Consider the following 111,095-nt stretch of genomic DNA (forward strand, 5'->3'; position numbering starts at 1 on the left):
GGGCCGTCGATGTACTCGCTGACGATGTACGGGCGCCCGTTGACCAGCCCCGTCTCGATCATCTGGGCGGTGCAGAACGGCGACACCCGCCGGGCCAGCTCGACCTCGCGGACGAACCGTACCGACGCCTCCTCGTCCCCGGCCAGGTCGGTGCGGAGCAGTTTGACCGCCACCCTGGCTCCGTCGGGGGCGGTCGCGAGGAAGACGAGGCCCTGCCCGCCTTCACCGATCCGTCCGGCCAGCGTGTACGCCCCCACCGAGGCAGGGTCCCCTGGGCGCAGAGGCGCGAGGTCCGGCACGATATTCCCCACTTGTGGCCTACGTCATGACTTCTGGACATTGTCGCGGCTCGCGGCGGTCCGCGTCACCTTTTCACGCCGTCAGACCGCGTCGGCGATGGCCCGCAACGCGTGCGGACGCAGCCGCAGCCCCGGTGCGGACCGGTGGGCGGGCAGGTGCACGAGGCGCGCGTTCAGCTGCGCGGCCAGCCGTTCCGGGCAGCCCGCGGACCTCCGCCGTGTGCGGATCACGGTCACGGGCACGGCGGGCAGGCGATGCTCGGCCCTGATCTCGCGCAGCTCGACGGCCATGTCGCGGCGGGCCAGCCACTCCCCCGCGATCGCGGCGGCCACCCGCCCGCCCCGGTAGAGGCGGTGGGTGTCGGCGCAGCCCGCGATCAGCCGGTGCGCCACCGGCCCGGCCAGGCGGGCCAGCGCGGCCGCGCCCCACGTGCCGCCCAGCGCGGGCAGCCACGCGCCGAGCGCCCGCCCGATCGAGGAGGTGCCGCGCCCCGGCGGAGGCGGGCAGGCCGGGTCCACGAGCACGAGCCGGGCCACGCGCAGCGGGTGCAGCCGGGCGAACGCCTCGGCGTGCCAGGCGGCGACGGCGTGCGCGACCACCGTGACCCGTTCGGGGTGCTCAGGGGCGAGCGCGGCCAGCCGCGCCGCCTCGCCGTACAGGGTCGGAGGTACGGGGGACGCGGGGCTCAGCCCGAGCCCCGGGCGGTCGAACCGGATGACGAGGCGGTCACGCGCCAGGTCGGCGGCGATCGCGTCCCAGTGGCACCAGGCGCCGCCCGGACCGCATGCGATCAGCACGGCCGGGCCCGAGCCCTCACGGACGACGTGCAGGGGGCCCGGCATCAGGACGGTGGCGTCCGATTCGAGCAGCCGTACGGCCACGTACACCAGCCAGACGGCGACCAGCGTGACCAGCCCCCGCTGGGCGAGCCCGGCGAGCTGGCCGGAGGCGGCCGTCACCAGGGTGAGCGCGCCGGCGACGGCGGTCAGCCCGGTGAGCAGCCACGCCCCGGTGGCGCGCCAGCGGGCGCTGAGCACCGCCATGGAGACCGGCACGGCGACCGCGGCGAGCACCGCGGCGGCGACGTGCGCGTGGTGGGAGAGGGTGGCGGGGACGCAGGCCGGGTCGCTGAGCACGGCGCAGTCCATCGGGAACAGGCCGGCGAGCGCGGTCAGCAGGCCGGCCGAGGCCAGCGCGAGCCAGCCCTGCCACTCCTGGCGGACCCGGGGCGCGAGCGCCACGCCGGCCAGGCAGGCCAGCCCGGCCAGCACGTCGCTGACCCTGAACAGGCGGGTCCACTCCTGGTCGCGGGCCGCGAGCTCGCCGACGTAGCCGTGGGCCCTGTCGACCCGCGGCGTCGTCAGCTGGCCGGTGACCCACGCGCTGGACAGCAGCGCGGCCCCGATGAACGCGGACGCGGCCAGCACGCACAACCTTCGCTCCACGTGATGATTACATCACCGTGGGCGACCGGGGCCGTGAAGCGTCAGAGCCCGGGAGCGCCCCAGACCGGGAACCAGCGGCTGAGGTCCTCCTCCAGCGGCAGCTCGCCGTCGAGCACCCCGCGCGCCTGCAGCTCCAGGGCGTTGTCGCGGCGCTGTCCCGACAGCGGCGCGAACGGGTAGAAGGTGCCGCGCTTGTAGAGGTAGACGACGGCCAGCCGCCTGCCGTCGGGGTCGGCGAACGACACCAGCGAGCACAGCAGCGACGGGCCGAACCCGGCGTCCTCCAGCGAGGAGTTGACCGCGTGCAGCTCGGTGACCAGGTCGCCGACCGCGTCGGGCGTCCGGCGCACCAGCAGCCAGGTGTAGCCGTAGCTGTCGGTGAACTCCTCCACCCGGCCGCCGAGCAGGTCCTTGACGTCGCGCTCCAGGGTGGCGAAGGCGCCGCCCTCGGCCGCGCGGAACGACACCGAGCCGGTGCCGGTCGGCACCATGCCGGTCGCCGCCTGGAGGGTCACGGCCGCCGACGGCAGTGCGAACAACGCGTCGAGATCGGGTTTGACCGGCTTCGTCCGGCCCAGGATGGCATCGAGCCAACCCATCGCGCTCAGCCCCTTCCGAGTTGGTTGGAGATCTTCGCGAGCTGGTCCAGCCGTCGCTCCAGCGGCGGGTGGGTGGAGAACAGGTTGGCCAGCGTCTCCCCCTTGGCCCGGGCGGGCGCGAAGTAGAACGCGTTGAACGGCTCCGCGTCGCGCAGATCGCGGGTGGGGATCCTGGCCATGTCCCCGGAGATCTTGACCAGCGCGCTCGACAGGGCCGACGGCTGCTGGGTGAGCAGCGCGGCCGCCCGGTCGGCCGACAGTTCGCGGTAGCGCGACAGTGCTCGCGTGAGCAGGAAGCTGACCGCGTACACCACGATCGAGACGACCATGACGATCAGCCCGATGGGCAGGCCGCCCTGGCCGTTGCCGCGGCGGTTGCCGAGCCCGGTATAGAGTGCGACGCGCGTCATCAGCCCGGCCACGATGCCCAGGAACGACGCGATCGTCATCACCACCACGTCGCGGTGGGCGACGTGCGACAGCTCGTGGGCCAGCACCCCTTCGAGCTCGCGCGGCTCCAGTCTGCGCAGGATGCCGGTCGTCACGCAGACGACGGCCTTCTTGCGGTTGCGCCCGGTGGCGAACGCGTTGGGGACGTCTGACTGCGCGATCGCCACCCGGGGCTTGGGCATGTCGGCCATCGCGCACAGCCGATCGATCATGCCGTGGAGCTCGGGGGCCTCCTGGGGCGAGACCTCCCGGCCGTGCATCGCGAACAGCGCGATGCGGTCGGACAGGAAGTACTGCACGAACAGCAGGACCCCCGCGATCACCAGCACGGTGACCGCCTGCGCCCCCAAGGCGATGAGGACGCCGACGAACACCACGTAGAGCAGGCCGAGAAGGAACATCGTCGCGACCATCCGGCGGGTGAGGCCGCTGTCGGGCGCGAACCTGGTCTTCATCGGCTCAGCCCGGAATCAGGCCCTGGTCTCCCAGCATCTCCCGGACCTCCTCGATAGAGGCGTCCGCGGGGGGAAGGATCAGCTCAGAAGGCTCCAGGGAGTCGTCCGGCAGGCTCTTGCCTACATGGCGCACCTTGTCGAGCAGCGCGTGCAGCTTGACGCGGAACGCCTTCTCGTCGCCCGCGTCGATGGCCGCCTCGAGCTCGCTGTCGAGGTCGTTGAGCACCGCGATGTCCTCGGGCGAGATCTCGATCTGACCCTCGCCCATAATCCTGACGATCATGCGCCCTCCCCAGGCTGACGAAGCTGCTGGGTCTGCTGGGGCTGAGCCTGCTGCTGGGGCTGAGCCTGCTGCTGCGGCGGCTGCTGGCCCTGCTCGATGGCGGACTGCGGAGCGGGGCCCTGGCCGAGCTCGGACTTCATCCTGGCCAGCTCCAGCTCGACGTCCATGCCGCCGCCCATGCGGTCGAGCTCGGCCTGGATGTCGTCGCCGCGGCTGCCGCTGTAGTCGTCGAGCGCGCCGCTGGCGAGCAGCTCGTCGATGGCGCCGGCGCGTGCCTGCATCTGGGCGGTCTTGTCCTCGGCGCGCTGGATCGCGAGGCCGACGTCGCCCATCTCCTCGGAAATGCCGGAGAAAGCCTCGTTGATGCGCGTCTGCGCCTCGGCGGCGGTGTAGGTCGCCTTGATGGTCTCCTTCTTGGTGCGGAAGGAGTCGACCTTGGCCTGCAGCCGCTGCGAGGCGGTGGTCAGCTTCTCCTCCTCACCCTGCAGGTTGTCGTGCTGGACCCTGAGGTCACCGATCTGTGCCTGGAGGTTGGAGCGGCGCTGCAGCGCCTCCCTGGCGAGGTCCTCGCGCCCCACGGACAACGCCTTGCGGCCCTGCTCCTCAAGACGCTTGCTCTGCTGCTCAAGGCCATTGATCTGCAGCTCCACACGCTTGCGAGAAGTGGCGACGTCCGCCACCCCGCGACGCACCTTCTGCAGCAGCTCCAGCTGCCGCTGATAGGAGTAGTCGAGGGTCTCGCGTGGATCCTCCATCTTGTCCAAGGCCTTGTTGGCCTTGGACTTGAAGATCATTGAAAGTCTCTTCATCACGCTCATGCGCGTCGGCCGTCCCCTTCTTCGGTCGTGCTGTGGTCACCCAGTGCAGCGCAGCCGCCTTGGGATTACCCTACGCATAACGCACGAGGGCGTCACTAAGTTGCAGTCCAGGTAGGGTTGAGACGTGTTGCGACGCCGTTCCCAAACCTCCGTGGACGACTCCCCCGTCCCCTCTGACGATCCTAAGCCCCAGGGCAAGGGCCGTCCCACTCCCAAGCGCCGGGACGCCGAGAGCAGACGACGCCAGCCGGTGAGCGCGCCGAAGGACCGCAAAGAGGCCTATCGGCAGATGCGGGCCAAGCAGACCGCCGAGCGTGAGCGGGCCCGCAGGGGCATGCTCGCGGGCGACGAGCGCTACCTCCCCGCGCGCGACAAGGGCCCGGCGCGCAAGTTCGCGCGCGACTGGGTCGACTCCCGCCGGCTGCCCAGCCAGTACTTCCTGCCGTTCTCGCTGCTGATCCTGCTGGCGACCTGGGTGCCGTGGCCGCCGGCCGTCCGCGTCCAGGTGCTCAACGCGGTGATCGTGGTGGGCTGGCCGGTGATGATGGTGGGCGTGGTCTTCACGTCCGTCTACGTGTCCTGGAAGGTCAAGCGCGAGGTGGCGGCGAAGCTGCCGGACGAGTCGCTGCGCGGGGTGGGCTTCTACGCCGCGATGCGCGCCCTGCAGATCCGCAGGCTGCGCTTCCCTCCGCCCACGCTGCTGCCGGGCGGCAAGCCGGTGCCGCCGAAGAAGTAGACCCGCGCGCGGAACCCCGCCGCAGCACGCCTCCGCCGGACCACGGGCGGATCTTCCGGCATGAAGCCATAAGGTCTGATCCATGGAATTCCGTCACCTCGGCCGCAGCGGTCTCATGGTCAGCGAGATCAGCTACGGCAACTGGCTCACCCACGGCTCCCAGGTCGAGGAGGACGCCGCCAAGCTGTGCGTGCAGGCGGCGCTCGACGAGGGCATCACCACGTTCGACACCGCGGACGTCTACGCGGGCACCAAGGCCGAGGAGGTGCTCGGCAGGGCGCTGAAGGGCGTCCGCAGGGAGTCGCTGGAGATCTTCACCAAGGTCTACTGGCCCACCGGCAAGGGCCGCAACGACCGGGGCCTGTCGCGCAAGCACATCACCGAGTCCATCCACGCCTCGCTGCGCCGCCTGCAGACCGACTACGTGGACCTCTACCAGGCGCACCGCTTCGACTATGAGACCCCGCTGGAGGAGACGCTCAAGACCTTCGACGACCTCGTACGGCAGGGCAAGGTCCTGTACGTGGGCGTCAGCGAGTGGTCGGCGCCCCAGATCGCCGAGGCGCTGAAGATCGCCGATCAGATGGGCTTCGACCGCATCGTCTCCAACCAGCCTCAGTACTCGATGCTCTGGCGGGTCATCGAGGGCGAGATCGTGCCGCTGTGCGAGCGCGAGGGCGTCGGCCAGATCGTCTGGTCGCCTATCGCGCAGGGCGTGCTCACCGGCAAGTATCTGCCCGGCCAGGCCCCGCCCGAGGGCTCCCGGGCCACCGACCAGGCGGGCGGCGCGGGCATGATCGCCCGGTTCATGAAGGACGACGTGCTGGCGAAGGTGCAGGAGCTCAAGCCGATCGCCGCCGACCTGGGGCTGTCGATGGCGCAGCTGGCCGTGGCGTGGGTGCTGCAGAACCCGAACGTCTCCAGCGCCATCGTCGGCGCCAGCCGCCCCGACCAGGTGCGCGACAACGTCAAGGCGGCGGGCGTCAAGCTCGAGGCCGAGGTGATGAAGCGCATCGACGACGTGCTCGGCTCGCTGGTCGAGCGCGACCCCGGCAAGACGGCGAGCCCGCCGAAGCGTCCCTGACGAGCGACGACCCCTTGAGCCCGGGGCTCAAGGGGTCGTCCCGTTCGCGGGGACGTCACTCCTGGCGCAGCGACAGCCCTCGGTACTCGACCCGTTCCTCTTCGAGGAGCGCCACCTGTTCGACCCCCGAGTCGAGCAGCTCACGCCAGTTCTCGCCGAGCCACGACTCGGCGTCGGCCTGGCTGGGAAAGACCTCACGGGGCAAGGGACGGTCCGTCACCTCACCGCCGTGCGCGTCCTCGTAACGCCAACGCCATGTCATGCCATTCGCTCCTTCTCCGCCGGCCCGCCGGCACACCCCCCGGCGGCATTGGAACCCTACTCCGGCCGCGGCACGTGATCGATCCCGCGCGCCCGCTCCCCTCCATGATCGGCCCCCGCCGCGCGGCCTCCTCCCCCGGGTTTGTACGCTCGGCGCGATGAGGCTTCTTCTCACCGGCACCGCGGGGGCGGGAGGCTGGCCGGAGCCGGGGTGCCCGTGCGCGTCCTGTGCTACGGCCGACCGGCCAGGCCGACGGCCGTTCGGCCTGGTCGTCGACGACGTGGTGGCGTTCCCGTGGGCGGCGGCGCCGCGCGGTTACGAGGTGCTCGCGGGCGGGCTGGGGCTCGCGGGGCCGGACGGGCGTCGGGTGCTGTGCGTGCCCGCCGATCGGGAGGCACCGCTCGACGCGGCGGTCCCGTACGACGTCGTCCTGATCGACCTCCTGGACCGCCCCGAGAGGCTCGGGGCGCTGCGGCGGTCCGGCGCGGTCACCGGCGAGACCCAGGTCGTCGCCGTCGGCCTGGACCACCGCGTCCGGTCCGCGGCCGAGCTGCGCCGGCGGCTGCGCCTGTGGGGCGCCGTCACCGTGCCGGACGGGACCGTCCTCCACGCAGGCGGGCCGCCGCCGAAGGCGACCGCGCTCACGACCGGACGACCCCCGGACGGAACCGCACGCCACCCCGGACAGCCGGGCGGCGTCGAGGGGGAGGCCGTGCCCCCGGCGCGACGGGCGCTGATCCTGGGCGGGTCGCGTTCCGGCAAGTCGGCAGAGGCCGAGCTGCGGCTGGCGGCGGAGCCGTACGTCACGTACGTCGCGACCGGCCCTTCGGCGGAGGGCGACGCGGAGTGGGCGGCCCGGGTGCGCGCCCATCGGGCGCGGCGGCCCGCGCACTGGGACACCGAGGAGACCACGGACCTGGCCGGGGCGATCCGCGCGGCCACGGCCCCGCTTCTGGTCGACGGCCTGGGCACGTGGCTGGCGGCGGTCTTCGACGAGCACGGCGCGTGGGACGGCGACCGCACGCCGGTGGACGAGCGGTGCGACGAGCTGGTGAGCGCCTGGCGGCGGGCGCCCGGGCGCGTCGTGGCGGTATCGGACGAGGCCGGCATGGGCGTGGTGCCGGCCACGGCGAGCGGCCGCGCCTTCCGTGACGCGCTCGGCCGGCTGAACGAGCGGCTGGCGGCCGAGTCGGAGGACGTCACGCTGGTCGTGGCGGGCCGGCCGCTCCCCCTCTGACGTCGGCTGCTGACGTCAGCGGACGGAGCGGGCGTACCAGCGGCCGTGCAGCCGGTCGACGTGGAGCGGGAGGCCGAAGCAGTCGGACAGGTTGGCCGGGGTGAGCACGTCGGCCACCGGACCCGCCGCCAGCACCCGCCCCTCGCGCAGCAGCAGGGCGTGGGTGGTCGTCGACGGCACCTCCTCCAGGTGGTGGGTGACCGTGACGGTGGTGAGCACCGGCCGGGTCTCCGCCAGGCCCTCGACGGCGTCGATGAGGTCCTCGCGGGCCGGCAGGTCGAGCCCGGCGAACGGCTCGTCGAGGAGCAGCACCGCCGGGTCGGCCATGAGCGCCCTGGCCACCCGGATCCGGGCCTGCTCCCCTTGCGAGCACACCCGGAACCGCCGGTCGGCGAGGTCCTTGCAGCCGAGGTCGGCGAGCAGCCGCCTGGCCCGGTCGTGCTCGGCGTCGCCGTAGCGGTCCCAGAGCGGGGCGCTGGTGCCGGTGTGGCCGGTGAGGACCACGGTGTGGGCGGTCGCGCCCTCCTCCTCCATCAGGCTCTCGTCGATCAGGTGCTGGCTGGAGGAGACCAGGCCGATATGGCGGCGCAGCTCGCGCAGGTCGACGCGGCCGAGCCGGTGGCCGAGCACGGTCACGGCGCCCACGGTCGGGTGGCGCACGGCCGCCGCGAGCGACAGCAGCGTCGTCTTGCCCGCGCCGTTGGGGCCCAGGACCACCCAGTGGTCGCCGTAGGCCACGTGCCAGTCGACCGCGTCCAGCAGGGTCTTGCCGACGACCCGGACGCCTACGCCTTCGAGTTCAACCACGTGCATCCGGCAAGCCTATGGGACACCGGGTGACAGGCCGCCGCGATCGCCGTCACCCGTAGGATCGGTCCTCATGCGCTTCCCTGAGAACGTCTTCGATCTGGTCGGCGGCGAAGACGCGATCTGGTCGGACGACCACGCGGACCTGAGTGCCGAGACGCTGCGGGTGACGGGACCGCACGGCGAGTTCTTCATCAAGCAGGGCCCGGTGGCGGTGGCCGAGCACGAGCGGCTGCGGTGGCTCAAGCGGTGGGCGAGCGTGCCGGACGTGGTGGCGTTCGAGGGCGACGTGCTGGTGCTGGCCGAGGCGGGCTGGCGGAGCCTCGACCACAGGCCGCCGCCGGACGCCGGCACGATCATGGGGCGGGCGCTGCGCGAGCTGCACGGGATCCCGGTGGCGGAGTGCCCCTTCGACGAGCGGCTGGACGTCAAGCTGTCCAGGGCGGCCGGTCACGTGCGCGCCGGGCTGGTCGACCCCGCCCGCTTCCACGGCGACCACGCCGGCCTCACGCCCGAGCAGGTGTACGACAGGCTCCTGGCGGAGCGGCCGGCCGGCGAGGATCTGGTGGTCACGCACGGCGACTTCACCCCCGCCAACGTGCTCGCCTCCGGCTCGGGCGAGGCGATCCTGGTCGACGTCGGCGAGCTCGGCGTGGCCGACCGCCACGTGGACCTGGCCGTCGCGCTGCGCGAGCTGGACGGGCGGGCCGCCGCCGACCTCCTGGCCGCGTACGGGCCCGCCGAGGTCGACGAGGCCAGGCTCTCCTACTACCGGCTGCTGGCAGAGCTGCTTTGAGCGCCGCCGGGCTGCGGCTCGCGCTCGGCACGCTCACCGTGTTCCCGGTACGGGTGACGCGGGTGGACCGCGGGGCGGCGGGCCGGGCGATGGCACTGGCCCCGGCCGTGGGGTTGGCGCTCGGCGCGGTCGCCGCGCTGCCGCTGCTGCTGCCCGGGCCGCCGCTGCTCGGCGCGGCGCTGGCGCTCGGGCTGCTGGCGGTGCTGACGCGAGGGCTGCACCTGGACGGGCTCGCGGATCTGGCGGACGGGCTGGGCAGCGGGAAGCCCGCCGCCCAGGCGCTCGACATCATGAAAAAGTCGGACATCGGGCCGTTCGGGGTGATGGCCGTGCTGTTCACGGTCCTCGTCCAGGCGGCCGCCCTGACGGAGGCCGGGGCCGCCGGGCTGGTCACGGCGTGCGTGGCGGGCCGCCTGACGCTCGCCTGGGCCTGCCGCCCCGCCGTGCCCGCCGCCCGCCCCGACGGGCTGGGCGCGATGGTCGCGGGCACGGTACGGACCGGCACCGCCCTCCTGGCGACCCTCGCCGCCCTGGTCGTCACGGCGGCCCTCGCCCCGGCCGCCGGGCTGGTGAGGTCGTGGACCGCGCCCGAACCGTCCGGGGCGTTCCAGAACCTGCTCCGCTACCGGGAACAGCTGGAACCGGGGATCTGGGAGCCGTGGCCGGGGGTCCTCGGGCCGCCCGTCGCGCTGCTGGCCGGGCTGGGGCTGGCGATGCTCCTGCTCGCCCATGCCCGGCGCAGGCTCGGCGGGATCACCGGCGACGTGCTCGGCGCCCTCGTGGAGACCGCCGCCGCGGCGACCCTCGTGGTCTACGTGCTGGTCGTCTGACGCCCGGCGAGCCGATCGGCGGACGGTGCCCGTACCGGGAAGATCCTGAGCAGGACCGCGCCGAGGATCGCGAGCAGGACCCAGCCCACGAGGCCGGTCAGCCCGGCGAGCGCCAGGTTGGGCGGCTCGGCGACGTCGCCGAGGAGCAGGAGGATGCCCGCGGTCGCGTTGAGCGAGCCGTGCGCCACGACGGCCGGCCACACGCTGCCCGAGCGGAGCCGCAGCCATCCCAGCACCACCCCGGCCACCACGCAGAAGCCGGTGAAGTAGAGCGCGGCCCCGGCGCCCAGGTTGGGGTAGTTGTAGCCGAGCAGGGTCAGCGGCGCGTGCCACAGCCCCCAGATGGCGCCCGAGAGCATCAGGCCGGCCACGATGCCGCGGGTGCCGGTGAGCCTCGGCACGAGATAGCCGCGCCAGCCCCACTCCTCCCCCAGCGAGGGGAGGGCGTTGAGCAGCGGCCCGGCCACCACGCCGATGACGAACTGGATGACGACGCCGGTGGCCAGGCCGGCGGGCACGGGCACGTTCTGCGCCTCCAGCTGCGCCCGGTAGAGGCTGAGCCCGTCGAGGTCGAGGGTGAGCAGCCCGGCCGCGACGCTGAGCGCCGCCGCGAGGGCCACCAGCGCGGGCACGCCGAGCCACGCGGCGAGCACGAGCAGCAGGGTGCGGCCCTTGCGCTCGCCGAGCGTGAGCCCGGTCTCGCGCGCCCACTCGCGGAACGGCACCCGCGACGCCCGCCACGCCGCCAGCACCCCCAGCGTGGGTGTGAACATCATCAGCATGCCGAAGACCGGCATCAGCGGGTGTCCGAGACCGCTGCCCAGCCACAGCGGCAGGGCGACGAGCCAGGACAGGACGAAGGCGACGGCGAGGAAGACGGGGAGCGGCTTCACGCGGTCCTCCTCTCCGCGATGAGGGTGTTGATCAGGGAGGCGCCGCGCTCGGCGTCGTCGATGCTGATGCCGAGCTGGCCGCCGGAGCGGTAGCGCAGGACCAGGCACTCGCCGCCGCGCAGCATGATGGTGGCCCTGCCGGGCAGGCCGCGCACGCCCCACCCGCCGACCTGGCTCGGGTGGCGATCCTCGGTGTAGGCCCGGTCGATCTTGTCGAGCCTGATGCGGCGGACGGGCCAGCCGAACGGCCCGAAGGCCAGCACCAGCCCGTCCTCGCTGACCCGCGCCGTGAGCGAGGAGGCGAACAGCCCCACCGCCAGCACGATCACCAGCGCGGGCAGCACGGCGCCGAAGCTGGACAGGCGGACGACCCCGGTCACGTCCAGCGTGCCGAGGGCGAACAGCACGGCTGCCCCGGCGGCGGTGATGAGCAGTGGCCACGGGTTGCTGATCCGGCTGACCCAGACGGCCCGCTGGCCGCTGCGCAGCGTGAGCCTGGGCGGCTCCCCGTCGCCGGACAGCGGGTCGGGCTCGCCCCTGCCCAGGTAGCCGGAGAGCGCCGCGGCGGCCAGCGGCACGACGAGCACCGCGACCGCCGCCAGCGGGCTGAGCCGCGCGTCCGTCCAGGCCGGGACGTCGAGGTTGGCCAGCAGCGTCATGGCAGAGATGCTGATCGCGAACAGCGCGCCGCCGGCGAACAGCGCCCACCAGGACACGCGCCCGGACCTGCTGTCCCTGGCCCGCCGCGCGGCGGCGACCAGCCCCAGCCACAGGAAGCCCCACAGCGCCGCCTGCATGATCAGGTGGACGGGGAAGGACACGGCGTTGTCGGGGGCCATGCCGGGGCCCCAGTGGACGGCCATCGGGTCGGGCAGCCGGTCGCGCAGCGCCAGCGGCGGCCCCACCACCGCGACGGCGACGACCGCGCCCGCCGGCACGGCGATGGTGCGCAGGTTCATGCGAGCTCCTCGAGTATGGCGATCAGATCCTCCCGGCCGTATCCGTACCTCTGGGCCTCGTCCAGCAGCTCGCGGGCCCGCTCGCGGAGCAGGGTGCGCGCGTCGGCGCGGGCGGCGACGCTGACGCCGCGCCCGCGCCGGAACTCCAGCAGCCCTTCGTCGCGCAGCTCGCGCATGGCGCGCAGCACGGTGTTGGGGTTGATGCCCAGCGCCGCCGCCAGGTCGCGAGCCGGCGGCAGCCGGTCTCCCTGGGCGTAGCGGCCCTCGCCGATGGCGCGGCGGATGGCCGCGGCCACCTGCTCGTGCAGGGGACGAGCGTCGTTGAGGTCCAACGTCAGCAACATGATGCTAATGACACTAGCACCATGTCTTCATGAAGGCGACTCACGATTCATGGGATGAACCCCTGTTTGTTAGTACTCAGAAACCCTCGATAGAGTCGGTTTACGTGACCACTGTGCGGCTGAACTCAGCAGATCCCGTATCCTTCGACACCGACGCGCTGATCGTCGGTTTCCGGTCCGGCCCCGAAGGTCCCCGCCCCGCGACGGGCGCCGATCCCCTCGAAGCGGCCTTCGGCGGCAAGCTGGCCGCCACGCTGTCCTCCCTGGGGTTCGCCGGCAAGCCCGGCGAGATCGCCAAGCTGCCGGCCTTCGGCTCCGTCGCCGCGCCGCTGCTGGTCGCGGTCGGCCTGGGCGAGTCGGCGGACCTCGAAGGGCTGCGCCGCGCCGCCGGCGCCGCCGTGCGCTCGCTGGCCGGCACCGCGCGCGCCGCGCTGGTCCTGCCGGCCGAGTCGGCCGACGAGGCCGAGGCCGTGGCGCTGGGCGGGCTGCTGGGGGCCTACGCGTTCTCGCGCTACCGCACCGGCGAGGGCCAGAAGGACCCCGTCGCCGAGCTGACCGTGCTGTCCGGCGCGCCCGGCGAGGTCGCCGCACGCGCCGCCGTCCTGGCCGAGTCCGTCGCGCTGGTGCGCGACCTGGTCAACACCCCGCCGTCCGACCTGTGGCCGGCCAAGTTCGCCGAGATCGCCGAGCAGACCGGCGGCGAGGCGGGCCTGTCCGTCGAGGTGCTCGACGACAAGCAGCTCAAGGACGGCGGCTACGGCGGCCTCATCGGCGTCGGCCAGGGCTCGGCCAACCCGCCGCGGCTGGTCCGCCTGTCCTACACGCACCCCGAGGCCGACAAGACCCTGGCCTTCGTCGGCAAGGGCATCACGTTCGACTCCGGCGGCCTGTCGCTCAAGCCGTCCGCGTCCATGGACTGGATGAAGTCAGACATGGGCGGCGCGGGCGCGGTGTTCGGCGCGCTCGTCGGCATCGCGAGGCTCGGCCTGCGGGTCAACGCGATCGGCTACCTGTGCCTGGCGGAGAACCTCCCCAGCGGCACCGCGCAGCGCCCCTCCGACGTCATCCACAGCTACAGCGGCAAGACCGTCGAGGTGCTCGACACCGACGCCGAGGGCCGCCTGGTCCTCATGGACGGCATCGCCCGCGCCGCCGAGGACAACCCCGACGCGATCATCGACGTGGCGACGCTGACCGGCGCCCAGATCGTCGCGCTCGGCTGGCGCACCGCCGGCATCATGGGCAACGACGACGAGCTGCGCGACCTGGTCGTCGAGGCGGCCGGCGCCGCCGGCGAGGGCGCCTGGCCGATGCCGCTGCCCGAGGAGCTGCGCAAGGGCCTCGACTCCCCGATCGCCGACATCGCCAACCTCCAGCCGGAGCGCTGGGGCAGCATGCTCGCCGCCGGCATCTTCCTGAAGGAGTTCGTGCCCGACGGCGTGCGCTGGGCCCACATCGACATGGCCGGTCCCGCCTTCAACAAGGGCGAGCCGTACGGCTACGTCCCCAAGGGCGGCACCGGCGCCGTCACGCGCACGCTCATCGGACTGGCCGAGCGGCACGCGAGCACGGCGAACAAATGAAAAGATGAAGGCGACAAGACCACCCCGACAAGGAGCCTTCCTGTGGCCTACGACATCGTCGTCCTAGGTGGCGGCAGCGGCGGTTACGCCTGCGCGTTGCGGGCGGCCGAGCTGGGCATGTCCGTCGCGCTGATCGAGAAGGACAAGATCGGCGGCACCTGCCTCCACCGGGGCTGCATCCCCACCAAGGCCCTGCTGCACGTCGCCGAGGTGGCCGACGAGACCAGGGAGAGCGAGTCGTTCGGCGTGAAGGCTCGCTTCGACGGCATCGACGTCCCCGGCGTCCACGCGTTCAAGGACAAGATCGTCACCCGTGCCTGGAAGGGCGTGCAGGGGCTGCTCAAGGCCGCCGGCGTCACTCTGGTCGAGGGCGAGGGCCGGCTCGCGGGCGGGCGCCGCGTCCAGGTGGGCTCCGAGGTGTACGAGGGGAGCCACCTCGTGCTGGCGACCGGCTCCGCGCCCAGGTCGCTGCCCGGCCTCGAGATCGACGGCGAGCGCGTCATCACCAGCGACCACTCGCTCAGGATGGACCGGGTGCCGTCCTCGGTGGTGGTGCTGGGCGGGGGCGTCATCGGCGTCGAGCTGGCCAGCGTCTACCGCTCGTTCGGCGCCGAGGTGACCATCGTCGAGGTCCTCCCCCGTCTGCTGCCCGCCGAGGAGGAGTCCAGCTCCAAGCTGCTGGAGCGCGCCTTCCGGCGGCGCGGCATCAAGTACGAGCTCGGCGTGCGCTTCGACGCCGCCAAGACCACCGAGACCGGCGTGCTCGTCACGCTGGCCGGCGGCAAGACCCTCGACGCCGAGATCCTGCTCGTGGCGGTGGGCCGCGGCGCGGTCACGGAGGGCCTGGGCTTCGAGGAGGCCGGCGTGGCCGTCGAGCGCGGCACCGTCACCGTCGACGAGCACTGCCGCACCTCCGCGCCCGGCGTCTACGCCGTCGGCGACCTGATCGCGACCCCTCAGCTGGCCCACGCCGGGTTCGCCGAGGGCATCATGGTCGCCGAGCACATCGCCGGGCTCGGCCCGGCGCCCATCGACTACGCCGGGGTGCCGCGGATCACCTACTCCGACCCCGAGGTCGCCTCGGTCGGCATCACGTCCGCGCAGGCGGCGGAGCGCGGGATGGAGATCGTCGAGCAGGTCTACGACCTGGCGGGCAACCCCAAGAGCCAGATCCTCGGCACGGCGGGCGCGGTCAAGGTGCTCGCCCGCAAGGACGGGCCGGTCGTCGGCGTCCACATGGTGGGCCGCCGCATCGGCGAGCTCATCACCGAGGGGCAGCTCATCTACAACTGGGAGGCGCTGCCCGCGGAGGTCGCCCAGCTCATCCACGCACACCCGACGCAGTCCGAAGCGGTCGGGGAGGCCATGCTGGCATTGGCCGGCAAGCCGCTGCACGTACACAACTAGTCAAGCCCTCGAGATCAGAACGCGAGAGAAGATAACGATGCCGGTCTCCGTACAGATGCCCCAGCTCGGCGAGAGCGTCACCGAGGGCACCGTCACCCGTTGGCTGAAGAAGGAGGGCGAGCGCGTCGAGGCCGACGAGCCGCTCCTCGAAGTGTCGACGGACAAGGTCGACACCGAGATCCCGTCGCCCGCCGGCGGTGTGCTCCAGAAGATCGTCGTGGCGGAGGACGAGACGGTGGAGGTCGGCGCCGAGCTGGCCGTCATCGACGAGACCGGCCAGGCCGGCGCCCCCGCCCCGGCCGAGGAGGCGGCCCCCGCTCCCGAGCCTGAGCCGGAGCCCGAGCCGGAGCCGCAGCCCGCGCCCGCCTCGTCGATCCCGCAGCCCGCCCCGGCCGCCCCCGCACCGCAGCCGGCCCCGCAGCCCGCGCCCCGGCCGGCTCCGCAGCCCGCGGCCCAGCCCGCGGCGCAGGCGCCCGCGCCGCTGCCCACCTCGGGCGAGAGCCCGTACGTGACGCCGCTGGTGCGCAAGCTGGCCAACGAGCACGGCGTGGACCTCGACTCCGTCACCGGCACCGGGGTCGGCGGCCGCATCCGCAAGCAGGACGTGCTCGAGGCCGCCAAGCAGCAGCGTGAGCAGGCCCCCGCCCCCGCCGCCGCGCAGGCCCCGGCCGCCGCTCCGGCCGCCGCGCCGCAGGCCGCCGCCCCGGCGGCTCAGGCCCCGGCCGCCGCGCCCGAGCAGGTGGAGGTCGACGACACGCTGCGCGGCCGCACCGAGAAGATGACGCGGCTGCGCCAGACGATGTCCAAGCGCCTGGTGGAGTCGCTCCAGACGGCCGCCCAGCTCACCACGGTCGTGGAGGTCGACGTCACCAAGGTGGCGCAGCTGCGGGCGCGGGCCAAGGACGAGTTCTTCCGCCGCGAGGGCGTCAAGCTGTCGTTCATGCCGTTCTTCGAGATGGCCGCGATCGAGGCGCTCAAGCAGCACCCGAAGCTCAACGCGACGATCAACAACGAGACCATGGAGGTCACGTACTTCGACGTCGAGCACCTCGCCATCGCGGTCGACACCGAGCGCGGCCTGATCGCGGCGGTCATCAAGAACGCCGGCGACCTCAACCTCGCCGGGCTCGCCCGCAAGACGGCCGACCTGGCCGAGCGGACCCGCGCCAACAAGGTGACCCCCGACGAGATCACCGGCGGCACGTTCACGCTGACCAACACCGGCAGCCGCGGCGCCCTGTTCGACACGCCGATCCTGAACCAGCCGCAGGTCGGCATGCTCGGCACCGGCGCCGTGGTCAAGCGGCCCGTCGTGGTCGACACGCCCGAGGGTGAGGTCATCGCGGTCCGGTCGATGGTCTACCTGGCGCTCACCTACGACCACCGCCTGGTCGACGGCGCCGACGCCGCCCGCTTCCTGACGACGATCAAGCGCCGCCTGGAGGAGGGCCGCTTCGAGGCCCAGCTCGGCCTCGCCTGACGAGGACCTGAAGGGGCCGGGCGCGCACCGTCGCGCCCGGCCCCTTCGCGCGTTCCCGAACGAACTTCGGGCACCCGGCACCAACCGCAGGACAAAGCTCCGACGGCAGGTGCCCCGGGGACCGCTTCGGCGCGGCTGCCGGACGCTCTCGGACCGTCGATCCGTGAGCACGGCGAGCACGGTCACGGGTCAGTGAGTGCGGCGGGCGCGGTTATGGGGTCGTCGGGAATCGCGCGGGAGGTGACGGCCGGCGGGAAGGCGGCGTCGTAGGGTGGTCGTATGGCGATCATCGTGACGGGGGCATCGGGGTTGCTGGGCGTGCCGCTGGTCGCCGCGCTGCGGGGCGCGGGCGAGCGGGTGGTCACTCTGGTGCGACGCGAGCCCAGGAGCGGCGACGAGGCCCTTTGGCGGCCCGCTGAGGGGGTGCTGGACCCGGCCGTCCTGGACGGCGCGAGCGCGGTGGTGCACCTGGCCGGGGCGCCGATCGCCGAGCGGCGCTGGACCGCCGCGTACAAGCGGGAGCTGGTGCGCAGCCGTGTCGACAGCACGAGGCTGCTGGTGCGGGCGATGAGAGAGGCGCGGCGGCCTCCGGGCGTGCTGGTCTCGGCGTCGGGGGTCGACTTCTACGGCGACACCGGCGACCGGGTGGTCGACGAGGGCGCGCCTGGCGGCAGCGGGTTCCTGCCGGAGCTGTGCGAGCGGTGGGAGGCGGAGGCGGCCGCCGCCGAGGAGTTCGGGGTGCGGGTGGCGCGGCTGCGGACCGGGCTGGCGCTGAGCGGGCGCGGCGGCGCGCTCGTCAGGATGCTGCCCGTCTTCAAGGCCGGTCTCGGCGCGCCGCTCGGCTCGGGCAAGCAGTACTGGTCGTGGATCAGCGAGCCCGACTGGGTGGGCGCGGTGCGTCACATCCTGGCGACGCCCGAGGTGGCGGGCCCGGTCAACATGGGCTCCCCCACGCCCGTCACCAACGCCGTCTTCACCCGGACGCTCGGCCAGGTCCTGCGCAGGCCGACGATGCCGATGCCGGTGCCGGGGTTCGCGCTGTCGCTGGGGCTCGGCGAGTTCGCCAAGGCGGGGCTGCTGCCGAGCCATCGCCTGCGGCCGGGGAAACTGCTGGACAGCGGGTACGAGTTCACCCATAGCGACCTCGCCGACGCGCTCCGCGCCGTACTGTAGTGAGCTGTTCCACCTTCGCTCCGGGAGACTCCGTATGACCAGGTCAGGCCAGTCGCACATCCTCGCGATCGGGGGCGGCTCGTTCCGCCCGACCGGCCGCTACGGTTTCATGGAGGCGAGCCCGCTGCTGCGCTACGGCCTCGACCTGACCGGTCAGGACCGTCCCAAGCTGGGCCTGCTCGCCACCGCGACCGGCGACGACGCCGCCTGGCTGCTGAAGATGTACGGCGCGTTCACCGGATGGGACGTCGAGGTCAGCCACCTGACCGTGTTCCCGATGCCGAACGTCGAGGACCCGGCCGCCTGGATGCTCGAACAGGACATGATCTACGTCAGCGGCGGCAGCGTGGCCAACCTGATGGCGCTGTGGCGGCTGCACGGGCTCGACGAGGCGTTCGCGGAGGCGTGGCGGGCCGGGGTGGTGCTGTCGGGGCAGAGCGCGGGCGCGCTGTGCTGGCACGTCGGCGGCAACACCGACTCCTTCGGCCCCGAGCTGCGGGCGTGGTCCGACGGGCTGGCCCTGCTGCCCTACTCGTGCGGCGTCCACTACGACTCCGAGCCGCAGCGGCGGCCGCTGCTGCATGAGTCGGTGGCGAGCGGCGAGCTGCCCGACGGCTACGCCGCCGACGAGGGCGTGGCGCTCCACTACGCCGGCACCGAGTTCATCCAGGCGGTCAGCTGCCGGCCCGAGGGTCACGCGTACCGCGTCGAGCATGACGGCGCCGGCGGGGTGAAGGAGTTCAGGATCGAACCTCGGCTGCTGACATCCTGAATTACCCTACAAGGGTGAGGGAACGGCACAATGGACCCATGCGCCCCATCAACGGGGTCGATCCCCACAGCCTCGCCATCGTCCGTCTAGGCGTCGACGTCCCCTACGAGCAGGCCTGGTCGCTGCAGCGCTGGGTGCACGGCAAGCGGGCCGCCGGAGAGCTCGGCGACACGCTGCTGATCCTTGAGCACGCGCCGGTCTACACCGCCGGCAAGCGGGCCGCCGCGCACGAGCGTCCGGCCGACGGCACGCCGGTCATCGACGTCGACCGGGGCGGCCGGGTGACCTGGCACGGCCCCGGCCAGCTCGTCGCCTATCCGATCGTCGCGGTCTCGGACGTGGTCGACTACGTGTGCCGGCTGGAGGAGACGATGATCCAGGTGTGCGCCGACTTCGGCGTCACCGCCAGGCGGGTCAAGGGGCGTCCCGGGGTGTGGGCCGCCGGCGACGCCAGTCTGGGCCTGCCCGACCGGCAGCTCGGCGCGGTGGGCATCCGGGTCTCGCGCGGGGTGTCGATGCACGGGTTCGCGCTCAACTGCGCGAACGACCCCCGGTGGTTCAACCGGATCGTGCCGTGCGGCCTGCCCGACGTGGGCGTCTCGACGCTGTCGGCGGAGACGGGCCGGCGCATCGTGGCCGAGGAGGTCATGCCGATCGCGGAGAAGCGCCTGGCGGAGGCCCTCGGCCGCGAGCCGTACGACCTCCACGAGGAGGATCTCCTGCGCCGCTGACCTCCCCTGGTCTGACCCCGCGGATCAACCCTCGGGCCCTTACCCGGCCGGGGCGGCGGTGCCTATGATCAGGGCGTGAAACGCGCCGCCGCCTTTCTCATCGCCCTTCTGGTGCACGCGCTGACGCTCGCCTTCATCGTGCTGGGCGCGCGCACGATCGTGGTCAACGCCGAGTTCGTCTTCGGCTGGCTGATCGGCGGGCTGCTGATCGGCATCGGGTGGCTGCTGCGTCCGCGCCTGGCGCGCGTGCCCGCCGACGCCGAGGTGCTCGGCCGGGAGGACGCCGCCGAGCTGTACGCGACGGCCGGGCGGGTCGCGTCCCGGATGGGGGTCAGGCCGCCGGAGCTGGTGGCGGTCAGGGATCTCGAGACCGAGACGTCTTACCGGAGAGTGGGGCTCAGGCGCACGCCGGTGCTCCTGGTGGGGCTGCCGGTGTGGCTGGCGCTGAGCCCGCGGCAGCGCGTGACCCTGCTGGCGACCGCATACGCGGGCGAGGCGACCGGCGACGACCTGGTGGTGGGCGGCGCGCTGTCGACGCTGGGCGAGTGGCGGCAGGCGCTGCTGGGCTCCGCGCCGCTGACGGCGCGCGAGGAGGCCCGCGACAAGTTCACCGGTACGCTCGGCGCGCTCCACACGCCGGACACGAGCTACGAGGTGGCCGGGTGGATCGGCCGGGTGATCGGCCGGGTGCTTGGCGCCCCGGTGCTGCTGGTGGAGTACGCGCTCACCCGGCTGGCCCGTTCGGGCGACGGGCGGGCGCGCGAGCGCAGGCTGGCGCTGGCCGCGAAGGCGGTCACACCCGAGGAGGTGGCGGACCTGGAGGAGCTGATCGCCGCCGGCGGCTACCTCGCGCCGATGCAGGCGGCCGCGCTGCGCGGCGAGACCGTGCCAGCGATCAGGCGCGACGCGCTGGCCCGCGCCGACCGGCCGGGGCCCGCGCGTTCCCCGCTGCTGGGCGAGGTGGAGTCCGGGCGCATCGACGAGGAGTTACTCGCCCACTACACCCGCGCGGTGCGCGGTTTCGGGCTCATCGCCTGATCCACGCCCCTGGCGAGGGCCATGCGGGCGGGAGACGTAAGCTGGCAGGGTGACCGTTGCTCCTGAAGGCCGAAAGCTCCTCCGCCTGGAGGTGCGCAACGCCGAGACCCCTATCGAGCGCAAGCCCCCGTGGATCAAGACCAAGCTGAAGACGGGCCCCGAATACACCGAGCTGAAATCGCTCGTGCGCCGCGAGGGCCTGCACACGGTCTGTGAAGAGGCGGGCTGCCCCAACATCTACGAGTGCTGGGAAGACCGCGAGGCGACGTTCCTCATCGGCGGCGACCAGTGCACCCGCCGCTGCGACTTCTGCCAGATCGACACCGGCAAGCCCAAGGAGTACGACCGCGACGAGCCGCGCCGGGTGGCCGAGTCCGTCCAGCAGATGGGCCTGCGCTACGCCACCGTGACCGGCGTGGCCCGCGACGACCTGCCCGACGGCGGGGCCTGGCTCTACGCCGAGACCGCGCGGCAGATCCACGCGCTGCTGCCCGGCTGCGGCGTCGAGCTGCTCGTGCCCGACTTCAACGGCGACCGCGGCCAGCTGGAGGAGGTCTTCTCCAGCAAGCCGGAGGTGTTCGCGCACAACGTCGAGACCGTGCCGCGCATCTTCAAGCGGATCCGGCCCGCGTTCCGCTACGACCGCTCGCTGAAGGTGATCACGACGGCCCGCGAGGCCGGGCTGGTGACCAAGTCCAACCTCATCCTCGGCCTGGGCGAGACCCGCGAGGAGGTGCTGGAGGCGATGCGCGACCTCCACTCCGCCGGCACCGACCTGCTCACCATCACGCAGTATCTCCGGCCGACCCCGCGCCACCACCCGGTGGAGCGCTGGGTCAAGCCGGAGGAGTTCGTGGAGCTGCAGCGGGAGGCCGAGGAGATCGGCTTCGCCGGCGTCCTGTCCGGCCCGCTGGTCCGCTCGTCGTACCGCGCGGGCAAGCTCTACCAGCAGGCGATCACCGCCCGCCAGACGGCCTGACCGCGCCGCCCAGCGCGGCGTGTTCGCGGCGTCACAGCGCCGTCTTCGTGGCGTGGTCGCGGCGTCGTCCGCGGCGTCGTCCGCGGCGTCGTTCGCGGTGTGATCGCGGCGTCGTTCGCGGCGTGATCGCGGCGTCGTTCGCGGTGGCCACGTGGCGTCGGAAGCCCCGGGCGGGGTCCCGGGGCTTTCGCGTTTCCCCGATCCGGTCGCCGCGCTACCGTGAGCGTCGGAAGGGGGCGAAACGTGGCCATTCTGATCCGGACCGGGGACGTGCCGCCGGGGCAGCGGCTCGACGCCTGGCGCAGCGTGGTCTGCGACACGCTCGGCCCGCTCGACTTCCACATCGCCCGCGGCACCCCGCTGCGGGGGCAGATCGAGGCCGGGCAGCTCGGCCCGATCGGCGTCGGCAAGGTGGAGACCTCCACGCCCCACAGCGTGCACCGCACGGCGGGCCTGATCCGGCGTGACAGCCCCGAGCTCTACCGGCTGGTGCTGGCCGTGTCGGGCAGCCCGATCCTGTCGCAGGACGGCCGCTCGGTCCGGCTGGCCCCGGGCGGGTTCGCCCTCTACGACTTCACCCGGCCCTACGAGCTGGCCTACGACGCGGCGGTGCGGCTGGCGGTGTTCAGCTTCCCGCGCGAGCTGCTGTCGCTGCCCGCCGGCGCGGCCACCTCGATCACCGCCGTGCCGATCCCGGCCGGCGAGGGCACCGCCGCGCTGGCCGCGCCGCTGCTGCGCCGGGTGGCGCTCGACCTGGAGACCTACCGGCCGGCCAGCGCCGCGCGGCTGTCCACGGTGGTGATGGATCTGGTGGCCACCGCCGTGGCCGAGCGCGTGGACCGGCTGGACGAGGTGCCGGAGCGGGCCCGGCAGGAGGCGCTGACGGCGCGGGTGCACGCCTTCATCGAACGCCATCTGGGCGATCCCGGCCTGGACCCGGCCGCCGTGGCCGCCGCCTGTCACGTGTCGCCGCGCTCGCTGCACCGGGTGTTCGAGGCCCGCGACACGACGGTGGCGGGCTGGATCCGCCATCGGCGGCTGGAGCGCTGCCGCCGCGACCTGGCCGATCCGGCGCTGGCGGGCGTGCCGGTCAGCGCGGTGGCGGCCCGCTGCGGGCTGCCCGACCCGGCCCACTTCAGCCGTCTGTTCAAGCGCGCGTACGGGGTGCCGCCGGCCGAGTACCGGCGGGCGAGCCTGCGGTAGGCGCGCATCGTCAAGGGGGTGGCGCGCAGGTCCAAGACCGGGGCCGCCGCGATCCGCAGACTGGTCCCATGCCCGCGAGAACGCGGGAACCCCCTGACGAGGATGGAGTCCGGTCATGCAGCTCTTCGTGAACCTGGCGGTCAAGAATCTCGACCGCTCGAAGGAGTTCTTCACCGCGCTCGGTTTCGCCTTCTTCGGCATGGCCGACGACATGGCGTCCGTGATGATCAACGACGGCGCGCAGGTCATGCTGCTGACCGAGCCGGTGTTCGCCGGCTACGCGGCCAGGGAGCTCGCCGACCCGGCCAAGACGACCGAGGCGATCCTGGTCATCGGCCTGGAGAACCCGGCCCAGGTGGACGAGCTGACCGAGAAGGCCGTCGCCGCCGGCGCCACCCCGCTGGGCCCGCCCCGGCAGGACGACTTCCGCTACCAGCGGGCCTTCGCCGACCTCGACGGCCACCACTGGGAGGCGCTCTGCCTGGCGCAGCCGGCCGGATGAGCACCGTGACGCTGACGGGCACGGCGGTCTCGGCCGACGGGACCGCCATCGCCTACGACCGCCACGGCTCGGGACCGGCCGTGGTCCTGGTGCACGGCGCGTTCACCGGCAGGGGCCACCCCACGCTGGCGGGCGTGGCGGCGGGGCTGGCGCCGTGGTTCACCGTGTACGACTACGACCGGCGCGGGCGGGGAGGCAGCGGCGACACCTCCCCGTACGCGGTGGAGCGCGAGATCGAGGATCTGGCCGCGGTCGTCGGGGCGGCGGGCGGGCGGGCGATGGTGTTCGGCGGGTCGTCGGGCGGCGCGCTGGCGCTGGAGGCGGCGGCCCGGCTGCCGGAGGTCACCAAGCTGGCGGTGTGGGAGCCGCCCTACCACGTGACCGCCGACGCCCCCGTGCTGCCGCACGACTTCGCCGCCCGGCTCGACGCCCTGGTCCGGGAGGGGCGGCGGGGGGACGCGGTCGAGCTGTTCATGGTGGCGGCGGCCGAGGTGCCGCGGGAGGCCGTGGCGCTGATGCGGGCCGACCCGTCCTGGGCGGAGGTGGAGGCCGTCGCGCACACGCTGGCGTACGAGGCGGCCGTCATGGGGCCGGGCAACGCGCTGCCGGCCGCCCGGCTCGCCGAGGTCACGCAGCCGGCGCTGGTCATGAACGGCGACGCCGGCCCGGCGTGGATGGCGGCGGCCGCGCGGGCCGTGGCGGGGCGCGTTCCCGGCGCCGTCCACCGGGTGCTGGAGGGGCAGGCGCACGCCGTGGCCCCGGAGGCCCTGCTGCCCGAGCTGCTGGAGTTCTTCGTGGTGGCGTGACCCCGGCCGCCGGGTCGCCGACACTGTGATCGTGGACTTCGACGACGTGATCAGCGGGCTGGACCTGCGTACCAAGGTCAGGATGGTGACCGGCGCCTCCATGTGGGCGCTGCACCCGGTGCCGGAGATCGGCCTGGACCGCCTGGTGATGAGCGACGGGCCGATCGGCGTGCGCGGCGAACGGTGGAGCGCGGCCAGCCCGTCGATCGCGCTGCCGAGCCCCACCGCCATGGCCGCCACCTGGGACGTGGGGCTGATCCGGCGGGTGGGGCGGCTGCTCGCCCAGGAGGCCCGGCGCAAGGGCGTGCACGTGCTGCTCGCGCCGACCGTCAACCTGCACAGGTCGCCGCTGGGCGGGCGGCACTTCGAGTGCTTCTCCGAGGATCCGCACCTGACGGGCGAGGTGGCGGCCGCGTACGTGGAAGGCGTGCAGGAGGGCGGGGTGGCGACCACCCCCAAGCACTTCGTGGCCAACGACTCCGAGACCGAGCGGTTCACGGTCAGCGTCGAGGTGTCCGCGCGGGCGCTGCGCGAGCTGTACCTGCGGCCGTTCGAGCGGGTCGTCCAGGCCGGCGCGTGGGGTGTCATGACGGCCTACAACGCGGTCGGCGGCGTCACGATGAGCGAGCACGCCGATCTGGTGCACGGGGTGCTGAAGGGCGAGTGGGGCTTCGACGGTCTCGTGGTGTCCGACTGGACGGCGGTGCGCACCACCGAGGCCGCCGCGCTGGGCGGCACCGACGTGGCCATGCCGGGCCCGCTCGGGCCGTGGGGCGACAAGCTGGAGGAGGCGGTGCGCGCGGGGCGGGTGCCGGAGTCGCTGATCGACGACCGGGTGCGCCGCGTGCTCCGCCTGGCCGAGCGCACGGGCGCGCTGAGCGGGCCGCCGCCCGCCGCGGCCGGTGAGGTCATCGACGGGGTGGCGCTGGCGCGTGAGGTGGCCGCGCGGAGCTTCACCCTCCTGAAGAACGACGGGCCGCTGCTTCCGCTGTCCGGCGTGCGGTCCGTGGCGCTGATCGGGTCGGCGGCCAGGGAGGCCAGGGTGATGGGCGGCGGCAGCGCCCAGGTGTTCCCCGCCCGCTTCGTCTCCCCGCTGGACGGCCTGCGCGGGCGTGACGGCGTCGAGGTCCGGTACGCGCGGGGCACCGATCCGCGCGTCCGCCTGTCCCCGCTGGCGGTCCCGGCCACCGCGGCCTTCCTGGACGCCGGCGGCCGGGTCCTGGCCGAGCATCCGCTGCCGGCGGCCGAGGGGCGCTGGATCGGCGAGACCCCGCCCGGAGTGGACGCCGACCGGCTCGCGGCGGTCCGGCTGCGCGCCGCGTACACGCCGGAGACCGGAGGGCGGCACGAGCTGTCGGTGGCCGGCGCGGGCGCGTACACGCTGTCGGTGGACGGCCGGGTGCTGCTCGACGAGACGCTGACCCCCGGCGGTGACGACCCGGCCGCGCTGCTGTCCCCGCCGGAGCGGCGGGTGACCGCCGACCTGGACGCGGGCGTCACGTACGAGCTGGAGGTCCTGCACCGGACGGCCGGGTTCCGGGGGATGGTGTTCATCGTGTGCGTGCTCGGCCACGCCGAGCCGTCGCCCGGCGAGGACGAGCTGTTCGCCGAGGCGGTGCGGGTGGCGGCCGGCAGCGACGTGGCCGTGGTGGTGGCCGCCACCACGCCGGAGGTGGAGAGCGAGGGCTTCGACCGCGGGGACCTGGTGCTGCCGGGCCGCCAGGACGAGCTGATCGCCGCGGTCGCCACCGCCAACCCGCGCACCGTCGTGGTGGTGAACGCGGGCTCGCCGGTGGAGATGCCGTGGCTGGACTCGGTGGCGGCGGTGCTGCTCACCTGGTTCCCGGGGCAGGAGGCGGGGGCGGCGCTGGCGGACGTGCTGTTCGGCGACGCCGAGCCGGGCGGGCGGCTGCCGACGACCTGGCCCGCCCGGCTGGCCGACGCGCCGGTGGTGAACGTGACTCCGGACCGCGGTGTCATGGTCTACGACGAAGGGCTGTTCATCGGGTATCGGGCGTGGGAGCGGAGCGGGCGCGCGCCGGCGTTCTGGTTCGGGCACGGGCTCGGTTACACCACCTGGTCGTACGACTCGATCTCCGGCGGGAGCGGGTCGGTGACCGTGCGCGTGACCAACACCGGCGGGCGGCGCGGCCGGGAGGTCGTGCAGGTCTACGCCGCGCCGGTCACGCCCGATCCGGAGCGTCCGGCCCGGTGGCTGGCCGGGTTCGCGGTGGTGGAGGCCGAGCCGGGGCAGAGCGTGAGCGCCGTCGTGGACGTGCCGGACCGTACGTTCGAGGTCTGGGACGGGCGGGGGTGGCGGGTCGCGTCCGGGGAGTACCTGCTGGAGGCCGCCCGCCACTACGCCGACCGGAGGCTGTCGGCGACGGTCAAGGTCTGAGAGTCAGGATTCGGCAAAAAGATCGCGGTCGCGGCGAGGCTGCCTGGCGGCCGCGTTCTCCGTCCTGTCCGGTTCGTTTGTATCCTTCCTTCCATGGCGAAGTCCAAGGACCCAGAGAAGCCGGGGCGCATCAAGCAGCTCCGCATGATCGCGCAGATCATCAAGCAGTCCAATCCCAAGGGGATGCCGATCGTCTTCCTCTCGGCGGTCGGCACGCTGGCTGTGGTGGTCGTGATCGGTCTGGTCACGGACTATCTGTGGTATTCGATCTTCCTGGGCATCCTGCTGGCGTTCACCGTCGGCCTGGTGGTGTTCGGGCAGCTCGCGCAGCGGGCGCAGTATTCGCTGCTGCACGGCCAGACCGGCGCCGCCGCCGCCGTGCTGCAGGGCATGCGCGGCAACTGGCAGGTAACCCCGGCCATCGCCGTCAACCGCGACCAGGACCTGGTCCACATGGTGGTGGGCTATCCGGGCGTCATCCTGGTGTCCGAGGGGCCGGGCAACCGCACGGCCCGCATGCTCGCGGCGGAGAAGAAGCGCATCGCCCGCGCGGTGCTGGGCGTGGAGATCTACGACATCCAGTGCGGTGACGGCGAGGGCCAGGTCCCGCTGGCCAAGCTGCAGCGCCACATCATGAAGCTGCCGCGCAACCTGAAGAAGCCCTCGGTCAACGAGGTGAAGGACCGTCTGCGGTCCCTGCCGAAGAACATGCCGATGCCCAAGGGTCCGATGCCCAAGGGCGCCCGCATGCCGCGCGGCCCCAAGATGCGCTAGTGCCGTCCCTGTCGTCGCGGGCCAACCGCGGCTGGTGGGACGGCAACGCCGACGACTACCAGGCGGAGCACGGCGCGTTCCTCCGCGACGCCGGCTTCGTGTGGTGCCCTGAGGGCGTCGACGAGGCCGACGCCCGGCTGCTCGGCGAGGTGTCCGGGCGCGACGTGCTGGAGATCGGCTGCGGCGCCGCGCAGTGCGCCCGCTGGCTGGTGACGCGGGGTGCGCGGGTGGCCGCCTTCGACCTGTCGCGCGGCCAGTTGCTCCACTCGCGCCGCATCGACGAGGAGACCGGCGTGCGGGTGCCGGCGGTCCAGGCCGACGCCGAGTCGCTGCCGTTCGCCGCGGAGAGCTTCGACGTGGCCTGCTCGGCGTACGGCGCGCTGCCGTTCGTGGCCGACCCGGCGGCGGTCCTGCGCGAGGTGCGCCGGGTGCTGCGGCCGGGCGGCCTGTTCGTGTTCTCGGTCAGCCACCCGATCCGGTGGGCGTTCCCCGACGACCCGGGCCCGCGCGGGCTGACCTCCGACCGCTCCTACTTCGACCGCAGCCCGTACGAGGAACGCGACGAGCACGGCACCCTCACCTACGCCGAGCACCACCGCACCATGGGCGACTGGGTGGGCCTGCTGGCCGCCTCCGGGCTCGCCATCACCGGGCTGCTGGAGCCCGAGTGGCCCGAGGGGCACGACCGGGTGTGGGGCGGCTGGAGCCCGTTGCGCGGCCGCCACCTGCCCGGCACCGCCATCTTCAGCTGCGCGCGTATCTAGCGGCCATGGCGTGGAAGGCCGCCTTCGGCTCCCAGCGCGTCTCGTCGAGCATCCTGACGACGCCGTACGAGCCGAGGTCGGCCTGATCGTCCCGGCCGATCCTGGTGAAACCGGCGAAGGTGAACCACAGGGCGGTCTCGACGCCCTCCTGCTCGAAGACGTCGAGCAGCTCGTGGAGATAGCGGACCTGCTCGTCCTCGTCGGGCACCGCGCCTTCGGGCACCAGGTAGGCCGAGCCGCCCCGCTCGCCGGCGCCGCGGTAGGCGCAGGTGCCGAACTCGGTCACGGCCACCGGCTTGCCCTGCCCGGAGCGGGCGCGCAGCTCGTCGCGGAAGGTCTCGGCGTTGTAGGCGGCGCGGTAGGCGTCGAGGCCGACGACGTCGAACGGGGTCCAGTCGACGAACTCCCAGGGCGCGGAGGCGTAGGTGATCCTGCCGCCGAACAGCGGCCGGACCGTGGCCGCGACCTCGGCCAGGTAGGAGTCCAGGCGTTCGGTGATCGCCGGGATCTCCCTGCTCCACCATTCGGGGGACGCCTCGGTGAGTGATCCCAGGCGCTCGCCGTACGTCTCCCCCGGCATGAACCCGGACAGGAAGGCGCTGGCCTCGCAGCCCGCCACCAGCACCACCTCGGCGCCGCCCGCGCGCAGCTCCTCCGCCTTCGTGGCGCACTCCGCCAGCATCGGCAGGGTCTCCTCGGGGGTGAGGTCGACCGGGAACGGCGCGTACCAGACCTCCAGCCCGGCGGCTGCGGCCTCCTCGGCGGCGACGGCGAGGCGGGCGGGGTCGCCGCCGGAGACGCGGACGGCCCGGCAGCTCAGCTCGCGGGCGATCACCTGGAGGTCGCGCCGGACGGTGTCCCGGTCGAAGGCCTTGCGGCTGCGGTCGGGCTCGGGCAGGAAGCCGGTGTCATAGTTGATGCCCTTTTTCATGATTTGTCCTTACCAATACCGTCTTGGAGTTGGTCGAAGGCGAGCTCCACGTCGGAGGCGAGCATCCGGCCCGCCTCCTCCAGCGGCGTCCCGGACGCCAGCCGCTGGAAGAACGACTCCTCGACCGTGGTGATGACGGCGGTGATCTGGGCGGCCATGAGCTGCGCGGCCGTCTCCGAGCCGGCCGTGTCCCGCAGCGCGGCGGCCAGCTCGTGACGCTGCCCCATGTGCGCCTGGTAGACGCCCGCCATGAGCACCGGCGTGGACGCGATGACCCTGACCTGGGCGAGCATCCGGCCGACGTCGCGGGGACCGTCGGCGGCCAGCGCGGCGTAGTGGGCGCGCAGCGCGTCCAGGGGCGTCTGGCCGGGCGGCCGCCGGGCCACGATCGAGGCGAGGTCGTCGTGGATGCCGTCGAGAGCCAGGCAGTCCTTGCTGGGGAAGTAGTTGAACAGGGTGACCTTGGCGACCCCGGCCGCCTCGGCGATCTCGCTGACCGTCACCGCGTCGTACCCGCGCTCCGCGAACAGCTCCAGCGCGACGCCCGCGATGCGCCGCCGGGTCTCTTCCTTCTTGCGCTCGCGCAAACCCGCCATCATCATGACGGCAGCGTAAACCGTACTCAGTACAAAAGTAAACCCGGTACGGTTTTCACATGCGGACGACCACGGTGTTCGACACGCGGTCGTGCAGGCCGCGGTGGTCGCGGTCGAAGATCAGCGCCGGCAGGGCCAGCACGAGCAGCACCGTGCGCACCAGCACCGGGAACAGGCGGGGGTCGCCGCCGTCCATCGCCGCCACCCGGATGCCGGCCAGCCGGTGGCCGAACGTCTGCCCGAGGAACCCGACCAGCACGACGTACTGCACGGCGAACACGATCGCGGGCACCCACGGCTGCTCTGCCGTGCTGATCCCGAGCAGCAACTGCGTGATCGCCCACGTGCAGATCATCCAGTCGATGACCAGGGCGGCGATCCTGCGCCCCCAGCCGGAGACGGACCCGCTGCCCTCCTCCGGCAGCCCGAGGCGCTGCCCCGGATAACCGAGATCGACCCCGGCGGACCGGAGCCCGCCCAGCCAGGTCTGCGTCCACCGCGGCTCGTTGCTGCTCATGTGTCAAAGGTATCCGCCGGTGGGGGCGGTCGGGATCGTGACCCGTCCGCGCTTCCGTGACGCGGGTGGTCCGGCGCATGATGGAGGCCATGCCGTACGGGGACGACTTGGACGCGCGCTTCCACGAACTGGTCGCGCAGTTCAGCGAGGAGGAGCGGCGCAGGCTGAGCGCCGCGGCGAGCAAGGGCGCCCGCCCGCGCCGGCGCCGGCGCGTGGGACGGGTCTGGTACGCGTTCGCGGCCGTGCTGGCGGTGGTCGTGGCGGCCCTCCTGATCGTCGCCGTCCGCCCCGACCTGCTCTCCCCCGCCCCCGAGCCGGCCGCGGAGTCGCCGTCACCGGTCCTGCGCGCCCACGTTCCGGGCCCTTCTGGGGACGTGAACGCCGCGTAACACATGCGAAACAATCGAGACACCATGCGGAAACGGCCGCGCCGTACCTTCACGGGTGATAGCCCGTCCCCAGGGAGGTTCGAGAGTGTTCAACTCCGCCGACGACGTCCTGAAGTTCATCAGGGACGAAGGGGTGCAGTTCGTCGATGTCAGGTTCACCGACCTGCCGGGGACGACTCACCACTTCACCTTCCCGGTCGAGAACTTCGGCGCGAACGTCTTCTCTGACGGCCTCATGTTCGACGGCTCGTCGATCCGCGGTTTCCAGGCGATCCACGAGTCCGACATGCTGCTCCTGCCGGACCCGTCGTCCGCCGTGGTCGACCCGTTCCGCCAGCACAAGACGCTCAACATCAACTTCTTCGTGCACGACCCGCTGACCGGCGAGGCCTACAGCCGCGACCCGCGCAACGTCGCCCGCAAGGCCGAGGAGTACCTCAAGGGCACCGGCATCGCCGACACCGTCTTCTTCGGGCCCGAGGCCGAGTTCTACATCTTCGACGACGTCCGCTTCGAGACGAAGTCCAACGCGGGCTACTACTACATCGACTCCATCGAGGGCGCCTGGAACACCGGCAAGGCCACCGAGGGCGGCAACCTGGGCTACAAGCCGCGCTACAAGGGCGGCTACTTCCCGGTGCCGCCGATGGACCACTTCACCGACCTGCGCTCGGAGATGGTCCGCAACCTCATCGAGTGCGGCATCGACGTCGAGATGCAGCACCACGAGGTGGGCACCGCCGGTCAGGCGGAGATCGACTTCAAGTTCGGCACGCTGCTCAAGACGGCCGACAACCTGATGCTCTACAAGTACATCATCAAGAGCACGGCCATGGAGTACGGTCACACCGTCACGTTCATGCCCAAGCCGATCTTCGGTGACAACGGCTCCGGCATGCACTGCCACCAGTCGCTGTGGAAGGACGGCTCGCCGCTCTTCTACGACGAGGTCGGCTACGCGGGCCTGTCCGACACAGCCCGTTACTACATCGGCGGCCTGCTCAAGCACGCCCCGTCGCTGCTGGCCTTCACCAACCCGACGGTCAACTCCTACCACCGGCTGGTGCCGGGCTACGAGGCGCCGGTCAACCTGGTCTACTCGCAGCGCAACCGCTCGGCCTGCGTCCGGATCCCGATCACGGGCTCCAACCCGAAGGCCAAGCGCATCGAGTTCCGCGTGCCCGACCCGTCCTGCAACCCGTACTTCGCCTTCGCCGCCATGCTGATGGCGGGGCTCGACGGCATCCGCAACAAGATCGAGCCGCCGGAGCCCGTCGACAAGGACCTGTACGAGCTCCCGCCGGAGGAGGCCCGCTCGGTCCCGCAGGTGCCCGGCTCCCTCACCGACGTGCTCAACGCCCTGGAGGAGGACCACGACTACCTGCTCGAAGGCGGCGTCTTCACGCCCGACCTGATCGAGACGTGGATCTCCTACAAGCGCGAGAACGAGGTCGACCCGATCCGGCTGCGCCCGCACCCGCACGAGTTCGAGCTCTACTACGACGTGTGATCGGTTACCGCGCGGTGAGCTGCACGCTCACCACGCGGTTTCCGTTTGGTTCCCGCCATCGCCGCGTTCAGTCGTGGTCGGGAAAGACCAGCTCATCGCGCGTAGCCACCTCTTCGGCGGGGGGCGGCTCGATGTGGATCGCGTCGCCCCAGCCGGAGAACCGCACATCGGCGGTCGTGAGGCTGCGGTCTTTGACGTTCCAGGGGTATTCGGGCTCGTCATACCGCGTCTGGCACCTGCGTACGAGCTGATCCGGACCAAGCCACAGCCGCCACTTCACGGGCAACTTGGTGTAGCTCGCGTAGCGTCCTGTGGGCTTCTCGAAGTCGCCCACCCATAGACGCGGATTCAGCTTGTACAGCTTGCCGATGGTGGTGCTGCCCTCGTAGAGGGTGGTGCGGGTGCCGTCGTAGACGCCGGCGGGCCGCTTGGCCGTCGTGGTGGACAGCACGTGCCGGAGAGTGGCGGGATCGCTCAGCCTGATCTTCCCGCATTCCAGGTACAGCTCGTTCCTCTCGGTGTCCAGAATCCAGGACTTGCCCTCCGGCAGGTAGGCAGGGCGGTCGGGGTACCAGCCGTAGGAACGAGCCGGGAAGACGACGGCCCGGGAGGCACCGTCGGCTGAGGGCTTCGAATGGCGGAGATCGAGGGCCACGATTCCACCGCCACCGAACCTGTAGACGGCCCGCGATCGGCGGGTGACGTGGTCCTTCTTCGGACCCCAGACAATTCGGTAGACCGAACTCGCCCGCACCCCGCCATGACCGTCGAGCTGCCGCTTCAGCGCCGCGACCGGATCTGGACGGGTGACGGCTCCGGCGTGCGGGCCGATGACCGTGATCGATGCTGTCAGCACGAGAACCAGCCCGATCGTCCGGCGACCCATGCTCATGCACTCCCCGCTCGATTCCGTGCCGTCCGGAACGGAGGCTGTGGGAGATCGTCGCGATCGAAGATCTCAACGCTGTCACGGACGGATTCCGGCGGAGCCCGCAGGTCGGTGACTCCTCGTCTGACAGTGGTTGATGGCGCCGCGCGAAAATCGTTGATCCTTACGAGGCCGACAGGTAGCGTCTGCGATCAGTGGCGATCACTTGTTCGAATTTTCGCCATCTGTCCGGCCCGCAGATCTGGAGATGCGAGATGAAGCGAACACTGAGTCTATTAACTGTCGGCCTGCTGGTCTCCGGTCTGGTGACCGCACCGGCCGGGGCCTCCAGCGTGGTGACCGATCCTCTGGCCTCTTCCCAAGCGACCGCTGCTGAGATCGCGACGTTCTGGCTCGGCGACGGCGGCGCCCATCTGATGAGCGCCACTCCGTACAGCGTCCAGACCGCCGTCGACAACGTCCTTCCCATCGGCGGCATCCCCGCGGACACCAAGCCCGGCACTGTCCCGCCGACGCCCCCGTCCACCTCCGATCCGGCGAAGGCCAAGGCGCCCGGCACCTCGGGCAAGGTGTTCTTCGTCGGCGCCGACGGTCAGCCGCACTGGTGCACCGGCACCGCCGTGCAGTCGCAGTACCGCAACCTCGTGGCCACCGCAGCGCACTGCGTGTACGACACCCAGCGTTCCTACGCCACCCTCGACAAGTGGGTCTTCGTTCCCGGCTACTCCGGTGGCACGACTCCATGGGGTCTCTACGTCGGAAAGCAGGTTTCCGGCCATTACGACTTCACCACCTACGACGACTACGACCGCGACTACGCTTTCGTCAACGTCTACGGCGGCGTCGTCTCCTCTGCCTCAGGCGGGTTGACCAACTTCGGAAGGCTGGTCGACAACGTCGGCGGACAGGGGCTGGCCTGGAGCCAGCCGCTGGGCTCCCCGGTCGACGTCTTCGGCTATCCCGCCGGCCCTCATCCCGACGGCACCCGGCCGTACACGGGTGAAACCATCGAATCGTCGAGGGGTGACACAAGCGCCGTAAGGGTTCCCAGCTTGAAGGCGGAGGAACTCATGGCCGTGGATTCCCGGTTCACCGGTGAAGGGGCTCTCGGCTCCTCCTGGCTGTTGCGTTATGACAAGGCCAGCCGCATGGGGTACCTCAACGGCATCACCATCAGCGTCGCCGACACCGATGGCAGCCTGCGTTACGACACGAGCTTCTCTCCCTACTTCGACGGCGAACTGGCCGGCGTCTACTCCGCCGCCGGCGCTGTGTGGACCGGCTCGGTCCTGCCCGCGTAACGGACCCTGACGGCCAGGTCCACGGCATTCGGAAGGCCATCGAGGGCGCGATCGATGGCCTTCCGCGTCGTCCGGCCGCGTCGTGCTGCCGGACCCTGTCAGACCTGCTTGAGGAAGCCCGCGTCCACCGCGAGGTCCGCGCCGGTCGTGGCGGCCGAGCGGGGCGAGGCCAGCAGGGCGATCGCGTCGGCGACCTCCTGGGGGTCGACCAGCCTCGGGATCGACAGGTTCATCATCTCCGGCGCCAGCCGGTCCAGCACGGAGTCGCGGTCGGCGCCCGCCTGTCCGGCGATGATGTCGGCCGCGCCGCCCTCCTCGGTCCACCACGCCGTGCGCACCGGTCCAGGAGAGACGGTGTTGACGCGGATGCCCTGGGGGGCGTACTCCTCCGACAGCGCCTTGGTCACGTTGTTCAGTGCCGCCTTGGCCGCGCTGTAGTCGACGTTCATCGGGGCGGGGAGCCGTGCGGAGCCCGACGAGACGTTGACGATCGAGCCGCCGCCGCGCGCCAGCATCGGCGGGATGGCGGCCCGGACGAAGCGCACCACCGCGAACAGGTTGAACTCGAACATGGCCCGCCAGTCCTCGTCGGCGGGGGCCATGAAGGAGAAGCGCGGCAGGGCAACCCCGGGCGGCGGGCCACCGGCGTTGTTGACCAGGATGTCGAGCCCGCCGAACTCCTCCACGGCCCGCGCCACGGCCTGGCCGGGCGCTTCGGGGTCCATCAGGTCGACCGGCACGTGGAGCAGGTCGCCGCCCAGTTCCGCCAGCTCGGGGCTGGTCTTGCGGGAGACTGCCACGACACTGGCCCCCTCGCCGAGCAGGGTGCGGGTCACGGCCAGGCCGATGCCCTTGGACGCGCCGGTGACGATCGCGACGCGGCCGGAAAACTGCAGATCCATAGGTGCTCCTTCGCCGTAGGGGCCCTCCGGACGAGCGGAGGGTTTCCATCGCGGAACACGCTAGGCGCGGGCCCCGACGCGGGCTGGCGACGTTCGGACCGGTGTCTCCGGCGGGCTTCGGAACCGGAATCCCCCCGCTCAGAGGCCGTAACGGCCGAGCACGTCCCGCTTGCGGCCGGTGAGGAACTTGCGGGCCATCCGGCCGGTGGTGAGCCAGGCGATGACATCGCCGTTCCCCGTGCCGGCCAGCATCCTGCCGACCAGGTACGGCGCGACCTCGTCGACGTGGTCGCAGAGGATGTTGAGGAGCTTGCGCTGCTTGGCCACCTGCTCGGGGGCGGCGGCGGCCTCGCGCAGCCAGCCCTCCGTGATGAGCATGCCGGGGCTGACCTGCCCGACCCGTACGCCGGTGCCCGCGACCTCCTTGGCCAGCGCCCGGGTGAAGGAGTCGAGGCCGCGCTTGGTGGCCGAGTAGACGCCCATGCCGGGACGGATCCGGCCGTCGCTGCCGCCGCCGAGGATGTTGAACACCTGGCCGCCGCCCTGAGCGAGCATGCCGCGTACCGCGACCTGGGAGCCGTAGACGGTGCCGAGCATGTTCGTGGTGACCATCGCGCGGACGTCGCCGGGCGCGGTCTCGACGATGGGGCGGGTGGTGTTGGCGACCCCGGCGTTGTTGATCCACAGGTCCACGCCGCCGAGGGCGTCCACCGCGGTGGCCCACAGCTTCTCGACCTGCTCGGGGTCGGTCATGTCGACGGCGCACCCGTGCACGGCCGCGCTTTCCGCCGCCTCCGGGCGCAGTCGCGCCACGGCCTCGTCCACCGCCGCCCTGGTACGGCCCGACACGACCACGGAGTGCCCGCGCCGGAGCAGTTCGCGGGCGAGAGCGAACCCGAGCCCTTTGGTGCTGCCGGTGACGACTGCCTTCCGCATGGCCGCTCCCTGGAGGGTGGGGAATCGGTGTTGATCTTACGCCGCCGCCTTCTCCTCGGATAGACCTGAGACGAGACGTTGCGTCTTGAAGGACGTGACGCTACTCTCTCATGAGACGGATCGTCTCGTCTCACTGGAAGCGAGGAGGTGGGCCTCATACGTACCGCTGCCCAACTGTCACTGGCCGAGATCACGAAGCGTTACGACACCCGCGTCGTCCTGGACCGCGTGTCGTTCGCCGTCAAGCCCGGCGAGCGGATCGGGGTGATCGGCGACAACGGGTCGGGCAAGTCCACGCTGCTCAGGCTCATGGCGGACGAGGAACAGCCGACCAACGGTGAGCTGGTGGTCGTCGCGCCCGGCGGCGTCGGATACCTGCCGCAGACGCTCGCGCTGCCGCCGCACGTGACCGTCGCGGAAGCCGTCGACCTGGCGCTGGCCGACCTTCGGGAGCTCGAAGCCCGCATGCGGGCGGCCGAGCGGTCGCTCGGGGAGGAGTCCTCTCCGGATCTGGACGTGTACGCGGAGCTGGTGGCGGAGTTCGAGGCCAGGGGCGGCTACGAAGCCGACGTCCGGGTGGATGTCGCGCTGCACGAACTCGGGCTGCCCGGGCTGGACCGGAGCCGCCCGCTGGGCACGCTGTCCGGCGGCGAACGCGCCAGGCTGGCTCTGGCCGCCACGCTGGCGTCCGACCCCGAGCTGCTGCTGCTCGACGAGCCGACCAACGACCTGGACGACCGGGCCGTGTCCTGGCTCGAACAGCGCCTGCGCGCCCATCGGGGCACGGTCGTGGCGATCACGCACGACCGGGTGTTCCTGGAGCGGGTGACCACCGCCATCCTGGAGGTCTCCGGCGGGCAGGTGCGCCGCTACGGCGACGGGTACGCCGGATACCTCGCGGCCAAGGCCGCCGAACGCGCCGCGCAGGCGCGGGCCCACGAGGAGTGGAAGACGGAGCTGGACCGGCATGCCGGTCTGGTGGCGGCCAACGCGGGCCGGTTGGCCGTGATCCCGCGCAAGACGCCCAAGGCGGGCATGGGCACCGGGACGTGGCGTGCGCGCTCGCGTACCCACGGGGCCTCCCGGCGCATCCGCCAGTCCCAGCAGCGGCTGCGCCGGCTCACCGACCACCCGGCGCCGCCGCCGCCCGAACCGCTGCGCTTCACCCCCACCCTCGCCGCCGCGGGTGCCCGCCAGGGTGCGGAGGTGGCCGCGCTCGACGGCGTGGTGGTGGCGGGACGGCTCCAGCTCGACTCCCTGACCATCAGGGCCGGCGAGCGCCTGCTCGTCACCGGCCCGAACGGGGCCGGCAAGACCACGCTGATGCACGTGCTCGCCGGCGAACTGCTGCCCGACGCGGGCGAGGTACGACGAAACGGCCGCGCCGGACTCTTCCGCCAGGACGACCCGGACACAGACGCACGGCGGACAGAACGGTTCGGGTCCTTCCGCGAGCACATTCCGGACGACGGTGACACGCGGCGGACCAGGGATGTGCTGGTGAGGGCCGAATGGACCGTGTTGCGGGCCTATGCGCACGGGCGGGCCGGGAGTCTGGATGAGCACGCGGACGCGCTGCTGGCTCTGGGGCTGTTCGGGCCGGCCGACCTGGGGCTGCGTCTGGGAGAGCTGTCGTATGGGCAGCGGCGCAGGGTCGAGCTGGCGCGGCTGGTGAGCGAGCCCGTGGACCTGCTGCTGCTCGACGAGCCGACCAACCACCTGTCGCCGATGCTGGTGGAGCAGATGGAGGAGGCGCTGGAATCGTTCCCCGGCGCGCTGGTGGTCGTGACGCACGATCGGCGCCTGCGGGCCGGGTTCACCGGCTCCCGTCTGGAACTCGCCGACGGCGTGCCGTCATGACGCCCGGATGTCAGTCGTCGGCGGCGACCAGGAGTGACAAGGTCCCGGCGGTCCGATCGACGAGGACCAGCTCGTGGAAGTCGATCTGGACCCCGCCCCAGTCGTGGAACGCCCCACGGCCGAGGTCCTTCAGCCGGTACCGCTCGGTGGCGTCCGCGAGCAGCGGGTGGACCTCGTCCTCCAGCCGGGCGGACAGAGCCGCCGGAAGCGGCCCGAACTGGTCCGCCCAGCCGCGCAGAACGGCGTGCGCGGCCGCCCCGTCGACCTGCTCGTACGCGGCCGGGCTCAGGTTCCGCAGCCAGTAGGGGCCGTGCCGGAGCCCCGCGGCCTCGGCTCCTCCCCCGGCGTAGTCGTCCCGGTACTGCTCATGCCCGACCAGGTCAGCCAGGAGACGGTCGCCGGCGACGTCCCGGCGGGACAGGCCGAACCGCTTGACGTCGATCCAGCGGAACGCGTGGTCCTCGAAGGGGAACGCGCTGAAGTTGATGAAGATCTGATCCCTGTACGTGAGCGTCCCGTCCGTCACGCCGGAAACGATAACGCGGGGCGGTCACGGCGCGGGTCTGCCGTACATCGAGAAACGCAGGTAGCCCCCGACAGCGGCGGCGAGGAGCGCGCCCGGCCCCCAGAACACGCACGCGGCCAGCCCTTCCAGCGGCGAGGCGAGGGTGACATCCGGTGGACGATCGCAGGCCGGTTCGCCTTCGCCGAATGGGGTGCCTGGGTGCCGGAGTGCTCCTGGCCGATCTGGGGCGCCGCGCCGGCCGCTGCCGCCTGCGGCGCGAGGCCGACGCGGTGGGTGGTCGGCGCGTTGCCCGATGGGCGCGCGGGTGCCGATCCGGCACGTCGTAGCCGCCGGCCGCCCGTGGGGGATGCCCGCCTTGTCGCGTCTCGGCTCAGGGCTCATTCGTGCTTTCGCCCTGTGCGACTCGCGGTGGTGTCGAAGACAGGATCGCCGCGATGCCGCGTACGAGGCGGTCGGTGAGCAGTCCGGCGGGATCGCGCCAGGCGAGGGACCCGGCCTGCGGCGTGACCCGGGCATGCAGCGTCCGGAAGGCGAAGCGGAAGTCGGCGTGCTGGTGCGAGGGCACACCCCTGGCGGGGTCGGCGGGGATCTCGTGGACCTCGATGTCCACAGGGACGGCCTCGGCCGGGACGACGACCTCCGCCCGGGGAACACCCGTCCCCGCTTCCAGCTCGCGCAGGGCGGCGTCGCACAGGCTGTCGTCCGAGGGCTCCACGTGGCCGCCGGGCAGGAGCCAGCGGTCCTGCGCGCTGTGGCGGATCATCAGCACCCGGCCGGAGCCGTCGATCGCGATGGCGCTGGTGGTGACGTGCAGGGGCAGGGTCTCGCGCGAGGCGAGGTCCTGCTCGCGGTCGAGCGCCTGCGCCAGCATGACGGCGTCGGCGGCGCGGCCGGGGTGAGCGCCGAGATAGCGCGTCAGCACGGCGACGATCTCCCTGCGGGTCACGGTCATGGCCCTATGGAAGTGGGTCGGCCGGGTGCCCGCAATCGACTGCCGGACAGTGGCGGAAAGCTCCCACATGCCCGTCGTGCCACTTCTGACACGGAATCTTGCTTATGGTCAAGGGGTGGGACGAACGACCCCAGCAGCGCTGATCCGGTAGAGGACGTGCGGGCGGAGCGGGTGGCCTTCCGGGATCATGCTGTGGTCGAAGTCGTCGGCCGGGTCGCGGGTCATGCCGAGCCGCCGCATCACCGCCTGGGAGCGCACGTTCAGGACGGCCGTGATCGACACGATCTCCTCCAGCCCGGCCTCGCCGAACCCGTGAGCGAGCGCCCGCCGGCCGGCCTCGGTGGCGTAGCCGTGTCCCCACGCCGAGCGGGCCAGCCGCCAGCCCACCTCGACGGCGGGCGTGAACGGCGCCTCGAACGTCTGCAGGGCCAGCCCGGCGAACCCGATGAACTCCCCCGTCTCCCGCACCTCCAGCGCCCACAACCCGTACCCGTGCTCGTCGAACCGCTGCTCGATCCGGTCCACGAGGGCGTCGCTCTCGGCCCGGGTCATCGGGGCGGGGAAGTGTTCCATCACCCGCGGGTCGGCGTTGAGCGCCGCGAACGGCTCCCGGTCGCTCTCCCGCCACCTGCGCATGATCAGCCGCTCGGTCTCCATCCCCGACACCCTAGCGACGGGAGCGGATGCCGGTGATGCGGCGCAGGACGTCCCACCAGAAGGGGGCGCCGAACAGCAGCGCCACGTACGTCAGCAGGAAGCCTGGCCAGTGGCTGGGCGTGGTGAGGCGGTCCCACCAGGCGCCGCCGTTCCAGTGGAAGGACGGCTCGCCCTCGGCGGGGACCGCCATGCTGACGATCGCGTTGTCGAGCACCTTGACCAGCGCGGGCTGGCTGAGCGTCTCGGTGACGCACGGCACCGGGTCCGACTGCTCGCACTGCGCCTTCAACTCGCTGTACGCGTCAGGACCCGCTTCGGTGACGGCCGTGACGGTGGCGCGATAGGCGTTGTCACGCAGCAGCGTCTTGCCGTACTCCAGCCCGTCCACGGTGAACAGCAGCGTCACCACCAGCGCGAGCAGGGCGAGCACCCACTTGACGTACCGCTTGTAGAGCATCGACAGCCGCTGCATCTCGCTGTCGAACCAGCGTTCGACGCCTTGGCGGAACCGGTCGAGGTCGCGCTGGGCGGACTCCCACACACCCTGGAGATGGCCGTAGAGCGGGCTGCCCGTGGCCCTGAGCTTCTCCAGGAGCCCTTCGACGCCGCCCGGCTCGCTCGCGGCCAGCTCCATCATGGCCATCGAGAAGCGCCCCGGCGGCAGGTCGGCGATGCTGGTGCGGCCCCGGATGGGGTGGTCGATCTCCCGTACGCGCTCGTACAGCAGACCAGTGAACCCGTCCGCGCCGGCGGGCGCGCCGGCCGGCACGGCGGCGGGCACCGCCGGGGCGGGCCGGCTTTCGTGCTCGGGCCGCGGGTCGCGGGCGAACGGCAGCGCCGCGAACACCTCGCGCAGGCCCGACGGCAGCCACGAGCGGCCCTTCGGCGCGTCGTCGTCGAGCGTGTCGCGCAGGTAGGCCCAGAGGAACTTGCTGCGGATCGCCAGCAGCCGCACGATGGCCTCGTTCAGCCCGCTGACGAGCAGCGACAGCAGGAGGAAGGCCAGCACGAGGCCGAGCGCCAGATCGATGTAAGCGGATAACAAGCCGATCACCCCGCGCCTTGATACACCCTGCGCCGCGCGGCCGCAACGGAAAGACTCAGTCTCCGTAGAAGACGCGCTCGACGACCTGGCGGGCGCGGCGGGTGACGCGGCGGTAGTCGTCGAGGAAGTCCTCCGACCCGTCGGCCGGGTAGCCGAGGGCGCGGGCGAGGTGGCGGCGCTCGCGCGCGCTCGCCGGGACGCTGTCGCCGGGCCGCCCCTTCACCAGCATGATCGCGTCCCTGACGCCGGATGCGCACCGCCAGGCCTCGGCCAGGACCGTCTCGTCGGCCGCGTCGAGCAGCCCTTCGGCCACGGCGGCGCGCAGCGCCTCAAGCGTGCGGGTGGTGCGCAGGGAGGGCAGCGCGCCGGCGTGGCGGAGCTGCAGGAGCTGGGCCACCCACTCCACGTCGGACAGGCCGCCGGGGCCCAGCTTGGTGTGCAGGGCGGGGTCGGCGCCGCGCGGCAGCCGCTCCGCCTCCATCCGCGCCTTGAGCCTTCTGATCTGCCGTACGGCGTCGTCGGTGATGCCGCCGGCCGGGTAGCGCAGCTCGTCGACCATGGCGATGAACGCGGCGCCGAGCCCGGCGTCACCGGCGGAGAACCTGGCGCGCAGCAGCGCCTGCGACTCCCACGGCGACGACCAGCGGGCGTAGTAGGCGCGGTAGGAGGCGAGGGTGCGGACCAGCGGCCCCTGCCTGCCCTCGGGGCGCAGGTCGGGGTCGATGAGCAGCGGCGGGTCGGGCGCGGGCAGGGCGAGCAGCCGGCGCACCTCGTTGGCCACGGCGAAGGCGGCGTCGGTGGCGTCGCGCTCGGCGGCGCCCTCCAGCGGCCGGTGGACGAACATCACGTCGGCGTCGCTGGCGTAGGAGGACTCCATGCCGCCGAGCCGGCCCATGGCGATGATCGCGAACCGGGTGGGCAGCTCGCCGCGCCGCTCGGCCGACACCTTGCCGATGGCCGCGTCGAGCGCGGACTGGAGGGTGACGTCGTTCAGCGCGGACAGCGCCACGCCGACCCGCTCGATGTCGATCAGCCCGGCGACGTCGGCCACGGCGGTGCGGAACAGCTCGCGGCGGCGCAGCGCCCGGACGGCGGCCACCGCGGTCTCCGCCTCGTCGGTGTAGCGGGACACGGCGGCGGACGCCTCGCCGAGCAGCGCCTCGGGCGGGCGGACGGCCAGGTCCTCGTCGCGGCCGAGCAGCGCGACCGCCTCGGGGGCGTGCGTGAGCAGCTGGGTGGCGTACCGGCTGGTGCCGAGGACCCGCGCCAGGCGCTGGGCGACGGCGGTCTCGTCGCGCAGCAGCCGCAGGTACCACGGCGTGGCGCCGAGCTTGTCGCTCACCTGGCGGAAGCCGAGCAGCGCGGCGTCGGGGTCGGGCGTGTCGGCGAACCAGCCGAGCATGACCGGCAGCAGCGTCCGCTGGATCGCCGCCCGCCGGGACACGCCGCCGGCCAGGGCGGCGATGTGGCGCAGCGCGCCCTCCGGGTCGACGTAGCCGAGCGCGCCGAGGCGGGCCTCGGCGGCGGAGGTCGACAGCCGCGCCTCGGTCTCCGGCAGGCGGGCCACGGCCTGCAAAAGCGGCCGGTAGAACAGCTTCTCGTGCAGGCGGCGGGCCTGGCTGGCGTGCCGCCTCCACCGGGTGGTGAACTCGCCGACCGGGTCGGCCTGCATGCCCAGCGCCCGGCCGAGCCTGCGCAGGTCGGCGGGGTCCTCGGGCAGCACGTGGGTGCGGCGCAGCCGGTGGAGCTGGAGCAGGTGCTCCACCTGGCGCAGGAACGTGTACGCCTCGGCCAGGCCGCGCGAGTCGTCGCGCCCGACGTACCCGCCCCGCGACAGGGCGGCCAGCGCGGGCAGCGTGGCGCGGCGGCGCAGCAGCGGGTCGAGCCGGCCGTGCACGAGCTGCAGCAGCTGCACCGCGAACTCGATGTCGCGCAGCCCGCCGGGGCCCAGCTTGATCTGCCGCTCCCCCTCGGCCAGCACGTGCGCCTCCACGCGGCGGCGCATGGCCTGGACGTCCTCGACGAAGTTGTCGCGGGTGGCGGCCGACCAGACGAGCTCGTTGACCGCGCCGACGTACTCCTGCCCCAGCTCCAGGTCGCCGGCCACGGGCCGGGCCTTGAGCAGCGCCTGGAACTCCCACGTCTTGGCCCAGCGCCGGTAGTAGGCGAGGTGGCTGGCGAGGGTGCGCACCAGCGGGCCCGACCGGCCCTCGGGGCGCAGCCCGGCGTCCACCTCCCACAGCGACCCCTCGGCGGTGGCGGCCGAGCAGGCGCGCATCATGGCCTGGGCGAGCCGGGTGGCGGTGCGCAGCGCCTTGGTCTCGTCGGCGCCCTCGCGCGGCTCGGCGACGAAGACGACGTCCACGTCGCTGATGTAGTTGAGCTCTCTGGCGCCGCACTTGCCCATGCCGATCACGGCGAGCCGCGCGTCGTCGGTGTCGACCTCGGTACGGGCGATCGCCAGCGCGGCTTCCAGGGCGGCGCCCGCGAGGTCCGAGAGCTCGGCGGTGACCTCCTGGAAACCGGCCTGGCCGGTGAGGTCGCGGGCGGCCAGGTGGGCGAGCCTGCCGCGGTAGGTGATCCGGAGGCTGGCGAGCGCGTCGGAGCTTGTGGCGCGCGGCTCGGGGTCGCCGGGGTCGGCGCCGACGGCGCGCAGCAGCTCCGCCCTCGCCTCTCCGAGTCCGGGCAGGGCCAGCGTGTCGAGCTGGGCGGGGTGGCGTACCAGGTGCTCTCCCAGGGCGGCGCTGACGCCGAGCACGGCGAGCACCCGTTCCCTGAGCGCGCCGTCGGCGCGCAGCCGGTCGAGGACGGCGGGCTCGCGCTCGGCGAGCCTGGTCAGCGAGGCCAGCGCGAGGTCGGGGTCGGCGACGCCGGCGAGGGCGTCGAGCAGGTCGCCCAGCTCCACTCCTGCCTGCTCCACCAGGCGGGCGGCGGTGGCGGCGTCGGCGAATCCGAGTCTGGCGAGGCGGGCGGCGGTGGACTCGATCCTGGGCACCCCTCCAGTTTGACAGGCCCGCCGGGCGGCGGCCTAGGATAAAACGCAACGGTGCGTTGCGTTTGGGGAGGTTTCGTGGTGGAGAGGGTGCCGGCGACGGTGACGTGGGGGCTATTCGCGGCGTGGGTGGTGCACGACGCGGAGGAGCTGGCGACCATGGCCCGATGGTCACGCTCGGCCCGGCCGCGGCTGGAGCGGCTGTTCCCGCCGGTGCCGTGGGAGCGGCTGGAGGTCTCGCAGGCGCACGTCACCGTGGCGATCGGGCTGATGGGCGCGGTGATGGCGGCGGCGTCGGCCGAGGGCGCCCGCACCGGCGGGCGCAGCCCGCTGTTCCAGGCGGCGCTGGCGGGTTTCGGCGCGCACGGCGTCGTTCACCTGGCGCAGGCGGCGCTCACCCGCGGTTACACGCCGGGGGTGGTGACCTCGCCGCTGGTGGTGATCCCGTTCTCGGTGTGGGCGTGGCGGCGGCTCAAGGCCGCGGGCGTGCCGGTGGACGCCGGACCCCCGGCGTCGCTCGCCGCCTTCCCTGTGCTGGCCGCCGCCGTCCACGGTCTCGCCCACGCCCTCACCGGCCGCGGGCGGACCCGGATCAGGCGCCCTGGGCGGGCGTGAGGGGGGCCGCGTCCGCGTGGGCGCGGACGCGGGCCGCGAAGGCCCGCGCCATCGGGCGCCAGGTGGACTCCAGGGCGGGCGCCGCGGCCCGCACCTGGTCGTCGAGGTGTTCCAGGCCGGTTCCCGCGGTCCACGAGGCGAAGATGTCCGGCGTGGCCTCGGGGTGGAACTGGACCGCCCAGGCCTCGCCCAGCCGGTAGGCCTGGTTCGGGTAGCGGTCGCCGGTCATCAGCGGCACCGCGCCCTCAGGCAGCCGCGTCATGGCGTCCCGGTGATACTGCACGGCGACCGCGCGCCCGACGCCCGCCAGCAGCGGGTCGGCGGCCGCGGCGGGCAGCGCGACGACCTCGCACGCGCCGGCCTCCAGCCCGTCGCCGCCCCGCTCCACGGTGCCGCCGCAGGCCATGGTCAGCAGCTGGGCGCCGAGGCAGACGGCCAGCGTGGGCGTGCCGTCCTCGACGGCCCGGCGCAGCAGCGCGCGGGTGGCCGGCTGCCAGGGGCAGCGCTCGTCCTCCCACGCGGCGGCCTCGCCACCGAGCACGATCAGCCCGTCCGCCGCCCGCTCGGGGATCTCCTCCCCCAGGTACGGCCTGACGACGTCGCAGGGCAGCCCCAGCCAGCCGGCCAGGTAGCCGAGCGGAGCGTCGGCCTCGTTCTCGATCACCGTGATGCGCATAGCACCTAATGTAAAGCCCGCTTTGTCCCTAAACTCCCAGCATGAGGATCGAGGATGTCGACGGCCTGCGGATCGCCACCTACGGCGCCGGGCCGCGGGTGATCGTGGCGGTGCACGGGATCACCGCCTCGTCGAAGGCCTGGGAGGCGGTCGGGCGGCGGCTCCCGGACGGATGGTCGATGGTCGCCATGGACCTGCGCGGCCGCGGCCACAGCGCCGGCCTGCCCGGTCCGTACGGGCTGGACCGGCACGCCGAGGACGTGCTGCGGGTGGCGGACCACGTGGGCGCCGGGCCGGACGCGGTGCTGACCGGCCACTCGATGGGCGGGTACGTGGCGGCGCTGGCGGCGGCGCGGCGGGAGTTCGCGCGGGTGGTGCTGATCGACGGCGGCCTGCCGCTGCCGCTGCCGCCGGGCATGGACGCGGACGAGGCCATGGTCGCCACGCTCGGCCCGGCGCTGGCCCGGCTGCGCCAGACGTTCCCCTCGGCGGAGGCGTACCTGGAGTTCTTCCGGGCGCATCCCGCCTTCGACGGGTTCTGGAGCGCCGAGGTGGAGGAGTACGTGCGCTACGACCTGACCGGGCCGGAGGGCGCGCTGCGCTCGCGGGCGGTGCCGGAGGCCGTGGCCGAGGACGGGCACTGGCTGCTGCGCGAAGGGGCGAGGATCGGCGACGCGCTCCAGAACATCGAGGCGCCGCTGCACCTGCTGCGCGCTCCGCGCGGGCTGCTGAACCAGGACGTCGGCATGTTCCCGGACGACCTGACCGCTCCCTGGCTGGTCCGGCTGCCGGAGCTGAGGGACGAGGTGGTGCCGGACTGCAACCACTACACGATCTTGTTCGACGAGCGGTGCGTGGCGACCATCGTCGAGCGGCTCACCTCCTGACATGGACGGCCCCGCACAGGGGGCCGTCCGGCGCCGTGGGTCAGCGAGGAGCGATCCACGTGGCCTTCGCGGCGGCCACCAGCGTGCCGTCCACCTCGTAGATCGCGCTCTGGCCGAACATCTTGCGGCCCTCGCGGCCGGTCTCGCGGGCCACCACGGAGTAGACCCCGCCGGCGGTCACCTTGCGGTGGAACTGCACCGCGAGCCGTCCGAGCAGCGCCGACTCGCCCGGCCTGAAGTGGGCCCAGCCGGTGACGCAGTCGAGCGCGGCGCCCACGACCGCGGGCGGCACGCCGTCCTCATCGGCCACCGTGAACGGCACCCGCCACCCGGCCGCGACCAGGTCGTCGCTGCCCTCGACCGGGCCGGGGAAGATGCGCAGGCCGTCACCCGGCTCGCGGAACCCGCACGCGAAGCACTCGGGGAAGGCGTGCGCGCGGCGACCGGCGAACCCGGCCTCGGCCCGCGCGGCCTCGGTGAAGGACACGAACGGCGGCGCCTGCACGTCCTCGGCCACCGGGATGGCCTCGACCAGCGGTTTCCCGCCGTCGTAGAGGGAGACGGAGTTGGCCAGATGTTCCAGCTTCAACTCGGTGCCGAGCGGTGTCGGGGCGCGCAGCGTGACCTCGACCGCCGATCGCCCGCCGTTCAGCACGCCCGCGAGGGTGCCGGCCAGCCAGCCGCCGTTGGCGGATCGCGCGGGCCCCCGGAAGCGGTCGGGAACGGTCAGTACGGTCTGCAGGGCAGCCGTCGTCATGCAACACCCTCCAATATCGCCATAAATCGGCGAAGTCCTGAAACGTCGTTTGAGATGGGCCGATACTACTGGACCTGCTGATCAGCCCATACTCGGGCCCACACCAGGTGATGTCCCGCGCATCGCGGAGCCCTGCCGCTGCCCGAGATCTCCAGGAGGGAACCTCCGGAATCAGTAAAAGATACGGTGCCGACGTTGCGAGCAGGTGACTTCCGGGTGGAAGTGATGTTGCTCACGTTCGCCGGTCCGGCTCCTCCTGGCCGTCCTCGGCGCCGGGGAAGGCGATCCTGGACGCGATCACGTACTCGATCCGGACGTCCCGGTACTCCTCGCCCTCGCGGACCCGGTCGGGCAACCGGTCCCGGCGGCTGCCGGAGGCGGACTCCTCCCCCGGTTCGCCGGCGAACCGCACCGACGTCTCGGGCACCTCCGCGAACCGCATGCGGTCCGCGCGCACCGTGGCGGTGAACATGATGTCGGCGTCCTCGATGAGCCGGCGGCTGGGACGGTCGTCGTTCATCACGGCTCCAGGGTCTAGCGGCGGACCCGTTTGGACAGTTCCAGAAGCTGGCGCGCGCCCACCCGCCCCACGGCCCTGCCGAGATCCCGCAGAGAGTCCCCCAGATGCGGCCCTTCCTCCCCGGCCCCGGACTCGGGCCGGGCGGACGCGGACTCGGGCGACGGTTTTGATTCAGGTTCGGGCTCGGGTTCGGGTTCGGACTCGTCCTCGGGTTCGGGCTCCGGCTGGGGCTCAGGTTCGGGCTCGGGCTCGGGCTCGGGCTCGGGCTCGGGCTCGGGCTCGGGCTCGGGCTCAGGTTCGGGTTCGGGTTCGGGTTCGGGTTCGGGCTCCGGCTCTTCGAGTGTCGCGTCGCCGGGTGCGTACGGCTCCTCGTGTTCGCCGAGGAGTTCGGCGTCGCGGCCCAGGTCCGCGATCGGCCGCTCGACCTCCGGCAGCGCGTCGCCCACGTCCCGGACGGCGGTCGCCACGCTGTCGACGGCGCCGGTGACGATCTCGGGGTTGCGGTCGATCGTCCGCAGGACGTCACCGACGATCAACGCGACGTTGTCGAGCCGCACCTTGAGCATCGCCTGCGCGTCCACGCCGTCGATCTCCAGGTTCACCTTGCCGAGCACGACGTCCACACCGACGTGCAGGTTCAGCAGGTCGAGCACGTCGGCCTGGAGGGAGACCCGCGCCCGCAGGTCCTCCACATCGAGGCTGATCTTGTCGACCTTGACCGTCGGGACGTCCAGCAGGACATCCGGGTCGGCGGAGCCGGACGGCCTCCGCTCCGGTTCGGAGTAGAGCAGGTCCGGATGCTCGCCGGCGGCCTCCGGCACGTCATCGGTCATGTCCGCGCTCCTCCCCGCCCGTCGGGAACGGCTGATGCGCCGAGGAAGTGACCCTTCCAGTGCACGGCCTACCCGAGAACGCGACAAAGCGCCCAAACTAGGACCCAAATGGGCGTATAGGCGTCAGAGGACGGGCAGGTAACGGCCGAGCTCGAACTCGGTGACCGTGCGCCGGTAGTCGCGCCACTCCGCCCGCTTGTTGCGCAGGAAGAAGTCGAACACGTGCTCGCCGAGCGTCTCGGCCACCAGCTCGCTGCGCTCCATGACGCTTATGGCCTCGTCGAGCGACTGCGGCAGCGGCTGGATGCCCAGGGCGCGCCGTTCGGCGCTGGTGAGGGTCCACACGTTGTCCTCGGCCGCCGGCGGCAGCTCGTAGCTCTCCTCGATGCCCTTGAGCCCCGCGGCCAGGACGAGCGCGAAGGCGAGGTACGGGTTGCAGGCCGAGTCGAGCGACCGGAACTCGATGCGGGTCGAGCCGCCCTTGTGCGGCTTGTACATGGGCACCCGCACCAGGGCCGAGCGGTTGTTGTGGCCCCAGCAGATGTAGGAGGGGGCCTCGCCGCCCTGCCCGGCGATGGCCTCGGCGCCGCCCCACAGCCGCTTGTAGGAGTTGACCCACTGGTTGGTGATGGCGGTGATCTCGGCGGCGTGCCTGAGCAGGCCGGCGATGAACGAGCGGCCCACCTTGGACAGCTGGTAGTCGGCGCCGGGCTCGTGGAAGGCGTTGCGGTCGCCCTCGAACAGCGACATGTGGGTGTGCATGCCGGACCCGGGGTGCTCGGTGAACGGCTTGGGCATGAACGAGGCCCAGACGCCCTGCTCCAGCGCGACCTCCTTCATGACCAGGCGGAAGGTCATGATGTTGTCGGCCGTGGTGAGCGCGTCGGCGTAGCGCAGGTCGATCTCCTGCTGGCCGGGGGCGCCCTCGTGGTGGCTGTATTCCACCGAGATGCCCATCGACTCCAGCATCATGATCGCCTGACGGCGGAAGTCATGGCCGGAGCTGTGGGGGGTGTGGTCGAAGTAGCTGCCGGAGTCGATCGGCTCGGGCCGCAGGCTGTCGCCCGGCCGGTTCTTCAGCAGGAAGAACTCGATCTCCGGGTGGGTGTAGAAGGTGAACCCCATGTCGGCGCACTTGGCGAGCGTGCGCTTGAGCACCCAGCGCGGGTCGGCGTGGGACGGGGAGCCGTCGGGCATGAGGATGTCGCAGAAGATGCGCCCGGCACCGGGCGTCTCGCTGCGCCACGGCAGGATCTGGAACGTCGACGGGTCGGGCTTGGCGAGCATGTCGGACTCGTAGACCCGGGCGAACCCCTCGATGGCGGAGCCGTCGAAGCCGATGCCTTCGGCGAACGCGCCTTCCAGCTCGGCCGGCGCTATCGCGACGGACTTGAGGAAGCCCAGCACGTCGGTGAACCAGAGCCGGATGAACCGGATGTCGCGTTCCTCGAGCGTGCGGAGCACGAACTCCTGCTGGCGGTCCACGGCATCCCCTCGTGCAGATGGTACAGGTCACTTATCAGCATGCCGTGTCCGTGTTTCGCACAGGTTACGAGGGGTGCCGGTGCGAGCCTCACTGACAAAGGGCGTGCCCGGTCTTAATGTGATCACGCAGTCAGTCTCGGGGGAGGCATTGGTGGCTATCGACCTGCTCAATCACAAGCTCGATCGGGCCTTCGACCACATCGACGCGGCCGGCAGGGGCGTCGTGGACCGCGAGGACCTGCTGGGCCTGGGGGCCCGCATCCTGGTCGGTTTCGGGGAGTCCCCCACGTCCGTGACCGGCAGCGCCCTCGTCGACGGCTTCGACCGCGTCTGGGCGGAGCTGTCGGCCGCGCTCGGCCGCGACGAGGACGTCGACATGTCCCGCGAGGACTTCGCGCTCGCCATGACCGCCGCGTTCGTCAAGGGCGACAGGTACGCTCCGGTCTTCGGCCCGGCGGCCGCGGCGGTGGCCGGGCTGTGCGACCGCGGCGGCGACGGCTACGCGGGGCCGGAGGAGTTCCGCACGCTGCTGGCCGCCTTCGGCACCGGCCACGACGACGCCGACGCGGCGTTCGACCGGCTCGACACCACGGGCCGGGGCGTGCTGACGGTGGACGAGCTGGTGCGCGCCGCCCGCGACTTCTACACGGGCGAGGACCCCGAGGCGCCCGGCAACTGGCTCTTCGGGCCCCTGTGAACACCGCGGTGAGCACGACCGTGATGGCTTCCGTACGGTCCGCGCTCCGATCCGTCCTGCACTGGAAGCCCCTGCTGCCGCTGCCCCGCCGGGGCAGCAGGGCCGCGGCCGCGCTGCTGCCGCTGGTCGAGCGGGTGCCCGGGATGGCGGCGCCGTGCCGGATGCATCCCGCCGTGTACGCGATCGAGGCGGCCGTCATCGACTGGGCGCGCCGTACGGGCCTGCGCGCCGACCCGGGGGTCGGCTTCCACCGGATGGCGGGGCGGGCGTTCGCCGAGTTCGACGCGGCCGCGGCGGCGCTGTTCGCGCAGTGGCTGACGTGGCTGTTCCACCTGGACGACGAGCTGGACGAGGGGCCGTGCCCGCTGGAGGTGTTCCAGGGGATGCTGGAGGGCGCCGGCGGCCATCCGCTGGAGGCGGCCTTCGCCGACCTGTGGCGGGTGACGAGCGCGCGGATGAGCGACCAGTGGCGCCGCCGGTTCGCGGTCAACCTGCAGCGCCAGCACTACGCCTGCCGCACCGAGGCCGACAACAGGGCGGCGGGCCAGGCGCCGACGCTGGCCGACTACCCGATGCTGCGCAGGGGCACGGTCGGCCCCTACCTGTACGACCTGGTGGAGCCGTGCCTGCGGGTGGAGGTGCCGGCCTGGGTGCACCGGTCGGAGCCGTGGCAGGAGCTGGTGAACTCCTGCAGCGACATCACCGCCTGGTGCAACGACGTGGCCTCGCGGCCCAAGGAGCGCGGCGACGGCCACAACCTCGTCGTGATCGCGATGCGCGAGCTGGGCCTGGGCGAGCGGGAGGCGGTCGGCTGGGTGCTCGACCGGATCGCCGAGCGGTGCCGCGACATGAGCGGGGCCGCGCGTCGGCTGCCGCTGGACGATCTCGCGCCGGGCACCGCCAGGGACGTGAGCAAGGTGGCGTGCGCCTACCTCGCGGCGCCGCGGGCCCACCTCGACTGGCTGCTGGAGTCGTCCCGCTACGCGTGAGGGGCGGCGGCGAGCGCGTCGCCGGTGGCGGTGCGGCGGTAGACGACCTGCTTGCCGACCCGCATGCCGACGGTCAGGCCGCTGCCGCTGAGCACGGTCAGGTGCTGGCTGACCGCGCCGGGCGTCAGCGCCATGCGGCCGGCCAGCGCCGTGGTGGTGGCCGGCTCGGCCAGCGCGAGCAGGATGCGGGCGCGGCTGCGGCCGATGAGCGCGGCGAGCGCGCCGGGCGCGGGCGGCGGGCCCTGCTCCCACAGCGTGCCGACGCCGAGCACCGGATAGACGAGCATCGACTGGTACGGGGCGGACATGACGGCGACCGAAGGCCAGTAGAACGCGCTCGGCACCAGCACCAGGCCGTCGCCGTGCAGCGCCGGGTCGTCGTTGCACCAGGGCCGGTCGACGAGGAGCCGGCCACCGGTCCAGGTGACGGCCGGGTCGAGCCCGTCGAACAGCTCGCGGGCGCCGCCCCTGGCGAGCTGCCGCGAGCGGCGCAGCACGTCGCGTTCGAGCAGCGCGTGGACGCGCGGCCAGAACTCGGCGAGACACGTCCGCCAGTACGCCTCAAGGGCGTCGGCGACCCGCTGGATCCCGCCCGCCGGGTCGGCGACGAACCGGCCGAGCGCGGCCGGATCGGCGGAGCGCACCTCCCGCGCCTCGTGCAGCGCCCGCTCCGGCGAGGTGCGCCGGACGCGCTCCAGCTCGGCGGCGAAGTCGGGCATGGGCGTGTCGGGCGGCGGCGTGAGGAAGTCGGCGAGATAGCCGCTCGGGGGCACGAGCGCGAGCAGCTCGGCCAGGTCGAGCCCGGCCAGGCGGGGCCGCACGCAGGTGAGCCACGGCAGATGCAGGGCCTGCCTGGCCGGGTCCTGGAGGGTGCGCAGGCTCGCGACCAGCTCCCACAGCGGGGAGAAGGCGAACCGGATCCGGGCCACGTCCTCAGGCTTCAGCTCCCACGTCACCGGCATGCTTTTAGTGTGCCCTAAATCGTTCGACCCGGCGATCCGAGGGCCGGAACCTGGCGGGGTGACGACCACCGCTCCCGAAAAACCGCCCTTCCTGCGCGCCGCGTTCGGCGGGCTGCCCCGCCCCTTCTGGGCCCTGTGGGGCGGCACCCTGGTGAACCGCCTGGGCGCCATGGTGCTGCCGTTCACCGGCGTGTTCCTCACCCAGGCGCGCGGCCTGTCCGTGGCCGCCGCCGGTCTGGTCATGGCCGTCTTCGGGGCGGGGTCGCTGCTGTCGCAGCTGCTGGCCGGGACACTGGCCGACCGGATCGGGCGCCGGGCCACGCTGGCCGGCGGCATGGTGGCCACCGCGGCGGCGCTGATGGCGCTCGGCTACAGCACGACGCTGCCCGCGATCCTGGCCTCGATGCTGGCGCTCGGCCTGGTCGTGGACGCCTACCGGCCGGCCTCGAACGCGCTGGTCGCCGACCTGGTCTCGCCGGAGCACCGGCCGCGGGCGTTCGGGCTGCTGTTCTGGGCGATCAACCTGGGCTACTCGGTCGGCATGACGGCGGGCGGGTGGCTGGCGCAGCAGGGCTTCCTCCTGCTGTTCTGGCTGAACGCGGCGAGCTGCCTGGTCTTCGCGGCGCTGGTGTGGCGGGCGGTGCCGGAGACCCGGCCCACGGGCGAGTCCGGGCCCGGCGGGTTCGGGATGGTGCTGCGCGACCGGCTGATGGTCGCGTTCACGCTGGTGACGCTCGGGAACGCGCTGATGTACGCGCAGACGTACACGATGCTGCCGGTGGCGATGACGAAGCTGGCCGGGCTGACGACCGCCCAGTTCGGCGCGGCGATGGCGCTGAACGGGGTGCTCATCGTGATCGTGCAGCCGCTCGTGTCCGGCTGGCTGGGCCGCAGGGACGCGCCCAGGACGCTGGCGGCGGGGCTGGCGGTGATGGGGGTGGGGTTCACGCTGACGGCCTTCGTCACCAGCACGGCCATGCTGGCGGTCACCATCGCCGTGTGGACCGCCGGCGAGATCGTCACCGCGGGCATCGCCGGGACCATCCTGGCCAGGCTCGCCCCGGCCCACCTGCGCGGCCGGTACGCGGGACTGTTCGGGTTCGCCTGGTCGGCGGCCGGGATGCTGACGCCGCTGATGGGCAGCGCCCTGCTGGAGGTCGGCGGACAGCCGGCGCTCTGGTTCACGACGGGCGGGATCGGCCTCGTCTCCGCGGCGGGGATGCTCGCGATCGGCCCAGCGATCAGGCGCCGTTGAACGGATTTTGATTCATTGTTGGCCCAGGCCCGATAATTTCCTCCCTGCCAGAGGGCTGGGAGGACGGATTTCATGCGCCACGCAGGGGCGGCGCGCGGTGTGGCGATCGGGCTCGCCACGCTCGCGATCGCCTTGGAGCTCGCCAACGCCTGGGTGACCGCCCAGCTGCCGCCCGCCTCCTACACGCCGCTCCCGTTCGCGCCGGAGGACGTGGCCGGCACCGCGTTCCCGGTGTTCGGCGCCATCCTGGTGGTGCGCAGGCCGCGGCTGGCCATCGGGTGGCTGCTGTGCGCGGGCGGCGTGAGCGCCGCCGCCAACATCCTGTCCGCCAACCTCATCGCCCTGTACGGGGAGCCGGGGTGGGGCTGGATCGTGGTGCAGGCAACCTGGCAGGCCTGCCAGCTCTCGCTCGGCGTGCTGCTGCCCCTGCTCTACCCGGCGGGCCGGATGCCGTCGCCGCGCTGGCGGTGGGCGCTCCTGCCGGCGGTGGCGGGTCACCTGCTCGACTGGACCGCGATCGTGATCATGGAAAGGGAGCTCAGGGACGCCGCCCACGTGCTCGTCGCCGCGGGCATGGCGCTGGCCTTCGCCTCGCTGGCCGTGCGGTTCACCCGGGGCGACCCGGTCGAGCGGCGGCAGATCCTGTGGGTGCTCGTCACCCTGCCGGGGCTGCTGATCCCCTGGATGCTCGGCGGGCCGTTCTGGTGGCTGGCCACGCTCGGCATCCCGCTCATCCCGGCGGCGATCGCGGTGGCGGTGCTGTGCTACCGGCTGTTCGGCATCGACACGCTGATCAGCCGGGCCATGGTCGGCACCGGGCTCGCCCTGGTCATCACCGCCGTCTACCTGGCGGTGGGCGCCGCCTCCAGCCTGTTCCTGGCCGAGGTGGACCCGGTCGCCGGGCTGGCGGCCGCGCTGTTCGCCGGGGTGTTCTTCCAGCCGATGCGGCACGCGCTGCAGCGCGGCGTGGACCGTCTGCTCTACGGCGGCATCGGCGTGCCCGCCGAGCTGGCCGAGCGGCTCAAGCACCGGCTGCAGCGCGTCGACCCGGGCCACGGGCTGCTGGCCGCGCTGGAGGTGCTGCGCGAGGGGCTGTCGGTGACCGGGGCGGCGGTCGAGGTGGACGGCGCGACCACGGTGACCGGCTCGCCCGAGCCCGTCGCCCGTACCGTCCCGCTGGTCTGGCACGGCGAGCCGGTCGGGCTGCTGCTCATCGGCCCGGCGGGCCGGCGCCGCTTCCCCGCCGCGCACGACGAGCGGGTGATCGCCACGCTCCTCCCGTACCTCGCCGACGCCGCGCACGCGGTGCGCATGACCGCGGCCGTGCGGCGGTCGCGCGAGCGGATCCTGACCGCGCGCGAGGAGGAGCGGCGGCGCCTGCGCCGCGACCTGCACGACGGGCTGGGCCAGTCGCTCACCGGGATGGCGATGGTGATCAACGCGGCCCGTGTCTCCCTGCGCCGCTCCCCCGAGCAGGCCGAACGGCTGCTGGCCGACCTGCGCGCGGGCATGGACGCGATCAGCGGCGACATCAGGCAGCTCGTGTACGGGCTGCGCCCCCCGGCGATCGACGAGCTCGGCCTGGCCGGCGCGATCGGGGAGCTGGCCCGCACGCCCGAGGAGCCGGCGACCTCGGTGGAGACCGACGGCGACCTGGACGGCCTGCCCGCGGCGGTGGAGGTGGCGGCGTACCGGATCGTCCAGGAGGCGCTCACGAACGCGCGCAAGCACGCCGCCGCCTCCCGCGTGACGGTCCGGCTGGAGCGCGACAACCGGGTGCTGCGCGTCACGGTAGCCGACGACGGGATCGGCCTGCCGCCCGACGCCCGCGCGGGCGTCGGGCTGGGGTCCATGCGCGAGCGCGCCGCCGAGCTGGGCGGCACCTGCGTGGTACGGGCCGCCGAAGACGGCGGAACCGTGGTGAGCGCGGATCTGCCCACGCCATGAGTTCCCATTTACCGGCACATCTGGATGGCCGTAGGCTTATGCCCACAATGTTGACTTTCACTGCGCTCGGACCGTTCCAGGCCTGGGCGGACGGCGTCCCCCTCGACCTCGGCGGTCAGCGACAGCGGGCGGTGCTCGCCCGGCTGATCGTGGCCGGGGGCCGGGCCGTTCCCGTGAACACGCTCATCGACGAGCTCTGGCCCGGCGATCCGCCCGCGCAGGCGCTCTCGACCATCCAGGGGTACGTCTCCCGGCTGCGCCGCGTGCTCGAACCGGGCCGGGCGCCCCGCGAGGAGGCGTCCGTCCTGGTGTCGGCCCCGCCGGGCTACGCGCTGCGGGCCCGTCCAGAGCAGGTGGACACCTGGCGGTTCGAGCGCCTGGCCAAGTCCGACGGGCCGCCCGGCGAGGTGTGGGCGGCCATGGACGGCGCGCTGGCGCTGTGGCGCGGGCCCGCGCTGGCCGAGTTCGCCGACCTGACGTGGGCGGCGACCGAGGCGGCCAGGCTGGAGGAGTTGCGGCTCGTCGCGATCGAGCGGCGGGGCGCGGCCGGGCTGGCGCTCGGGAGCCCGACGGCGCTGGTCGCGGACCTGGAGGCGCACGCCGCCGCGCATCCGCTGCGCGAGGAGGCCTGGCGCCTGCTGGCGCTGGCCCTCTACCGCACCGGCCGGCAGGGCGACGCGCTCGCCGCGCTGCGCCGCGCCCGCGCGGTCTGGCGGGACGAACTGGGCCTGGACCTCACGGCGGGGTTGCAGCGGCTGGAGCACGACATGCTCTCCCAGACCCTGCCGGACATCCCGCAGACCCCCGTGGCGGACCGGCCCGCCGCCGACGCGGAGCCCGCGGCCTCCCCCGGCGGCCCGCCCCTGCGGGTGCTCGTCGCCGACGACCAGGCGCTGGTACGCGCCGGGCTCAAGGTCGTGCTGGCCGCGGAGGCGGGGCTGGAGGCGGCCGGGGAGGCCGGGGACGGCGAGGAGGCCATCGCCGCCGCCCGCGCCCTGCGCCCCGACGTCGTGCTGCTCGACATCCAGATGCCGAACCTGGACGGCCTGGCCGCCGCCCGCCGCATCCTCACCGCCGCCGATCCGCCCAAAGTGATCATGATGACCACCTTCGGCAGCGACGAGAACCTCTACGCGGCGCTGCGCGCGGGCGTCAGCGGGTTCATGCTCAAGACCTCGCCGCCCGAGCAGCTCGTCGCCGCCATCCGGGCCGCCGCCGCGGGCGACGCCCTCATCGACCCGGCGGTCACCACCCGGCTCATCTCCGCCTTCGCCGGGCGCACCGACCCGGCCTCGCCGCCCGCGCTGGCCGGGCTCACCGACGCCCAGCTCGACGTGCTCAAGCTGGTGGCGCGCGGGCTCACGAACCGGCAGATCGGCCAGACGCTGGCCATGCCGGAGCCGGAGGTGCAGGGGACGGTGCGGACGCTGCTCGACAACCTGGGGTTGTTCGAGCGGGCGCAGCTCGTGGTCGCGGCCTACGAGTCCGGCCTGGTGACCCCGGGAAGCATCGCAGCGAAGTAGGCCGATTTATCGTCATTTTGAGGCTAAAAATAACCCCGTACTAGGCTGGGGCCGTGGCACAACTGCGTATCGCCCTGGCCCAGACGAACCCGACCGTAGGCGACCTGGCCGGCAACGCCGACAAGCTCGTGGCGTGGACCCGCCGGGCCGCCGACCGCGGCGCGCACCTGGCCGTGTTCACCGAGATGTTCCTCACCGGCTACCCCGTCGAGGACCTCGTGCTGCGCACCTCCTTCGTGGACGCCAGCATCGCCGCGATCGAGGAGGTGGCGCTCCGGCTCGACCGCGAGGGCCTCGGCGACCTGCCGGTGGTGGTCGGCTACGTCGACCGGGCCGGCCTGGCCCCCCGGGTCGGCCAGCCCAAGGGCGCCCCGCTCGACGCGGCCGCCCTGCTCCACCGCGGCCGGGTGGTGGCCCGCACCGCCAAGCACCACCTGCCGAACTACGGGGTGTTCGACGAGTACCGCTACTTCGTCCGCGGCGACCGGCTGCCGATCTTCCGGCTGCACGGGGTCGACGTCGCCGTGGCGGTCTGCGAGGACCTCTGGCAGGACGGCGGCCCGGTCGCCGTGGTCGGCCAGGCGGGAGCGGGCCTGCTCGTGGTGCCGAACGCCTCCCCGTACGAGAAGGAGAAGGACGACATCCGCCTGGAGCTGTGCGCGCGCAGGGCACGCGAGGCCGGCAGCGCGCTCGTCTACGTCAACCAGGTCGGCGGGCAGGACGAGCTGGTCTTCGACGGCGACTCGCTGGTGGTGGACGCCCGCGGCGAGCTGGTCGCGCGGGCCGCCCAGTTCCGTGAGGAACTGCTGGTCTGCGACCTCGACCTGCCGGTCTCGTCCGCCGGGACCGGTTCCTTCCCGTACGACGCCGGCGACGGCACCACCATCACCGTGGACCGGCTGGTGCTGTCGGACGACCCGCTTCCCGCGTACGAGCCGGAGCCCCCGAGCGTGGCCGAGCCGCTGGACACGGTCGCCGAGGTCTACGAGGCGCTGGTGCTGTCGGTGCGCGACTACGTGGCCAAGAACGGGTTCGAGTCGGTCATCCTCGGGCTGTCGGGCGGCATCGACTCCGCCCTGACGGCCACCATCGCCGCCGACGCCATCGGCCCGTCGCGGGTGCACGTGGTGCTCATGCCCTCCCGCTACTCCTCCGAGCACTCGCTGTCGGACGCCCAGGACCTGGTACGGCGGCAGGGCCTGCGGGCGCAGGTGGTGCCCATCGCGGAGATCGTGACCTCGTTCGAGAAGGAGATCGAGCTGTCCGGCCTGGCCTCCGAGAACCTCCAGGCCCGGGTGCGCGGCATGATCCTCATGGGCCTGTCGAACCAGCACGGCCACCTGGTGCTCACCACCGGGAACAAGAGCGAGCTGGCCACCGGCTACTCCACGCTCTACGGCGACTCGGCGGGCGGGTTCGCGCCGATCAAGGACGTGCCGAAGCTCATGGTGTGGGAGCTGTCGAGGTGGCGCAACGGCGGTGGCGACCCGTCGTTCCGGCTCCAGGTGGACGAGCCGATCCCGCCGAACTCCATCACCAAGGAGCCCAGCGCCGAACTCCGCCCCGACCAGCGCGACACCGACTCCCTTCCGCCGTACGAGGTCCTGGACAAGCTGCTGGACGACTACGTCGAGAAGGACATGGGCTCCCGGGAGCTCATCGCCGCCGGGCACGATCCGGCGCTGGTCGCCCGCGTCATCCGGCTGGTGGACCTGGCCGAGTACAAGCGCCGCCAGTATCCGCCGGGTCCCAAGATCACCCCGAAGAACTTCGGCCGCGACCGGCGTCTCCCCATCACCAACCGCTGGCGCGAGACCACGTAGGCCTTCTCCCCTACGGAAAGGCCCGCCGCGCGGCGGGCCCTTCTCCTGGTCAGGGGATCAGCCGCAGTGCACGTTGTTGAGCTCGAGGATCGTCCAGGCGGGGACGGTCGCGCTGACGTCGATGCACTGGCCGGGCGCCGAGACGTACACCGGGCCGGCGTAGTACTTGTAGTTACCCGCGTCGGTGTCCGCCCCGCTGCCGTCACCCCTCGAGATCGTGACGTGCTTCCAGCTGGTGGTGCCGTCGTACTGACCGTAGCCGTAGGTCAGGGCGCAGTTCTTTCCGGTGCTGGAGCTGTAGTACACCTCCAGCGTGCCCGTGCGGGTGCCGTTCTTGGAGACCGCGTAGACGCCGACCCGGGAGTAGCTGCTGCCGCAGGGTCCGGCGGCGCCGGCCGGGGCCGCGCCCGCCACCAGCGTGGTCGTCGCGGCCAGGGCCGTGCCGGCCATGTTGCCCCTGATGTGACGGTTCGCACATGTCCTCCCGGCTGTCAGGCCAGGAGGAGGGTGAGGCCGCCGAGGGTGTAGCAGAGCATGAGGACGAACAGCGGGATCTGGCCCGCCACCGCCTTGGCCGGGGGAAGCAGCCGGACCGAGCGGTCGTGGGCCGCGACCACGCCCGCCACGTGACCGGCGATGATGGCCAGCACCTGCACGGTGGCGATCACCGGGGGCGACACCAGGTCCGGGTTCACCTCCGCGTCCAGCCCCAGTGACAGGATGACCGCGCGCTGGCCCTCGATGACCAGGAGCGAGAAGTAGTGCGCGATCAGGTAGCCGATGGCGATCGGGACCAGGGAGTGGGCGAAGCGCGGGGCCAGGTCGCGGGCGCCGCCGATCCGGCCGGCCAGCCACAGGCAGGCTCCGTACAGGAGGGCGACGGCGGCGATGGCGGCGAGCAGGCCGGCGGTGCCGAGGCCGGCGCGGCCGAGCGGGCCTGACTGGAGGGCGTCCACCCAGGCGGGGGTGGTGGAGAAGCCGTCGTAGCCGGTGCTGCCGAGGAGCACGCACACGGTGGCGACCAGGCCGGGGGCGGGCCGGATGGCGTCGAGGCCGTCGAAGGGGCCGCGCAGCACGAGGGTGCCGTCGGCGCGGCGGCCGATGGGGGCGAGCTGGCCGGCCAGGGTGGAGTACACCTCGAACGGGTCGCCGCGTTCCAGCCATCCGTGCCCGTACACGAGGGTTCCGGTCGTCTGCGCGGCCGCGTACAGGGTGAGGAAGGCGAGGAGGGTGGGCGGGGCGGCGGGTTCGGGGGCGACGAGCTCCATCCAGGTGAAGGCGAGCAGGCCGAGGGCGGCGGGCCAGTAGCCGAGGCGCGGCGGGAGCGGGCGGCGGGGGCGGTCGGGCAGCAGCCGGAACGGGTTGAGCAGCCGCCACACCGGGCCGAACAGCAGCGACGCGGGGATCAGGCCGACCCAGAAGAGCACATAGACCAGGTACGCGCCGGCGTTCCCGGCTTCGGGGCCGAGCAGCAGCCAGCCGACGGTGTAGGCGGCGGCGACCAGGGTGAGGACGCGGAGCGGGCGGGCGGGGAGGCGGAGGTTCAGGGTCACGCCGGCGCGGTCGCCGCGGAAGCGGGAGTCGGCCCAGAGCAGGCCGAGCGCCAGGAAGGACACGACGAGGGCGGCGAGCGCCCCGGCGTAGGCGTAGAAGAGCGGGATCGGCAGGTCGGCGCGGTCGCCGATGCCGTGCGCGAGCAGCGCCTCCCCTCGCCGGGCGACGTCCGGATACCCCGCCGCCCAGGGCGCCGCCCCGTGCGGGAGCGCCGTCATCGGACCGCCACCTGGACGAGGACCAGATGGCTGTTGTGGGTCTCCACCTCGAACACCCCGGTCATGTCCGCCACGAACCGCACCGTGGCCGGTTCGCCGGGTCGCAGGGCCGCTTCGACGTCGTAGCCGTGCACGTGCAGCTCGTCGGGGACGTCGCTGGTGACGGTGATGCTGACGGTCTGGCCGCGGGCCGCCTCCAGCCAGCCGGACGGGGGCCGGACGCGGCCCGCCTCGACGGTGATCTCGGCGTGCGCCTCCCCCGGCACGGGCGCGGCGGTGGCGACCTCGTGACTGTTCCCTGGCCTGTGATGGGTGTCCGAGAGCGGCCCGCATCCCGCCGTCGCGACCACGGCGATCAGGACCGCGCAGACGCCGCGACCCCTCACGCGACGGCCTCCCTGTCGCCGGGGGTCTTCTCCTCCGTACGGGTGCGGCGCGGGGCGAGGTGGACCACGGCCCAGAGGACCCAGACGCCCGTCAGCAAGCCGCGGATCCAGCCCGGTCCGAGCGGGATGAGGGGGATGAGGCCGACCATCCGGTCGTAGGCGTCCGCCACGGTCAGCAGGCCGAGCACGATCGTGAACCAGGCGAACGCCCCCGGCCGCAGCGCCGCGCCCAGGCAGATCGACCACCCGGCCACGAGCAGCAGCGCCACCCCCGTCAGGTACGGGTCGTCCATGGCGGCCGCGACCACGTCCAGCGCCAGCCCGGTCAGCCCCACGACCGACCCGGCCGAGATGAGGCGCAGCCGCCGCTCCCCCGCCTCGCCCACGCCCGGCGGCACCCCGTTCCCTCCGGGGGTGCCGCGGCGCCGTCTGGCCGCGCGGTGCGCCCGTACCCAGAACAGAACCGCGAACAGCCCGAGGACGAGCGAGCCGCCCAGGGCGAGCTGGGTCTCCACCCGGCCGAGTCCGGAGGCGCCGAACCAGTCGCAGCCGGCCGGCAGGCGGGCCTGGGCGGCGTTGAAGTCGGAGCAGAGGAACAGTTTGGCGATCTTGACGGGTTCGGCGAGGAGCCGGTCGGAGCCGCCCGACAGCTCGGGCGCCCGCGCGCCGCAGCGGGGCAGCGCGGCGGGCGTGGTCAGCGCGACGCCGGGCTGCCAGCAGTTGCCGGTGCCCTGACCGTCCCACCACACGTCCCTGCCGTTGGGCCGCCGCTCGCCGGTGGGCGCGACGCCGAGCACGTTGGCCTCGAACCGGTTGTGGTTGGAGGTGTCGGCCTGTTTGGCCAGGTCGCCCTCGCCGCGGATGAACGCGGGGACGCCGAAGAGCTGGAAGGCGGCGCCGCGGTTGTTCCACAGGTGGTTGTTCCTGAACACGTTGTGGTTGCCGCCCGCGACGATGACGCCGGTGCCGGGCGGGACGCCCACCTGGGGGCAGACGACGCCCTGCTCGTAGCCGCGTTCGGCGGGCGGGCGGGAGCAGGTGCCGTCGCGGGTGAAGCGGTAGTAGTCGCGGTTGTTGTCGTAGATCTTGTTGTTCTCGAACAGCGCGTGGTTCTGCGGCAGGCCGGGGTGGTCGGGCCAGAGGCTGTCCATCGTGGCGCCGACCATGTTGTCGTAGAACTCGTTGTCGTGCGCCCATACGGAGTCGCCCGCGGTGCCGGAGTAGCCGAGGGCGTTGTCGTGGCTCTTGCAGCGGCGGATCTCGATGGCGTAGCGGGGGACGTCGTGGCCGCGGCCGTCGTTGATGTTCGAGGCGCTGCCGGGGTAGAGGCCGCCGTCGCCGTTGCCGTACGACTCGCAGTCGGTGTAGAGGCCGTGGTCGCTGGCGAAGGTGAGGAAGCCGTACTCGTCGTTCCAGCGGGTGAGGACGCGGTCGATGACGAATCCGTCGGTTTCGAGCACGTACAGGGAGTTGAAGGTGGTGCGCTGGGCGGTCAGGTTGCGGAAGTAGATCCCGTTCGTGCGGTCGGCCCTGATGGCGTTCAGCTTGCGGTACTCGGCGTCGACGATCACGTCGAGAGGGCCGGCGCCGGTGCCCTCGATCTGCAGGTTCTCCTTGCCGAGGATGGCGACCAGGTTCTGGTTGTGCGGGCACAGGACCTGCTGCTCGTAGGAGAGGATCTGGTAGCCCCAGTCCGACCAGCGGGCGGGGAGCCGGGCGCACTCGCCGGTGGGCGGGGCCTGGCTCGGCTCCTCACGGTAGAGGCCGGGCAGGATCGCGATCGTCATGCCCGGCTCGTCGACCCGGTCGACCGCCTCCTGGAGGTGCCTGACCCCGTTCTCCTGGCAGTCGGCGAACAGGCGGAGGTTGCGTTCCCTCAGGTCCGCGGGGAAGCCCGCGACGCGCCGCTCGAAGTCGGCCCGGTCGGTCTTGCAGACCAGCAGGTCGGGATCCTCGGTGCGCAGCACGGGGACGCTGCCGGACCCGTCGGGGAACGTGACCGGCCGTTCCTCGTGCGCCAGCGCCGCGCCGGCGGGCGCCAGCAGGGCCAGGGCAAGCGCGGCGAGCACCGTGATCCTGCGTAAGGGACGCATGATCGCGAGAGTAGAGCAAGGCTCACCTTGTGCCTACCCCTAGCGGCGTGAGACGAGCCCTTCCAGGGCGTGGTCGACGACGCGCTCGGCCAGGTCTTCGGGCAGGTCGCCCTCGGGACCCCACTTGCTGAACCAGATCATGGCGCCCGACAGCAGCGCCATGCCCAGCTCCACGTCCAGGTCGGGGCGGAGCTCACCGTTGGCGACGCCGCGGCCGAGCACCCGCCTCATGGCCACCCGCCTCGGCTCCAGCGCCAGCTTGAAGAACCGCTCGCTGACGCGCTTGGACCGGTCGGTCTCGCCCATCGCGACGTTCATCACACAGCGGGCCCGCCGCTGACCCGCCTCGCGGCGGACGACGTCGAGCAGGGCGATGAGGTCGTCGCGCACCGACTCGCCCGCCAGCGGCGGGAGCGGCTCGCGGAGCGTCGCCAGCGCGTCGACGACCAGATCCTCCTTGTTGGCCCAGCGCCGGTAGATCGTGGTCTTGCCCACGCCCGCGCGGGACGCGATCGCCTCGATCGACAGCTCGGCGACGCCCATGCCCTCGGCTATCAGGTCGAGGGTGGCCTCGATGATCGCCTTCTCGGCCTTCTCGCTGCGCGGGCGGCCCGCCCGGGCCTGGTGCTGGGTGGTCATGTCGATCTCAGACTACCGCTGGTTCCTGCTGCTCCGGCTGGGAGACCGGGCGTGGCTTGCCGGGCATCCACCGGGCCACCACCGCGGCGCCGGCCAGGGCGATCCCCGCCGAGGCCAGGGAGGTGACGTGCATGCTGTGCACGAACGCCTCGTTGGCCAGGCCCAGCAGCGACTCGCCGCGCTCGCCGAGTGAGTGCGCCAGCGCGGCCGTCGCCATGACGGACTCGCCGCCCGCGTGCTGGACGTCCGCGGGCAGGCCCGCCAGCGCGGGCGCGATCTCGCCGCGGTAGGAGGAGGAGAGCACGGAGCCCAGCACGGCCACGCCGAGCGCGCCGGCGACCTGGCGGACGGTGTTGCTCATGGCCGAGCCGACCCCGGCCTTCTCCCGGGGCAGCGCCTCCATGATGGCGGTCGTGGCGGGCGGCATGATGTTGGCCATCGCGACGCCCTGCACGAAGAACACGGCCAGCAGCACGGGGACCGGCGTGTGCAGGTCGAAGAAGGTGTAGCCGAGCAGGATCGCGGTCAGCACCAGGAGGCTGACGGTGGCCGACAGCTTGGCCCCGAACTTCTCGTTCACCCGCTGGCTGAGCGGCGCGAAGATGAGCTGCGCGACCGCGAACGGCAGCATGAGCGCCCCCGCCTGCACGGGGCTGAACCCCAGCGCCACCTGCAGGTAGAAGGTGAGGAAGAACATCCCGCCCATCATCGCGAAGAAGACGATGCCGATCGTGGCGATGGCCGAGGTGAACCGGACGTCGCCGAAGTAGCGCACGTCGAAGGCCGGGTTGTCGATGCGCCGCTCCCACCAGACGAACGCGCCCAGCACCGCGACGCCGGCCAGCACCGGCACGAACACCTCGGGCGAGGTGACGGTGGCCAGCTCGCCGCCCCGGATGATGCCGTAGACCACGGCGACCAGGCCGATGATCGACAGCAGCACGCCCACCGGGTCGAGCCGCGACGGCCTGGGGTCGCGCGACTCGGGCACGACCGGGCCGATCAGCGCCATGCTGATGAGCACGATCGGCACGTTGATCAGGAAGACCGAGCCCCACCAGAAGCGCTCAAGGAGCAGCCCGCCGGTGATCGGGCCGATGGCGACGGCCAGCCCGACGCCGGCCGCCCACACGCCGATCGCCTTCCCGCGCTCCCGTGCCGGGAAGACGTTGGAGATGATGGCCAGCGTGGCCGGCATGATCGCCGCGCCGCCGATGCCCATCGCCGCCCGCGCCAGGATCAGCTGGGTGGGGTCCTGGGCGTAGGCGCTGGCCAGCGACGACAGGCCGAACAGCACCATGCCGACGAACAGCATGCGCTTGCGTCCGGTGCGGTCGCCGATCACGCCGAAGGTGAAGAGCAGGCCGGCGAAGACGAGCGTGTAGGAGTTGATCGCCCACTCCAGCTCGCTCTGGGTCGCGCCCAGCCCGGCCACCGGGTCGGCGATGGTCTTCATCGCCACGTTCAGGATCGTGTTGTCGAGCACGACCGCCAGCAGGCTGAACACCAGCACGCCGAGGATCGCCCACCGGCGCGGATGTCCCGCGTTCTCGTCCATGAGCACACCCAAATTCCGATACGGTCAAGTTTCGCAACGTGACCGTATCGCAGGGCGTTCCGATACGCAACCGTATCGTTTCGTATCAGGTCAGGCGGGGAGCTCCTCCGGCACCTTCGCGGGATCGGCGGCGACCGGCGCGATCTCCCTGCCGCGCCGCCAGAACGGCAGTGCCACCAGCACCATCACCACGCCTGCCGCACCGGCGACCACGAACGCCCACGAAGCGCCGTACAGGTCGATGACCTTGCCCGCGATCGGCGCGGAGGCCGCGCCGCCGATCAGCAGCGCGGTGCCGTTGAGGCCCATGGCCTCTCCTCTGGCGCCCGCCGGCACCCAGCGGCTGAGCGTCTCGACGGTGGACGACAGCGAGGGTGCGCAGAGCAGGCCCGACGGCAGCAGCGCCAGCACCAGCCACCACCAGCCGCCGGAGACCAGCGCCACCGGCATCGTGAGCAGCCCTATCAGGCCGATGAGCACGAGCGGCGAGAACCCGCGCGACAGCATCCCGTAGAGGAACCCGCCCAGCAGCGAATAGAAGCACCAGATGCCGACGGCCAGGCCGATCCACTGGGTGTGGCCGGAGTCCTTCATGGTGCCGACCACGGCCAGCTCGGTCGCGGTGAGCACGAACGTCGCGGCGGCGGCGGTGCCCAGCAGCGCGACCATGCGCGGGGTGAGCCACGTCCGCCTGGGGATCCTGACCTCCGGCTCCGCCAGCTCGGCCGCCGACCTGGTCGGCGGGTTGAGCAGCAGGAGCCCGATCCCGGCGCCGGCGGTGCCGACCGCGATGGCGGTCATCGTCGGCCCGCTGCCGAGCACGGTGATGCCCGCCACCGCCAGCGCGGGCCCGGTCATGTAGGACACCTCGACGAACATCGAGTCGAACGAGAACGCCGTGCGGCGCTGCTCCAGCGGCACCATGGCGGCCAGGCACTGGCGGACCACCGAGAACACCGGCAGCGCGAGCAGCCCGGCCACCAGCGCGGCGCCCGTCAGCACCGGGAACGGCAGCTTCCAGGCCGACGACCAGAACAGCGCCTGCGCGGCCGTGGTGACGATCAGCACCGGGCGCAGCCCGTAACGGTCGACCAACCTCCCGGCCAGCGGGGAGCCCACGGCCATGCCGAGCGTGATCGCCGCCGTGACGGTCCCGGCCATGACGTAGTCCAGCTTGAGCGTCTCCACCACATGCAGCGTCAGCGCCATGCTCATGGCCGTGGTGGGGACCCGGGCGGCCAGTCCCACCAGCAGCAGCACGCCCACACCCGGCAGCCGGAAAAGACGCCGGTAAGGTTCGATTGCCATCTAGATTGCTTACCTCCAGGCCCATTGTTCCAGCCCTCACCGACACTTCCGCCACGGGTTTTCCTGCCGGGGCCGCGCCTGGCATCATCGGAGGGAGTCCGGGGACGCCACCAGGGCGCCTCGAGACGCTTTCGGAGGTTGACCTGATGTCCTCAACCACCCTGTACGGCGGCGTTTCCGGCCGCCGGGTCACCGTGCGCGACCTCGCCGCGGCCAAGGAGCGCGGGGAGCGGTGGCCGATGATCACCGCCTACGACGCGATGACGGCCCGGGTGTTCGACGCGGCGGGCATTCCCGTCCTGCTCGTAGGTGACTCGGCCGCCATGGTGGTGTACGGCTACGACTCCACCCTGCCGGTCACCGTCGACGACCTGCTGTCGCTGACCGCGGCCGTGGTGCGCGGCTCCTCTCGCGCGCTCGTGGTCGCCGACCTGCCGTTCGGCTCCTACCAGACGTCACCGGGGCAGGCGCTGGAGTCGGCGGCCCGGTTCATGAAGGAGGCCGGCGCGCACGCGGTCAAGCTGGAGGGCGGCCGGCGGGTGGTGCCCCAGGTGGAGGCGCTCGTCTCGGCGGGCGTGCCGGTCATGGCCCACCTCGGCCTGACCCCCCAGTCGGTCAACGCGCTCGGCGGCTACCGCGTCCAGGGGCGTGGGGAGGCGGGCGACGAGCTGATGGCCGACGCCAAGGACCTGGAGCGGGCCGGCGCGTTCTCGGTCGTGCTCGAATGCGTGCCCGCCGACCTGGCCGAACGGGTGACGGCCTCGCTGTCGATCCCCACGATCGGCATCGGCGCGGGCGCCGCCACCGACGCCCAGGTGCTCGTCTGGCAGGACATGATGGGGCTGACCCCCAGCCCGGCCCGATTCGTCAAGCGCTACGCCGACCTGGGCGCCGAGCTCGACAGGGCCGCGCGGGCGTTCGCCGACGAGGTCGTCGGCGGCTCCTTCCCCGCCCCCGAGCACACGTACAGCTGAGCCCGGGTGGGGGTCAGTAGTAGCCCTTCTCGCCGTCGACCAGTTCCCTGATGGTGTCCAGGTGGCCGGCGTGCCTGGCGGTCTCCTCGACCATGTGGATCAGCATCCAGCGCAGGCTCGCCGCGCCCGAGCGGTAGTCGGGGTGTTTGCCCACGTCGTCCAGCGAGTGGGCGGCGACGATCTCGTTCGAGATCCGGCACTGACACTCGTACTCGTCGAGGAGCTTCGCCAGGGGGACGCCGTCGATCCGCATGTCGGCGTCCTCCTCCGACAGCCCCGCGCACTTCCACTGGACGATCGCGCGTTGCATGTCGAGCCAGCCCACAAGCTGGGTGCGTTCATCGGCGACGAAAGGGGGACGTTCCCGGGACATGCTCATGAGGGGCGACGCTATTCCGGCGATGCCGGCATCGCACCCTGTTTCGTACCGAAATCACCGCGCGACCGTTCCACCCGCCGCCCGGTCCCGTGGGCGGTCACTCGGCGGCGAGTGTGGCGGGGTCGGTGTTGGAGCCGCAGACCACCACCGCCACCCGCTCGCCGGGCGCGGGGGTGTAGGCGCCCGACAGCAGCGCGGCGTACGCGGTCGCGCCGCCGTGCTCGGTGACCAGGCGGTGCCTCTCCCAGAGCGTGCGGCGGGCGGCCACGATGGCGTCCTCGGCGACCAGCACGCTGCGCGCGCCGGACGAGGCGAGGATCTCGTACGCGATGTCGCCCAGCGCGGTGGCGCCCAGCGAGTCGGCCGCCACCCCGCCCACCTCCACGGGCACCGGCCGGCCCGCCTTGAGCGCCTCGTGGAAGGTGGGGATCCGCTCCGGCTCCACCGCCACGATCCTGGGCCGTCCCCGGCGGAAGCCCTGACCCGAAGCGAACGTGGGCGAGGCCTCCGAGCCGGACAGCGGCGGCTCCTGGAAGGAAGGCGGGACAGCGGAGCCGAGGGCGATGCCCGCGGCGAAGCCGCCGCCGCCGACGGCGACCAGGATGGTGTCGACGCCGCCCGTCTGCTCCATCAGCTCCAGCCCGGTGGTGCCCTGCCCGGCCACCACCTCGGCCTGGTCGTAGGCGTGCACCTTCAGCGCGCCCGTCTCGGCGGCGCGCTTGGCGGCCGCCTCGGCCGCCTCGGAGTAGATCGCCCCGACCTGGTTGACCCGGGCGCCGAGCGCCCGCAGCCCGGCCATCTTGACCGGGCTGGTCACCTCCGGCACGAAGATCTCGGCCCGCGCCCCCAGCGCCCGCGCCGCGTACGCGACCGCCAGCCCGTGGTTGCCGCCACTGGCCGCGATCACCCCGCCCGGCGGCAGCTCGCCCGCCGCCAGCATCCGGTTGAACGCCCCGCGCACCTTGAACGACCCGGAGTGCTGCAGCAGCTCCAGCTTGAGCACGAGCCCCGGCGCGACCTCCAGGACCGGCGTGCGCAGCACGTGCGCCCCGATCCGCCCGGCCGCCGCCACCACGTCCTCGTACGTCACCGTCACAGCTCCCCCTCGATCATCCGTTTGAGCTGTGCTATCCGCTCCTCGTCGCGCCGGTAGAACACCCACTGCCTGATCCGCTTGCCGCGGATGAGGCCGGCGCGCTCCAGGATCTTGAGGTGGCCGGTGGCGCTGGGCTGGGTCATGCCGAGCTTGCCGGCGATGGACCGGCCGCACACCCCGTCGGCCACCAGATCGCCGTCGACCTGGGGCGGGAAGTGCGCGACCGGGTCCTTGAGCCAGTGGAGGATCAGCAGGCGCGGCTCGCTGGCCACGGCGCGGAGCTCGGACAGCACTTAGGCATTTTCCTCAATGCCTAAGGACTAAGTCAACGCCTGCTCGAAGTCCGCCCAGAGATCCTCGGGGTGCTCGATGCCGACGGCGACCCGTACCGTGCCCTCACCGATGCCGTGCCTGGCCAGCTCGGCGGCGGTGAGCGAGCGGTGCGAGGTGGTGGCCGGGTGCAGGATGAGCGTCTCGACGCCGCCCAGCGACGGCGCGACCAGCGCCAGCCGTACCGACCGCATGAACCTCTCCCCCGCCGCGCGCCCGCCCGTCAGGTCGAACGAGAAGAGGCCGCCGAAGTCGGGCAGCAGCTTGGCCGCCACCTCGTGCGACGGGTGCGAGGGCAGGCCCGGCCAGTGCACGGCCGCCACCGACGGGTGCTCGGCCAGGCGGGTCGCGAGCAGGCGGGTGTTGGCGCAGTGGCGCTCCATGCGCAGCCCCAGCGTCTGCATCCCGCGCAGGCTCAGCCAGGCGGCGAACGGGTCCGGCGACGGCCCCAGCTCGATCGCGAAGTGCCAGACGTCGCGGTAGAGCGCGTCGTCGGCGAACACCGCCATGCCGCCGACCACGTCCGTGTGCCCGGACAGGTACTTGGTGGTGGAGTGGACGACGACGTCGGCGCCGTGCTCGATCGGGCGGCACAGCAGAGGGGTGGCGAAGGTGTTGTCGACCACGCTGACCAGGCCCAGCTCGCGGGCCGCCGCGCACATCGCGGGCAGGTCGGCGACCTGGCACATCGGGTTGGCGATGGTCTCCAGGTAGACCAGCTTCGTCCGCGGCCCGACGGCGGCGCGGAGCGCGGCGGGGTCGTGCTCGGGCACGTAGCTGACCTCGACGCCGAACCGCGACACCAGCTCGTTGATCATGCCCGCGGTGCCGCCGTACAGGGCCCGCTGGGCGATCAGGTGGTCGCCCGGCTTGAGCAGGCCGAGCAGCACGGTGTTGATGGCGGCCATGCCGGAGCCGGTGGCGATGGCGGCGACGCCGCCCTCCAGACCGGAGACGGCCTCCTCCAGGGCGCGGACGGTGGGGTTGCTGTAGCGGCCGTAGACGTACGGGCCGTCGGGCCTGCCCATGCCGTCGGCCATGACCGCCGGGTCGTCGAAGGTGAACCCGGAGGTCTGGTAGATGGGCACGGTGATCGGGCGGCTGCCCTCGACCACGGGGTGGGGCACGTGGACCGCGCGGGTTTCAGGACGGTATTCGGTCATGTACGTAAGGATGTCCGGAAAAGTCGCACGAGATCAGAGCCAATCCCACAAGATTGGTCTATGAATGGGGCCAATGTCGACCATCTCGTCGATCTGCTGGGCCGCTGGGCGTCCGGGCGCGGGCCGCTCTACCTGCTGCTCGCGGCCCGGCTGAGGGCGCTCGTGGACGACGGCGTGCTGCCTCCCGGAGAGCTGCTGCCGCCGGACCGGGTGCTGGCCAGACGGCTGGCGGTCGGCCGCGGCACCGTGGTGGCCGCGTACGAGCTGCTCCAGCGGGAAGGGCGGGTGATGCGGCGGCAGGGCAGCGGCACCCGCGTCGCCGAACTCGACCTGCCGGCCACCCGCACCGGCGACGGGGTGACGGCGAACCCGCTGCTGCTGCACATCCTGCACCCGCCCGACGGGGTGACGCTCCTGACCTGCGCCGCCCCGGACGAGCCGCCGCCGGAGCTGGCGGAGGCGTACGAGGAGGCGGCCGGGCGGCTCGCGGGCATGCGCGACCTGGGTTACCAGCCCGCCGGCCAGCCGGATCTGCGGGAGGCGGTGGCCGCCTACTACCGGCGGCGCGGCGTGCCCACGAGCGCGGCGGAGATCATCGTGACCAGCGGCGCCCAGCAGGCGCTCACCCTGCTGACCGGCCTGCTGGTGTCGCCCGGCGACCGGGTCCTGACCGAGTCCCCGACGTACCCCGGCGCCCTGGAGGTCTTCCGCCACGCCGCGGCCGCGATCCGCCCGGTCACCCTCGACCCCCGGGAAACCCTCTCCCCCGGAGAACCACCCGCCCGCCGCCCCGCGCCGGTCGACCTCGTCCGGGCCGTGCGGGAGCGGCCCGCGCTGCTCTACACGGTGCCGACCGCGAGCAATCCCACGGGGTCGGTCATGGACGGGCCGGCGCGCCGCCGGCTGGCCGCGCTGGCCGCCGAGCACGACCTGCCGGTGATCGACGACGAGGTCTCCGCGGAGCTCTGCTTCGACGGCGACACACCGGCCCCGCTCACCGCCTACACCACCGGCGAGCAGGTGGTCACGATCGCGTCGCTGAGCAAGGTCGTCTGGGGCGGCCTGCGCGTCGGCTGGATCAGGGCGCCGGCGCCGCTGGCCGCCCGGCTCGCCCGGCTCCGCGCCGTGCACGACCTCGGCGGCGACGTGGTCGGCCAGCTCGCCGCCGCCGCGCTGCTGCACCGCCTCGACGACATCAGGCGCGACCGCGTACGGGTCCTGCGCGCCCGCCACGACCACCTGTGCGCCGAGCTGCGCGCGCACCTGCCGTCCTGGTCGTTCGAACCGGCACGGGGCGGCCAGACGATCTGGGTCCGGCTGCCGCGCGGCGACGCCGACTCCTTCGCCCAGGTCGCGCTCAGGCACGGGGTGGCGGTGCCGCCCGGCCGCTCCTTCGACCCGCTCGGCGGCCTCGCGGACCGGATGCGGCTGCACTTCCTGTTCCCCGAGGCGGAGCTGTCGGCGGCGGTGCGGGCGCTCGCCGCGGCCTGGCACGCCTACGACCCCACCGAGCGCCTGCCGTCACGGCCGACCCTCGTCGTCTGACACCGGCCGAGAGCGGATCCGCCAGGAGCTGACACCGCGGCGGGCGGGCGCGCGCGTACGGCAAGGTGTGGAGCATGACCTTCGTGCTCGTACACAGCCCCAGCGTGGGCCCGTCCACGTGGGCGCCGGTGGCCCAGGCGCTGGAGCGCCGGGGCCACCAGGCGGTGGTGCCCGATCTGACCGGAGTCACCGGGGGCGGCCCGCCGCACTGGCCGCGGATCGTGGAGGCGGTGCGCGCCGCGACGCCCGCCGGAGGCCCGATCGTGCTGGCGGCCCACAGCAACGCCGGGCTGTTCGTGCCGGTGATCAAGGAAGGGCTGGGCGACCGGGTGGTGGCGTGCGTGTTCGCCGACGCCCACCTACCGCCCGAGCGCGGGCTGGTCAGGCCGGGGCAGGACGACTTCCTGCCGTTCCTGCGCGAGCTGGCCGGGGATGACGGCGTGCTGCCGCGCTGGACCGACTGGTGGAGCGAGGAGGACGTGGCGCCCATGTTCCCCGCGGACCCGGCCGTGCGCGACCGGGTGGTCGCCGAGCAGCCGCGGCTGCCGCTCGGCTTCTACACCGACCCGGTGCCGGTGCCCGCCGGGTGGGACGCCGTGCGCTGCTCCTTCCTGTGGTTCGGGCCGCCGTACGACACGGTGGCGGAGCAGGCGCGGCGGCGCGGCTGGCCCGTGCTCCGCGTCCCCGGCCACCACCTCCACCCGGTCGTCGACCCGGAGGCGGTGACCGGCGCGCTGCTCAAGCTCTCCCGCAGGTCGTGAATTCCTCACTGCCGCCGCGCGCCCCGGCCGGGAAGAGTCGCAGGCATGACAGCGATCCTGGTGAACGAGCTCGTCAAGCGCTACGGCGCCTTCGAGGCGGTGAAGGGCGTCTCGTTCGAGGTGCCCGCCGGGCAGATCTTCGCCCTGCTCGGCAGGAACGGCGCGGGCAAGACCACGACCGTGGAGGTGCTGGCCGGGTTCCAGCGGCCTGACGGCGGCTCGGTGCGGGTGCTCGGCCTCGACCCGGTGGCCGACCGGGCGGCGGTACGGCAGCGCACCGGCGTCATGTTGCAGGAGGCGGGGTTCTTCCCCGACCTCACCGTGGCGCAGACCGTCGACACCTGGCGCGACTTCACCTCCGCGCCGCGTCCCCGGGAGGAGGCGCTGGAGCTGGCCGGGCTGAAGGAGAAGGCGGCGACCAGGGTGCGCCAGCTGTCCGGCGGGGAGAAGCGGCGGCTCGATCTGGCGCTGGCCCTGCTGGGCCGGCCCGACGTGCTGTTCCTCGACGAGCCGACCGCCGGCATGGACCCGCGGGCGCGCGTGGACACCTGGGAGGTGGTGCGCGAGCTGGCCCGGCAGGGCACCACGGTCCTGCTGACCACCCACTACCTGGAAGAGGCGCAGCGGCTGGCCGCCGCCATGGCGATCATGGACGAGGGCGCGGTCGTGGCCGCGGGCGGCATGGCCGAGACGCTGGCCGGGCTGCGCGGCCGGGTGGCGTTCCGGCTGCCCGCCGGCGTGCGGCCCGATGACCTGCCGCTGCCGGTCTCGATCGACGGCGAGCTGGCCGTGTGCCGCGCCGACGACCCCGACCTGGCCGCCCAGACGCTGCTGACCTGGGCCGCCGGGCGCGGCCTGCGGCTGGCGGGCCTGGAGGTCCGCACCGCCACCCTCGAAGACCTCTTCCTCGACCTGCCCAGGAGCGCACGATGAGTCTCGCCGCGACCTACCGGCTCGGCACCCGCCTGTTCTGGAAGGACCGGGGCATGCTCTTCGGCTCGGTCGTCACGCCCGTGGGCCTGGCCATCGGGCTGCCGGTCCTGATGCGGAACGTCACCAGCGCGGGCGTGGCCGACGTCGCCCATCTCTTCCACGGCATGATCGCGATCGTGCTGGCGACCACCACGTTCATGACCATGGTCGTCGCCCTCACCATGCGCCGCGACCAGCTCGTGCTCAAGCGGCTGCGTACGACCGAGCTGACCGACGGGCAGATCCTGGGCGGGCAGATCGCCAGCGTCGTGACCCAGACCGTGGTCATCGTCGCGCTGTCGGCGGTGGCGGTGCGGGTCCTGGCGGGCGTGCCGCTGCCGGGCGAGCCGCTGCTGTTCGCGGCGGCCGTCGTGGCGGGTTCGGCGGTGATGGCGCTGCTGGCCGCCGCGTACACGGCCGCGATCCCGCGGGCCGAGCTGTCGGCCGCGTTCGCCATGCCGGTGTTCCTGCTGGCCGGGGTGGGCGCGGGGGCGATGGGGCCGATCCCGCTGCCGTCCCTCGTCCAGACGGCGCTCGACCTGCTGCCGACCGCCGCCGTGGTCGCCGCGGTGCGCCACGGCGAGGTGCTGGCGCCCGCGCTGAACCTGGCCGCGTGGACCGTGATCGGGGTCGTGAGCCTGAGGCTCTGGTTCCGGTGGGAGCCGAGGCGCTCATAATCTGACGTCGTGACCTCCACCTCCGCCCGGCGCATGGCGAGCGGCCTGCTGACCGGCGTCGCCATCGCCTACACGCTGCTCGGGCTGCTCTACTACCAGTTCGGCGCGCTGCTGGGGCTCATGGCGACGGCGATGATGCTGACGGTCGTGGCCCTGCACTACGTGAACATGCGGGCGGGGCTGCGCGGCGGGCGGCCTGCCCTGTTCCCGCTCACGCTGGTGCTGCAGGCGCTGGTCACCTACGTGCCCGACTTCCTGCTGCCGTCCGGCTACTCGTCGGTGGCGGCGCCGATGCTGGCGGGAAGCGTGCTGGTGCTCCTGCCGCTGCGCTGGGGCGGGCCGCTCGTCGCGGTGATGACGCTGTACGGGGCGACCGCGACCTGGCTCGGCCTGCCCTTCGCCATCGTGTCCTTCTTCTTCACCCTCGCCGTGCCCATCACCGGGGCCATGATCTACACGCTGGTGCGGCTGGCCAGGCTCGCCGCCGACCTGGAGGAGGCCAGGGCGGAGCTGGCCGAGGCGGCGGTGCTGAAGGAGCGGCTGCGCATCTCCCGCGACCTGCACGACGGGCTGGGCCGCAGCCTCACCGCCATCGCGCTCAAGGGCGACCTGGCCTCCCGGCTGCTCGACCGCGACCCCGCGTCGGCGCGGGGCGAGGTGACGGAGCTGGTCCAGGTGGCCAGGGAGGCGGCGCAGGACGTGCGGCAGGTGGCGCGCGGCTACCGCGAGCTGTCGCTGGCGGGCGAGACGGACCGGGCGGTGGCGCTGCTGGAGTCGTCGGGGGTGCGCTGCCAGGCCCACCTGGCGGACGTGACGCCGCCGAAGCGGTCGGACGAGGCGCTGGCCTGGGCCGTGCGGGAGGCGGTCACCAACATCCTGCGCCACAGCCACGCCACCACCTGCACGATCACCACGTCGGCCCGTGACGGGAGGGTGCGCCTGGAGGTGGCAGACGACGGCGTCCCGGACGCTCCGGTCGTCCTCGGGGGCGGGCTGACCGGGCTGGCCGAGCGGGCCGCCCAGGCGGGCGGCACCCTCACCGCGGCGCGCGGCGAGACGGGCGGCTTCCTGCTGGCGATGGAGGTCCCGGCATGACGGCCATCAGGGTGATGCTGGCCGAGGACATGCACATGATCCGGGCCGCGCTCACCGCGCTGCTGCGCCTGGAGTCCGACATCGACGTGGTCGCCGAGGTGACGCGCGGCGACGAGATCGTGCCCGCCGCCCTGGAACACCGCCCCGACGTGGCGATCGTGGACATCGACCTGCCGGTCGTCGACGGCATCACCGCCGCCGCCGAGCTGCGCGAGCGGCTCCCCGAGTGCCGGATCCTCGTGCTGACCGCGCTCGGGCAGCCAGGCCAGGTGCGCCGCGCGCTGACGGCCGGGATCGGGGCGTTCCTGGTCAAGGACGCGCCCGGCCACCGGCTCGCCGACGCCATCCGGCGCACCGCGGCGGGGCTGCGGGTGCTCGATCCCGAGCTGGTGTCGGCGGCGATGGAGTACGGCGAGAGCCCGCTGACGCCGCGCGAGTCGACCGTGCTCAGGGAGGCCGCCCGGGGCGCCTCGGCGGAGGAGATCGCCTCCCGCCTGCACCTGTCGCCCGGCACGGTGCGCAACTACCTGACGGGCGCGATCACCAAGACGGGCGCCCGCAACAAGATCGACGCCATTCGCATCGCGGAAGACGCCGGTTGGCTCTGACGCGGCCGGCTACCTCTTGTTCGATCTCACGATGAGGTGCTGCGAACCGTTGACGTTGTTGCCGCTGCCGTTGTAGGAGTTGTCGGATCCGTAGGACCGGATCACGTTGGTGAAGTTGCCGCTGTTGATGGACTTTCCCTTGTTCCAGTAGTTTCCCCTGTTTCGGGAATTGCCCCTGTCCAGGGGGTGGGCCGCCTCCGCCACGCTGGGCATCGCGAAATTCTGCCGGAGCGCCGGCTCGGCGGGAGAGGCGGGCGTCCCCGCCGCGAGCAACGCCAGCCCGATACCGGCGATGGCAAGACCAGTCATATGCATTCACACTCCAATGTTTCCCGCTCTTATCGCCGCCGGGTCACCGCACGAGAGACTGGGATCCGTTGGCCGTGTTCCCGCTGTTGGTCGCGTTGTTGCTCGCTGTGGAGCCGTTCACGTTCGAGAAGTTGCCGCTGTTGATGGGATCCCCCTCGCTGTAATAATTCCCACTGTTGGTGGAGTTACCGCTGTTTTCTGCGCCGTTGACGCATTTCGTGGGAGAATTGGAGGAAGGCGAGTTGTAGTTGACCAGCCGGTTGCCGCAGAAGACGCCGGGGACCATGTGCAACACCGTGCCCAGGTCGGCGCCCAGCAGGCGCGACAGCTCAGAAGGCGCTTGGGGTTCCGGGTCGGCCGCCGACATACCGGATCCGGCCGTCATCATGCCGGAAGCGGTCATTGCCACGACCATGGCGAGCCGAATCAGATTTCTCTGCAGAGATCCCACTACCGCCTCCGAATACCAGTTGCAGGTCGTTTCACGATCGCCGAGCATATAGTCCGCCACAAAGCGCGCACAACGTTGCCGGCGCCGTGTCGCATTTCCGTGAACGCCGGCCGAATGAAATAGGCCGAGGATTCAAGAAATTGGCCGCGTCTCATGCGGAACCGGCTGCGAAAGGACCTGTCCAGCCGGGTCAGAGGCCGCGCAGGCGGAGGTAGGCGGCGAGTTCGGCCGTGCCGTCGAGCATCGCCCGGCCGCGCCGCCGGAGGCGGGAGCGCCAGGTGCTCAGCGCTTCCTCCAGCGGGCCGATCCCGCCGGCTTCCCGGACGTTCGCGATCGCCCCGGCGATCTGACGCAGCGGGTAGCCGCCGCGCCGGAGCTGGCGGGCCAGGTGCGCGTCGCGTACCGCGGCGGGCGGGTAGCGGCGGTAGCCGGTCACCGGGTCGCGTTCGGCGTGGAGGATCCCGGCCTTCTCCCACTTGCGGAGCGTGGCCGGGTGGATGCCGAGCCGACGCGCGAGGGCGCCGACGGACGGCGCCCCGCGTACCGGCTCGTCGCCCGCCGGGGCGAGCTCGGTGAGAGCGGCGGTCACCTCGTCCAGCGTGACCCGGTCGCGCAGGATCTCGGCGTGGCCCTGGTCGAGGAGGCGGAAGACGGCCTCCTCGTCGCCCGCGTTGGCGGCCCGCAGGATCGCGGCCGCGCCCTGGTGCCCGAACCCCGGCCGGAGCGCCAGGAAGGCCCGCAGGGCCTGAGCGTGGACCGGCGTGTAGCGGCGGTACCCCTGGTCACCGCGCGGGGCCGGGGGCAGGATCCCGTCATCCTCGTAGTTGCGCACGGCCTGCGCGGACAGCCCGTGCTCCCGGGCAAGGTCACTGGGCCGAAGCCGGTCAGCGCGCGTCACCTGCACCTCCGGACGAGGTCACTGGGCCAGTGCCGGTTGGCGCGCTTCACCTGTGCCTCCGCTTCGTGAGCTCCTGGACGGCCGCTTGGTACGGCGCTGCCGGATCTGTCCACGTCCGCGACGACGTGCGCGTCCCTCAGGGCGGATACCGGTTGCCTCGGCTCACGGTCGCGAGCCGAGGCGCGGTCGTACGGAGGAGGTCGTCAGATGTCGGTGACGCGGATGCCGGCGTGGGCCTTGTAGCGGCGGTTGACCGAGATGATGTTCGCGGTCAGCGCCTCCACCTGGAAGGCGTTGCGCAGCCGCCCGCCGTAGACGCCGCGCACACCGGGGATCAGGTCGGCCAGCGCCTGCACGGTGTCGGTCGCCTCCCGGTCGTCGCCCAGCACCAGCACGTCGAGGTCCACCTTCTCCACCGCCGGGTCCATCAGCACGACGGCCGACACATGGTGGAACGCCGCCACCACCCGGCTCTCGGGAAGCACCGCCGCCGCCTGCTGGGCCGCGCTGCCCTCCTCGACGGGCAGCGCGTAGGCGCCCTGCTTGTCGAAGCCCAGCGGGTTCACGCAGTCGACCACGATCTTCCCGGCGAGCTGAGTGGCCAGCGACTCCAGCAGCGCCTTGTGCCCGTCGTACGGCACCGCCACGATCACGAGGTCGCACTCGGCGGCCACGACGGCGTTGTCCGCCCCGGTGGCTCCGGCCCCGATGGACTCGGCCGCCTCCCGCGCCCGCTCGGCGCGCCGCGACCCGATCACCACCTTGAGCCCGGCCAGCGCGAACCGCCGCGCCAACCCCTTCCCCTGGTCACCGGTGCCGCCCAGAATGCCGATGCTCAGCCCGCTCACGTCAGTCATACGACGCATCATGCCAGCACGCCATCAGCGCCCACACACGCCCCCGGCGCGGCGGACGCCACCGGCTGTACAAGGCCGGGAGAAGGTCACCGCGAAACCTCTCACCCCGGACGCACCCGTCAGGCACGATGGGGATATGGATTCAGGGGCGGTCGCACACCTGCGGGAAGTCCTCGCGGAGACGGGCTGGGTGGAGCGCACCCGCGAGCTGGGCCGGGCGCTGCGCACCACCCGCTCCCCCGGCGGGCTGCTGCTGGTGGGCACGCCCGGCGACGAGCCCTGGCACCTGACCGCGCACCTCACCGACGAGGCCCGCCTGTCCGGCCTGCCGCAGCTCGCGCCCACCCTGGTCCGCTGGTCACCGCCCGCCGGCGCCCCCGCCCACCTCCGGGTGGGGCTGGAGCGGATCGAGCGTACGACGCGCGGCGAGACGCTGTTCGTGGTGGCCGGGCAGCAGGCGCCGGCCCCGCTCCTGGAGCGGGTCGACGACGCCCGCCGCGTCGGCGCCACCATCCTGGCCCTGGAGAGCGGCGACGCTGAGCTGGCCGGGCTGGCGCACGACGCGATCGCCGTCCCCGAGCACGCGCCGGTCAGCTTCGACGGCGCCCAGCACCTGGTGAGCATCGCCGCGGGCGAGATCCCGCAACGGCCAGGGCTGCGCGAGCGGCTGGCCCGCCTGCTCGACAAGATGAGCGGCCCCCGCGTCTCCGACTGACAGCGGGCGGCATCTCGCCGCTCGGCGCGGACTCCGTAGTCGTTCCGCGGCAAGACGCGCACGACGCCGGCCTGCTGCCCGGCGACACCCTCGCCTGCCGCGCCGGCCGCCTCGCTGTCCAGTCAGGCACGCTCCGCGGTGGTCAGCCGGGGATCTCGTCGCGGGGCTGGCCGAGGCGGGCGCTGAGCGAGGATTCCAGCTCGGCGGTGGCGCGCTCGATGGCGGCGATGACCACGGCCTGCACCGGGTCGGGTTCGCCCGAACGGGTCCGGCTCACCCGCGTGACGGCGTCGATCCGGCGGGCGCCCACGTCGCGGATGTCGCTGACCAGTACCTCGCCCTCCCGCACGTCCAGCAGCGCCAGCGTGGGCACGATCGCCACCCCGCGCCCGGCGGTCACCAGCGCCAGCGTCGGCGCGAAATCGGTGATGACGTGCAGCTTGCGCGGCTCGAACCCGTGCAGCCCGGCCAGCCGGTCGAGCGCCTGCCCACAGGCGAGGTGCGGCTCGCTCGCCACCCACGGCACGTCCGCCAGCTCGGAGACGTGCCGGGGCGGCTCCGGCCAGTCAGGCGGCACCACGACGCGATATTCGTCGACGAACAGGGCGCGCGTGGCCAGCGAGGGCTGGGCGAGCACGGGCCGGCTCATGTCCTGCTCGGTGATGAGCACGTCCGCCTCCCCCAGCCGCAGCTCCTGCAGCGCTGGCGGCCCGAAGACCTCGTGGATGGCGGGCTCGATCCTCGGGTGGCGGGCGGCGAGGTCGCGCAGGGCCGGCACCAGGATGTGCTGGATCACCGTGGGGAACGCGGCGATGCGCACCGGCCCGGCCAGCCGCTCGGTGAAGCGGGTCAGCTCCCGCCTGGCCTCGGCCAGCTCCTCCTCGACCCGCTCCGCGTACCCGGCGAGGACCCGCCCGGCGGGGGTGAGCGAGACGCGGCGCTGCGAGCGGTCGACGAGCGCCAGCCCGACCTCCCGCTCCAGCTGCACGAGCTGCTGGGAGACCGCCGAGGGGGTCAGATGCAATGCCTCCGCGGCCCGCATGACGCCGCCGCGCAGGTGGACCTCGCGCAGCACGCGTAACCGCCGGGGGTCGATGTCCATGAAGCCGACCTTACGCGTGTCCGCGATTTCCGTTGATTGCCCTTCCGCTCGGCGGATCCGCAGAATGTCCTGATGGATCTTCTCCTCGAGGCCATCGGCTGGCTCGGCGCCGCCCTGCTCCTGACCGGTTACGCCCTGGTCTCGTCCGCCCGGGTGCACGGCGACGGGCTCCTCTATCAGCTCATCAACCTGGGCGGCGCGGTCGGCCTCATGGTCAACAGCGCCTACAACGACGCCTGGCCCTCGGCGGGGCTGAACCTGGTGTGGGCCTCCATCGGCGTGGTCGCCCTGGTCAAGCTGATGAGGCTGGCCCGGTCGGCACGCGCTGACGGTACGGGCGATTCCGCTCCCGCCTTGAACGAGTGACACCGCTCACGTCAAGACGGTTACCCAAACGTTATTGAATTTCTCTGGCCGACGCTGACCTGGGGGTGGCAGCGTTGACGTCAACGCGGGAACGTTCTCGCAAGGTCGAACTAGGACAAAACAACCAGCTCAAGGATAGGTATGCCTTCCCCTGCCCTGCCCCTGCGCCCCATCGCGTCGGACATCGCGTCGACTCTGCGCACCACCGTGGGCCAGCGCGCGCTCACTCAGGAGATCGCCGCCGAGGCGGTGCGCCGTGACGTCGACACCGTGCTCTTCGCCGGAGTCGGCGGGTCATGGGCGTCGTCGGTCGCCGCCACCATGTCGCTCGGCGCCAAGGCCACCGGGTTCGGCGTGCAGAACGTCAACGCCGGCGAGTTCCCGCTCACCCACCTCGGCCGCACCGGGCGGCGCACGCTGGTGATCGCCTCCTCGCACTCGGGCGGCACGCCCGAGACCGTCGCCGCGGCGCAGGCCGCCGCCAAGGCCGGCGCGCTGGTCGTGAGCGTGGCCAGGGACGCCGACAACGAGCTGGCGCGGGCCGCCGAGTTCAGCCTCGTCTACGGCAGCGAGAGCACCGCCACCGGCGGCAAGTACGAGCTCCTGGAAGAGATGTCCTGCTCCCTGCTGGAGGCCCAGGGTCTCAAGGACGGGGTGGACGAGCTGCGGGCGGCCCTCGACCTCATCCCCGACGCCACCGCCGCGGCCGTGGACGAGACCGAGCGGGCCACCGCCGAAGCCGTGGCGCGGCTCTACGACGCCGACAACATCTTCGTGCTGGGCACCGGCCGGCTGCTGGGCCTGGCGTACATGCTGTCGGTCTGCTACCTGGTCGAGATGCAGCGGCAGAAGTCCACCCACCTCAACAGCGCCGACTTCTTCCACGGCCCGTTCGAGATCGTGGACCCGCGCAGCACGCGGGTCATCCACCTCATGAGCGAGGACGAGACGCGGCCGATCTCGGAGCGGGTCAACGCTTTCCTCTCCCGGTACGGCCGCGAGCACTACGTCGTGGACCCGGCGAAGCTGACCCTCCCCGGGATCGACCCGGCGGTCCGCGGCAAGGTGGCCCACATCGCCATGGCGTCGGTGGCCTCCCGCATCGCGTACCACTTCGAGCCGCTGACCGGTCACGATCTCGACATCCGCCGATACATGCACAAGGTCGAGTACTGAGCCCGATGACGACACGCATGTGCGGCGTGGGGGACAACGTCGTCGATCGTTATCTCCACGCCGGTCTGATGTATCCGGGAGGCAGCGCGGCCAACGTGGCGGTGCACTCCCGGCGCCTGGGCGCGACCGCCGGCTACCTCGGCGTCCTCGGTGACGACGAGGCGGCGGCGCACGTGCTCAAGGCGCTGCTGGCCGAGGACGTCGACGTCACGCGGGTGCGGCACCGGGCGGAGCCCAACTCCTTCGCCGACGTCACGCTCGACGACGAGGGCAACCGCTTCTTCGGAACGTTCCAACCGCCGGTGACCCGCATCGAGCTCGAGGACCGGGATCTCGCCTATCTCTCCGGCTGCGACTGGGTCCACACCGGGCACAGCAGCTTCACGGTCTCCGAGGTGCCGAAGATGCACGCGGTCACCGCCGTCGCCTACGACTTCTCGTACCAGGGCCTCGACGTCGCGGCCCCGGTCCTGCCGTTCGTGACGGCGGCGATGTTCTCCCGGGCCGACGACACCGAGGCCGAGTGTCTCGGCCTCGTCGAGGAGGTCCGCGGCCTGGGGCCGGACACGGTCGTGGTGACCCGCGGCACCCGCGGGTCGATCGTCTGGCGGCGGGGCGAGCTGGTCGTCCAGCCCGCCGTGCCGGCCCGTGCGGTCGACACGCTGGGCGCGGGCGACGCCTACTTCGCCGCGCTCATGTGCGGCCTGTCCGACGGACTCGCCCTGCCGGACGCGACCGCGCGGGCGGCCGCGTACGCCGCCGCGGTCTGCGAGCACTTCGGTGCTTTCGGCCATCCCACCGCCATCAGCGACTCCCGGAAGGAGGCGGCCAGATGACCGCACCCCCACCTGTCCTGGACGTGGCCGGCGTCACCAAGAGCTACGGCCACGTGCAGGCGCTGCGCGGCGTCGATCTCCAGGTTCGGCCCCGCGAAGTGCACGCCCTGGTGGGCGACAACGGCGCCGGCAAGTCCACCCTCATGAAGATCATCGCCGGCGCGGTGTCGCCCGACTCCGGCACCATCGCGGTCGACGGCCGCCCGGTGACCTTCGCCAGGCCCGCCGACGCGCAGGCGGCCGGGATCGAGACCGTCTACCAGGACCTGGCGCTCGCGCCCACGCTGACCGCCGGCGAGAACCTGTACCTGGGCCGCGAGGTGCTCAAGCCGGGGCTGCTGGGCCGGCTGGGGTTCGTCGACCGCGCCGCCATGAACCGGTCGGCCGAACGGCAGCTGTCGACGCTGGGCGCCAAGCTGCAGTCGCTGGCCTCGGAGGTCGGCTCGCTGTCCGGCGGCCAGAAGCAGGCGGTCGCGGTGGCCCGCGCCTCGCTGTGGGGCAGCGCCCTCATCATGCTCGACGAGCCCACCGCGGCGCTCGGCGTCTCCCAGACCGAGTTCGTGCTCAAGCTGGTCGAGCAGCTGCGCGACGAGCGGGGCCTGTCGGTGCTGCTCATCTCGCACAGCATGCCGGACGTCTTCAGGGTCGCCGACCGGGTCACGGTGCTGCGCCTGGGCCAGACCGTGCTGACCGAGGAGATCTCGGCCCTGTCGACCAACGACCTCATCGCCGCCATGACCGGCGCGGGAATTCCAGCGGGTGGACCGACGACATGAGCACGATCACGAGCCCCGGCGTCGAAGCGGGGCCTTCGCTCACCGCGCGGCTGCTGGCCAGCCAGCGCTTCTCCAATCTGACGATCTTCGGACTGCTGGTCGCGATCATCGTGTTCTTCACGGTGGTCACCCCGTCCGGGACGTTCTTCTCGAACTACAACCTGACCAGCATCGCGCTGGCCGGGTCCCAGCTGCTGATCCTCTCGGCCGGCGTCACCTTCCTGCTCATCGCGGCCGGGCTCGACCTGTCGGTCGGTGCGGTGGTGGTCTTCTCCTCGGTCCTGGCCGCCAAGCTGATGCTGGGCCTGACTTCCGGCCTGGCCGGCACCGCCCAGGGCGGCGCGGAGCTGTGGCTGCCGATCCTGGCCGGCGTCGGGGCGGGTGTCGTCACCGGCGCGGCCTGGGGCCTGGTCAACGGCATGCTGGTGGTGAAGTCGAAGATCCCGTCCTTCATCGTGACGCTGGCGACCAGCACGATCATCCTCGGCCTGGCCCAGGTCTGGACCGGCGGCATGAACGTCAGCGGGGTGCCGCAGGCGCTCACCGACGCCTTCGGCATGGGCACCCTGCTCGGCGTCCCGTGGCCGGTCGTGACCGCCGCCGCGGTCACCGGCCTGCTGTGGGTCGTGCTCGCCCGTACCCGGTTCGGCCTGCGCACGTACGCGATCGGCGCCAACCCCGAAGCGGCCCGCAGGGCCGGCATCAACGTCGACCGGCACCTGCTGGCGATCTACTGCATGGTCGGTCTGCTGGCCGGGCTGGTCGGGATGATCGACATCTCGCGCTTCTCCACCGCCTCGGTCTCCGGGTACGCGAACATCGCGCTGCAGAGCATCACCGCGGTCATCATCGGCGGCACCTCGCTGTGGGGCGGCCGCGGCAAGATGTCCGGCACGGTCGTCGGCGCCTTCATCCCCGCGACCCTCACCAGCGGGTTCGTGATCATGAACCTGCAGCCGTTCTGGCAGAACGTCGCGGTCGGCTGCGTCCTCATCTTCGCCGTCTTCGTCGACCAGTACCGCAGACGGGCGATGAACGTCACCTGAACACCCGGCTCAACCCCCCTGCCTGGCCCAGAGCCGGCGGATGAGAGGAACTCCATCATGTTGCGGAATATCAAGAAGGTCGCCGTACTGGCACTGGCCGGCCTGACCCTGGCCGCGTGCGCCACCGAGGCGCCGGACACCGCCGCGAACGCGGGCGGCACAGGCGGCGCGGACGGCGCGGGCGCCAAGCCGCGGGTCGTCATGCTGCTCAACGACCAGTTCGACCCCTACTACCTGACGCTGGCCAAGGGCGCCGAGGAGAAGGCGGCGGAGCTCGGCGTCGAATTCTCCTGGCAGGCTCCGACCACGCTCGACGTGGCCGCCCAGACCCAGTTGCTGCAGTCGATCGCGGCCACCAAGCCGGACGGCATCATCATGTCGGCCCTCGACGCCAAGGCGATGTCGGCCCCGATGCGGCAGGTGAACGAGCAGGGCATCCCGATCGTCACCGTCGACGCCGACGTGGAGGACCAGGACGCCCGGCTGGCGACCTTCAAGTCCGACGGCGTCGTCAGCGGCGAGATGGCCGCCGACACCGTGAACGAGCTGCTCGCGGGCACCGGGAAGGTGGGCTACGTCGGCTACATCCCGGGCATCCAGAGCGTGGACATCCGGCTCAAGGGCTGGCAGGAGCAGCTGAAGAAGCACTCCGGCCTGGAGAACAGCGGCGAGGAGTACGCCGGCGCCGACATCTCCGAGAACGTCGCCAAGACCTCGGCCCTGATCTCCAGGGTGCCCGACCTGAAGGCCGTCTTCGCCTCCTGGACCAACGCCGCCATCGGCGCGGCCAAGGCGGTGCAGCAGGCCGGCAAGACCGGCGACATCAAGGTCGTCGGCGTGGACGCCTCCCCCGACCAGGTCGACCTGCTGCGCCAGGGCCTGGTCGACGCGCTGGTCGTGCAGAAGCCGTACGACATGGGCAAGGACGCGGTCGAGGCGCTGACCGCGTACACCAAGGACGGCACCCGCCCGCAGGGCGAGAAGCTCTACGACTTCGTCGTGGCGACCAAGGACAACCTCGACGCCCCCGAGATCAGCCAGTACCTGTACGTCAAGCCGGAAGGGAAGTGAGCGATGGCCAGGCTGGGAATCGACGTCGGCGGCACCTTCACCGACGTCGTCGTCCTGCACGAGGACGGCCGCCGGGTCGTCGAGAAGGTGCCGAGCACGCCGCATGACGCCTCGATCGGCATCCTCGACGGCATCGCCCAGATCCGGCGCACCCGCGGCGTGGACGTCGCGGCGCTGGACACCTTCAGCCACGGCTCCACGGTGGCGACCAACGCCCTGCTGGAGTCCAAGCTGCCCCGCACCGCGCTGGTGGTCACCCGCGGCTTCCGCGACGTGCTGGAGATCGGCACCCAGCTCCGCGGCGACCTGTTCGACCTGCGGGTCGCCAAGCCCCGCCCGTACGTGCCCCGGTCCCTCGTCTTCGAGGCCACCGAGCGCGTGGACCGGCTGGGCGACGTGGTGACCCCGCTGACCGACGCCGAGATCGCGCGCCTGGTCGAGGAGGTACGGGCCGCGGACGTCGAGGCGTGCGCCATCACCTTCCTGTTCGGGTTCCGCAACGAGGAGCACGAGCGGCGGCTCGCCGCGGCGCTCAGGGAGGCGATGCCGGAGCTCTCCGTGGCGGTCGGCTGCGAGGTCGCGCCGGAGATCAAGGAGTATCCGCGCGCCTGCACGACCGTGGTGAGCGCCGCGCTGCGGCCCCTGGTCGCCCGTTACATGTCCGGAATCCTGAGCGGTCTCGAACCGGCCGGGGTCACCTGTCCCACCTTCATCATGCAGTCGAACGGCGGCGTGATGAAGGCGGAGGAGGCCGCCGCGAACGCGCACCGCATGGTGCTCTCGGGGCCCGCCGCCGGGGTCCTTGCCGCCACCCAGGTGGCCAGGCAGTCGGCGTACCCGAACCAGATCACGTTCGACATGGGCGGCACCTCCACCGACATCTGCCTGATCCACGAGGGCCGGGCCAGGGTCGAGCGGGAGAGCGTGTTCGAGGGGCGGCCCATGCTGGTGCCCCAGTTCGACATCCACACCATCGGCTCGGGCGGCGGCTCCCTGGCGAGCGTCGACGAGGCCGGCGGGCTGCGCGTCGGGCCCGAGAGCGCCGGCGCGATGCCCGGCCCCGCCTGCTACGGCCGGGGCGGGACGCGTCCCACCACCACGGACGCGCACCTGGTGCTGGGCCGGATCGACCCGGCGGCGTTCCTCGGCGGCGAGATGCCCCTGGACGTGGAGGCGGCCAGGCAGGCGGTGAAGACGCACGTGGCCGACCCGCTCGGCGTGGACGTCGACACCGCGGCCATCGGCATCCTCGACGTGGCCGACGCGATCATGGCCCGCGGCGTCCGCGTGGTCAGCGTCAACCGCGGCCACGACCCGCGCGACTTCTACCTGCTGCCGTTCGGCGGCGCCGGGCCGATGCACGCGCTCAGCGTCGGCGCCCTGGTGGACGTCGGCGGCGTGCTGATCCCGCCGAGCCCCGGCACGTTCTCGGCGGTCGGGCTGGCCGGCTCCGACATCAAGTACACCTTCGCCCGCGTGGTCGACGCCGGCGTCGGCGACGTGCCGGCGGAGGACGTCGAGGCCCTGTACCAGGGCATGGTCGAGACGGCCGCCGAGCGGTTCGCCGGCACCGGCGTCAAGCGCGTGGACCACGTGCGGCTGGCCCGGTTCCGCTACGCCTGGCAGGACAACGACGTCGAGGTGCTCATCGACGCCCCGGAACTCGACGCCGGCGCGCTGGCGGACGCGGTCAAGCGCTTCCACGAGCAGCACCGGTTCGAGTTCGGTCACAGCAACCCCGAGGAGCGGGTGGAACTGGTGGCCGTCGGCCTGGAGGCGTACGGGATCCTGGACCACGGCCCCGGCGTCCCGGCCCGTACGGACGAGGCGGGCGGCGAGCCCGCCCGCCACCGCGAGGTCTACTTCAAGGGCCCCGGCCGGGTGCGGACCCCGGTGTACGAGCGCGGCGCGCTGGCGCCGGGCACCGTGCTGCGCGGCCCGGCGATCGTCGAGGAGCGGGAGGCCACCACGGTGGTCGTCCCCGGCACCACGCTCCGGGTCGACGACGACCTCAACCTGGTCATCACCTACGACAAGCCCGGCGAGGAGGCACGATGACGCCGCGCGAGAACGGCGCCGACCCGATCACCACCGAGGTCGTCCGGCATGCGCTGGAGACCATCGCCGAGGAGATGGGCACCGCGCTGCGCCGCACCGCGCTCAGCGTGGTGGTCAAGGACATGCGCGACTACTCCTGCGCGCTGTTCGACGCCCGGGGGCGGATGCTCGCCGCCGCGCTCGACATCCCGAGCCTGCTCGCGTCCATGGCCCCGGCGCTGCGCGCCTGCCTGGACAAGTGGGGTGAGGACATCCACCCCGGGGACGTCTTCATCAACAACCATCCCTACCTGGGCGCCTGCCAGACCAACGACATCAACATCTTCGTCCCGGTCTTCGACGCCGCCGCGACGCTCGTCGGGTTCACCGGCGTCATCGCCCACCACGCCGACTGGGGCGGGCGCACCCCCGGCACGGCCGCGGCCCGGTCGGAGTCGGCGTACGAGGAGGGCGTGCTCCTCCCGGCGCTGAAGGTGGAGGTCAAGGGGGTTCCCGAGCGGGGCCTGCTGGACATCATCACCGCCAACACCCGTCACCCGGCCCAGAACCACGGCGACCTGCGGGCGCAGATCGCGGCGGCCCGCTCCGGCGCCGGCCGGTTCGCGGGCCTGGCCGGGAAGTTCGGCACCGGCCTGCTGCTCGACACGTTCGAGGAGCTGTTCGCCTACACCGTGCGGCGGACCCGCGCGGAGATCGCCAAGCTTCCGGACGGCGACTACACGGCGGAGGGCTGCCTGGACAACGACGGGCTCGACCTCGACGCGCCGGTGAAGATGGTGGTCAAGGCGGTGATCTCGGGCGAGGAGATCCACTTCGACTTCACCGGCTCCGACCCGCAGATGCGCGGCGGGATGAACATCCCCGACTCGACCCTGCGCTCCGTGGTGCACTATGCGGTGAAGTGCCTGATGCCCTCCGACGTGCCGTTCAACGAGGGCTCGCTGGATCCGGTCTCCTTCCACGCGCCCCGCGGCACGGCGGTCAACCCCGAGTTCCCCGCCGCGGTGGGAGACCGGCACCTGGCCTCGCAGCGCCTGGCGTCCATCGTCACCCGGGCGCTGGCCGCGGCGGCGCCGCACCGCGCGTCCGCGGAGTGGTTCGTGGGCTGGCCGGTGCTCATCTGCGAGTCCCGCTCCCCCAAGTCGGGAGACGGCGTGGTCCTGCTGGCCAACGTCGCCGGAGGCGCGGGCGCCTGCGTGGACCACGACGGCGCCGACGCCCTCGACGTGCACATGGCCAACTGCCAGCTGATCCCGGCCGAGGTGATCGAGTCCTCCTACGAGCTGCGGGTGGAGCGGTACGCGCTCATCCCCGACTCGGGGGGCGCCGGCCGTCACCGGGGCGGGCTCGGCATCCGGGCCGACTACCGCAACATCTCCAGCAAGCCGTTGGGCTTCCTGTCGGAGGCCGAGCAGACCCGGCCGGAGTTCGCGCCGCAGGGGCTGACCGGCGGCCGGCCGGGGATGCCCGCGTCGCTGGCGCTGATCCACGAGGACGGCACGGAGACCGCGCTCCCCTCCAAGGGCCAGGGCTCGGCCCTGCCGGGTGAGATCGTCAGCCTGCGCGCGGGCGGCGGCGGCGGTTACGGCGACCCGGCCGAGCGCCCGGCCGAGCTGGTCGAGGCCGACCTCAGGGACGGCCGGATCACCGCGGCGGGCGCGGCCGCCTACGAGAGGACGCGCTGACATGGCCGCCGGGTTCCTGGGCGTGGCGCACGTCGGGATCGTGGTCGACGACCTGGAGGAGGCCGTCGCGGCCACCACGCCCGTGGCCGGCGGGTGGAGCGACATCCTGGAGTGGGACACCGTGGTCCGCTTCCCCGACGGCTCGCGCGAGGAGCGTCCGGTACGGTTCGTCACCGCCGCGAGCGGGCCCGCTCACGTCAAGATGATCGAGTCGGCCGAGGGCAGCGTCTGGGCCCCCACCGGCGGGGTGCAGCAGCTGCACCACCTCACCTACTGGGTGGCGGACATCGAGGAGGCCACGGCCGGGCTCCTGGCGACCGGCAGGTACCGCGTCGAGGCCGACGGGCTGGAGCCTGACGACAGCGTCCGGTTCCGCTACCTGCTCAACGACCTCGGCCTGCGGATCGAGCTCGGACTGCTGGCCAACAAGCCCGGCTTCGACAGCTGGGCGGCGGGCGGCGAGCACGCCTGACCGCGCACGGGGCCCGGCGGAGATGTCCGCCGGGCCCCCGCACGTTCTCAGACGGCCGCCACCGACTCGCGGACCAGGAACGACGTGGGCAGCTCGATGAGCTCGGGCGGGCCCTCGTCGCCGTTGAGCCGGTCGATGAGCTTGCGGGCCGCCCTGGCCCCGATCTCGTGCACCGGCTGCTCGATGACGGTGAGGGCGGGCCGGACCAGCGTGGTCCAGTCGAGGTTGTCGAAGCCCACGAACGACAGGTCACGCGGCATCTCGATGTCGAGCTCGCGCACGGCCTGGTAGGCGCCGAGCGTCATCATGTTGTCGGTGGTGACCAGGGCCGTCGGCCGGGCCGGCGAGGCCAGCAGGCGCCGGGTGGCCTCGGCCGCGCCTTCGACGTCGTAGCCGCCCGTCCGGCCGACCAGCGACGGGTCCACCTCCACCCCGGCGTCGCGGTGGGCGCGCAGGTAGCCGAGCAGCCGGGCGGCGCTGGCGTTGATCTCCCCGCGCAGGCGGTCGAGCCCTGGACGGAGCAGCGTGGCCCAGTCGGCCTCGCGCTCGATGCGCAGCTCCGTCAGGATGCCGATGCGGCGGTGGCCGTGGCTCAGGAGGTAGGTCACGGCCTCCCGCATGGCCGCGACGTCGTCGACGGTGACCGCGTCGGCCCCGACGGCGCTGCTCGGCCGGTCGAAGAGCACCACGTGCTTGCCGTGCGACCGGACCGCCCGCAGGTGCTCGACGTCGCCGACGTCGGCGGTGGCGACGATCAGGCCGTCGACCTGCTTGTCGATCAGCAGGTTGACGGCCTCCCGCTCGCTGCGGACGTCCTCGTCGGTGTTGGTCAGCAGGATGCTGTAGCCCGACTTCCTGGCCTCGTCGGTGATGCCGCGCACCACGCCGGAGAAGAACGGGCTGCTGATGTCGGCGCACACCACGCCCAGGGTGTCGGTGCGCCGGGTCACCATGCTCCTGGCCACGCTGTTGGGCCGGTAGCCCAGGGTCTCTATCGCGTCGAGGACGCGCTTCCGCGTCGCCTCGCTGAACCGGCCGTAGTTGCCCAGCACGCGGCTCGCGGTGGAGGTGGACACCTTGGCCAGCCTTGCCACGTCGTGGATCGTCGGAGGCTGAGCGGATGAGGCCATGAGGGAACGTTATCGCAGCTTGAGAGCCGGAGGCCACGGGCCGGAACCCGTGGCACTCCCGTCAGTCGTCGTCCTGGTCGGCCTCGTCCCACGCCTTGTTGCGCTCGGCCGCGCGCTGCAGCGCCCCGGCAGCCTCCTGCTCGGTCGCGTACGGGCCCATCCGGTCCTTGTTGGGGCAGCCCACGTCGGGCTCGACCCGCATGTGCTTGAGGCAGAACCACCACTGGCCATCGGTCATGAGGTCGATTCTGCCCCGTAGACTCAGGTTTCATGACGACACTGCTCCAGCCCGGCCGAATTTCGCCCATGCGAAAGGTTCCCGCCCACATCGAGCGGCCGGAGTACGTCGGCAAGAAGCGCCCCAAGACCGGCGAGTCCGACGTGAAGACCCCCGAGATCATCGAGCGCATGCGGGTCGCGGGCCGCATCGCCGCCCAGGCGCTCGAAGAGGTCGGCCGAAACGTGCGGCCGGGCGTCACCACCGACGAGCTCGACCGCATCGGCCACGAGTTCCTCGTCGACCACGGCGCCTACCCGAGCACGCTCGGCTACAAGGGCTACCCCAAGTCGCTGTGCACCTCGATCAACGAGGTGATCTGCCACGGCATCCCCGACGACACCGTGCTGCGCGACGGCGACATCGTCAACGTCGACATCACCGCCTACATCGGCGGCGTCCACGGCGACACCGACGCCACCTTCCTGGTCGGCGAGGTCGACGAGGAGTCGCGGCTGCTGGTCGAGCGCACCCGCGAGGCGATGATGCGCGCCATCAAGGCCGTCGCGCCGGGCCGCCAGCTCAACGTGGTCGGCCGGGTGATCGAGGCCTACGCCAAGCGGTTCGGCTACGGCGTGGTGCGCGACTTCACCGGCCACGGCATCGGCACCAGCTTCCACTCCGGCCTGATGGTGCCCCACTACGACGACCCGTCGCTCCGGGTCGAGCTGGTGCAGGGCATGACGTTCACCATCGAGCCGATGCTGACGCTGGGCACGATCGACTACGACATCTGGCCCGACAAGTGGACCGCGGTGACCAAGGACCGCAAGCGCACGGCACAGTTCGAGCACACGATCGTGGTCACCGCCACCGGCAGCGAGATCCTCACCGCGCCTTAGGCACGACCCCCGTCACGGTGGTGCCCTCGCCGGGCACGCTGTTGACCGACAGCGACCCGCCGGCCTCGCCCAGCGCCGCCCGCATGCGGGCGATCCCGCGGCCCGCCCGCGAGAGATCGAAGCCCCTGCCGTGGTCGCTGACCGTCATACGCAGACCGCCGCGGCCCACCGTGACGGCGATCGACACCGTCGTGGCCTCGCTGTGCTTGTGCACGTTGTCGAGCGCCTCGGCCAGCGCCTCCAGAACCCCCTTGGCGACCCGCGGCCGCACGTCGGCCGCGGGCAGCGCCCACACCTCCACCGCGATCCCCGTACGCCGCGACCATTCGGCCAGGTTGCCCTCAAGGGCTTCGGCCAGGCTTTCACCCCCGCGCATGCGCGTCACTTCCATCACCGCTCCACGCCTTCCTGAGGCCCGAGCGCGCCGGCTCCACCGCCGGCGCCGAAAGCGCGGAGCGCCACCCCCCACGGCAGGCTCGCGCCACCCCCTATCGGGAAAGGCTACCCGCCGTGCCGCCGTCACACCGGGTGAAGATAGCAGGCCCTGCCTGAACGGCTACTCGCGTTTGTCGAGCTCGTTGAGCCTGGCCAGATAGTCGTTGTACGAGGTGAGCTCCGGATCGCCGGAACGCGCCGCGGACCGGTCGTCGCGCCGGGCCTTGCGGTCCTCGCTGCGGTACCACTGCACCGCGATGGCCAGGAGCACCATGAGGGTCGGGATCTCCCCGAACCCCCACGCGATCGCGCCGCCGTTCTGCTGCTCCTGCAGCAGCGGCCCGCCCCAGGACCGGTCGAGCTGCTCGTACCAGCCGGGCGCGATGAGCGTGCCGGTCATCATCAGCGCGATGCCGAAGAACGCGTGGAACGGCATGGTGACGAACAGCAGCAGCAGCCTGCCCACGTACGGGAGCTGGTGAGGGCCGGGGTCGACCCCGATGACCACCCAGAAGAACAGGCACCCGCTGACCAGGAAGTGGAGGATCATGAGGATGTGGCCGAGGTGCTCCTCCATGGCGGCCTCGAACAGCGGCGTGAAGTAGAGCGCGTAGGTGGACGCGATGAAGATCGCGGTGGCGATGCCCGGATGGGTGACGACGCGCGCGTAACCACTGTGCAGGATCGCCATCAGCCACTCGCGCGGCCCCCGGTCTCCGCGCCGGGCGGCGGGCTTGAGCGCGCGCAGCGCGAGCGTGACGGGGGCGCCGAGCACCAGGAAGATCGGGACGATCATGGCCAGCGTCATGTGCTCGATCATGTGCACGTCGAACATGACCTTGGCGTACCGCGCCACGCCGCTCTGGGTGGTGAAGACCAGGATGGCCACGCCGGCGAACCACGACGCGGTGCGGCCCCACGGCCAGGCGTCGCCGCGCCGCCGCATCCGTACGACGCCCGCGCCGTACAGCCCGGCCAGGATCGCGGCGAGCAGCGCGAAGAACAGGTCGAACCACCACAGCGAGAGGATGTTCGCGGCCGAGATCGGCGGCGGGACCGGGTGGCCGAGGAGGTCGAAGGCGCGGTCGGCGGGCAGGCTGACCGGCGGGGGCGGGGTGCGCGACAGCGCCACCGCCAGCCCGATCGTCGCCAGCATGAGCATGAGCTCGCCGGCCGCGAGCCGGGCGAACGCGCGCGGGCGGCCCGCGCCGAGGTCGGCGAGCGTGCGCTGGCGGTGCCACCAGCCGACGTAGCCGAGCAGCACGAACGCCACGGTCTTGGCCACGATGAGCACGCCGTAGCTGGACGTCCACAGGTCGGACAGCGACGTGAGCCGCGCGAGCGTGCTGAACACGCCCGACATCCCCACGCCGATGTAGACCCACAGCGCCATCCGCGAGAAGCGGGAGGCCGCCACGTCGAGCTGCGGCCGCTTCAGCGCGGCGTGCAGGGCCAGCACGGCCAGCCCGCCCACCCACAGAGCCAGCGTCAGCAGGTGGAGGGTGACCGAGGTGATGGCCAGGCCGTGGTTGGGCGAGGAGGCGGAGTGGCCGGTGAGCGCCGGCGGCATGAGCGTGACCAGCGCGAGCACCAGCAGCCCGGCCGCCGCCCCGGCGGTGATGACGCCGCGGGAGAACAGCGCGATCGACAGCCCGAACAGCACCACGAGGGTGAGCGCGATGCCGGGGCTCTCCTGGGTGGCGAAGCCGACCAGGAAGTTGCGGTTGAGAATCTCGGGGACCGAGCGCGCCCACACGTCGGAGACGCTGAAGACCATGGTGAGGAAGGCCGCGCCCGCCCAGGCGAGCCCCGTCCAGGAGGCGGCCCGCAGGTAGCCCTGCGCGGTCTTGCCGAGCACGCCCTTGTCGTTGGGCAGCAGCAGGGCGGCGGCCAGCAGCAGGCCGACCGTGGCGACGCCCGCGACGTCCATGGCCAGCTTGGAGACCGGCAGCCCCCAGCGCGTCACGACGCCTGACGAGGGCACGCCGAGGATGATCCTGGGGAACGCCGCGCCTCCGGCGATCATGGCGATCACGAGGGCGGCGATCGCCGCCCCGGCCGCCGCCAGCGCGAGACGCGCGGCTCTGGTCACGGCTGCTTCTTCTTCCTGGCGCTCATGAGGAACCCGATGCCGATGCCGACGAGCGCGCCGACCACGATGAGGAGCCAGACCGGGAAGGTGGCGGCGTCGCTCTCGGCGGACACCTCCTCGGCGGGCTGGGCCTCGGCCGGCTCGGTGGCGGTGGGGGCCGGCTCGGCGGTGGTCGCCTCGGCCGTCGGCGCCGTGCTCCCCTCAGGAGTCTCCGCCGGGGACGGGCTCGCGCCCTTGACGGTGAACGGGATCTCGCCCTCGATCGGGTGGCCGTCGGACGAGACGACCCGGTAGGCGATGGTGTAGTCGCCGTCGGGCAGCTCGCCCTTCAGCGCCTGCTTCACCTTCACCCCGTCGAGCTCCGGGTCGCCGGCCTGGTGCTGGGTGTCACCCGGCCCGCGTACGCTCACGAAGGGCATGCGGATCTTGCCGGTGAACTCCAGCGTGATCTCGTCCACGGACTCGACCGTGGCGTCCTTGGCGGGGTCGCTGCTCTTGAGCGCGTCGTGAGCCAGAGCCGGCCCGGCGGTGACGAGGACGAGCAGCGTGGCGAGGATCGCGGTGAGGGCCGCGAGCGGGGAACTCTTCATGGCGCCTTCAAGGCTACCGAGCACCCCGCCCGGTTCGTACCCCGATCAGAGACCCGCGCAGGCGAGCGCCCGCTGGTAGGCCTCGACGCTGGCCTCGGCGTCGCCGATCTCGTAGAGCGTCTCCGCCGTGGCGTACCACGCGCCGGCCGAGAGGAAGGACGGCGGGACCGAGTCGAGGGCGTCGCGGATCGTCCGCAGGTGCCTGTCGGCCTCGGCGGCCTCGCCGCGCACGCTGTGCGCCCGCCCCAGCAGCAGGTGCGTCTGCGGCACCTGGGCGACGGCGGCGCCGGACAGCAGGCCGCCGGCGGTGTGGGCGTGCTCCAGGGCCCGGTCGAGGTCGCCGGTCATGAACTCGACGTGGGCCAGCTCGGTCAGCGCCCGCGCCCGGTCGGTCACGCTGGTGGAGCTCTGCTCCTGGTCCCTGATGGCGCGGTTGACGTGCTCCAGGAGCGAGGCCGCCTCCTCGGGCTGCACGCGGCGCCGCAGCTGGACGTACGCGACCCGCATCATGGCGAGCAGGCGCGGGTGACCGGACTCGGCCACCAGCGCCAGGGCCCGCTCGGCGAAGACGAGCGCCTCCTCCCGGTGGCCGGTGTAGTCGGCCGCGAAGGCGGCGTTCCAGTTGGCCGCGGCCATGGCGCGCGGGGAGCCGAGCGCGTCGGCGGCGTTGAGCAGCTCGGCGGCGAACTGCCGGGCGCGCAGGTGGTCGCCGCGCACGAAGTAGGCCGCCAGCAGGGTGGCGCCCAGCTCCACCAGCAGGTCGGACCACGCGGGCCGGTTGGCGCCGCCCAGGATGCGCTCGCCGATCTCGACGGCCTCCACGAGCCGGTTGCTCTGCCGGTAGACGCGGCACAGGGCGATGGCGATCTCGATCCGGCGCTCGGCGGGGACGTCCTCGCCCTGCAGCCGCTGCAGGATGGCGATCGCCTCGTCGCTGTCGCCGCACGCCTCCGTGGCGAGGGCCAGCCCGAATTCGGTGTCTTGACGAAGCTCGGTCAGACCTGTCAGGTTGTTGTCCGCGAGCAGCTCGGTGAAGCGGTTGCGGGCCTCGGCGACCTCGCCGTTCTCCAGCGCGATCCGGGCGTAGCCGAGCGAGAGTTCGATGTCCTCCATCTGCTCGGCCGTCACACCGTTGATCAGATAGGAGAGCGAGCAGTCCAGTTTCTGGGCCAGCAGCTCCAGGACCGCCGGCGTGGGAGTACGCTTGCCACTCTCGATCAAGGAGACGTAACTGTCAGACAACTCGGGGTGCGCGAGCTGTGCCTGCGAGAGGCCGCGCTGCCGCCGCACCGTCTTGATACGGAGTCCGACTAGGTCAGATGTGGTCACGGTCGTCGCTCCCTGAAATGATAAGTTCCAAGCAAGTCCCGTAGATCCGCGAGGGAGATCCTCATGCGCACGCGCCTCACGATGTCCGCACTTGTTGCCTTGCTCGGGGCCGTGGTGGCCGTTGCAGGCAATAGTACGGTCGCGAATGCGGAAACGTCTGCCCCCGCAGCAGTCTCCGCCGTCTCTCTCGCCGTCCTCGGCGACGCCTATTGTTGCTGAGCACGCGGGTGAGACCGGCGGCGGGGCCGCCATGTCAGGTGAGAGCCATCTCCTGCGTGTCACACCCCCGTCGCCGCTGCCCTCGTTCTCTCCGCTTCTCCGCGCATCACCCGTAGAAGTCTCCGCGCATTCCCCGTAGGCGAGCAGCCTAGGCGGGGCATCTACATTTCCTCTAGACGTCGCCACGTCGGCCCGATCGGCCCTGCTCCCTCACCGTGATCCGGTCTACGCCGCCGTGGTCAGCTCCACGGGTGGGAGAGTCCGTTGGCCGAGGGCGTCATCGTCCGGCTCCTGGGGCCGGTCACCGCCGCGCGCGACGGCAAGGAGATCGATCTCGGTCCACCCCGCCGGCAGGCGCTGACGGCGATCCTCGCCGCGTGGCCGGGGCGCGTGGTGCCGATTCCGCGCATCATCGACGGCATCTGGGGCGACGACCCGCCCAAGACGGCCGAGCAGAGCGTCTACACCTACGTGGCCGGGCTCAGGAACGCGCTGGAGCCGTCCCGGGGGCGGCGCGAGCCCTCGAAGCTGGTCGTCGGCGCCGCCGGGGGCTACCGGCTCCGCCTCGACGGCTCCCGGGTGGACGCCATCGCCTTCACCGAGCGGCTCGACCACGCGCGCCGCGCCGTCCTGCGGGGCGACCACGCGGGCGCCCTGCCCGACCTCGAAGAGGCCCTCGCCCTGTGGCACGGCGAAGCGCTGCCCGGGGTTCCCGGGCCCTTCGCCGAGAGCGAGCGCGCCCGGCTGACCGAGGCGCGGCTCGCCGCGCAGGAATACCGCGCCGAGGCGTTGCTCGGGCTCGACAGGCCGCAGGACGCGCTGGCCCCGCTGCGGGCCATGACCTACCGCCATCCCCTCCGCGAACGGCCGCGCGAGCTGCTGATGCTCGCCCTGGTGCGGTGCGGCAGGCGCGCCGAGGCCCTGGTGGTCTACGAGGAGAGCCGGCGGCTGCTCCGCGAGGAGCTGGGCGTGGACCCGGGAGAGGCGCTGCGCCGTTCACACCGGCTGGCGCTGGCGGCCGGGCCCCGCGAGCGGCCCGGTGACGGGCCGCCCCCGCTGCCCCGCCAGTTGCCCCGCGACCTGGCCGGGTTCGTGGGCAGGACCCAGGAGGTCATCCGGCTCAAAGGGCTGCTGGCGCCGTGGGACGACACCGAGCCGAACCCTCTCGTGGTCATCTCCGGGCCGCCGGGCGTGGGCAAGTCGGCGCTGGCGGTGCGGATCGGCAACCTCGTCAAGGACCGCTACCCCGACGGCCAGCTCTACGTGAACCTGCGCGGAGCCACGGTCGGGCTGCCGGGCCTCGACCCGCTGGACGTGCTGGGCAGGTTCCTGCGCGCGTTCGGCATCGACGGCGACGCCATCCCCGGCGACGTGGACGAGGCCGCGGCGCTGTGGCGCAGCACGCTGTCCGGCAGGCGGACGCTGATCCTCCTGGACGACGCCGCCGGGCTCGGGCAGATCCTGCCGCTGTTACCGGCTCCGCGCGGCACCGCCATCGTGGTGACCAGCCGCGAGACGCTCGCCGCCGGCGACGACTGCGTCCAGCTCCACCTGCCTCGCCTGTCCCTCCCGGAGTCCGTCACGGTGCTGGCCAAGCTGGCCGGGGCCGAGCGGATGGCGGCCGACCCCGAGGAGACGGCCGGTCTGGTGCGGCTCTGCGACGGCCTGCCGCTCGCGCTGCGCATCGCGGGCGCGCGCCTGGCCGACCGCCCCGCCTGGAGCGTGTCGGCGCTGACCGGCCGGCTGCGCGACGAGCGCCGCAGGCTGCACGAGCTGGAGGCGGGCGAGCTGGCGGTACGGGCGAGCCTGGCGTCGAGCTGGAGCGCCCTGGCCGGCAGCGCCAGGCCGATCGACCGGGTCGCCGCCCGCGCTCTGGGCCTGCTCGGCCTGCTGCACCTGCACGACGTGACGGCGGAGGTGGCGGCGGCGCTGCTCGGCACCGGCGCCGACGAGGCCGAGCGGGCGCTCGAACGGCTGGTGGACGCCCACCTGCTGGAACACCTCGCGGGCCCGGGCCGCTACCAGCTCCACGACCTGGTCCGGCTGTTCGCGGCCGAGATGGCGCCGGGCGACGCCGCCGGGCCGCTCGCCCGGGCGCTGAGCTTCTACATCGCCTCCGCGCGGCTGGCCGTCACCACCATGGACCCGCACCGGGTGCAGGCCGAGGGTCCCGAGGTCGACGCCGTGCCGCACGCCGTCGGCGGACCGGACGAGGCGATCGCCTGGCTGGCCGGCGAGGAGACCAACCTGGTGGCGGCGGCCGGGCAGGCCATGGCCGGCCCTGACTCCGGGCTGGCCGCGCTGGGGGTGGCGCTGTGCTTCTCGCTGTTCTGGTATCAGCAGTACGCGCACGAGCCCGTGCCTCTGATCGCGCTGAACCGGCGGGCGCTGGACGTCTGCGAGCGGCTGGGCGACCGGCTCGGCGCCTATCACGCGCACGGGCACGTCGCCTGCGGCCTTGCCCTGCAGGGCAAGGCGGAGGCCATGGGCCATCTGGAGGCGCAGCTCATCCTGGCCAGGGAGCTGGGCGACCGGTTCAGCGAGCAGCGCACGCTGGGCAACCTGGCCAACCTGTCGGTCGAGCGGGGGCTGCACGAGCAGGCGCTCGGCTACGCCGGCCGGCAGCTCGCGCTGGCGCGGCGGATCGGCGCGGACGTGGGCGTGCGTTACGCGCTGATGATGAGAGGGCTGGCCTGCCAGAAGCTCGGCCGCCCGGCGGAGGCGCGGGGGCCTCTGGAAGAGGCGCTCGCCGCCGCCGAGAGCATCGGCGACACCGGTCACGAGATGAACATGCGCCGGATACTCGGTGAGCTCTGCCTCGACGAGGGCAAGCCGGGCGAGGCCGCGGACCACCTGGAGCGGGCGCTGGCGGCGAGCCGGGCCCATCGCAACCGGCTCGGCGAGCTGGAGTGCCTCGTCCTGCTGTCCCGGGCGCGCCGGGAGCTGGGCGACGCACACGCGGCCCTGCCGCACATCGCCGAGGCGATGCCGCTGGCGGCGGAGCTGGAGAACGCCAAGTGGCGGATCGAGACGGAGAACGAGCAGCGGATCGTGCACGAGCTGGTCGGCGTCCCCACCGTGCGCGTGTGACGGCCGGTCATCTCGCCCTGAGCGCGAGGAAGAGGTCGACCCGGTCGGCCATCGTCGACAGGTCCCTGCCGGTCAGCTCCTCCACCCGCTTGATCCGGTAGCGCACGGTGTTGACGTGCACGTGCATCCGCTCGGCGCACGCGTTCCAGGACCCGGCGCAGTCGAGGAAGGTGGCGAGCGTGCGCACCAGCTCCGACTGGTGGCCGGCGTCGTAGTCGAGCAGCGGGGCGAGCAGCCGCCCGGCGAACGACCTGCGCACGTCGCCGGGGACGGTGGCCAGCAGCAGCGCGTGCGTGTAGATCTCGTCGGACGTCACCACCCCGCCGTCGCGGGCCTCGGCCAGTCGTCTGGCGTGACCGGCCTCCTCGACGCCGCCTCGGAGTGCGGCCGCGCCGGTGAGTGCGCCGCTCAGGCCCAGACAGACGCGGGCGTCCGGCAGCGCCGACAGGATCGCGGCCCCGGCGCGCAGGCGGGCGGCCAGATCGGCGACGTCCCCGCCGCGCAGCGGCACCACCGCCACCGCCCCGTCGGCGCCCGGCGGTGCGACGATCTCCCGGCCCAGCAACTCCTCCAGCACCTGCCCCCCGAGCACCCCCGGGCCGTGCTCGCGGGGCGCACCGTGCCCAGCGGAGCGGGCGACCCCGACCAAGCCGGGCTCGCCGGGACCGGACACCGCGTCCGGCCGGGCGAAGCCGGACACCACGTCCGGCCGGGCGAAGCCGGACACCGCGTCCGGCCGGGCGGGGACGGGTGCAGGGCCGGGGTGGGTGATGGCGGCGTTGACGACCGCGTACGGCTCGGCGGTGTCCAGGCCGGAGGTGCGGAAGCGGGCGTTCAGCTCCGCGGCGTCGGCGCCGGCGAGGGCGGCGGCCAGGAGCTCGCCGGCGAGCCGCCGTTCCACCCGCCGCCCCTCCTCCATGCGGCTGCGTTCCAGCGCCACGCAGGCCGCCAGCTCGTAGCCCAGGTCGGCCCGATCGAGCAGGTCGCCGTCGCAGGCGAGCATCCAGCCGCCCGCCCGGTGGCCGCGCCCGACGCCGAACAGCGTGTGGCCGCCGGCCAGGCACGGCAGCCGGGTCGCGGTCAGGTAGGCGCGCGCCAGGCCGGCGGGGTCGTCCGGCGCGCCGACGATGACCTCGCCGGCGGCGGACACGACCGCCCCGGTGACGCCCAGCTCGGCGGCGGTCAGCGCGAACAGCTCGGGCAGGTCGGCGCCCTCGGCCACGGCGGCGACGAGCCTGCGGTGGCGGCCGAGCGCCTCGCGCGCGTCGCCCGTCAGGCGGTGCCCGGCCTGCTCGGCCAGGGTGCGGAAGGACACCTCGGTGGGCACCTCCAGCAGCGGCAGCCCGGCCCGCTCGCACGCCGTCACGAGGTCGGCGGGGATGTGGCCGAGCCACGCCTGCCCGGCGCCGAGCCCGGCCACCCCCGCCTCGACCAGCGCGGCCACGAACCGGGCCGAGTCCTCCGGCCCCTGGCGCCACATCAGGCCGGTGAGCACGAGCTCGCCGCCCGACAGGTAGCGCCCCGGCTCCGGCAGGTCGGTGATGTGGACCGAGGTGAACGCGCGGTCCGGGTCTCCGGTGAGCAGCCGGAGACGCGGCTCGCCGACGGCCAGCAGGTCACGTATCCGCATTTGGAGGAATATACAAGCCCGCCGGTGGCCGCGCTTACCCCGATTTCACCTGGCGCGCATACCGCCCGCACCGGGCCGGTGCTCTACTCGAAGGATGACGGAGACGGCGAGTTCGCTGCGGCAGGGCGTCGGCCAGAGCGCGCGGCGGCCGGACGCGGTGCTCAAGGTGACGGGCGAGTTCGCCTACGCCTCTGACCTGTGGCTCGAAGGCATGGTGTGGGGGGCGACGCTGCGCAGCCCGCACCCGTCGGCGTGGATCAGGTCCATCGACGTGGGACCGGCGCTGGCCGTCCCTGGCGTGCGCGCGGTCATGACGCACGAGGACGTGCCGGGCGAGAAGTTCTACGGGCTGGAGCGCAAGGACCAGCCGGTGCTCGCCGTCGACCAGGTCCGCTACCAGGGCGAGCCGGTGGCGCTGGTGGCCGCCGACCATCCGGAGACCGCGCGGCGGGCGGCGGACGCGATCGTGGTGGACTACGAGGTGCGCGAGGCCGTGACGGACCCGCGCCTGGCGACGGAGCTGGTGCGCCACCAGCCGGTGCGCACGGGCGAGGTGTTCGAGGCCGAGGTCGTGGTCAGCGGCGAGTACGAGGTCGGCATGCAGGACCAGGCGTTCCTCGGCCCGGAGTCGGGGCTGGCGGTGCCTGCCGAGGACGGGGGCGTCGACCTCTACATCGCCACCCAGTGGCTGCACGTGGACCGCGACCAGCTCGCCCCCTGCCTGGGGCTGCCGCCGGAGAAGGTGCGGCTGACGCTGGCCGGGGTCGGGGGCGCGTTCGGCGCCCGCGAGGACCTGTCGATGCAGGTGCACGCGTGCATGCTGGCGCTCCGGCTGAACCGTCCCGTCAAGATCGTGTACGGGCGCGAGGAGTCGTTCTTCGGCCACGTGCACCGCCATCCTGCGCGGATGCGGTACGAGCACGGCGCCACCCGCGACGGCCGGCTCGTCTACGTCAAGGCCGCCATCCTGCTGGACGGCGGCGCCTACTGCTCCTCCTCCCCCGCCGTGGTGGGCAACGCCGCCTCGCTCGGCGTGGGCCCGTACGAGGTGCCGAACGTGCTGGTGGAGGCCACCGGCGTCTACACCAACAACCCGCCGTGCGGCGCGATGCGCGGGTTCGGCGCGGTGCAGGCGTGTTACGCGTACGAGTCGCAGATGGACCGCCTGGCCGAGGCGTGCGGGCTGTCGCCGGTGGAGATCCGGCGGCGCAACGCGGTGTCGCAGGGCTCGGCGCTGATCACCGGGCAGGTGATCGACTCGCCGGCGCCGCTCGCCGACATGCTGCGCGAGCTGGAGTCGTTCCCGCTGCCGCCGCCCGCCGGCGACGACCTGCGCGGGCTGCCGGGCGGCGTGTCGCAGACCACGCACGGCGAGTCGGTGCGGCGCGGCGTCGGGTACGGGGTCGGGATCAAGAACATCTGCTTCTCGGAGGGGTTCGACGACTACTCCACGGCCCGGGTGCGGGCCGAGTTGGTCAACGGCGGGCCGCACGTCACCGTGCACACCGCGGCGGCCGAGGTGGGCCAGGGGCTGGTGACGATCCAGGCCCAGATCGCCCGCACCGAGCTGGGCGTGGAGCACGTGACGGTGGCGACCGCCGACACCTCGGTCGGGTCGGCCGGGTCGTCGTCGGCCTCGCGCCAGTCGTACGTGACGGGCGGCGCGGTGAAGGCGGCCTGCGAGGCGGTACGTGAGCGGTTCGGCGGGCTGCCCGTGCGGGAGGCGCTGGAGAAGTTCGGTCCCGTCGAGGAGACGCGGGAGTTCCGGCACCGGCCGACGTTCCCGCTGGACCCGCTCACCGGGCAGGGCGACTCGCACACCCAGCTCGCGCTCTGCGTGCACCGGGCGGTGGTGGACGTGGACGTGGAGCTGGGCCTGGTCAAGGTGGTCGAGCTGGCGGCCGTGCAGGACGTCGGCCGGATCCTGAACCCGCAGGCGCTGGAGGGCCAGATCCACGGCGGGTCGGCGCAGGGCCTCGGGCTGGCCCTGATGGAGGAGATCCAGGTCAGGGACGGCAGGGTGCTGAACCCGTCCTTCACCGACTACCTGATCCCCACCATTCTCGACATGCCGCCCATGACGATGAAAATCCTGGAAAATCCAGACCCTGCTGCCCCGTACGGATTGCGTGGCGCCGGTGAGCCCCCGACACTCTCCTCCACCCCCGCGATCGCGGCCGCGGTGCGCGCGGCGACCGGCCTGCGGTTGACGCGCGTTCCGATAAGACCCGAAGATATCGCCTTGGCCCACATCGGGGGCTGAACGACCACGGGGAGGACCCTTATGGCTGACGCACGCGAGGCGGCCAAGGCGGAGTTCGAGCGGTTCGACGCCGACGGCGACGGTCTGCTGACGACCGCCGAGATCAGGAAGGCCAACGAGGCCATGGGCGGCCTGGGCGCCTCGGAGGCGGAGATCGAGGCGTTCATCGAGGCCGCCGACCGCGACGGCGACGGCCGGATCGGGCTGGACGAGTTCGCCGCTCTGGTCGGCGGCGGCAGGCACGAGAAGGCATGATCGGTTCCCCCGCCGGGTAGGGCACCGGGCGATCCCCCGCGTCGCTGAAGGGGGATGCCGGTGCTCGACAGGTTCTTCGAGCTGTCCCGGCGGGGGAGCACCGTCGGCCGTGAGGTGCGCGGTGGTGTCACCACGTTCATGGCCATGGCGTACATCATCCTGCTCAACCCGATCATCCTCGCGGGTGCCCACGACGTCACCGGCGCCAAGCTGACCATCGCGCAGCTCACCACGTCGACCGCGCTGACCGCGGCGATCTCGACTCTGCTCATGGGCCTGGTCGGCAACGCGCCGCTGGCGCTGGCCGCGGGCCTGGGGCTGAACGCGGTGGTCGCCTACCAGGCCGCCCCGCACATGACCTGGCCTCAGGCGATGGGCCTGGTCGTGCTGGAAGGCGCGGTCATCATCGTGCTGGCCGTGAGCGGCCTGCGCGCGCTGATCATGAACTCGATCCCGCTGGCGCTCAAGCACGCCATCAGCGTCGGGATCGGGCTGTTCATCGCGCTGATCGGGCTGGTGGACTCCGGTTTCGTGACACGCGGCTCGGGCACGCCGGTGCAGCTCGGCACGACCGGCCACCTGACCGGATGGCCGGTGGCGGTGTTCTGCTTCGGGCTGCTGCTGATGATCGCCCTGTACGCGCGGCGCACGCCGGCGGCGATCCTGATCAGCATCGTGGTGACGGCGATCGTGGCGATCGTGGTGAACTCGGTGGCCACGATCGACCAGGCCGACTGGGGGGTGGTGGCGCCGCGGGTGCCCGAGTCGGTGGTGTCGGCGCCGGACTTCGGGCTGGTCGGGCAGGTCGACGTGTTCGGCGGGTTCGTCACGGCGGGCGCGCTGACCGCGACCGTGGTGCTGTTCACGCTGGTGCTGTCGGGGTTCTTCGACGCGATGGGCACGATCATCGGCGTCAGCGACGAGGCCGGGCTCGTGGACGAGCGGGGGCGGGTGCCGCGGCTGGGCCGGATCCTCACCGTGGACGGCGTGGCCGCCATGATGGGCGGGGTGTCGAGCTCCTCGGCGAACACGGTGTTCGTGGAGTCGGCGGCGGGCGTCGGCGAGGGCGCGCGGACCGGCCTGGCGAGCCTGGTCACCGGGGCGCTGATGGCGCTGGCGCTGTTGTTCACCCCGCTGGCCGCGGTGGTGCCCGCGGCGGCGGCCGCGCCCGCGCTGGTGCTGGTCGGGGCGCTGATGATGATGCAGAGCAAGAACGTGCCGTGGGACGATCCGGATCTGGCGCTGCCGGCCTTCCTGACGATCGCGCTGATGCCGTTCACGTACTCGATCACCAACGGGGTGGGCGCCGGGGTGATCGTCTATACGCTGATCAAGGCGGCGCGGGGGAAGTTCGGCGAGATCCCGTGGCTGCTGTGGGTGGTGTCGCTGGTGTTCGCGGCCTACTTCGCGATCGACTGGGTGGGCGGGTTCTTCAGTTAGCGCAGGTCGCCGGAGTTGCAGGCGACGCCGTTGCCGTCGACGTCGGCGTACCACGCGTACTCCTCGTGCGTGCCCTTGGTGTAGGGGCCGAAGCCGGCGGCCGTGGCCTCCTGGCAGCTCGCGAACCGCTGGTCGGGGGTCCGGGTCCCGGTGCCCGTCGTCTGGCCGGTCCCGGCCGGGTCGCCGGTGCCGGCCGGATCGCCCGTGCCCGTGGGGTCACCGGTGCCGGCGGGGTCACCGGTCCCGGCGGGGTCACCCGTACCGGCCGGATCGGTGGAGGCGGGCGGCGAGGAGGGCGGGGCGGCGTCGCCGAGCACGCGGGTGGCCAGCGCCTCGGCCTCCTGCTGGGTCATCCCCGCGATGCTCAGGCTGTCGCCGTCCATGCCCTGGGTCACGATGGGCGCGGCCAGGACCGTGCGCGGCACCAGCACGACGGCGATCTGCCGCTGGTCGGACACCTGCTCGTCGATGAGGTCGACGAGCTTCTGCTTGTACGCGGGAGCGACCGCGATGCGCACCGAGTAGGTGCCGTCACGACCGCGGACCGCCTCGACGGCCTGCACGGCGTTGACCGTGACGCCGTCCTCAAGCAGGTAGCAGGTGGTCTGCGTGTCGTCGAGCGCCGCCTCCTCGCCGGGGCACGGCGCGGCCTTGGTCTCGCGCACGGGGGCGAAGTGGATCGGCGTGGACAGCCGCTGCGGCGGGGCGCCGCCGAGGAGCGGGGCGTCGGGCGTCCGGGTCATCAGGACGGCGACGGTGCCGAGCACGCCGGCGATGAGCACGATCAGGACGAGCGAGACGATCAATATGACGGTGGTGACCTTGCTGGCCCTCGGCGGCCCCGGATCCGCTGCCTTGGGCGGCTCTTCCGCCTTGTCCATCGTCGACGTCCCCATCCTGACTACGGGCTGCGGTGAGCTTATCGAGGACCGGTCGGTGCCGGGTAATCAGCCGAACATTTCTCGAGTTCGTGTTCAGAAGCCGGGGATGGAGAAAGAATTACGGCAACCGCGCGCCTGCCCGGGAAAGGGAGTGTCCTCATGAAGGTCGGTGTTCCCCGCGAGGTCAAGGACGGCGAATACCGCGTGGCCCTCACCCCCGCGGGCGCCCACGAGCTCGTACGCCACGGCCACCAGGTGTTCGTCGAGCGGGGCGCGGGCGCCGGCTCGTCGCTCCCCGACGAGGACTTCGAGGCGGTGGGCGCGGCCATCCTGCCGGACGCCGACGAGCTGTGGGCCGGGTGCGAGCTGATACTCAAGGTCAAGGAGCCGGTCCGGGAGGAGTACCACCGGATGCGCAAGGGCCAGGTGCTGTTCACGTACCTGCACCTCGCGGCCTCGCCGGAGTGCACGAAGGCGATGCTCGACGCGGGCGTCACCGGCATCGCGTACGAGACCGTGCAGACGCCCGGCGGCGGGCTGCCGCTGCTCGCCCCGATGTCGGAGGTGGCGGGCAGGCTCGCCCCGCAGGTGGGCGCGTACCATCTGATGCGTTCGCGGGGCGGCAGGGGCGTGCTCATGGGCGGCGTGTCCGGCGTGCGGGCCGCGCACGTGGTGGTCATCGGCGCGGGCGTGTCGGGCATGAACGCGGCCGCGATCGCCCTCGGCATGCAGGCCGAGGTGCTGCTGCTGGACAAGAACGTCGACAAGCTCCGCCAGGCCGACCTGATCTACCAGGGCCACTGCCAGACGGTGGCCTCGAACACGCTGGAGATCGAGCGGGCGGTGCTGGAGGCCGACCTCGTCATCGGCGCCGTGCTGGTGCCCGGGGCCAGGGCGCCGAAGCTGGTGCCGGACGAGCTGGTCGCGCGGATGAAACCGGGCTCGGTGCTGGTCGACATCTCCATCGACCAGGGCGGCTGCTTCGAGGGCTCGCGTCCCACCACGCACGCCGACCCTACCTACCGGGTGCACGACTCCGTCTTCTACTGCGTGGCGAACATGCCGGGCGCGGTGCCGCACACCTCGACGTTCGCGCTGACGAACGTGACGCTCCCGTACGCGCTCGCGATCGCGGACCTCGGCTGGGCCGCGGCGCTGCGCGGGGACCCGGCGCTGGCGCTCGGCCTGAGCACCCACGAGGGCCACCTGACCAGCCGCCCGGTCGCCCAGGCGCACCGCCTGGAGTGGACGCCCCCGCAGGAGGTGCTCAGCTAGCCTCCAGCAGCGCCTTCAGATGCGCGTTGCGCCGCACGATCAGCGCCTCCATGTAGCGCCCCAGCACCACCGCCTCGGCCACCCGCCCGAGGACGCCCAGCGGCGCCGCGAACTCCACCGCGTCACGCATGACCGTGCCTCCGCCGCCGTCATCGGCGAAGCGGTGCTCGTGCCGCCACCTCCGGAACGGCCCGGCGAGCTGCTCGTCCACGAAGAACACGGGAGCGTCGTAGCCGCTGATCACCGAGGTCATCCGCCACGCGACCCCGAAGTGCCTGGCCCGCCACGTGACCCGGTCGCCCGGGCCCATCCGCCCCGACGTCACCCCGCCCACGGCCCGCTCCCCCGAGCCCGCCATGGACGCCATGTGGGCCTCCACGGACAGCGACTCCTCGAACACCCGGCGAGGAGCCGCCCGGATCAGCGTCACCACGTCGAACCGGATCACCCGCCCATCCTGCAACGCGAAAGGCCCGGCGGTCGAGGCCGGGCCTTTCGGGAGGATCGGGTTACTGCTGGGACTGCGACGGCTGCGGAGAGGCCGTGTCCATCGGGGTCTGGCTCTGGCCCGTGGGCTCCGGCGGGAGGGGGGCCTGGTCGGCGGTGGTGACGATGGCGTCGGGGCCGCCGCAGGTCGCGCCCGGCTCGGGCGTGTCCGCGCCGTTCTGGTAGCGCTTGATGAACGCGCCCAGCTTCGGGTCGTCAGGGCTGTCGAACTTGTGCTGGTGGTTCCAGGTGCTGGCCACGATCGGCGCCGGGAGCCCCTCGAACGGGCTCATCAGCATGTAGTCCTGCTGACCGGTGCTGGTGGCCACGTTTTTCAGCTTCGCGATCTGGTCGGCGGGCAGGTCAGGACGGTAGGTGATCCAGACCGCGCCGTGCTCCAGCGAGTGGACGGCGTGCTCGCTGTGGATGGGCTTGTCGTAGATGTCGCACTGCTGCCAGTAGTTGTTGTGCTCACCGCCCACGGGCGGGGTCTCCTTGTACGCGACCTTGTTCCAGACATGCTGGCCACCGTCGTACTTGACGCTCACCACGGCGTCGAGCGACGTCTCGCGCGCCTGCTTCACCAAGTAGAAGCCCACCACACCGACGAGCAGGACGATGACCAGACCGCCTGTCCCCCACATCAGGAATGCGGTGCGGCGTTCCTTGCGCTGCTGCTCGGCGCGCATCCTCTGCAGATGCTCCCGCCGCGCCTGCGCCTTCTCCTTTGTCATCGTTCCTCCATCGGCGAACCAACAGGGGTCACTTTATGCCCTCCGGGCGTATGCGGAGAATAAGAGCGTTGTAAGCGTCCGATCACGACCCGCGCGCGGCGATGGGTACGCTGGACAACGCCATGGAAAAGCCCGCTCGTAACTCAATGTTCGCCGTCGTCGCCGTGCTGGTGCTCGTCGCGGCGGCGGCGCTGCTCCTCTTCGGCGGCCGGGGCGCCCCCGGCGACAACTCCGCCGAGGCCGGTTTCGCCCGCGACATGGCGACCCATCACGCCCAGGCCGTCGACATGTCGTTCACCATCAGGGACAAGAGCCAGTCCCGGGAGATCAGGTCCCTGGCGTTCGACATCATCAACACCCAGGCCAACCAGCGCGGCATGTTCCTGGGCTGGCTGCAGCAGTGGGGCCTGACGCAGGCGACCGACATGCGGTCGATGGCGTGGATGAGCGGCCACGCCCACGCCTCCGCTGCGCGGCCCGGAGATCCGATGCCCGGCATGGCGTCCGCCGAGGAGCTGGCCAAGCTCCGCGAGCTGGAGGGCACCGAGGCCGAGGTGCTGTTCCTGCAGCTGATGATCCGCCATCACGAGGGCGGGGTGGAGATGGCCGAGGGCGTGCTCCGGCTGTCCGGCCGGGACGAGGTGACCGGCATGGCCCGCAAGATCGTCACCGGGCAGCAGGGCGAGATCAAGCTGATGACCGACATGCTCCGCCACCGCGACGCGCAGCCGTTCCCCTCGATCCTCGACTGACCGCTCGCGGGCCCCGCTTCGGGGTACCTGAACACGGCAGGAGACTCGGGTCCGATGAGCGGGAGGCGGGCGGGTGAGCGTTGACGCGGTCGTGGTGGGGTCGGGACCGAACGGGCTGGTCGCGGCCGTCAAGCTGGCCGAGGCCGGGCGGCGGGTGCTGCTGCTGGAGGCGGCCGACGCGTTCGGCGGCGGGCTGCGCTCGGCCGAGCTGACGCTGCCGGGCCTGGTCCACGACGTGGGCGCGACCGTGATGGCGATGGCGCTGGCCTCCCCCGCCCTGCGCGACCTGGAGCTGAAGGGCGTCGAGTACGCCCACCCGCCGCTGCCCGCCGCCCATCCGCTGGACGACCGTCCCGCCGTGCTCGTGCACCGTGACGCCGGCCGTACCGCGGCGGGGCTGGGACGCGACGCGGCGGCGTGGCGGGCGACGGCGGGATCGGCGGCGAGAGCCGGGTTCCCGCTGGTGGACCTGCTGCTGAGACCGCTCGGGCCGTGGCCGGCGGGGCTGGCGCGGCCGTCCGCGCTGGCCGCGGCGGCCCGGTTCGGCGTGGCGGCGGCGCTGCCCGCGACGACGCTGGGACGGCTGGCGTTCCGCACCGTGGAAGGGCGCGCGGTGCTGGCGGGCATGGCCGCGCACTCCCTGCTCGACCTGCGGGCGCCGATCACGAGCGGCTACGGGCTCATGCTCGCGGCCACGGCCCACCTGGTGGGCTGGCCGGTGGTGAAGGGCGGCTCTCAGCGGCTGGCCGACGCCCTGGTGGCGCGGCTGCGCGAGCTGGGCGGCGAGGCGGTGACCGGCCACCGGGTGCGGCGGCTGGCCGAGCTCGACGCGGAGACGGTGGTGCTCGACGTGTCGCCGCGCCAGTTCCTCCAAATGGCCGACCTGCCGCCTGCTTACCGCGACCGGCTGGCCCGGTTCCGCCACGGGCCAGGGGTGTTCAAGCTGGACTGGGCGCTGGACGGGCCGGTGCCGTGGCGCGACCCGGCGGTGGCGGAGGCGGGCACCGTCCATCTGGGCGGCACGCTGGAGGAGATCGCGCTGAGCGAGGCGGAGACGGCCGCCGGCCGCCACTCCCCCAGGCCGTACGTGCTGCTGGTGCAGCCGTACGCGGCGGATCCGACGCGGGGCGGGCACACGCTGTGGGCCTACTGTCATGTCCCCAACGGCTCCGCCGTGGACATGACTGGCCCGATCGAGGCGCAGATCGAGCGGTACGCGCCGGGCTTCCGCGAGCGGGTGCTGGCCCGTCACGCGATGGGGCCCGCCGAGCTGGAGGCGGCCAACCCCAACCTGGTCGGCGGCGACATCGGCGGCGGGCTG

The 111,095-nt window shown here is 72.7% G+C and carries 110 protein-coding genes (2 of these 110 cut by a window edge); 56 read left to right on the top strand and 54 right to left on the bottom strand.

The genetic code is table 11. The annotated features are described in order from the left end of the window. From ACIBF7_RS13625 to ACIBF7_RS13650, 6 genes are all read right to left on the bottom strand, one after another. A protein-coding gene (locus ACIBF7_RS13625; RefSeq protein ID WP_397197185.1) for a protein kinase crosses the window boundary here: on the bottom strand, positions 1-257 show its 5' end (the start). It extends 1,927 nt beyond the left edge of the window; the window shows 257 of its 2,184 coding nt (coding positions 1-257); the start codon lies at positions 255-257; its stop codon lies off the left edge, out of view. Positions 258-380: 123 nt separating this feature from the next. Beyond that, complete coding sequence (locus tag ACIBF7_RS13630; RefSeq protein WP_397197186.1) at positions 381-1,745, bottom strand: alpha/beta fold hydrolase; 1,365 nt, start codon at positions 1,743-1,745, stop codon at positions 381-383. A gap of 41 nt (positions 1,746-1,786) precedes the next feature. Then, positions 1,787-2,344, bottom strand: a complete 558-nt coding sequence (locus tag ACIBF7_RS13635; RefSeq protein WP_271279994.1) for a hypothetical protein — start codon at positions 2,342-2,344, stop codon at positions 1,787-1,789. Positions 2,345-2,349: 5 nt separating this feature from the next. Continuing rightward, positions 2,350-3,249, bottom strand: coding sequence for a zinc metalloprotease HtpX (gene htpX, locus ACIBF7_RS13640; RefSeq protein ID WP_148032824.1), 900 nt, complete (start codon positions 3,247-3,249; stop codon positions 2,350-2,352). Between the two features lie 4 nt (positions 3,250-3,253). After that, on the bottom strand, positions 3,254-3,532 hold the full coding sequence (locus tag ACIBF7_RS13645) for a hypothetical protein (RefSeq protein ID WP_148032825.1): 279 nt from the start codon (positions 3,530-3,532) through the stop codon (positions 3,254-3,256). Next, complete coding sequence (locus ACIBF7_RS13650) at positions 3,529-4,350, bottom strand: PspA/IM30 family protein (protein WP_148032826.1); 822 nt, start codon at positions 4,348-4,350, stop codon at positions 3,529-3,531. Before ACIBF7_RS13650 ends, ACIBF7_RS13645 begins: the two co-directional genes overlap by 4 nt. A 151-nt stretch (positions 4,351-4,501) precedes the next feature. Between ACIBF7_RS13650 and ACIBF7_RS13655 the strand changes: the two genes are divergently transcribed. Both ACIBF7_RS13655 and ACIBF7_RS13660 read left to right on the top strand, forming a co-directional pair. Continuing rightward, complete coding sequence (locus tag ACIBF7_RS13655) at positions 4,502-5,086, top strand: DUF3043 domain-containing protein (RefSeq protein ID WP_261808686.1); 585 nt, start codon at positions 4,502-4,504, stop codon at positions 5,084-5,086. Between the two features lie 82 nt (positions 5,087-5,168). Beyond that, positions 5,169-6,170 carry an aldo/keto reductase family protein gene (locus ACIBF7_RS13660; RefSeq protein WP_219544681.1) on the top strand — a complete coding sequence of 334 codons (1,002 nt, stop codon included), beginning with the start codon at positions 5,169-5,171 and terminating at the stop codon, positions 6,168-6,170. Between the two features lie 55 nt (positions 6,171-6,225). Here ACIBF7_RS13660 and ACIBF7_RS13665 read toward each other — a convergent pair whose 3' ends face one another. Further along, complete coding sequence (locus ACIBF7_RS13665; RefSeq protein WP_148032828.1) at positions 6,226-6,432, bottom strand: hypothetical protein; 207 nt, start codon at positions 6,430-6,432, stop codon at positions 6,226-6,228. A gap of 157 nt (positions 6,433-6,589) precedes the next feature. On the opposite strand from ACIBF7_RS13665, the gene ACIBF7_RS13670 reads away from it, so the two are divergent. Beyond that, a complete protein-coding gene (locus tag ACIBF7_RS13670; protein ID WP_397197187.1) occupies positions 6,590-7,669 on the top strand; it encodes a bifunctional adenosylcobinamide kinase/adenosylcobinamide-phosphate guanylyltransferase in 1,080 nt (359 codons plus the stop codon). 15 nt (positions 7,670-7,684) lie between these two features. Here the strand turns inward: ACIBF7_RS13670 and ACIBF7_RS13675 are convergent, their stop codons facing one another. Beyond that, entirely contained in the window at positions 7,685-8,482 is a 798-nt protein-coding gene (locus tag ACIBF7_RS13675) for an ABC transporter ATP-binding protein (protein WP_148032830.1), read from the bottom strand. A gap of 67 nt (positions 8,483-8,549) precedes the next feature. Here ACIBF7_RS13675 and ACIBF7_RS13680 point away from each other — a divergent pair, with 67 nt between their 5' ends. Together ACIBF7_RS13680 and ACIBF7_RS13685 are read left to right on the top strand one after the other, a co-directional pair. Then, complete coding sequence (locus ACIBF7_RS13680; RefSeq protein ID WP_397197188.1) at positions 8,550-9,272, top strand: aminoglycoside 3'-phosphotransferase; 723 nt, start codon at positions 8,550-8,552, stop codon at positions 9,270-9,272. Next, positions 9,269-10,102, top strand: coding sequence for an adenosylcobinamide-GDP ribazoletransferase (locus tag ACIBF7_RS13685; RefSeq protein WP_397197189.1), 834 nt, complete (start codon positions 9,269-9,271; stop codon positions 10,100-10,102). The genes ACIBF7_RS13680 and ACIBF7_RS13685 overlap by 4 nt, the downstream gene beginning before the upstream one ends. Here the strand turns inward: ACIBF7_RS13685 and ACIBF7_RS13690 are convergent. The 3 genes from ACIBF7_RS13690 to ACIBF7_RS13700 are packed head-to-tail and all read right to left on the bottom strand — an operon-like array spanning position 10,084 to position 12,298. After that, a complete protein-coding gene (locus tag ACIBF7_RS13690) occupies positions 10,084-10,995 on the bottom strand; it encodes a lysostaphin resistance A-like protein (RefSeq protein WP_397197190.1) in 912 nt (303 codons plus the stop codon). The two genes, ACIBF7_RS13685 and ACIBF7_RS13690, sit on opposite strands and share 19 nt — an antisense overlap. After that, complete coding sequence (locus ACIBF7_RS13695; RefSeq protein ID WP_397197191.1) at positions 10,992-11,954, bottom strand: hypothetical protein; 963 nt, start codon at positions 11,952-11,954, stop codon at positions 10,992-10,994. The genes ACIBF7_RS13690 and ACIBF7_RS13695 overlap by 4 nt, the downstream gene beginning before the upstream one ends. Then, the gene (locus ACIBF7_RS13700; protein WP_397197192.1) at positions 11,951-12,298 is read right to left on the bottom strand and encodes a GntR family transcriptional regulator; all 348 of its coding nucleotides are present in this window, start codon (positions 12,296-12,298) and stop codon (positions 11,951-11,953) included. The genes ACIBF7_RS13695 and ACIBF7_RS13700 overlap by 4 nt, the downstream gene beginning before the upstream one ends. Before the next feature lie 104 nt (positions 12,299-12,402). Between ACIBF7_RS13700 and ACIBF7_RS13705 the strand changes: the two genes are divergently transcribed. From ACIBF7_RS13705 to ACIBF7_RS13770, 14 genes are all read left to right on the top strand, one after another. Further along, positions 12,403-13,881 carry a leucyl aminopeptidase gene (locus ACIBF7_RS13705; protein ID WP_261808688.1) on the top strand — a complete coding sequence of 493 codons (1,479 nt, stop codon included), beginning with the start codon at positions 12,403-12,405 and terminating at the stop codon, positions 13,879-13,881. 42 nt (positions 13,882-13,923) lie between these two features. Then, positions 13,924-15,288, top strand: a complete 1,365-nt coding sequence (gene lpdA / locus ACIBF7_RS13710) for a dihydrolipoyl dehydrogenase (protein ID WP_397197193.1) — start codon at positions 13,924-13,926, stop codon at positions 15,286-15,288. A gap of 37 nt (positions 15,289-15,325) precedes the next feature. Beyond that, on the top strand, positions 15,326-16,768 hold the full coding sequence (gene sucB / locus ACIBF7_RS13715; protein ID WP_397197194.1) for a 2-oxoglutarate dehydrogenase, E2 component, dihydrolipoamide succinyltransferase: 1,443 nt from the start codon (positions 15,326-15,328) through the stop codon (positions 16,766-16,768). Between the two features lie 279 nt (positions 16,769-17,047). Further along, positions 17,048-17,941 (top strand): TIGR01777 family oxidoreductase, encoded by an 894-nt coding sequence (locus tag ACIBF7_RS13720; protein ID WP_271278488.1) that lies wholly within the window; start codon positions 17,048-17,050, stop codon positions 17,939-17,941. 34 nt (positions 17,942-17,975) lie between these two features. Next, entirely contained in the window at positions 17,976-18,713 is a 738-nt protein-coding gene (locus ACIBF7_RS13725) for a peptidase E (RefSeq protein ID WP_148032838.1), read from the top strand. 38 nt (positions 18,714-18,751) lie between these two features. Continuing rightward, on the top strand, positions 18,752-19,444 hold the full coding sequence (gene lipB, locus ACIBF7_RS13730) for a lipoyl(octanoyl) transferase LipB (RefSeq protein WP_271278489.1): 693 nt from the start codon (positions 18,752-18,754) through the stop codon (positions 19,442-19,444). Positions 19,445-19,519: 75 nt separating this feature from the next. Then, positions 19,520-20,482, top strand: coding sequence for a hypothetical protein (locus tag ACIBF7_RS13735; protein ID WP_397197195.1), 963 nt, complete (start codon positions 19,520-19,522; stop codon positions 20,480-20,482). 49 nt (positions 20,483-20,531) lie between these two features. Continuing rightward, positions 20,532-21,461, top strand: a complete 930-nt coding sequence (gene lipA / locus ACIBF7_RS13740) for a lipoyl synthase (protein ID WP_219544691.1) — start codon at positions 20,532-20,534, stop codon at positions 21,459-21,461. 243 nt (positions 21,462-21,704) lie between these two features. Then, on the top strand, positions 21,705-22,664 hold the full coding sequence (locus ACIBF7_RS13745) for a helix-turn-helix domain-containing protein (RefSeq protein ID WP_271278492.1): 960 nt from the start codon (positions 21,705-21,707) through the stop codon (positions 22,662-22,664). 115 nt (positions 22,665-22,779) lie between these two features. Further along, positions 22,780-23,166 (top strand): VOC family protein, encoded by a 387-nt coding sequence (locus tag ACIBF7_RS13750; protein ID WP_397197196.1) that lies wholly within the window; start codon positions 22,780-22,782, stop codon positions 23,164-23,166. Continuing rightward, positions 23,163-23,972, top strand: a complete 810-nt coding sequence (locus tag ACIBF7_RS13755) for an alpha/beta fold hydrolase (RefSeq protein ID WP_397197197.1) — start codon at positions 23,163-23,165, stop codon at positions 23,970-23,972. Before ACIBF7_RS13750 ends, ACIBF7_RS13755 begins: the two co-directional genes overlap by 4 nt. Before the next feature lie 31 nt (positions 23,973-24,003). Next, the gene (locus tag ACIBF7_RS13760; RefSeq protein ID WP_397197198.1) at positions 24,004-26,370 is read left to right on the top strand and encodes a beta-glucosidase; all 2,367 of its coding nucleotides are present in this window, start codon (positions 24,004-24,006) and stop codon (positions 26,368-26,370) included. A 93-nt stretch (positions 26,371-26,463) separates the two neighbouring features. Then, a complete protein-coding gene (locus tag ACIBF7_RS13765; RefSeq protein WP_271278495.1) occupies positions 26,464-27,144 on the top strand; it encodes a DUF4191 domain-containing protein in 681 nt (226 codons plus the stop codon). Beyond that, positions 27,144-27,908, top strand: coding sequence for a class I SAM-dependent methyltransferase (locus ACIBF7_RS13770; RefSeq protein WP_397197199.1), 765 nt, complete (start codon positions 27,144-27,146; stop codon positions 27,906-27,908). The genes ACIBF7_RS13765 and ACIBF7_RS13770 overlap by 1 nt, the downstream gene beginning before the upstream one ends. On the opposite strand, the gene ACIBF7_RS13775 is transcribed toward ACIBF7_RS13770, so the two are convergent. Genes ACIBF7_RS13775 through ACIBF7_RS13785 form a run of 3 tightly spaced genes read right to left on the bottom strand, consistent with a single transcriptional unit; the run spans position 27,889 to position 29,952 of the window. After that, entirely contained in the window at positions 27,889-28,839 is a 951-nt protein-coding gene (locus tag ACIBF7_RS13775) for a hypothetical protein (RefSeq protein WP_397197200.1), read from the bottom strand. The genes ACIBF7_RS13770 and ACIBF7_RS13775 overlap by 20 nt on opposite strands. After that, on the bottom strand, positions 28,836-29,441 hold the full coding sequence (locus tag ACIBF7_RS13780) for a TetR/AcrR family transcriptional regulator (protein WP_397197201.1): 606 nt from the start codon (positions 29,439-29,441) through the stop codon (positions 28,836-28,838). Before ACIBF7_RS13780 ends, ACIBF7_RS13775 begins: the two co-directional genes overlap by 4 nt. Before the next feature lie 49 nt (positions 29,442-29,490). Then, positions 29,491-29,952, bottom strand: a complete 462-nt coding sequence (locus ACIBF7_RS13785) for an RDD family protein (RefSeq protein ID WP_219544697.1) — start codon at positions 29,950-29,952, stop codon at positions 29,491-29,493. Between the two features lie 89 nt (positions 29,953-30,041). On the opposite strand from ACIBF7_RS13785, the gene ACIBF7_RS13790 reads away from it, so the two are divergent. Next, positions 30,042-30,341, top strand: a complete 300-nt coding sequence (locus ACIBF7_RS13790; protein ID WP_219544698.1) for a hypothetical protein — start codon at positions 30,042-30,044, stop codon at positions 30,339-30,341. An 85-nt stretch (positions 30,342-30,426) separates the two neighbouring features. Beyond that, on the top strand, positions 30,427-31,851 hold the full coding sequence (gene glnA, locus ACIBF7_RS13795) for a type I glutamate--ammonia ligase (RefSeq protein ID WP_148032849.1): 1,425 nt from the start codon (positions 30,427-30,429) through the stop codon (positions 31,849-31,851). Positions 31,852-31,918: 67 nt separating this feature from the next. Here the strand turns inward: glnA (ACIBF7_RS13795) and ACIBF7_RS13800 are convergent, their stop codons facing one another. Continuing rightward, positions 31,919-32,743, bottom strand: a complete 825-nt coding sequence (locus ACIBF7_RS13800) for a hypothetical protein (protein WP_397197202.1) — start codon at positions 32,741-32,743, stop codon at positions 31,919-31,921. Positions 32,744-32,934: 191 nt separating this feature from the next. Here ACIBF7_RS13800 and ACIBF7_RS13805 point away from each other — a divergent pair, with 191 nt between their 5' ends. Further along, positions 32,935-34,041 (top strand): trypsin-like serine peptidase, encoded by a 1,107-nt coding sequence (locus ACIBF7_RS13805; RefSeq protein ID WP_397197203.1) that lies wholly within the window; start codon positions 32,935-32,937, stop codon positions 34,039-34,041. Positions 34,042-34,139: 98 nt separating this feature from the next. Here ACIBF7_RS13805 and ACIBF7_RS13810 read toward each other — a convergent pair whose 3' ends face one another. Both ACIBF7_RS13810 and ACIBF7_RS13815 read right to left on the bottom strand, forming a co-directional pair. Next, positions 34,140-34,943, bottom strand: a complete 804-nt coding sequence (locus ACIBF7_RS13810; RefSeq protein WP_148032851.1) for an SDR family NAD(P)-dependent oxidoreductase — start codon at positions 34,941-34,943, stop codon at positions 34,140-34,142. A gap of 138 nt (positions 34,944-35,081) precedes the next feature. Then, complete coding sequence (locus tag ACIBF7_RS13815) at positions 35,082-35,879, bottom strand: SDR family oxidoreductase (RefSeq protein WP_271278502.1); 798 nt, start codon at positions 35,877-35,879, stop codon at positions 35,082-35,084. 156 nt (positions 35,880-36,035) lie between these two features. Between ACIBF7_RS13815 and ACIBF7_RS13820 the strand changes: the two genes are divergently transcribed. Next, the gene (locus tag ACIBF7_RS13820) at positions 36,036-37,739 is read left to right on the top strand and encodes an ABC-F family ATP-binding cassette domain-containing protein (protein WP_397197259.1); all 1,704 of its coding nucleotides are present in this window, start codon (positions 36,036-36,038) and stop codon (positions 37,737-37,739) included. 10 nt (positions 37,740-37,749) lie between these two features. Here the strand turns inward: ACIBF7_RS13820 and ACIBF7_RS13825 are convergent, their stop codons facing one another. The 5 genes from ACIBF7_RS13825 to ACIBF7_RS13845 all read right to left on the bottom strand — a co-directional run bounded on the left by ACIBF7_RS13825 (position 37,750) and on the right by ACIBF7_RS13845 (position 43,914). Continuing rightward, the gene (locus ACIBF7_RS13825; protein ID WP_397197204.1) at positions 37,750-38,265 is read right to left on the bottom strand and encodes a hypothetical protein; all 516 of its coding nucleotides are present in this window, start codon (positions 38,263-38,265) and stop codon (positions 37,750-37,752) included. A gap of 370 nt (positions 38,266-38,635) precedes the next feature. Then, positions 38,636-39,217, bottom strand: coding sequence for an NUDIX hydrolase (locus ACIBF7_RS13830; protein ID WP_397197205.1), 582 nt, complete (start codon positions 39,215-39,217; stop codon positions 38,636-38,638). A 108-nt stretch (positions 39,218-39,325) separates the two neighbouring features. After that, complete coding sequence (locus ACIBF7_RS13835; RefSeq protein WP_397197206.1) at positions 39,326-39,874, bottom strand: GNAT family N-acetyltransferase; 549 nt, start codon at positions 39,872-39,874, stop codon at positions 39,326-39,328. Positions 39,875-39,884: 10 nt separating this feature from the next. Next, positions 39,885-40,928 (bottom strand): hypothetical protein, encoded by a 1,044-nt coding sequence (locus tag ACIBF7_RS13840; RefSeq protein ID WP_397197207.1) that lies wholly within the window; start codon positions 40,926-40,928, stop codon positions 39,885-39,887. Positions 40,929-40,974: 46 nt separating this feature from the next. Beyond that, positions 40,975-43,914, bottom strand: a complete 2,940-nt coding sequence (locus tag ACIBF7_RS13845; RefSeq protein WP_397197208.1) for a bifunctional [glutamine synthetase] adenylyltransferase/[glutamine synthetase]-adenylyl-L-tyrosine phosphorylase — start codon at positions 43,912-43,914, stop codon at positions 40,975-40,977. A 75-nt stretch (positions 43,915-43,989) separates the two neighbouring features. Here ACIBF7_RS13845 and ACIBF7_RS13850 point away from each other — a divergent pair, with 75 nt between their 5' ends. Further along, positions 43,990-44,526, top strand: coding sequence for an HXXEE domain-containing protein (locus tag ACIBF7_RS13850; protein ID WP_271278507.1), 537 nt, complete (start codon positions 43,990-43,992; stop codon positions 44,524-44,526). Here the strand turns inward: ACIBF7_RS13850 and ACIBF7_RS13855 are convergent. Beyond that, the gene (locus ACIBF7_RS13855; protein ID WP_397197209.1) at positions 44,504-45,202 is read right to left on the bottom strand and encodes a type 1 glutamine amidotransferase; all 699 of its coding nucleotides are present in this window, start codon (positions 45,200-45,202) and stop codon (positions 44,504-44,506) included. The genes ACIBF7_RS13850 and ACIBF7_RS13855 overlap by 23 nt on opposite strands. A 41-nt stretch (positions 45,203-45,243) precedes the next feature. Between ACIBF7_RS13855 and ACIBF7_RS13860 the strand changes: the two genes are divergently transcribed. Then, positions 45,244-46,089: an alpha/beta fold hydrolase gene (locus ACIBF7_RS13860; protein ID WP_148032859.1), complete on the top strand. Its 846-nt coding sequence runs from the start codon at positions 45,244-45,246 to the stop codon at positions 46,087-46,089. Between the two features lie 40 nt (positions 46,090-46,129). Here ACIBF7_RS13860 and ACIBF7_RS13865 read toward each other — a convergent pair whose 3' ends face one another. From ACIBF7_RS13865 to glnA (ACIBF7_RS13880), 4 genes are all read right to left on the bottom strand, one after another. Then, positions 46,130-46,846 (bottom strand): PaaI family thioesterase, encoded by a 717-nt coding sequence (locus ACIBF7_RS13865; protein WP_271278768.1) that lies wholly within the window; start codon positions 46,844-46,846, stop codon positions 46,130-46,132. A 232-nt stretch (positions 46,847-47,078) separates the two neighbouring features. Further along, positions 47,079-47,366, bottom strand: a complete 288-nt coding sequence (locus ACIBF7_RS13870) for a hypothetical protein (RefSeq protein ID WP_397197210.1) — start codon at positions 47,364-47,366, stop codon at positions 47,079-47,081. Positions 47,367-47,380: 14 nt separating this feature from the next. Beyond that, positions 47,381-48,199 carry a hypothetical protein gene (locus tag ACIBF7_RS13875; RefSeq protein WP_397197211.1) on the bottom strand — a complete coding sequence of 273 codons (819 nt, stop codon included), beginning with the start codon at positions 48,197-48,199 and terminating at the stop codon, positions 47,381-47,383. A 123-nt stretch (positions 48,200-48,322) separates the two neighbouring features. Further along, entirely contained in the window at positions 48,323-49,684 is a 1,362-nt protein-coding gene (gene glnA, locus ACIBF7_RS13880; protein WP_271278765.1) for a type I glutamate--ammonia ligase, read from the bottom strand. Positions 49,685-49,835: 151 nt separating this feature from the next. Here glnA (ACIBF7_RS13880) and ACIBF7_RS13885 point away from each other — a divergent pair, with 151 nt between their 5' ends. Both ACIBF7_RS13885 and ACIBF7_RS13890 read left to right on the top strand, forming a co-directional pair. Beyond that, entirely contained in the window at positions 49,836-50,381 is a 546-nt protein-coding gene (locus ACIBF7_RS13885; RefSeq protein ID WP_271278764.1) for an EF-hand domain-containing protein, read from the top strand. Positions 50,382-50,389: 8 nt separating this feature from the next. Then, positions 50,390-51,370 (top strand): terpene synthase family protein, encoded by a 981-nt coding sequence (locus ACIBF7_RS13890; protein WP_261808693.1) that lies wholly within the window; start codon positions 50,390-50,392, stop codon positions 51,368-51,370. On the opposite strand, the gene ACIBF7_RS13895 is transcribed toward ACIBF7_RS13890, so the two are convergent. Then, positions 51,361-52,332, bottom strand: coding sequence for a DUF5937 family protein (locus ACIBF7_RS13895; RefSeq protein WP_271278763.1), 972 nt, complete (start codon positions 52,330-52,332; stop codon positions 51,361-51,363). The two genes, ACIBF7_RS13890 and ACIBF7_RS13895, sit on opposite strands and share 10 nt — an antisense overlap. Positions 52,333-52,390: 58 nt before the next feature. On the opposite strand from ACIBF7_RS13895, the gene ACIBF7_RS13900 reads away from it, so the two are divergent. The 4 genes from ACIBF7_RS13900 (at position 52,391) to ACIBF7_RS13915 (ending at position 58,880) form a co-directional block, all read left to right on the top strand. Continuing rightward, positions 52,391-53,587 (top strand): MFS transporter, encoded by a 1,197-nt coding sequence (locus ACIBF7_RS13900; protein WP_261808694.1) that lies wholly within the window; start codon positions 52,391-52,393, stop codon positions 53,585-53,587. 72 nt (positions 53,588-53,659) lie between these two features. After that, positions 53,660-55,534 (top strand): ATP-binding protein, encoded by a 1,875-nt coding sequence (locus ACIBF7_RS13905; protein WP_397197212.1) that lies wholly within the window; start codon positions 53,660-53,662, stop codon positions 55,532-55,534. 47 nt (positions 55,535-55,581) lie between these two features. Then, complete coding sequence (locus tag ACIBF7_RS13910; RefSeq protein WP_148032867.1) at positions 55,582-57,057, top strand: BTAD domain-containing putative transcriptional regulator; 1,476 nt, start codon at positions 55,582-55,584, stop codon at positions 57,055-57,057. Positions 57,058-57,110: 53 nt separating this feature from the next. Continuing rightward, positions 57,111-58,880, top strand: coding sequence for an NAD+ synthase (locus ACIBF7_RS13915; RefSeq protein ID WP_271278761.1), 1,770 nt, complete (start codon positions 57,111-57,113; stop codon positions 58,878-58,880). A gap of 57 nt (positions 58,881-58,937) precedes the next feature. Here ACIBF7_RS13915 and ACIBF7_RS13920 read toward each other — a convergent pair whose 3' ends face one another. The 7 genes from ACIBF7_RS13920 to ACIBF7_RS13950 form a co-directional block, all read right to left on the bottom strand. Then, positions 58,938-59,330: a spore-associated protein A gene (locus ACIBF7_RS13920; protein ID WP_397197213.1), complete on the bottom strand. Its 393-nt coding sequence runs from the start codon at positions 59,328-59,330 to the stop codon at positions 58,938-58,940. Positions 59,331-59,371: 41 nt separating this feature from the next. Further along, entirely contained in the window at positions 59,372-60,652 is a 1,281-nt protein-coding gene (locus ACIBF7_RS13925) for a hypothetical protein (protein WP_271278759.1), read from the bottom strand. Continuing rightward, on the bottom strand, positions 60,649-61,038 hold the full coding sequence (locus tag ACIBF7_RS13930) for a hypothetical protein (protein WP_219544720.1): 390 nt from the start codon (positions 61,036-61,038) through the stop codon (positions 60,649-60,651). The genes ACIBF7_RS13925 and ACIBF7_RS13930 overlap by 4 nt, the downstream gene beginning before the upstream one ends. Beyond that, positions 61,035-63,131 carry a right-handed parallel beta-helix repeat-containing protein gene (locus ACIBF7_RS13935; protein WP_397197214.1) on the bottom strand — a complete coding sequence of 699 codons (2,097 nt, stop codon included), beginning with the start codon at positions 63,129-63,131 and terminating at the stop codon, positions 61,035-61,037. The genes ACIBF7_RS13930 and ACIBF7_RS13935 overlap by 4 nt, the downstream gene beginning before the upstream one ends. A gap of 39 nt (positions 63,132-63,170) precedes the next feature. Further along, a complete protein-coding gene (locus tag ACIBF7_RS13940; protein WP_148032871.1) occupies positions 63,171-63,770 on the bottom strand; it encodes a TetR/AcrR family transcriptional regulator in 600 nt (199 codons plus the stop codon). Positions 63,771-63,777: 7 nt separating this feature from the next. Then, positions 63,778-65,328 carry an MFS transporter gene (locus ACIBF7_RS13945; RefSeq protein WP_397197215.1) on the bottom strand — a complete coding sequence of 517 codons (1,551 nt, stop codon included), beginning with the start codon at positions 65,326-65,328 and terminating at the stop codon, positions 63,778-63,780. Between the two features lie 90 nt (positions 65,329-65,418). Continuing rightward, positions 65,419-66,636 carry an MFS transporter gene (locus ACIBF7_RS13950; protein WP_148032872.1) on the bottom strand — a complete coding sequence of 406 codons (1,218 nt, stop codon included), beginning with the start codon at positions 66,634-66,636 and terminating at the stop codon, positions 65,419-65,421. A gap of 146 nt (positions 66,637-66,782) precedes the next feature. Between ACIBF7_RS13950 and panB the strand changes: the two genes are divergently transcribed. Continuing rightward, a complete protein-coding gene (gene panB / locus ACIBF7_RS13955; protein WP_397197216.1) occupies positions 66,783-67,610 on the top strand; it encodes a 3-methyl-2-oxobutanoate hydroxymethyltransferase in 828 nt (275 codons plus the stop codon). A gap of 13 nt (positions 67,611-67,623) precedes the next feature. Here the strand turns inward: panB and ACIBF7_RS13960 are convergent, their stop codons facing one another. From ACIBF7_RS13960 to ACIBF7_RS13975, 4 genes are all read right to left on the bottom strand, one after another. Continuing rightward, positions 67,624-67,989: a DUF664 domain-containing protein gene (locus ACIBF7_RS13960; protein WP_271278755.1), complete on the bottom strand. Its 366-nt coding sequence runs from the start codon at positions 67,987-67,989 to the stop codon at positions 67,624-67,626. 97 nt (positions 67,990-68,086) lie between these two features. Further along, complete coding sequence (locus ACIBF7_RS13965; RefSeq protein WP_148032875.1) at positions 68,087-69,085, bottom strand: threonine/serine dehydratase; 999 nt, start codon at positions 69,083-69,085, stop codon at positions 68,087-68,089. Next, on the bottom strand, positions 69,082-69,378 hold the full coding sequence (locus ACIBF7_RS13970) for a helix-turn-helix transcriptional regulator (protein WP_271278753.1): 297 nt from the start codon (positions 69,376-69,378) through the stop codon (positions 69,082-69,084). Before ACIBF7_RS13970 ends, ACIBF7_RS13965 begins: the two co-directional genes overlap by 4 nt. Positions 69,379-69,405: 27 nt before the next feature. After that, positions 69,406-70,578 carry a PLP-dependent aspartate aminotransferase family protein gene (locus tag ACIBF7_RS13975; RefSeq protein WP_148032876.1) on the bottom strand — a complete coding sequence of 391 codons (1,173 nt, stop codon included), beginning with the start codon at positions 70,576-70,578 and terminating at the stop codon, positions 69,406-69,408. Positions 70,579-70,638: 60 nt separating this feature from the next. On the opposite strand from ACIBF7_RS13975, the gene ACIBF7_RS13980 reads away from it, so the two are divergent. The 6 genes from ACIBF7_RS13980 (at position 70,639) to ACIBF7_RS14005 (ending at position 76,236) form a co-directional block, all read left to right on the top strand. After that, positions 70,639-72,123 (top strand): PLP-dependent aminotransferase family protein, encoded by a 1,485-nt coding sequence (locus ACIBF7_RS13980; RefSeq protein ID WP_397197217.1) that lies wholly within the window; start codon positions 70,639-70,641, stop codon positions 72,121-72,123. 74 nt (positions 72,124-72,197) lie between these two features. After that, the gene (locus tag ACIBF7_RS13985; protein WP_271276327.1) at positions 72,198-72,884 is read left to right on the top strand and encodes an alpha/beta hydrolase; all 687 of its coding nucleotides are present in this window, start codon (positions 72,198-72,200) and stop codon (positions 72,882-72,884) included. A 45-nt stretch (positions 72,885-72,929) separates the two neighbouring features. Next, positions 72,930-73,817: an ABC transporter ATP-binding protein gene (locus tag ACIBF7_RS13990; protein ID WP_397197218.1), complete on the top strand. Its 888-nt coding sequence runs from the start codon at positions 72,930-72,932 to the stop codon at positions 73,815-73,817. After that, positions 73,814-74,533 (top strand): ABC transporter permease, encoded by a 720-nt coding sequence (locus tag ACIBF7_RS13995; RefSeq protein WP_397197219.1) that lies wholly within the window; start codon positions 73,814-73,816, stop codon positions 74,531-74,533. Before ACIBF7_RS13990 ends, ACIBF7_RS13995 begins: the two co-directional genes overlap by 4 nt. A 9-nt stretch (positions 74,534-74,542) precedes the next feature. After that, on the top strand, positions 74,543-75,628 hold the full coding sequence (locus tag ACIBF7_RS14000) for a sensor histidine kinase (protein WP_148032881.1): 1,086 nt from the start codon (positions 74,543-74,545) through the stop codon (positions 75,626-75,628). Continuing rightward, positions 75,625-76,236: a DNA-binding response regulator gene (locus ACIBF7_RS14005; protein ID WP_397197220.1), complete on the top strand. Its 612-nt coding sequence runs from the start codon at positions 75,625-75,627 to the stop codon at positions 76,234-76,236. The genes ACIBF7_RS14000 and ACIBF7_RS14005 overlap by 4 nt, the downstream gene beginning before the upstream one ends. Positions 76,237-76,245: 9 nt before the next feature. On the opposite strand, the gene ACIBF7_RS14010 is transcribed toward ACIBF7_RS14005, so the two are convergent. The 4 genes from ACIBF7_RS14010 to npdG all read right to left on the bottom strand — a co-directional run bounded on the left by ACIBF7_RS14010 (position 76,246) and on the right by npdG (position 78,751). After that, positions 76,246-76,545 carry a hypothetical protein gene (locus ACIBF7_RS14010; RefSeq protein ID WP_397197221.1) on the bottom strand — a complete coding sequence of 100 codons (300 nt, stop codon included), beginning with the start codon at positions 76,543-76,545 and terminating at the stop codon, positions 76,246-76,248. A gap of 43 nt (positions 76,546-76,588) precedes the next feature. Beyond that, on the bottom strand, positions 76,589-77,044 hold the full coding sequence (locus tag ACIBF7_RS14015) for a hypothetical protein (RefSeq protein ID WP_397197222.1): 456 nt from the start codon (positions 77,042-77,044) through the stop codon (positions 76,589-76,591). Positions 77,045-77,186: 142 nt separating this feature from the next. Beyond that, positions 77,187-77,894 (bottom strand): MerR family transcriptional regulator, encoded by a 708-nt coding sequence (locus ACIBF7_RS14020; RefSeq protein WP_397197223.1) that lies wholly within the window; start codon positions 77,892-77,894, stop codon positions 77,187-77,189. 203 nt (positions 77,895-78,097) lie between these two features. After that, the gene (gene npdG, locus ACIBF7_RS14025) at positions 78,098-78,751 is read right to left on the bottom strand and encodes an NADPH-dependent F420 reductase (RefSeq protein WP_397197224.1); all 654 of its coding nucleotides are present in this window, start codon (positions 78,749-78,751) and stop codon (positions 78,098-78,100) included. A gap of 136 nt (positions 78,752-78,887) precedes the next feature. On the opposite strand from npdG, the gene ACIBF7_RS14030 reads away from it, so the two are divergent. Then, entirely contained in the window at positions 78,888-79,466 is a 579-nt protein-coding gene (locus ACIBF7_RS14030; RefSeq protein ID WP_148032886.1) for a hypothetical protein, read from the top strand. A gap of 142 nt (positions 79,467-79,608) precedes the next feature. On the opposite strand, the gene ACIBF7_RS14035 is transcribed toward ACIBF7_RS14030, so the two are convergent. Then, a complete protein-coding gene (locus tag ACIBF7_RS14035; RefSeq protein ID WP_148032887.1) occupies positions 79,609-80,568 on the bottom strand; it encodes a LysR family transcriptional regulator in 960 nt (319 codons plus the stop codon). A gap of 72 nt (positions 80,569-80,640) precedes the next feature. Between ACIBF7_RS14035 and ACIBF7_RS14040 the strand changes: the two genes are divergently transcribed. The 9 genes from ACIBF7_RS14040 to ACIBF7_RS14080 all read left to right on the top strand — a co-directional run bounded on the left by ACIBF7_RS14040 (position 80,641) and on the right by ACIBF7_RS14080 (position 90,054). Beyond that, positions 80,641-80,934 carry a hypothetical protein gene (locus ACIBF7_RS14040; protein ID WP_148032888.1) on the top strand — a complete coding sequence of 98 codons (294 nt, stop codon included), beginning with the start codon at positions 80,641-80,643 and terminating at the stop codon, positions 80,932-80,934. A 141-nt stretch (positions 80,935-81,075) separates the two neighbouring features. Then, complete coding sequence (locus tag ACIBF7_RS14045; protein WP_397197225.1) at positions 81,076-82,110, top strand: SIS domain-containing protein; 1,035 nt, start codon at positions 81,076-81,078, stop codon at positions 82,108-82,110. Between the two features lie 5 nt (positions 82,111-82,115). Then, positions 82,116-82,946, top strand: coding sequence for a PfkB family carbohydrate kinase (locus ACIBF7_RS14050; protein WP_271276336.1), 831 nt, complete (start codon positions 82,116-82,118; stop codon positions 82,944-82,946). Further along, on the top strand, positions 82,943-83,722 hold the full coding sequence (locus ACIBF7_RS14055) for an ATP-binding cassette domain-containing protein (protein ID WP_148032891.1): 780 nt from the start codon (positions 82,943-82,945) through the stop codon (positions 83,720-83,722). Before ACIBF7_RS14050 ends, ACIBF7_RS14055 begins: the two co-directional genes overlap by 4 nt. Next, complete coding sequence (locus ACIBF7_RS14060) at positions 83,719-84,768, top strand: ABC transporter permease (protein ID WP_397197226.1); 1,050 nt, start codon at positions 83,719-83,721, stop codon at positions 84,766-84,768. The genes ACIBF7_RS14055 and ACIBF7_RS14060 overlap by 4 nt, the downstream gene beginning before the upstream one ends. A 57-nt stretch (positions 84,769-84,825) precedes the next feature. Beyond that, the gene (locus ACIBF7_RS14065) at positions 84,826-85,839 is read left to right on the top strand and encodes an ABC transporter substrate-binding protein (RefSeq protein ID WP_397197227.1); all 1,014 of its coding nucleotides are present in this window, start codon (positions 84,826-84,828) and stop codon (positions 85,837-85,839) included. A gap of 3 nt (positions 85,840-85,842) precedes the next feature. After that, positions 85,843-87,897, top strand: coding sequence for a hydantoinase/oxoprolinase family protein (locus ACIBF7_RS14070; RefSeq protein ID WP_397197228.1), 2,055 nt, complete (start codon positions 85,843-85,845; stop codon positions 87,895-87,897). Beyond that, positions 87,894-89,582, top strand: a complete 1,689-nt coding sequence (locus ACIBF7_RS14075) for a hydantoinase B/oxoprolinase family protein (RefSeq protein WP_397197229.1) — start codon at positions 87,894-87,896, stop codon at positions 89,580-89,582. The genes ACIBF7_RS14070 and ACIBF7_RS14075 overlap by 4 nt, the downstream gene beginning before the upstream one ends. 1 nt (position 89,583) lies before the next feature. Then, complete coding sequence (locus ACIBF7_RS14080) at positions 89,584-90,054, top strand: VOC family protein (protein ID WP_271276341.1); 471 nt, start codon at positions 89,584-89,586, stop codon at positions 90,052-90,054. A 47-nt stretch (positions 90,055-90,101) separates the two neighbouring features. Here ACIBF7_RS14080 and ACIBF7_RS14085 read toward each other — a convergent pair whose 3' ends face one another. Together ACIBF7_RS14085 and ACIBF7_RS14090 are read right to left on the bottom strand one after the other, a co-directional pair. Continuing rightward, positions 90,102-91,184 carry a LacI family DNA-binding transcriptional regulator gene (locus ACIBF7_RS14085; protein WP_148032897.1) on the bottom strand — a complete coding sequence of 361 codons (1,083 nt, stop codon included), beginning with the start codon at positions 91,182-91,184 and terminating at the stop codon, positions 90,102-90,104. Between the two features lie 61 nt (positions 91,185-91,245). Continuing rightward, on the bottom strand, positions 91,246-91,422 hold the full coding sequence (locus tag ACIBF7_RS14090; protein ID WP_187281273.1) for a hypothetical protein: 177 nt from the start codon (positions 91,420-91,422) through the stop codon (positions 91,246-91,248). 32 nt (positions 91,423-91,454) lie between these two features. Between ACIBF7_RS14090 and map the strand changes: the two genes are divergently transcribed. Next, positions 91,455-92,303, top strand: coding sequence for a type I methionyl aminopeptidase (gene map, locus ACIBF7_RS14095; RefSeq protein ID WP_148032898.1), 849 nt, complete (start codon positions 91,455-91,457; stop codon positions 92,301-92,303). Here the strand turns inward: map and ACIBF7_RS14100 are convergent. The 4 genes from ACIBF7_RS14100 to ACIBF7_RS14115 form a co-directional block, all read right to left on the bottom strand. Then, a complete protein-coding gene (locus ACIBF7_RS14100; protein WP_148032899.1) occupies positions 92,290-92,694 on the bottom strand; it encodes a sensor histidine kinase in 405 nt (134 codons plus the stop codon). The two genes, map and ACIBF7_RS14100, sit on opposite strands and share 14 nt — an antisense overlap. 165 nt (positions 92,695-92,859) lie before the next feature. Beyond that, a complete protein-coding gene (locus ACIBF7_RS14105) occupies positions 92,860-94,830 on the bottom strand; it encodes a cytochrome c oxidase assembly protein (RefSeq protein ID WP_148032900.1) in 1,971 nt (656 codons plus the stop codon). Continuing rightward, positions 94,827-95,420, bottom strand: coding sequence for a copper resistance CopC family protein (locus ACIBF7_RS14110; RefSeq protein WP_148032901.1), 594 nt, complete (start codon positions 95,418-95,420; stop codon positions 94,827-94,829). Before ACIBF7_RS14110 ends, ACIBF7_RS14105 begins: the two co-directional genes overlap by 4 nt. A gap of 45 nt (positions 95,421-95,465) precedes the next feature. Further along, the gene (locus ACIBF7_RS14115) at positions 95,466-96,749 is read right to left on the bottom strand and encodes a helix-turn-helix domain-containing protein (protein ID WP_261808698.1); all 1,284 of its coding nucleotides are present in this window, start codon (positions 96,747-96,749) and stop codon (positions 95,466-95,468) included. Positions 96,750-97,232: 483 nt separating this feature from the next. Here ACIBF7_RS14115 and ACIBF7_RS14120 point away from each other — a divergent pair, with 483 nt between their 5' ends. Then, positions 97,233-100,058 (top strand): AfsR/SARP family transcriptional regulator, encoded by a 2,826-nt coding sequence (locus ACIBF7_RS14120; RefSeq protein ID WP_271276343.1) that lies wholly within the window; start codon positions 97,233-97,235, stop codon positions 100,056-100,058. Between the two features lie 7 nt (positions 100,059-100,065). Here ACIBF7_RS14120 and ACIBF7_RS14125 read toward each other — a convergent pair whose 3' ends face one another. Then, the gene (locus ACIBF7_RS14125) at positions 100,066-101,688 is read right to left on the bottom strand and encodes a PucR family transcriptional regulator (protein ID WP_397197230.1); all 1,623 of its coding nucleotides are present in this window, start codon (positions 101,686-101,688) and stop codon (positions 100,066-100,068) included. 94 nt (positions 101,689-101,782) lie between these two features. Here ACIBF7_RS14125 and ACIBF7_RS14130 point away from each other — a divergent pair, with 94 nt between their 5' ends. From ACIBF7_RS14130 to ACIBF7_RS14140, 3 genes are read left to right on the top strand one after another with little or no spacing between them, the layout of a single operon-like run. Beyond that, positions 101,783-103,951 (top strand): xanthine dehydrogenase family protein molybdopterin-binding subunit, encoded by a 2,169-nt coding sequence (locus ACIBF7_RS14130; protein WP_397197231.1) that lies wholly within the window; start codon positions 101,783-101,785, stop codon positions 103,949-103,951. 21 nt (positions 103,952-103,972) lie between these two features. Further along, positions 103,973-104,206 (top strand): EF-hand domain-containing protein, encoded by a 234-nt coding sequence (locus tag ACIBF7_RS14135; RefSeq protein ID WP_148032906.1) that lies wholly within the window; start codon positions 103,973-103,975, stop codon positions 104,204-104,206. Between the two features lie 54 nt (positions 104,207-104,260). After that, on the top strand, positions 104,261-105,646 hold the full coding sequence (locus ACIBF7_RS14140) for an NCS2 family permease (protein WP_148032907.1): 1,386 nt from the start codon (positions 104,261-104,263) through the stop codon (positions 105,644-105,646). Here the strand turns inward: ACIBF7_RS14140 and ACIBF7_RS14145 are convergent. Further along, entirely contained in the window at positions 105,643-106,527 is an 885-nt protein-coding gene (locus ACIBF7_RS14145; protein ID WP_397197232.1) for an excalibur calcium-binding domain-containing protein, read from the bottom strand. The two genes, ACIBF7_RS14140 and ACIBF7_RS14145, sit on opposite strands and share 4 nt — an antisense overlap. A gap of 159 nt (positions 106,528-106,686) precedes the next feature. Between ACIBF7_RS14145 and ald the strand changes: the two genes are divergently transcribed. After that, positions 106,687-107,802 (top strand): alanine dehydrogenase, encoded by a 1,116-nt coding sequence (gene ald, locus ACIBF7_RS14150; protein WP_397197233.1) that lies wholly within the window; start codon positions 106,687-106,689, stop codon positions 107,800-107,802. Here the strand turns inward: ald and ACIBF7_RS14155 are convergent. After that, entirely contained in the window at positions 107,795-108,250 is a 456-nt protein-coding gene (locus ACIBF7_RS14155; protein ID WP_397197234.1) for an SRPBCC family protein, read from the bottom strand. The genes ald and ACIBF7_RS14155 overlap by 8 nt on opposite strands. 61 nt (positions 108,251-108,311) lie before the next feature. After that, complete coding sequence (locus tag ACIBF7_RS14160) at positions 108,312-109,022, bottom strand: DUF3105 domain-containing protein (RefSeq protein WP_397197235.1); 711 nt, start codon at positions 109,020-109,022, stop codon at positions 108,312-108,314. A 122-nt stretch (positions 109,023-109,144) separates the two neighbouring features. On the opposite strand from ACIBF7_RS14160, the gene ACIBF7_RS14165 reads away from it, so the two are divergent. Beyond that, the gene (locus tag ACIBF7_RS14165) at positions 109,145-109,774 is read left to right on the top strand and encodes a DUF305 domain-containing protein (RefSeq protein WP_397197236.1); all 630 of its coding nucleotides are present in this window, start codon (positions 109,145-109,147) and stop codon (positions 109,772-109,774) included. Between the two features lie 73 nt (positions 109,775-109,847). Beyond that, positions 109,848-111,095, top strand: partial view of a phytoene desaturase family protein gene (locus tag ACIBF7_RS14170; protein WP_397197237.1) — the 5' portion only. Its footprint extends 156 nt past the window's final position; 1,248 of the gene's 1,404 nt are visible here — the first part of the coding sequence; it begins with the start codon at positions 109,848-109,850; its stop codon lies beyond the right edge, outside the window.

This window comes from Nonomuraea sp. NPDC050478 (assembly GCF_044458265.1).
In the GTDB taxonomy this organism is placed as follows: Bacteria; Actinomycetota; Actinomycetes; order Streptosporangiales; family Streptosporangiaceae; genus Nonomuraea; species Nonomuraea ferruginea.

Excerpts from the sequence above, each read along its gene's own strand:
- ACIBF7_RS13635 (WP_271279994.1), bottom strand. The coding sequence starts at position 2,344 with ATGGGTTGGCTCGATGCCATCCTGGGCCGGACGAAGCCGGTCAAACCC.
- htpX (WP_148032824.1), bottom strand. The coding sequence starts at position 3,249 with ATGAAGACCAGGTTCGCGCCCGACAGCGGCCTCACCCGCCGGATGGTC.
- ACIBF7_RS13645 (WP_148032825.1), bottom strand. The coding sequence starts at position 3,532 with ATGATCGTCAGGATTATGGGCGAGGGTCAGATCGAGATCTCGCCCGAG.
- ACIBF7_RS13650 (WP_148032826.1), bottom strand. The coding sequence starts at position 4,350 with ATGAGCGTGATGAAGAGACTTTCAATGATCTTCAAGTCCAAGGCCAAC.
- ACIBF7_RS13660 (WP_219544681.1), top strand. The coding sequence starts at position 5,169 with ATGGAATTCCGTCACCTCGGCCGCAGCGGTCTCATGGTCAGCGAGATC.
- ACIBF7_RS13665 (WP_148032828.1), bottom strand. The coding sequence starts at position 6,432 with ATGACATGGCGTTGGCGTTACGAGGACGCGCACGGCGGTGAGGTGACG.
- ACIBF7_RS13670 (WP_397197187.1), top strand. The coding sequence starts at position 6,590 with ATGAGGCTTCTTCTCACCGGCACCGCGGGGGCGGGAGGCTGGCCGGAG.
- ACIBF7_RS13675 (WP_148032830.1), bottom strand. The coding sequence starts at position 8,482 with ATGCACGTGGTTGAACTCGAAGGCGTAGGCGTCCGGGTCGTCGGCAAG.
- ACIBF7_RS13680 (WP_397197188.1), top strand. The coding sequence starts at position 8,550 with ATGCGCTTCCCTGAGAACGTCTTCGATCTGGTCGGCGGCGAAGACGCG.
- ACIBF7_RS13695 (WP_397197191.1), bottom strand. The coding sequence starts at position 11,954 with ATGAACCTGCGCACCATCGCCGTGCCGGCGGGCGCGGTCGTCGCCGTC.
- ACIBF7_RS13700 (WP_397197192.1), bottom strand. The coding sequence starts at position 12,298 with ATGTTGCTGACGTTGGACCTCAACGACGCTCGTCCCCTGCACGAGCAG.
- sucB (WP_397197194.1), top strand. The coding sequence starts at position 15,326 with ATGCCGGTCTCCGTACAGATGCCCCAGCTCGGCGAGAGCGTCACCGAG.
- ACIBF7_RS13720 (WP_271278488.1), top strand. The coding sequence starts at position 17,048 with ATGGCGATCATCGTGACGGGGGCATCGGGGTTGCTGGGCGTGCCGCTG.
- ACIBF7_RS13725 (WP_148032838.1), top strand. The coding sequence starts at position 17,976 with ATGACCAGGTCAGGCCAGTCGCACATCCTCGCGATCGGGGGCGGCTCG.
- lipB (WP_271278489.1), top strand. The coding sequence starts at position 18,752 with ATGCGCCCCATCAACGGGGTCGATCCCCACAGCCTCGCCATCGTCCGT.
- ACIBF7_RS13750 (WP_397197196.1), top strand. The coding sequence starts at position 22,780 with ATGCAGCTCTTCGTGAACCTGGCGGTCAAGAATCTCGACCGCTCGAAG.
- ACIBF7_RS13755 (WP_397197197.1), top strand. The coding sequence starts at position 23,163 with ATGAGCACCGTGACGCTGACGGGCACGGCGGTCTCGGCCGACGGGACC.
- ACIBF7_RS13765 (WP_271278495.1), top strand. The coding sequence starts at position 26,464 with ATGGCGAAGTCCAAGGACCCAGAGAAGCCGGGGCGCATCAAGCAGCTC.
- ACIBF7_RS13775 (WP_397197200.1), bottom strand. The coding sequence starts at position 28,839 with ATGAAAAAGGGCATCAACTATGACACCGGCTTCCTGCCCGAGCCCGAC.
- ACIBF7_RS13780 (WP_397197201.1), bottom strand. The coding sequence starts at position 29,441 with ATGATGATGGCGGGTTTGCGCGAGCGCAAGAAGGAAGAGACCCGGCGG.
- ACIBF7_RS13785 (WP_219544697.1), bottom strand. The coding sequence starts at position 29,952 with ATGAGCAGCAACGAGCCGCGGTGGACGCAGACCTGGCTGGGCGGGCTC.
- ACIBF7_RS13790 (WP_219544698.1), top strand. The coding sequence starts at position 30,042 with ATGCCGTACGGGGACGACTTGGACGCGCGCTTCCACGAACTGGTCGCG.
- ACIBF7_RS13800 (WP_397197202.1), bottom strand. The coding sequence starts at position 32,743 with ATGAGCATGGGTCGCCGGACGATCGGGCTGGTTCTCGTGCTGACAGCA.
- ACIBF7_RS13810 (WP_148032851.1), bottom strand. The coding sequence starts at position 34,943 with ATGGATCTGCAGTTTTCCGGCCGCGTCGCGATCGTCACCGGCGCGTCC.
- ACIBF7_RS13815 (WP_271278502.1), bottom strand. The coding sequence starts at position 35,879 with ATGCGGAAGGCAGTCGTCACCGGCAGCACCAAAGGGCTCGGGTTCGCT.
- ACIBF7_RS13830 (WP_397197205.1), bottom strand. The coding sequence starts at position 39,217 with ATGACCGTGACCCGCAGGGAGATCGTCGCCGTGCTGACGCGCTATCTC.
- ACIBF7_RS13835 (WP_397197206.1), bottom strand. The coding sequence starts at position 39,874 with ATGGAGACCGAGCGGCTGATCATGCGCAGGTGGCGGGAGAGCGACCGG.
- ACIBF7_RS13855 (WP_397197209.1), bottom strand. The coding sequence starts at position 45,202 with ATGCGCATCACGGTGATCGAGAACGAGGCCGACGCTCCGCTCGGCTAC.
- ACIBF7_RS13860 (WP_148032859.1), top strand. The coding sequence starts at position 45,244 with ATGAGGATCGAGGATGTCGACGGCCTGCGGATCGCCACCTACGGCGCC.
- ACIBF7_RS13865 (WP_271278768.1), bottom strand. The coding sequence starts at position 46,846 with ATGACGACGGCTGCCCTGCAGACCGTACTGACCGTTCCCGACCGCTTC.
- ACIBF7_RS13870 (WP_397197210.1), bottom strand. The coding sequence starts at position 47,366 with ATGAACGACGACCGTCCCAGCCGCCGGCTCATCGAGGACGCCGACATC.
- ACIBF7_RS13875 (WP_397197211.1), bottom strand. The coding sequence starts at position 48,199 with ATGACCGATGACGTGCCGGAGGCCGCCGGCGAGCATCCGGACCTGCTC.
- ACIBF7_RS13895 (WP_271278763.1), bottom strand. The coding sequence starts at position 52,332 with ATGCCGGTGACGTGGGAGCTGAAGCCTGAGGACGTGGCCCGGATCCGG.
- ACIBF7_RS13905 (WP_397197212.1), top strand. The coding sequence starts at position 53,660 with ATGCGCCACGCAGGGGCGGCGCGCGGTGTGGCGATCGGGCTCGCCACG.
- ACIBF7_RS13910 (WP_148032867.1), top strand. The coding sequence starts at position 55,582 with ATGTTGACTTTCACTGCGCTCGGACCGTTCCAGGCCTGGGCGGACGGC.
- ACIBF7_RS13920 (WP_397197213.1), bottom strand. The coding sequence starts at position 59,330 with ATGGCCGGCACGGCCCTGGCCGCGACGACCACGCTGGTGGCGGGCGCG.
- ACIBF7_RS13925 (WP_271278759.1), bottom strand. The coding sequence starts at position 60,652 with ATGACGGCGCTCCCGCACGGGGCGGCGCCCTGGGCGGCGGGGTATCCG.
- ACIBF7_RS13935 (WP_397197214.1), bottom strand. The coding sequence starts at position 63,131 with ATGCGTCCCTTACGCAGGATCACGGTGCTCGCCGCGCTTGCCCTGGCC.
- ACIBF7_RS13940 (WP_148032871.1), bottom strand. The coding sequence starts at position 63,770 with ATGACCACCCAGCACCAGGCCCGGGCGGGCCGCCCGCGCAGCGAGAAG.
- ACIBF7_RS13945 (WP_397197215.1), bottom strand. The coding sequence starts at position 65,328 with ATGGACGAGAACGCGGGACATCCGCGCCGGTGGGCGATCCTCGGCGTG.
- ACIBF7_RS13950 (WP_148032872.1), bottom strand. The coding sequence starts at position 66,636 with ATGGCAATCGAACCTTACCGGCGTCTTTTCCGGCTGCCGGGTGTGGGC.
- panB (WP_397197216.1), top strand. The coding sequence starts at position 66,783 with ATGTCCTCAACCACCCTGTACGGCGGCGTTTCCGGCCGCCGGGTCACC.
- ACIBF7_RS13960 (WP_271278755.1), bottom strand. The coding sequence starts at position 67,989 with ATGAGCATGTCCCGGGAACGTCCCCCTTTCGTCGCCGATGAACGCACC.
- ACIBF7_RS13975 (WP_148032876.1), bottom strand. The coding sequence starts at position 70,578 with ATGACCGAATACCGTCCTGAAACCCGCGCGGTCCACGTGCCCCACCCC.
- ACIBF7_RS13980 (WP_397197217.1), top strand. The coding sequence starts at position 70,639 with ATGAATGGGGCCAATGTCGACCATCTCGTCGATCTGCTGGGCCGCTGG.
- ACIBF7_RS13985 (WP_271276327.1), top strand. The coding sequence starts at position 72,198 with ATGACCTTCGTGCTCGTACACAGCCCCAGCGTGGGCCCGTCCACGTGG.
- ACIBF7_RS13990 (WP_397197218.1), top strand. The coding sequence starts at position 72,930 with ATGACAGCGATCCTGGTGAACGAGCTCGTCAAGCGCTACGGCGCCTTC.
- ACIBF7_RS13995 (WP_397197219.1), top strand. The coding sequence starts at position 73,814 with ATGAGTCTCGCCGCGACCTACCGGCTCGGCACCCGCCTGTTCTGGAAG.
- ACIBF7_RS14005 (WP_397197220.1), top strand. The coding sequence starts at position 75,625 with ATGACGGCCATCAGGGTGATGCTGGCCGAGGACATGCACATGATCCGG.
- ACIBF7_RS14010 (WP_397197221.1), bottom strand. The coding sequence starts at position 76,545 with ATGACTGGTCTTGCCATCGCCGGTATCGGGCTGGCGTTGCTCGCGGCG.
- ACIBF7_RS14015 (WP_397197222.1), bottom strand. The coding sequence starts at position 77,044 with ATGCTCGGCGATCGTGAAACGACCTGCAACTGGTATTCGGAGGCGGTA.
- npdG (WP_397197224.1), bottom strand. The coding sequence starts at position 78,751 with ATGACTGACGTGAGCGGGCTGAGCATCGGCATTCTGGGCGGCACCGGT.
- ACIBF7_RS14030 (WP_148032886.1), top strand. The coding sequence starts at position 78,888 with ATGGATTCAGGGGCGGTCGCACACCTGCGGGAAGTCCTCGCGGAGACG.
- ACIBF7_RS14035 (WP_148032887.1), bottom strand. The coding sequence starts at position 80,568 with ATGGACATCGACCCCCGGCGGTTACGCGTGCTGCGCGAGGTCCACCTG.
- ACIBF7_RS14040 (WP_148032888.1), top strand. The coding sequence starts at position 80,641 with ATGGATCTTCTCCTCGAGGCCATCGGCTGGCTCGGCGCCGCCCTGCTC.
- ACIBF7_RS14045 (WP_397197225.1), top strand. The coding sequence starts at position 81,076 with ATGCCTTCCCCTGCCCTGCCCCTGCGCCCCATCGCGTCGGACATCGCG.
- ACIBF7_RS14050 (WP_271276336.1), top strand. The coding sequence starts at position 82,116 with ATGACGACACGCATGTGCGGCGTGGGGGACAACGTCGTCGATCGTTAT.
- ACIBF7_RS14055 (WP_148032891.1), top strand. The coding sequence starts at position 82,943 with ATGACCGCACCCCCACCTGTCCTGGACGTGGCCGGCGTCACCAAGAGC.
- ACIBF7_RS14060 (WP_397197226.1), top strand. The coding sequence starts at position 83,719 with ATGAGCACGATCACGAGCCCCGGCGTCGAAGCGGGGCCTTCGCTCACC.
- ACIBF7_RS14065 (WP_397197227.1), top strand. The coding sequence starts at position 84,826 with ATGTTGCGGAATATCAAGAAGGTCGCCGTACTGGCACTGGCCGGCCTG.
- ACIBF7_RS14070 (WP_397197228.1), top strand. The coding sequence starts at position 85,843 with ATGGCCAGGCTGGGAATCGACGTCGGCGGCACCTTCACCGACGTCGTC.
- ACIBF7_RS14075 (WP_397197229.1), top strand. The coding sequence starts at position 87,894 with ATGACGCCGCGCGAGAACGGCGCCGACCCGATCACCACCGAGGTCGTC.
- ACIBF7_RS14080 (WP_271276341.1), top strand. The coding sequence starts at position 89,584 with ATGGCCGCCGGGTTCCTGGGCGTGGCGCACGTCGGGATCGTGGTCGAC.
- ACIBF7_RS14085 (WP_148032897.1), bottom strand. The coding sequence starts at position 91,184 with ATGGCCTCATCCGCTCAGCCTCCGACGATCCACGACGTGGCAAGGCTG.
- ACIBF7_RS14090 (WP_187281273.1), bottom strand. The coding sequence starts at position 91,422 with ATGACCGATGGCCAGTGGTGGTTCTGCCTCAAGCACATGCGGGTCGAG.
- map (WP_148032898.1), top strand. The coding sequence starts at position 91,455 with ATGACGACACTGCTCCAGCCCGGCCGAATTTCGCCCATGCGAAAGGTT.
- ACIBF7_RS14100 (WP_148032899.1), bottom strand. The coding sequence starts at position 92,694 with ATGGAAGTGACGCGCATGCGCGGGGGTGAAAGCCTGGCCGAAGCCCTT.
- ACIBF7_RS14110 (WP_148032901.1), bottom strand. The coding sequence starts at position 95,420 with ATGAAGAGTTCCCCGCTCGCGGCCCTCACCGCGATCCTCGCCACGCTG.
- ACIBF7_RS14125 (WP_397197230.1), bottom strand. The coding sequence starts at position 101,688 with ATGCGGATACGTGACCTGCTGGCCGTCGGCGAGCCGCGTCTCCGGCTG.
- ACIBF7_RS14130 (WP_397197231.1), top strand. The coding sequence starts at position 101,783 with ATGACGGAGACGGCGAGTTCGCTGCGGCAGGGCGTCGGCCAGAGCGCG.
- ACIBF7_RS14135 (WP_148032906.1), top strand. The coding sequence starts at position 103,973 with ATGGCTGACGCACGCGAGGCGGCCAAGGCGGAGTTCGAGCGGTTCGAC.
- ACIBF7_RS14140 (WP_148032907.1), top strand. The coding sequence starts at position 104,261 with ATGCCGGTGCTCGACAGGTTCTTCGAGCTGTCCCGGCGGGGGAGCACC.
- ACIBF7_RS14145 (WP_397197232.1), bottom strand. The coding sequence starts at position 106,527 with ATGGACAAGGCGGAAGAGCCGCCCAAGGCAGCGGATCCGGGGCCGCCG.
- ald (WP_397197233.1), top strand. The coding sequence starts at position 106,687 with ATGAAGGTCGGTGTTCCCCGCGAGGTCAAGGACGGCGAATACCGCGTG.
- ACIBF7_RS14160 (WP_397197235.1), bottom strand. The coding sequence starts at position 109,022 with ATGACAAAGGAGAAGGCGCAGGCGCGGCGGGAGCATCTGCAGAGGATG.
- ACIBF7_RS14165 (WP_397197236.1), top strand. The coding sequence starts at position 109,145 with ATGGAAAAGCCCGCTCGTAACTCAATGTTCGCCGTCGTCGCCGTGCTG.